Raw genomic sequence first — 113,098 nt, 5'->3', positions numbered from 1 at the left:
CCTGGTTCATGGCGTGCCTGGATGTTGTTTGTGGGAATGCGGTGCGCGCTCGGGAAGGCGCCCGGCGGGGCCGCCCTCCTGTCGCGCTTCGTTATTGTCGTATTGTGCTACCGGGCGCGGCGGCTGTGCAGGCATCGCAGCCGCACGCGTCCGGGTACTGCCGGCGCCGGCCGGCGCCGTACTGCTTTCTTCATCAGGTCAGGTCTTCATGGACCGTGCGGTAGCCCATCGGCGCGGCGGTGTTGGCATGCACGTACTTGCGGGCATGGGCCTCGCGCATCGGCTTGAGCACGAACAGCGCCATCACCGCGGTCAGTGCCGCCATGCCAGAGGCCACCATGAACACCGCGTGCCAGCTGCCGGTGGCGGTGGTGATCACGCTGGAGAACGGCACCAGCAACGCGGCCGTGCCCTTGGCGGTGTACAGCAGGCCGGCGTTGGTGGCGGCAAACTTGGGCCCGAAGGTGTCGCCGCAGGTGGCCGGGAACAGGCTGTAGATCTCGCCCCAGGCGAAGAACACCACGCCCGTCAGGATCACGAAGGCAACCGGATGGTGGCCGTACTTCGACAGCAGCAGGATGCCGACGGCCTCGACCGCGAAGGCGAAGAACATGGTGCGTTCACGGCCGATATGATCGGAGATCCAGCCGAAAAACGGACGCGTCAGGCCATTGAGCACGCGGTCGATGGTCAGTGCGAAGGTCAGCGCCGGCAGGGTGAGGCCGAGGATCGAGATGGGCGCTTCGTGCAGGCCGAAGTCCTTGGCGATCGGGCCCAGCTGCGCGGTGGCCATCAGGCCGCCGGCGGCCATCATCACGAACATCGCGTACATGACCCAGAAGATCGGCGACTTCAGCACCTCGCGCGGCGACGCGTTGTAGGTGGCGGCTGCCTTCAGCGTGGTCTTGACCTCGTTCAGGATCTTGGCCGACGGCGGGAACAGGGCCATGCCCAGGATGAACACCACCAGCCCCTGGCCGAGGCCGAACCACAGGAATGCCGCTTCATAGCCCGAGGTCTTGATCATGTTGGCGATCGGCACCACGGTCAGCGCCGAGCCGGCGCCGAAGCCCGCCGCGGTGATCCCCGCCGCCAGGCCGCGGCGATTCGGGAACCACTTCAGCGCATTGCCCACGCAGGTGCCATACACCGCGCCCGCGCCCAGGCCGCCGATGGCGGCCGCGACGTAGAGCATGGGCAGCGAGGATGCCACCGAGTTCAGCGCCCAGGCCACCGCGCACAGCAGGCCGCCGCCCACCACCACCGGGCGCGGGCCGTACTTGTCGACCAGGTAGCCCTCGATCGGCACCAGCCAGGTTTCGGTCACAACGAAGATGGTGAATGCGACCTGGATCGCGGTACGGCCCCAGCCGTATTTGTCGTCGATCGGGTTGACGAACAGGGTCCAGCCGTATTGCATGTTGGCGATCATCGCCATGCAGATCACGCCGAATACCAGTTGCACCCACGGCGACGCAAAGCGCGACGTGGACTCCCTCTGCTGCAATTCCATGATGTCTCCTTATAGCGGCGAACCGCCAAGGTGGAAGATGGGCGCCTTCAGACGCCTCTGCGTGACTCTCGGTCGAAGAACAGCTTAGCCGTTCTAGTGCTATACGGTATGTGATATATCAGGTAAGTCAAGCGTATTCGTCGCGGCTGTGCAGCATGCCGCCGCGTTACCTGGTGCCGTAGCCGCCACGGGGCGCCGGCGACTGGTGCGCAAGCTGCATCAATGGGGGTTCCGGCAGCATCAAGAGTCCTTGGAAATCAAGCAGTTGCCTTGCGATGGGTCATGAATCGGCCAGCGCACGGCAACCGCAAGGATGCCGGGGATCGCGCCATCGAAAAACCGGGAAAACGATCGGTTCGGGAAAGTCCCTAGATGCAGACATGGATGTCTGGCCGTGTCCGTATCGATATGGAATGTCGGGGCCTCCACCCCGGCCGGCGCAGGCAGGGCCAGTTCGCGGACAAGAAGCGCGCAAGGCGTGGCCAGCCGTTGGCCAGCGCGAACCGAGGCGAAAAAGAGGGGAAAAAGAGGAGAAGCTAAGGAGGGAGAAACGAGAATGGCGGCCGTGCTCGCCGTGAGGGTCGCAAGGGATGCCGGCCGCTACAGCCCTTGCCTGCAGCGCTTCAGCGCGAAAGCGCCGTGCGCCTGCCAGCTTCAGGCATAGGCGAGCTCACCCGCGGCGGGCACGATGCGCGACGCGCTGGCGCGGCCCACGCCGTCGCCGTGCTTGTTCGAGCCCAGGCCGGCAAAGCGGCCATGATCCTGGGCGGTGACCAGCACATCCATGGGCAGGCGCGTGGCCAGCAGCGTGGTCACGCCCACACCGACAGCAATCAGGGCCAGGCCGAGGGCGACGAGAAGAGCGACTTCCATTTGAAAACTCCAGTAGCGTTGTGATCAGGAGTTTTCATTATATGCTGCGCCGCACTATGTGTAAATATCCTGTATGTAATATATCAGTAGAGGTTTTGCACTAATCCAACACGCCTCCTGTCCGGCCTCCTGATCACACTGTTGTGGCTTCGCGTCCGCGCGTGGGCGGTTCCTGATACTCCTGGCCGCGCAAGGCGTCCCAGATCGCGGCGGCGTTGGGCTTCAGCGAGCGGCTTTTGCGCCGCACCAGCATCACCGTCGATGTCACCTGCGGCCGCAGCGGCCGCATCACGGCGGCCGGATGCATGCCGCCGGCCTGCGCCCGCGACGGCAGCACGCCGATACCCAGGCCCAGCGCCACCATGCCAAACACCGCCGCGAAATGACCCAGCAGTTGCAGCGAGCCCGCGCGCACGTGATAGCTGCTGAGCGCCTTTTCCACCGCGGGCTGCACCCCGCACTGCTGGTCCAGCGTCAGCACGCTGGCGTCGCACAGGTCGCCCCATCCTACGGTGTCGCGCTGGGCCAGCGGGTGCTTGGCGGGCAGCACGGCGTGATAGGCGTCGACGCACAACGGTTCGCAATACAGGTCGTCGCCCGCGCGCGGATCGGTGGCGATGCCGAAATCGACCTCGCCGCTGCGCACACTCTGCAGCACCGATTCCTGCGAACGGTCTTTCAGGTGGATGGCGATCGCCGGCCACGCCTGCCGGCACCCGGCCAGCCAGGCCGGCAGCGACATCGAACTCAGCACCGGGTCCGAGGCAATCTGCACCAGGCCCTGGCATGGCCGGCTGGCGCTCTGGCTGTCGCGCAGCGTCTGCTCCACCTCTTCGACCAGGTGGCAGATGCGCTGGGACAAGTGCTGGCCGGCGTCGGTCAGTTCCACCTGGCGCGTGGTGCGGTCGAACAGCCGCTGGTCGATTTCTTCTTCCAGCTCGCGCACGCTGCGGCTGACCGCGGATTGCGTCAGGCCCAGTTCGACCGCGGCGCGGGTAAAGCTCTTGTGCCGCGCCACGGCGGCAAAGGCCTTCAGTTGCGGGAGCGAGATATTCATGGCCTGCCCCCCTGCCCCGCTCCGGTGTGGCTGAGGCGAAGCCTGCCTTCGGGCATGGCACGGCGCCGCGGGGGGCGCACGGCTGCGTTCGGTCCGGTCACGGTAGTCTCCTTGGTGTTGGTCGTGGCTGTCGGCAGCCATCGTTGTTATCGGCCATGCTGGTGGCCGGCGGCGGGCTCCTGCACTGCCGGCGTGCCGGATGCGGGCGAGCTATGCCGTTCTGGCGATTGATGCTACTTGAATCTAAGATCAGCACTGCATAAAGTTTTTTATCGTTTATATAGCGGATCGTTTATAGGACGGAAGCAGGATGAAGAACGCCACGCTGCGGCAACTGAAGGTCTTCGAAACCGTTGCCCGCCATCTGAGCTTTTCCCGCGCCGCCGAGGAACTGCATCTGACCCAGCCCGCGGTGTCGACCCAGGTGCGGCAACTGGAGCACCACGTGGGGCTGCCGCTGTTCGAGCAGCTTGGCAAGAAGATCTACCTGACCCCGGCGGGCCACGAAATGCTGCATTACAGCCGCAGCATCATCCAGCAGTTCCGCGAGGCCGAAGACGCGATGTCGCAGCTCAAGGGCATCTCCGGCGGCCGCCTCAACGTCGCGGTGATCAGCGCCGGCGACTACTTCTTTCCGCGGCTGCTGGCCGAGTTCATGGACCGCCACGAGGGCGTGACGCTGAACCTCGCCGTGCATAACCGCGAGGAACTGCTGCACCAGCTCGCCGGCAACCTGACCGACCTCGCCGTGATGGTGCGCCCGCCCGAGGGCATGGACACCATCAACGAGGCCTTTGCCCCCCACCCTTATGTGATCGTGGCCGCGCCCAGCCATCCGCTGGTGGGCGCGCGCAATATCCCGCTGGCCGAACTGGCCGACGAGGCCTTTGTCTCGCGCGAGAAAGGCTCGGATACCTGGAACTCGATGCAGGAAGGCTTTGCCGGCCGGCTGTCGAACCTGCGCATCGCCATGGAGATCAAGAGTACCGAAACCATCAAGCAGGCTGTGATCGCCAATATGGGCATTGCCTTCCTGTCGGCCCATACGGTTGGCCTGGAACTGCAGGCCGGCAAGCTGGCGGTGCTCGATATCGAAGGCTTTCCGGTGATGCTCAACTGGTACGTGGTGCACCGCAAGAACAAGCGGCTGCCGCCGGTGGCGCTGGCGTTCAAGCAGTTCCTGATGGAGGAAGGCGCCGACCTGATCCAGAGCATCACGGGCGTGGCAGGCCTGATCCGCCAGGATGCCTGAACGAATCCATAAATGATAGTTTATGGTTTTGCTATGAAACTTTAATTATCATAAATCGATTGCCATTCCTATGCTTGTCTCAATCCAACTGCCAGCGTGCATCCGAGGAGACCAGCATGAACACAGCCCAACAGGAAAGCCGCCACGCCGCCGTCACGGTCGGCGCCGACAACCAGCCGATCCCGCGCGAGACCCAGCTCGCGGCGTATAACGCGGCCTTCATCGAACTCGGGCTGCGCTTTCGCTGGGACGCCGCCATGTACGAATGGCTGTGCGGCATCGAATGCGAAAAGGGTCGCGTGGCCCGCTATATCGAGGACCACCACCCCCACCTGCTGGCCGCCTACGACGCCGCGTTCCTGAGCGGGCTGATCTTCGAGAAAAAGAACGAGTACCTGCGCGCGGTCGGCCACCTCAACTGAGCGGCCCGATCGGTTTACGGCGAGGCGCGCGACAGCGGCCTCGCCGTTTTTTGTTCAACTGACCTTGGCCACCATCAGGTAGAAGATGGCCAGGAACGAGAACAGCGCCGGAAAGCCCAGCCCGAACCACCACCAGAACAGGCGCCAGTAGGCGCGCGGCAGCTGCGGCCCGGTACAGTCCAGCGCCACGTCGCGCATGCGCTTCTGCAGCCAGACCACCGGCAGCCAGCAGGCAATGGCTACCGCGTAAAGCACCACCGACCACTTCAGCCACGGCACCGACCACGAGAAACCGGCCATCTTCACCAGCGCATAGCCGGTCAGCGGCTGCAGGATCGCGGTGGAAGCGGTGAAGATCCAGTCGGCGATCACGACCATGCGCGCGGTCGCGGCGACGGTGCGGACGTTGCGCGTCAGGGTCGCGCCGACCAGGTAGAAGGCGCTGCCCACGCCGGTGCCGAACAGGAAGGTGGCCGACAGGATATGCAGCCATTTCAGCGTGACGTAGTCCATGCCCGCTCCTCGGTCAGGTGCAGCCACCACAGCGCGGCCAGCATCGGCACGTTCTTGCTGAGCGGGCCATACGGATGCAGCCAGTATTCCGGCAGGCGCACGCTGATGATGGCGGTGTAGCCCAGGATCAGCGCGATCTGCGCGAGCCAGAGCCAGCGCGGGCGTCGCGGCAGCACGCACAGCACGCCGAAGGCCAGGTCGAGCAGCGCGGCCCCATACAGCGCCGGCGGCTGCAGCGCCGGCGGCACGCCCGCGCGCGCCAGCAGCGCGTAGCTGTCGGCCACCGGGTACAGCCCCAGCGAAACCGCCGCGGTGACGATCCACACAAAGGCCAGGCTCCAGCGCAACAGCGGATGGATCCAGCGCTGCAGCGCCTGCGCGCGCAACGCGCCGCGCAGTCCCGGCGGGATGAATGCAGCCACCGCCCGCGGCGGGCGCCCGAGTACGCGCGCAAGCCCGGAAGGATCCGCCACGTTGCCCTGGTCCAGCATGGTCAGCGCATCGCGCCCGAGCACGCCGCCGCTGACGCGTTCGGCCAGCGGCATCACCGCGCGGGCCAGTGCGCGCGGCAGCGGCAACAGCCAGGCCTTGCCGCGCAAACCCAGGCCATGGCGCAACGCCTGCAGGTAGCTGGCCAGCGGCATCGGCGCCGGGCCCACCAGCGCCAACCGGCCGGAGCGCCAGGGCGCAGCGCCGCCCCACTCGCTCAGCAATGCCACGATGGCCTGCGCCACGTCGTCGACATGGACCGGCTGCACCGGCTGCCCGCCGCCGCCGGGCAGCGCCAGGCAGGGCAGCGTCGCCAGCGCGCAGAACAGCTGCGCACTGGTGCCGTCGGCACCGAAAACCAGCGACGGCTGCAGCACCACGGCGTCGATGCCGAGGCCGAGCAGGTGCTGGTCGGCCGCGCGCTTGCTGCGATGGAACGCGGTCAGCGCGTGCTCGTCGGCACCCAGCGCCGACATCTGCACCACCAGCCGCACCCGCTGCCGCACGCAGGCATCGAACAGCGCCTGTGGCGCGGCGCGGTGCAGCACGTCGAAACGCTGGGTAGCGCTCTCGCGGAAGATGCCGACCAGATTGACGACGGCATCGACGTCTGCCAGCAACGGTGCCCAGTCCGCCGCCGCCGTCATCCGCGCAAAATCGACGGCACGAAATTCGCTTGCCGTGCAGGCATGGCCGCCATGCGGCGCTTCGGCTGCATCGTGCGCAGGCACGTGCCGCACCCCCGCTATCACATGGAATCCTCCAGCCAGCATTGCCGCGCAGGCATGCCGGCCGATAAAGCCGCTGGCACCGAGCACGAGCACGCGGCGGATGCGGCCACGGTGCTGCGCCGGGCCGCGGTCTCGGGCACTTGCGCCAGCCTGTTGTCCACCGGCATGCTCGCCTGCGGCGGCAGCGTCGACTGCGGCAGCGCGTTCGCGCCCGTCAATGCCGTCAGCCACTGGATCTGGGGGGAGCGCGCCATGCACGTCGACCGGCCGTCGGTGCGGCACACCGTGCTGGGCTATGTCATCCACCATGCGATGTCGGTGTTCTGGGCGGCGTTCTACGAAGGCGCGCTGGCCGTCGGCGGTGCCGATCGTGATGCCCGCCCCAGCGCCGGCCCCACCGCGCCTGCGCGCGTGATAGGCGGCCTCGCGATTGCCGGCATTGCATGTTTCGTCGACCTGAAGTGCACGCCCCGGCGGCTTACTCCCGGTTTCGAGCGCCGGCTCTCGCCCGCCATGCTGGCGCTGGTCTACGTTGCCTTCGGGCTGGCGCTGCCGCTGGGCGAGATGCTGCTGCGGCACGCCGGAAAACGCGCTTGAGTCCGGGCCCGGTTCGGGGTCCTTGTCCGTCCTTCTGCACGTCCCGCTGCACGCAGCGCCAGTAATTTTCACACGGCTCTCCCGGTTTTACCGTTGCCGCGGCGCCCGGGCGGGCCCTGGTGTTGCGCCCGGCAACGCGCTGCACCAGCCGTGCAAGCTCCACGCCACCGTGCGCCCGGCGCCGGACAGCAGCGCGTGCGGGAAATCGCCGTAACCGGCGGCGCGCGCCGTGTCGGCCTGACTGCACGCCGCGCGGACTACGTCGGGACTGAGCCAGGCGGCGCTGGCCGACCTCGATGCATCGACAGCGGCCGGGCCGTGTCCGACGCGTACCAGCCAGCGCGCGTGCGCGGGCTGGAAAGCCTGCCCGAGGCGTGACTTACCCCCGGCGCCGGCCAGACGCACCGGCGCGACCGGCGCCGCGCCGTACGGCACCAGTCCAGGCTGGACCGGCCGGCCGTGTCCAGGCCGTCGCAATCGCAGCAGGCGCCTCAGGCCTGTTCCTTGACCTGGCTTTCCAGCTCCACCAGCCGCTTCTTCAGCGCCCGCTCCTCCTGGAAGCGCGCGGTCTCGTCGCGGATCACCGCGACGATGCCGGTGACGGCGCCGGCGTCGTCCTTGAGCAGCGCCACGGTGAAGGCAATCGACAACGCCTTGCCGTCCTTGCCGACCGCCGGCACCTTGAGCAGGTCATGGCCGTAGCGCGTGATGCCGGTCGCCATGGTCTTGTCGTAGCCCTCCCAGTGCCGCCCGCGCAGCCGCTCGGGGATGATCAGGTCCAGCGACTGGCCCATGACCTCGGCCTGGGTGAAGCCGAACATGCGCTCGGCCGCGGGATTCCACAGGGTGATGGCGCCCTTGGCGTCGGAGATGATGATGGCGTCGCCGATGGCGGACACCAGTTGCGCGTAGTCGATCTGTTCTGTCATGGGGATTCCCTCTCGTCATCTGCAAACGGCAGCGGCCGGGGCGCGCCGGTGCCATCAAGGTAGCGTGCCACATCGCGGCGCCACAAGCAAAAACGCCGGAGCCCGCTTTACGCGCGGCCCCGGCGTCGGCGCCGGCACGGGTGCCGGCGGTCGGCGTCAGATCACCTGGGCCTCGCGCAGGCGCTTGATGTCTTCCGCACCGTAGCCCAGGCCGGCCAGCACCTCTTCGCTATGCTCGCCCAGCAGCGGCGACCCGGTAATCTCCGGCTTCAGGTCGGAGAACTTGATCGGGCTGCCCACCGTCAGGTAGCTGCCGCGCTCCTTGTGCGGCACCTCGGTGATGCTGCCGCTGGCACGCAGCGACGGATCGGCGGCAATCTCCTTCATCGACAGCACCGGCGCGCACGGGATGTCGAACTTGCGCAGGATGTCGACCGCCTCGTACTTGGTCTTGTCGGCCAGCCATTGCTCGATGGTGTTGAAGATATCGAAGATATGCGGCTGGCGCGCCTTGGCAGTGGCGTAGTTGGGATCGTCGATCCATTCCGGCTTGCCCAGCGCCTTGCAGATCGGCTCCCAGGCATGGCCCTGGATGGTGAAGTAGATATAGGCGTTGGGGTCGGTCTCCCAGCCCTTGCACTTCAGCACCCAGCCCGGCTGGCCGCCGCCGCCCGCGTTGCCGCCGCGCGGCACCACGTCGCTGAAGGTGCCATGCGGATACTGCGGGTACTCTTCCAGGTAGCCCAGGCGGTCCAGGCGCTGCTGGTCGCGCAGCTTGACCCGGCACAGGTTCAGCACCGCATCCTGCATCGACACCGCGACCTTCTGGCCCTTGCCGGTCTTGTCGCGGCCGATCAGCGCGGTCAGGATGCCGATCGCCAGGTGCATGCCAGTGTTGGAATCGCCCAGCGCCGCCGCGGACACCGTGGGCGGGCCGTCCCAGAAGCCGGTGGTCGAGGCCGCGCCGCCGGCGCATTGCGCCACGTTCTCGTAGACCTTCAGGTCTTCATAGTGATGGCCGTCGCTGAAGCCCTTGACCGAAGCCACGATCATCTTCGGGTTCAGCTCGTTGATACGCTCCCACGAAAAGCCCATGCGGTCCAGCGCGCCCGGGCCGAAGTTCTCGACCAGCACGTCCGACTCGCGGATCAGCTGCTCCAGGATCTTCTTGCCTTCCGGCTTCTTCGTGTCCAGCGTGAGCGAACGCTTGTTGCTGTTGAGCATGGTGAAGTACAGCGCGTCGACATCCGGGATGTCGCGCAGCTGGGTGCGCGTCACGTCGCCGGAACCCGGGCGCTCGACCTTGATCACGTCGGCGCCGAACCATGCCAGCAACTGGGTGCAGGCCGGCCCCGCCTGGACGTGCGTGAAGTCGATGATCTTGATGCCGTTGAGTGGGAGGTTCACGTTCGTCTCCTATTGGATGAGGGGGTGAAATTCGGTTGGATTACTTCTTGGCCGAGCTTTGCGGATTGAGGTTGGTCAGGCGGCCGCTTTCGGTGCCGGCTGCGGGGTCGATGACGGCGTTGACCAGCGTCGGCCTGCCCGAGCGCAGCGCTTCGTTCACCGCGGCCTCGAGCTCCGCCGGCGTGGTGACGTTGGCGCCGACGCCTCCGAACGCTTCCATCATCTTGTCGTAGCGCGCACCCGGGACGAAGGTGGTGACCGCCGGGTCGGTGCCGCCGGTGGGGTTCTTGTCGATGCCCTTGTAGACGCCGTTGTTGTTGAAGATGACGATGCAGACCGGCAGGTTGTAGCGGCAGATGGTCTCGACTTCCATGCCCGAGAAACCGAAGGCGCTGTCGCCGCACAGCGCCAGCACCGGCTTGCCGGTCTCGACCGCCGCAGCCACCGCGTAGCCCATGCCCACGCCCATCACGCCCCAGGTGCCCACGTCCAGGCGCTTGCGCGGCTCGTACATGTCGATCACGGCGCGGGCGTAGTCCAGCGTGTTCGCGCCTTCGTTGACGAACGAGATGCCCGGGTTGGCCTTGACCACGTCCTTGAGCACGCCCAGCGCGCCGTGGAAGTTCATCGGAGCGGCATCCTTGGCCTTGGCCAGGGTCTCGGCCATCTTCGCCAGGTTGGTGTCGCGGCGGTCCGTCACCGCGTTGAGCCAGTCGGCGCCCGGCTTGGCGAAGTCATTGCCGATCTTGTCGAGCAGCGCCGTGACGCACGAGCCGATGTCACCGACTACCGGCGCGGCGATGGCGACGTTGCTGTCCATCTCGGTCGGTGCGATGTCGATCTGGATGAACTGCTTGGGCTTGCCCCAGGTCTTGCCCTTGCCGTGCGAGAGCAGCCAGTTCAGGCGGGCGCCGACCAGCAGCACCACGTCGGCTTCGGCCAGCACATAGGAGCGCGCCGCCGAAGCCGACTGCGGATGCGTATCGGGCAGCAGGCCCTTGGCCATCGACATCGGCAGGTACGGGATGCCGGTCTTCTCGACCAGCTTGCGCAGGTCCGCCTCGGCGCGTGCGTAGGCGGCACCCTTGCCGATCAGGATCAGCGGCCGCCTGGCGGTCTTCAGCAGCGCGACCGCGCGCTCGACCGAGTCCGGTGCGGGCAGCTGACGCGGCGCCGGGTCCACCACCTTGATCAGCGACTGCTTGCCCTTTTCGGCTTCCAGCGACTGGCCCAGCAGCTTGGCCGGCAGGTCCAGGTACACGCCGCCGGGGCGGCCCGACACGGCGGCGCGGATAGCACGCGCGACGCCGACGCCGATGTCTTCGGCGTGCAGCACGCGGAACGCCGCCTTGGCGTGCGGACGGGCGATCGCCAGCTGGTCCATCTCTTCGTAGTCACCCTGCTGCAGGTCGACGATCTCGCGCTCGCTCGAGCCGCTGATCAGGATCATCGGGAAGCAGTTGGTGGTGGCATGCGCCAGCGCCGTCAGCCCGTTCAGGAACCCCGGCGCGGAGACGGTCAGGCAGACGCCCGGCTTCTGCGTCAGGAAGCCCGCAATCGCCGCGGCGTTGCCGGCGTTCTGCTCGTGGCGGAAGCTGATGACGCGCATGCCGTTGGCCTGCGCCAGACGGGCCAGATCGGTGACCGGAATGCCGGGCAGGCCGTAGATGTTTTCGATGCCGTTCAGCTTCAGCGCGTCGATGACCAGATGAAAACCATCGGTTTGTGCCTGATGTTCTTCCGCGGCGTGACGCTGCAGCTCGTTTCCGACTTCTGCCATGGTTGCTTCCTTCTATGCAAATTGACTGGGGTGGGAATTTTTGTGACTCAGGCTGCCGCGGGAATGACTGGGGCCCGCTTCGCTACGACTTCCGACATGCTTGGTCTCCTTTTGGACTTGTGTTCGTGGTGCGCGGGGGCTGTGCCCTGCTGCGGCCGGTGCCGGTTCCGTTCGACCGGTCTTGATGACATACGGTATGTGATATATCAGAGAACGGCAAGCTCTTTTCCATCTCTGCGACCAACTTTCGTCAGTGCACTGCAGCAAAGCTGCCTGGATCTACTCGCCAATCAGCCCAACGCCTCGATCCATGGCCATTTATTCGCATTCCACACAGATACGTCTCTCCCCCGCCAGTCGCACGGGAGAGAGGCCAACTCGAAGATATATTACATACAACGTTTCACCGGCGTATGAGGGTGGTGACGCCCTGCCAAAGCGTCAGGCGGCGCGCGGCCTATTCACTGCGGCTCGCCAGGCCTCCCTCGGCCACTGGCAGCGCCGACGCCGAATGGCCAGTAATGAACCGCTTGCGCATCGGCGCCAGCACCAGTTTCGCCGACAGGCCCGCCGCGATCGTCACGACCGCTGCCACGGTGAATACCGCTTCCCAGCCCCCGCGCGCGGACAGGACCGAGGCCAGCGGCACCAGCATCGCCGCGGTCCCCTTGGCGGTGTACAGCGTGCCCGCGTTGGCCGCCGCGAACTTGCTGCCGAAGGTGTCCGCGCACAACGCCGGGAAGATCGAGAAGATCTCGCCCCAGAACAGGAAGGTCAGCGCCGCGAAGAACATGAACCAGTACGGGTTGTGCCCCAGCTGCATCAGGCCCAGCAGCGCCAGCCCTTCGCCGATGAAGATCACGAACATCGTGTTCTCGCGGCCGAACCGGTCCGACAGGAAGCCGCACAGCGGGCGCGTGAAGCCATTGCACAGGTTGTCTATCGACAGCGTCATCGTCAGCAGCGGCAAGGTCAGCCCCAGCAGCGTCACCGGCATCGACGCAAAGCCGTAGTCCTTGGCGATCGGCCCCAGTTGCGCGGTCGCCATGATGCCGCCCGCCGCCACCGCGACAAAGCTGGCATAGATCAGCCAGAACACCGGCGTCTTCACCATCTGCGCCGGCGTGTACTCGACCGGATTGGTCAGTACCGCCTTCGCCGCCACGGCGCCCTTGGGCGGCGTGGGCTTCACCAGCAGCAGCGCCAGCACAAAGATGCTTACCCCCTGCAGGATGCCGAAGAACAGGAAGGCCTTCTCATAGCCCGCGCTCTGGATCATGCTGGCGATCGGAATCACGGTGATGGCCGCGCCCGCACCGAAGCCCGCCGCGGTCAGGCCGGCAGCCAGGCCGCGCTTGTCCGGAAACCACTTCAGCGCGTTGCCGACGCAGGTTCCGTAGACGCCGCCGGCGCCGATGCCTGCGATCACCGCGGCCACATACAACTCCGGCAGCGTGGTCGCATACGCATTCATCACCCATGCCAGCCCCGCGCAGATCGCCCCGCCGGCCACCACCGGGCGCGGGCCGAACTTGTCGACCAGCCAGCCTTCCAGCGGCACCAGCCAGGTCTCGGTGACAATGAAGATCGAAAATGCCACCTGGATCGCCGATGCGCCCCAGTGATGCCTGGCGTCCATCGGTGACACGAACAGCGTCCAGCCGTACTGCAAATTCGCCACCAGACCCATGCACACCACGCCGATTGCCAGCTGGATCCAGCGGTTCTGCAACCCGCGCCCGTTCACGTCATCGCGACCGGCGGGGGCCGATGCTTCCCATTGCGCCATCTGTCTTGTCTCCTGGTACGTTCTTGTTTGCGCCCTGGCGGGCGCATCAGGGCTTTGTGGATTGCCCTTCTCGCAGTTGGACCGGCGCCTGGCATTGCGGCACGTGAAGTCGTGGATTGATGCTACCTGAAGCTTAATTTGACAAGTCTTAAAGTTTTTTATCGTTTCTATTCACGACCCTTTATATAAAGCGGAACTGGCATGAATCGCCGCCTCCGCCGGGCATGGCTGCGGTTTGCCAATGCAAAAGCCACCGGGGCCCGCCGGGAAGCGGGCCGCGGTGGCTTGCATCCATCGATACCGCGCCGCGACCGGCGGTCAGGCAGGCGCTTCCTCCAGCTGCCGCAGCAGCGCATCGACGCTGCCCTTGGCGTCGCCGAACCACATGCGGGTGTTGTCCTTGTAGAACAGCGGGTTGTCGACCCCTGCGTAACCCGCGGCCATGCTGCGCTTGGACACCACCACGGTCTTGGCCTTCCACACCTCCAGCACCGGCATGCCCGCAATCGGGCTGGCGGGGTCTTCCAGCGCGCCCGGGTTGACGATGTCGTTGGCGCCGACCACCAGCACCACGTCGGCCTTGTCGAAGTCGTCGTTGATCTCTTCCATTTCCAGCACGATGTCGTAGGGCACGCGCGCCTCGGCCAGCAGCACGTTCATGTGCCCCGGCAGGCGACCGGCCACCGGATGGATGCCGAAGCGCACGTTGACGCCCTGCGCACGCAAGCGCCGCGCAATTTCGCTGATGGTGCCCTGCGCCTGCGCCACCGCCATGCCGTAGCCCGGCACGATGATGACCTCGTTGGCGTCCTTGAGCAGGCTGCTGACCTCCTCGCTCGACACCGGCAACACCTCGCCCTGCTCGGTCGCCGCGCCCTGCGCCTGCACCGCGCCGAAGCCGCCCAGGATCACCGCCAGGAACTTGCGGTTCATCGCCTTGCACATGATGTAGCTGAGGATGGCGCCGCTCGACCCCACCAGCGCGCCGGTAATGATCAGCAGGTCGTTGCCCAGCATGAAGCCGGTCGCCGCCGCCGCCCAGCCGGAGTAACTGTTGAGCATCGACACCACCACCGGCATGTCGGCGCCGCCGATGGCCAGCACCAGGTGCGCGCCGACCAGCAGCGCGATCACCGTCATCGCCGCCAGCGGCACCAGCCCCTGCTGCGGATCCGGCGCCGCCAGGAAGGCATAGCCCAGCCACACGCACACCATCAGCGCGCCGGCGTTGAGCACGTGGCGCCCCGGCAGCAGCAGCGGCTTGCCGCCCATGGTGCCCTGCAGCTTGAGGAAGGCGATGATCGACCCGGTGAAGGTGACCGCGCCGATCAGGATGCCGAGGTAGGTCTCGACCTCATGGATCGCCTTCTCGGCGCCGCTGAGCGTGCTCGGCTCCAGGTAGCTGGCGTAGCCGACCAGCACCGCGGCCAGGCCGACGAAGCTGTGCAGCACCGCCACCAGTTGCGGCATCTGCGTCATCTCGACGCGTTTGGCCAGCATGGCGCCGGCCATGCCCCCCACCACCATCGCCACGATGATGATGGCAATGCCGTCGGCACTGCCGGCCAGCACCGTGGTCATGACCGCGATCACCATGCCGGCGATGCCAAGCATGTTGCCGCGCCGTGCGGTGGCGGGATGGCTCAGTCCGCTCAGGCTGAGGATGAACAGCGCGCTGGCGGCGAGGTAAGCGATATTGCTGATTCCGGATGGCATGGTTCTCTCCCTGGCCTTAGTCGCGCTGGAACATCTTCAGCATGCGCTGCGTCACCAGGAAGCCCCCGGCGATATTGATGGTGGCCACCAGCACCGCGCAGCCCGCGATCACCGCCGTCAGCAGCGAGGGCTTGCCCAGCTGCACCAGCGCCCCCACCACGATGATCCCGCTGATGGCATTGGTCACGCTCATCAGCGGCGTGTGCAGCGCCGCCGTGACGTTCCACACCACCTGGTAGCCGACGAAGATCGCCAGCACGAACACCGTGAAATGCGCCATGAAGGCCGGTGGCGCGACCGCGCCCAGTCCCAGCAGCGCAGCGGCCGCCAGGACCAGTGCCATCAGCGTCGTGCCGGTGCGGCGGCGCGCCGGCGCGGCTTCGGCCGGCGCCGGGACCTCCGCCGGCGCCTGCTGCTGCGGCACCGCCACCGTCAGCGGCGGTGGGGGCCAGGTCACCGCGCCCTGGTGCAGCACGGTCGCGCCGCGGATCATTTCGTCGTCCATGTTCACCACCAGCTGGCCGTCCTTGCCCGGCGTCAGCTCGCTCAGCAGGTGGCGGATATTGGTGGCATAGAGCTGGCTCGCCTGCGCCGCCATGCGGCTGGGCAGGTCGGTGTAGCCGATGATGGTGACGCCGTCGCGGCGCACGCTTTCGCCCGGCACGGTCAGCACACAGTTGCCGCCCTGCTCCGCGGCCAGGTCGACCACCACGCTGCCGGCGCGCATCAGCCCGATGGTGCCGGCCTCCAGCAGCCTGGGCGCGGGCTTGCCGGGGATCAGCGCGGTGGTGATGATGATGTCGACCTCGCGCGCCTGCTCGGCAAAGAGCCGCATCTCCGCTTCGATAAAGGCCGGGCTCATTTCCCTGGCGTAGCCGCCGCTGCCGCTGCCGTCCTCTTCGATCTCGACGGTGAGGAATTCCGCGCCCAGGCTCTCGATCTGCTGGCGCACCACCGGCCGCGTATCGAAGGCGCGCACCACCGCGCCCAGGCTGCGCGCCGCGCCGATCGCCGCCAGCCCCGCCACGCCGGCGCCGATCACCAGCACGCGCGCCGGCGGGATCTTGCCCGCGGCGGTGATCTGCCCGGCGAAGGGCCTGCCGAAGGCGTGCGCGGCTTCGATCACCGCGCGGTAGCCGGCCATGTTGGCCATCGAGCTGAGCGCATCCAGCTTCTGCGCGCGCGAGATGCGCGGCACGCAGTCCATCGCCAGCACCGTGGCGCCGCGCTGCGCCAGGCGCTCGAGCATCGGCATCTGCTGCGCCGGCCAGACAAAGCCGATCAGCGTGGCATGCTTCTTCAGCAGCGCCGCCTCTTCCACCCCCAGGCCGGGATGGACCTGCGGCGGGCGCACCTTGACCACCACGTCGACCGAGGCCCACAGGCTGGCCGCATCGACAATGGCCGCGCCGGCGGCGCGGTAGTCGTCGTCCGAGAACGACGCCTCGAGGCCGGCACCGGTCTCCACCACCACCTGATAGCCGAGCTTGAGCAGTTCCTTGACCGAGTCCGGGGTCGCGGCAACGCGCCGCTCGCCCGGGTGGACCTCGCGCGGCACACCGATCGTCATTGGCATGGCATTCACCGTTTCAGGAAAGGGATCTGGCGCCGGCTCAGCCGCGCACGTGGTTGACCAGCGAACCGATGCCGGCGATCGACACCTCGACCACGGCGCCGTCCTTCATCGAACCCACGCCCAGCGAGGTGCCCACGGCAATCACGTCGCCCGGCATCAGCGTCAGGTCCTGCGAGATCCGGCTGACCTGCTCCTCGGGCGAGAAGATCATGTCCGACAGCGGGTAGTTCTGCCGCTCCACCCCGTCCAGCCGCGTGACCACGCTGGCGGTTTTCCAGGGGAAGCCGGTGACGATGGCCGGGCCGATGCAGCCGAAGGTGTCGAAGCCCTTGGCGCGGGTCCATTGCGGGAAATTCGGATCGGCGGTGATCAGCTCGGCCGCGGTCACGTCGTTGACGATGGTGTAGCCGAAGATATGGGCGCCGGCCTCTGCCACCGTCACGTTGCGCGCCTTCTTGCCGATGACGATGCCGAGCTCGCCCTCGTAGACGATCTTGCCGTCGTAGCTCCTGGGACGCTGCACGGCGTCGTTGGGACCGGCCAGCGACGAGGCCGGCTTGATCAGGAACAGCGGGTGCGTCGGCACCGGTTTTTCCAGTTTGCGCGCGAGCGCGTGGAAGTTGTTCCACAGCGCCACCACCTTGCCCGGCGCGCACGGCGCGACCACGGTCAGCGCGGCGCGGTCATGCACGGCGCCGGTGGGGCTGGGATTGTCGAAGCCGTCGCGGTCATATTCGACCACGCGGTTGCGGTCGGCCTCATCGATGCGGCCATGGCCGACGCTGCCGTCGGCGCGGCGAAAACGAATCCAGGTTTGCACAGCATGCTCCTTGCGCAGGCAAAGGAAGGCCCGCCTGCGCCGATGTCGGTTGCAGGGATCTCGAAAAGGGAGGAAAAGCAGGACGGCGCCGCGCCCGTCGTTCCCGCGCGGGCGGGAATGACGGCGGCGATCGCGTCAGGCCGGCCTCATACCGCGCCGGCCAGCTTCATCGCGGCGATCTGCGCGGGGGTGCGGCCCAGCCACTCGAGGATCTCCTCGGTGTGCTCGCCCAGCAGCGGCGAGCGTTCCACCTGCACCGGCGAGGCCGACAGCGTGATCGGGCAGCCCAGCTGCACGTAGTTGCCGCGCTGCGGATGCTCGAGCTCGACCAGGTAGCCGCGCTGGTACAGCGACTCGTCCTCGATCAGGTCCTTCATCGACAGGATCGGACCGCACGGCACATCGACCTCGTTCAGCGCCGCCATCACCTCGAACTTGCTGATGCCGCGCGTCCATTTCTCGATCACGGCGAAGCAGTCGGTCAGGTGCTTGAGGCGCGCTTCGGGCGTCGCGTAGTCCGGGTTGGTGATCAGGTCCTCGCGCCCGCACAGGCGCATCAGCGGCTCCCAGCCCTGCGGCTGGATGATGACGTAGACGTAGTCGTTGGGGCCGCCCGGCGCGCACCGCAGCGCCGCGCCCGGCTGCCCGCCGCCCGAGGCATTGCCCGCGCGCGGCACGTGGTCGCCGAAGTCCTCGTTGGGATACTCACGCAGCGGTCCGTTTGCCAGGCGCTGCTGGTCGCGCAGCTTGACCCGGCACAGGTTCAGCACCGCGTCCTGCATCGCCACTTCCACGCGCTGGCCGCGGCCGGTGTGCTCGCGCTGCAGCAGCGCGGCCAGGATGCCGACCACGGCATGCACGCCGGTGCCGGAGTCGCCGATCTGCGCGCCGGTCACGGTGGGCACGCCGTCGGCCTCGCCGGTGGTCGAAGCCGAGCCGCCCATGCACTGCGCCACGTTCTCGTAGGCCTTGCAGTCGGCGTACGGGCCCGGGCCGAAGCCCTTGATCGAGGCGTAGACCAGGCGCGGGTTCAGGTCCTGCATGTGGTCCCAGTCGAAGCCCGCGCGCGCCAGCACGCCGGGGCCGAAGTTCTCGATCAGCACGTCGCTGCGCTGGATCAGGTCCTCGAGCAGCGCCTTGCCTTCGGGCGTCTTCATGTTCAGCGTCAGGCTGCGCTTGTTCGAGTTGAGCATGGTGAAGTACAGGCTGTCGGCGTTGGGCACGTCGCGCAGCTGGCTGCGCGTGATGTCGCCGCGTCCCGGCATTTCCACCTTGATCACGTCCGCGCCCAGCCACGCCATCAACTGCGTCGCCGACGGGCCTGCCTGGACGTGGGTCATGTCCAGGATGCGCACACCTTGCAGGGCTTTGGTTTCCATTGCGAAGGGTCTCCTCTTCCGCTATTAGTAGTCTCTGATGACATACGGTATGTGATATATCAGAAGAGAGCAAGAGGAGTTTGGCGCTTCCGACGCAAATATCGACGATGCGACGCAGCACACCGGCGCTATCAGTTACGGCGGGTATAAAAGCGGACGGTTTCATTGCTGGACCGGCATAAAGACGCAGGCGCTTTTCACATTGATATATCACACACCATTTAGCGAAATGGCCTTCGTATGCATTCACGGCCCCAAAAAGCAAAGCGGCGGACCTGAGTCCGCCGCTTTATCCGTCCGGCTGGTGCCCGTGTCAGTCCAGGAAATCGCAGTGTTTCTCGACGTAGTCGGCGAGGTCCAGGGAATGCTGCCGCACCAGCCGCTCTGCCAGTTCGGTGTCCCGCCTCTCCAGCGCCTCGATGATGCGCAGGTGGTCGACGATGGAGCGCGCCGCGCGGTCGCTCTGCGAGATCGTCATCTTCCGGATCGCGCGCACGTGGATAAATATGTTGCGGATCGTGTCCATGATGATCTGCGACTTGGACAGCTGCACGATCGCCTGGTGGAACGCGATATTGGCGTCCGAATACTCTTCGATGTGCTCGGCCGGGGTCGAGTCTCGGAAGCTGTCGAACATGCGGCGCAGCTGTGCGATCTCGGCGTCGGTGGCGTTCTCGGTGGCCAGCCTGGCCGCCATGCTTTCGAGCGCGGCCCACATCTGGATCATCTCGACGATCTCGCGCTTGGTCTTGCGCATGATGTAGATGCCGCGCCGCGGCACGGTGCGCAGGAAGCCTTCCTGCTCCAGCAGCGTCATGGCCTCGCGGATCGGCGTGCGGCTGACGCCCATGGCCTCGCTCAGCACGCGCTCGTCCAGCCGGATCTCGTCACGCGACTGGTAGATGTCGGCGTCGGCGATGGCCTGCCGCAGCATGGCGTAAGCCTGGTCGCGCAGGCTGGCGCCGGCGTTGATCGGTTGTACCGACAGGGACAGCCCGTTGGGCTGGACGATGGATTGGCTTTGCGCAGACATGGATGTGCTCGTGTGAGACCGGCGGCCGGGGCGCCGGAATGGCGCCCGCCGCATTGCTGCACAGCTTAGCAAAAACGCCTGACCCATTATGAAAACGCATCAAACGATGCGCAATCCACATGCATCGGCACAAAAGCGGTGCGCGGCCTGTCGTATATGGTATATCACAATCGCCCTGCCTTCCCGTTTCGCGAGCCGGGCCGGCGTCACGTCGCATGCCCGGCTCGCGCCTTGGGGACGCCCCACCCGCAGGGCATCCCCCGGCGCCTCAGGCGGCAAGCTTCGCCATCGCGTCGCGCTGCTTGACCAAACCGAGCACCGCATCGCACATCGGCGTCGGCTCGCCCACCAGCCGCCCCATTTCCTGCACCACCGTCAGCAGCGGGTCGATTTCCATGGCCCGGCCCGCCTCCAGGTCCTGCAGCATCGACGTCTTGTGGGCACCCACGGCGCCGGCGCCGTCGATACGCCGCTCCACGTCGACGCGGAACTTCACGCCGAAGCGCTCGGCAATGCCCTGCGCCTCCACCATCATCTGGCGCGACAGCGCGCGCGTGGCGGGGTCGGCGGTGATGACGTCGAGCGTGGCATGGGTCAGCGCGCTGATCGGGTTGAAGCACAGGTTGCCCCACAGCTTGAGCCAGATCTCGTCGCGGATGTTGTCGCGCACCGGGGCGTCGAGATCGGCGGCCATCATCATTTCGCTGAGCCGGGTCACGCGCGCGGAGCGGCTGCCGTCCGGCTCGCCCAGCGGGAACTTCTTGCCGTAGACATGCTTGATCACGCCTGGCGCGATGATTTCGGCGGCCGGATAGACCACGCAGCCGATGGCCCGCTCCGGACCCAGGCGTTGCCACTGGCGCCCGCCCGGATCGACGCTTTCGAGCGTGCGCCCGGCCAGCTCGCCGCCGTGCTTGTAGAAGTACCAGTAAGGAATGCCGTTGACGCCGGTCACGATCGCGGTGTCCGGCCCCAGCAGCGGCTGCATCTGGTCCACCACGCCGGGTACCGAATGCGCCTTGAGGGTGATGAACACATAGTCCTGGTGCCCGAGCTCACGGGGATCGCTGGTGCAGCGCACCTTCGCGGTCCGCTCCTCGCCGTCGATCAGCAGCTTGACGCCGTGCTCCTGCATCGCCGCGAGGTGGGGTCCGCGCGCGACGAAGCTGACTTCGGCCCCTGCGCGCGCCAGCTGTGCCCCGACATAGCCGCCGATGGCCCCGGCGCCGTAGATACAGACTTTCATATGCTGCCTCCTTGATGGCTCGATTGGATCTTTTGATATATCACATACTATATTTCATAAGTGCGCAAGGCAACCTGCACCGATGCCTTGCCGGCATGTCGTTATCTTTCCGTGACGGGCTGCGCGCCCAAGCGGCGCTGCGCTAACATGAAGCCTGCATGCGCCCTCCCATCACTCCGGAGCCTTCATGGAAGCGACGTTGGCATTGCTGCAGGATCCCGCCGCGTGGGCGGCACTGGCCACGCTGGTGGCGATGGAAATCGTGCTGGGGATCGACAACCTGATCTTCATTTCGATCCTGACCAACAAGCTGCCCGCGGAAATGCGGGAGAAGGCCCGCAAGATCGGCATCAGCCTGGCGCTGCTGCTGCGCCTGGGCCTGCTGGCGACCATTGCCTTCATCGTCACGCTGACCCAGCCGCTCTTCACTGTGCTGGGCCATGGCCTGTCGTGGCGCGACCTGATCCTGATCGCGGGCGGCGCCTTCCTGGTGTGGAAGGCCACGCGCGAAATCCATCACCACGTCACCGCCGCCGAGGAAGGCGAGGAAGGCGGCACGGCCCAGGCGGTGCACAGCTTTGCTTCCGCCATCGGCCAGATCCTGGTGCTGGACCTGGTGTTCTCGATCGACAGCATCATTACCGCGGTCGGCATGACCGAACACGTGCAGATCATGTTCGTGGCCGTCATCGCGGCGGTGATGGCAATGCTGTTCGCGGCGACGCCGCTGGCCAACTTCATCAACCGCAACCCCACCATCGTGATGCTGGCGCTGGCCTTCCTGATGATGATCGGCATGACGCTGATCGCCGAAGGCCTCGGCACGCACGTGCCCAAGGGCTACATCTATACGGCGATGGCGTTCTCGGCCTCGGTCGAGGGGCTGAACATGCTGGCGCGGCAACGACGCCGGCAGCGCCGCGCCGCGCGCGAGATGCGCGAGGCGCCCTGAGGCGCCCTGAGGCGCCCTGAGGCGCCCTGAGGCCCCTGAGGCCCCTGAGGCCCCTGAGGCCCCTGAGGCCCCTGAGGCCCCTGAGGCCCCTGAGGCCCCTGAGGCCCCTGAGGCGCCTTGAGGCGCCGGCGCCACCCGCTGTAACAGAGGGTGTCCGAACTTTTCCGCGGCGCCGGCGTCTTTTACAGTTCTGCACAATCCCGGACAATAAAAGGACGCTTTCACCACATGATGAATCGCCGAACCCTGCTGGTCTCCGCCACCGCCTCTGCCGCGCTTGCCGCGCTCGGCATTACCCCATCGGTGCTGGCAGCCAGCCGGATCAAGCTGGGCGAGGCGCAGCCGTTCGGCTTCGACGCCCTGATCGAGCGCGCCCGCGCGCTGGCCGGCAAGCCTTACGCGCCGCCGCCCGCGCCACCCGCGGAGGTGCTGTCCCGCATCGACTACGACGCCCACGGCAAGATCCGCTTCCGCACTGACGACGCGCTCTTTGCCAGCGGCCCGGGCCAGTTCCCGGTGACGTTCTTCCACCTCGGCACCTATTTCCGCAGCCCGGTGCGCATGCATGTGATCGAGCGCGCCAAGGGTGGCACCGGCAAGGCCCGCGAAATCGTCTATGACGATGCGTACTTCGACATGCCGGCCGACAGCCCCGCGCACAAGCTGCCGCCGGGCAGTGGCTTTGCCGGCTTCCGCTTCCAGGAAAGCCGCCTGGGCGACCAGAAAACGCGCGACTGGCGCAAGAACGACTGGGTGGCCTTCCTCGGCGCCTCGTATTTCCGCGCCATCGGCGAGCTGTACCAGTACGGCCTGTCCGCGCGCGGCATCGCCATCGACGTCGCCGAAGCGGGCAGGCAGGAAGAATTCCCGGCCTTCACCCATTTCTGGTTCGAGACTCCCGAGGGCAACAGCGACACCGTCACGGTTTACGCGCTACTGGATGGTCCGAGCATCTCTGGCGCCTACCGCTTCGTCATGCAGCGCGCCAAGGCCGTGATCATGGATGTCGAATGCGTGCTGTTCCTGCGCAAGGACGTGGCCCGGCTGGGGCTGGCGCCGCTGACCTCGATGTACTGGTTCTCCGAAAGCATCAAGGGCACCGCGGTCGACTGGCGCCCCGAAGTGCACGACTCCGACGGCCTGGCGCTGTGGAACGGCGCCGGCGAGCATATCTGGCGCCCGCTCAACAACCCGCCGCAGACCACCGCCTCGGCCTTCGCCGACGACAACCCGAAGGGCTTCGGGCTGCTGCAGCGAGACCGCCTGTTCGACCACTACCAGGACGGCGTCAACTACGAGCGCCGTCCGAGTTTGTGGGTGGAGCCGCGCGATGGCTGGGGCGCCGGCGCGGTACAGCTGGTGGAGCTGCGCACCGACGACGAGATCCACGACAACATCGTCGCCATGTGGGTGCCCAAGGCGCCGGCCAAGGCCGGCAACACCTACCGCCTGCGCTACCGGCTGCACTGGGCCGCCGACGAGCCTTACCCGTCGCCGCTGGCGCGCTGCGTCGCCACGCGCCTGGGCAACGGCGGCCAGCCGGGCCAGCCGCGGCCCAGGGGTGTGCGCAAGTTCATGGTCGAGTTCAAGGGCGCGCCGCTGGAAAAGCTGCCTTTCGGCGTCAAACCCGAAGCGGTGCTGACCGCCTCGCGCGGCACCTTTTCCTACGTCTTCACCGAAGCCGTGCCCAACGGCGTGGCCGGGCACTGGCGTGCCCAGTTCGACCTGACCACCGATGGCACCCAGCCGGTCGACCTGCGGCTGTTCCTGCGCCTGAACGGCAAGCCGCTGTCGGAAACCTGGCTGTACCAGTACCACCCGTTCCAGTCGCCGGCGGGCTGACGCCCCCGTCCGTGCGGCGCTGGCGCCGGGCCAGCCCCTTTACAGCTTATTGCGACACCGTGATGTCAGGCGCGCGCGAGCGGGTATGATGGCTGGCTACGACAGTTCCACTGCATCCGCCAGCCTCACATGATTTCTCAAGAGTTCGCCGGCGCCGCCGAAAGCGGCCAGGCTGCATCGCTCCCGCGCTCGGAGCGCGCCTACCAGCAGCTGCGCGCCGCCATCCAGGCCGGCCAGCTTTCCCCCGGCACCCGGCTGCGCGAGGTCGAACTGGCCGAAACCCTGGGGTTGTCGCGCACGCCGGTGCGCGAAGCGCTGTCCAGGCTGGAATCCGAGGGCCTGGTCGTCAACGAGCCCAATCGCGGCATGATGGTGACGCAGCTCGACGCCAGCATGGTCAGCGAGCTGTACGTGATGCGCGAAGTGCTGGAAGGCACCGCCGCCGCGCTGGCCGCGCGCCATGCCACCGACGTCGAGATCTCGCTGCTGCGCGATATCGTCGAGCGCGACCTCGCCATCGCCGACGACCCCGACCGGCTCGCCCTGAACAACCGGCTGTTCCATGAAACCCTGCACCGCTGCGCCCACAACCGCTACCTGCTGAAGACGCTGCGCTCGCTGCACGAATCCATGGCGCTGCTCGGGCGCACCACGCTGGCGGTGCCGGGGCGCGCGCGCAGCTCGTACGAAGAACACATCTCGCTGGTGGAAGCGCTGGAACAGCGCGATCCGACGCTGGCCGAGCAGATCGCGCGCCGGCATATCCAGCAGGCCTACAAGGTGCGGCTGTCGTTGTGGATCCAGGAGCAGTCGGGCAGCTGAGGCAGCGCCCGCGCGGTTCCGTCAGGCCGCCTGGGTCCGCGCCGTGCGCAGCGTGCCCAGGCTCAACACGAGCAGCGCCGCCAGGATCAGCACCACCGCCCCAAGTGTTTGCGGCGCGATCTGTTCGCCGCCCAGCCATGCGCCCATGGCCAGCGCCACCGGCGGGTTCACGTAGACATAGCTCGCCGCCAGAGTCTGACTGACCGTCGAGACCAGGTACATGTAAGCGGAGAATGCCACCAGCGACCCCGCCACCACCAGGTAGACCCAGGCCCAGCCAGCCTGCGCGCTGACCGATGCCGGCCACGGCTCCTGGCGCAGCAGCGACAGCGCCATCAGCACCGCGCCGCCGATCACCATCTCCGCGGCAAACGCCGCCGCCCCCGGCGGCAGGTCCAGCCGGCGCGCCAGTTGGGAGCCGAAAGACCAGCTCGCCACCGCCAGCAGCAGCGCCACCACGCCGCCGGTACTGACCCGGAATTCCGCGCCCGCGGTCAGCACCAGGATGCCGGTGCTGCCGATGGCGATCGCCACATATTCATACCACTTTGGCCGGTTGCCGAAGCACGCGCCCCAGATCAGCGCGAAGATCGGCATCGACCCGATCATCACCGTGGTCGCGCCAGAGGAAATGGTCTGCTCCGCAATGGCCGTCAGGCCCATGCCGCCCACCAGCAGGAACAGCGCCGGCACCGCGCAATGGCGCAATTGCCGCGCCGACGGCATCGGCGTGCCGCGCCAGGCCAGCCACGCGGCCAGCAGCAGGCCCGCGCACAGGAAGCGCGTGCCCATCATGAACAGCGGCGGAAAGCTCTCCAGCGTAAAGCGGATTGCCAGGTAGGTCGTGCCCCAGACCACATACGTGATCAACAGGCACAGCAGCACAAGCGGAGACATGGGCGCAAGGGATTCCGGAAAGGCATCCAAGATAGCCCTGAGCGCCGCGGCGGCAAAACGAAAAGCGCTGGCAAGTCTTGTGAGAGTTGCTCACAAAGCACTCCAACATCGCCGGCAAAGCAAAACCGGCCGCGTTCACCCGGGGCGGGCGCACGTATGGCCGGTTTTTCAACGCAGCCCGGAAGGGCCGCAACTACCGTACTGCTGGTGCCAGCGATCAGCCGTTGGCGTAGACCACCTTGGCCTTGCGGGCCTGGCTCTGCAGGCGCTCGATCACCGACTGCACGGCGGCGAAGGCGCGCTTCACGTCGTGGGCGAAGCCCAGGCTTTGCGTGCCGAGCTCGCGCTCGATGAGTTGGCGTTCCAGTTGATCGGTCAGCTTGATATCGGATTGGGTGTTCATGGCGTCCTTCCTTTCGGGATTACCCTTATGGGGTTTTCCCTGATTGTAGCAAAAGAATTGTCGCAATGCAGCATTAGGTGAAAGTACGTATGCTGGGACATCACAAGCTGTGCCGGACGAACTACTTCTCCCTGGGTTGTGTGTCGGCTGATGCGTATGTCCGAACGCTCGAGCGCCGGATCGCTGGCCTCAGCCCAGTCTTGTTCCTGTCACGCGGGCCAGCTCGCTCAGCAACCGATTTTGGAATTGCGTGTTGCGGACGACGGCGTGCGGCTCCTGCAGCCGTTGGTGGTACCAATACCCTCCGCTGGTCAGCGCCCGCGGATCGTTGCTGGTCGCCAGCCACTCCTGGGTCAGATGTCCCAGTCGAAGGTCGTCTGGCGCATTGGCACCACCCATCTTGGTGGGAACCCAGCCCGGATCGACTGCATTGCTGTACACGTCGGGCCACAGCCGCGCCACGGCTGCCGCCAGGGTCGTGATGAACAGCTTGCTTTCCGAATAGCCAGCTGTCCCGGTACGCCCGGACCAGTCGATGCCGTCAAGCGTCGCCCGGCCACCCTTGTGCATGCTGCTGCTCAGGTAGATCAGCCGCCTGGGGCGCCGGATCAGTGCCGTGAGCAGGTACGGCGCGACGACGTTGACAACCAGGACTTCGGGCCCGGACAGGATTCCCGCGTTGTGGATCACCGCGTCCATCGGGCCAATGGCGTTGACCTGCCGGGCCAGATCCCGTGTCTGCTCCAGGTGGGAAAGATCGCCGATGGTTGCGATGGCACCCTGCTCCACCAGCCCGCTGACGGCGGGCAGCCGCGCCTGGGAGCGAACGTGCACCACGACCTCATGCCCGCCGCCGAGCAGTGTCCGGGCCGCGGCATGGCCGAGACCATCGGACGAACCGGTGATGAAGATGCGGGACCTTCGGCCGGCGCTTCGTTGAGCGGGCGTCATGGCGGAATCCTTCTTGGGACTGGATGGGGATTGCGCCATCACGGTAGCGACGGTCAGCAGCGGCGCCATGACCAGCCCCGCACCCAGTTGCGCACCGTTCAGAATGAGTTTGCGGCGGTCCATGGCTCCTCCTGCGTCAGTCGTTATGGGTGGCGCTGTCGATGATAAACCGGCATTTCCCGGATGCGGACAACGGCAGTCCGGCCCGCGGCGCGCACGATTTCCATGTCGTCCATATGCCGATCCAGGCACAGCTGTAGAGATCTCTACATCGTTGAAGTGCGGGCTACAGGGCTCTACCATGCGCAGCATGACCGCGCTTACCAACCACTGGGCCCTGCTGATCGTCACGCTGCCGACGTCCGGCGCCACCGCCAGGATGCGGATCTGGCGCGCGGTCCGGACCATCGGTTGCGCCGCGCTGCGTGACGGCGCCTATCTGCTGCCCGCGGGCGAGGTGCAGATTTGCCAGTTGCGCGACCTCGCCCGCGAGGCCAGGGAAGAAGGCGGCCAGGCCTGGCTCCTGAACGTCCATGCGACCGATGCGGCGGAAGACAGCGCCTTGCGGCGGCTGTTTGACCGCAGCGCGGACTATGCCGAACTGCAGGCGGCCATCTCGGACGCGCGCCAGTCCTTGTCCGGCCAGGGGAGTAACGAACTCAACCGGCTGCATCGGCGCCATCGGCGCGCCTACGAGGCGATCCGCGCGATCGACTTCTTCCCGGACGAAGCCTCGAGCCGTGCCGAAGCCCAATGGAACGACTTCAGCCGCGCCATCGAGATCATCCAGTCTCCGGATGAACCCCGGGCGCGGGCGCGCACCATTGCGCGCCGGGATCCGGCGCAGTATCAGGGGCGGCTCTGGGCCACGCGCCGCCATCTGTGGGTGGATCGGGTCGCAAGCGCCTGGCTGATCCAGCGCTTCATCGATCCCCATGCACGCTTCCTGTGGCTCGACAGCCCGGCCAGTTGCCCGGAGGATGCGCTCGGCTTCGATTTCGACGGGGCGATCTTTACGCATGTCGGCGAGCGCGTCACCTTTGAAGTCCTGATGGCGAGCTTCGGCCTGGATGCGGACCGTGGCCTCGCCCGGCTCGGGGCCATGGTGCATGCGCTCGACGTCGGCGGAATCCCGGTAGCCGAAGCGAGCGGCTTCGAGGCGATGCTGGCCGGGGCACGTGCCAGGCTGCAGGACGATGATGCCGTGCTGGCCGAAGCCGGCGCGGTGCTGGATTCGCTATACACACACTTCTCGGCGACCAGGAAGTCCTGACTTGCCCCCTTCTTTTCGCTACCACCACGCGCCTCATGCAGGCAGCCGCCATGACATCCCCGGAACGCTCTGAACCTCCCACCTACTCACTTTGGCAGCTGGTGGTGTATTTCCTGCGCCTTGGCACACTAGGCTTCGGCGGGCCCGTCGCACTGGCCGGCTACATGCACCGCGACCTGGTCGAGCGGCGCGCCTGGATCGCCGAGGGGGATTACAAGGAAGGGCTGGCACTGGCCCAGCTGGCGCCGGGGCCGCTGGCCGCGCAGCTTGCCATCTACCTTGGCTACGTCCACTACCGGGTCGTCGGGGCCACGCTGATCGGCCTTGCCTTCGTGCTGCCATCGTTCCTGATGGTGCTGGCGCTGGGCTGGGCCTACGTCCGCTTTGGCGGTTTGACGTGGATGCAATCGGTGTTCTATGGCGTGGGCGCCGCCGTGATCGGCATTATCGCCATCAGCGCCTATAAGCTGACCACGAAAAGCGTGGGCAAGGACAAGCTGCTGTGGGCCATCTATCTGACGCTGGCCGCGGTGACCATCGTCACCGAGTCCGAAATCGCCTGGCTGTTCCTCGCGGCCGGCGTGCTGGCGTGGTTCTGGCGCGCGCCGCCAAGGTGGCTGCGGCAGAGCGGCGCCAATGCGCTTGCCGCGGCGCAGCTTCCGGCAGCGGGCGGCCTTGCGAGCATGCTGGACTGGCCGTTGCTGACCCAGATCGGCCTGTTCTTTGCCAAGGCCGGTGCCTTCGTGTTCGGCTCGGGCCTTGCCATCGTGCCTTTCCTCTACGGCGGCGTGGTGACGGAGCACCACTGGCTCAATGAAAAGCAGTTTGTCGATGCGGTCGCCGTGGCCATGATCACGCCCGGACCGGTGGTGATCACGGTGGGCTTTATCGGCTATCTGGTGGCCGGGCTGCCCGGCGCGTGCGTGGCGGCGCTGGCAACGTTCCTGCCGTGCTACCTGTTCACCGTGCTGCCCGCGCCCTACTTCAAGAAATACGGAAAACTGCCCGCCATCCTGGCCTTCGTCGATGGCGTCACCGCGGCAGCGATCGGCGCCATCACCGGCGCGGTATTCGTGCTGGCCAGGCGCTCGATCGTGGATGTGCCGACCGCGCTGCTGGCGCTGGCCACGATTGCGCTGCTGCTCAGGTTCAGGAAGCTGCCGGAGCCGGTCCTCATCGCCGGGGCCGCGTTGATCGGCCTGGCGATTTATCCGGTGCTGCGCGCCTGAGCAGGACTGCGCCGCGACTCCGGCAACAGCCCTGTCAGGTTCGCCATGCAGCGGCCCGCCAATTACTTCGCCACGAAGCGCGCCGTCACGGTCTTGCCGTCGGCAAACCGGATCGTCGCGACCAGCTTGGAGCCCGCCTGCAGTTGCAGCTTGTCGGCCGCGACCAGCGCATTGTCCGCGCCCGGGTTCAGCGCGGTTTCGGTCTTGCGGGTGCCGGTCAGCACCGTGAGCTTGCCGCTGGCGCCGGCCACGGGCAGCTTCTTGTCATGGTCGTCGACATAAATCGTCACCGCGCCATCCCGGTTGACCAGTTCGAACTGCAGGTCGCTCGCGGTCTGGACGATGCCGCCGTATTGCGCCGGCCTGGCGCCGTGCGCCATGGCCTGGCCGCAAAGCCCGCCCAGTGCGAGGCTGCCGGCCAGCACCATGGCCGAGATCTGTTTCTTCATCGCATACTCCGTTGCTGCAGCGGCTTGCGGGCGCCGCTGCCAAGGCCCTGAATCAATACGTGTCCTCCTGCTGCCGCGACAGGATGCGCTGCAGCGGGCGGCGCCCGAACAGCCAGAATGCCAGCGGCGTCAGCATGGAATCAAGCAGGGTCGAACTGATCAGCCCGCCGAAGATCACGACCGCGACCGGATGCAGGATCTCCTTGCCCGGCGCATCGGCCGATACCAGCAAGGGCACCAGCGCGAACGCCGCGACCAGCGCGGTCATCAGCACCGGCGTCAGCCGCTCCAGCGAGCCGCGCACGATCATCGGGATGCCGAAGGTCTCGCCTTCGAAGCGGCACAGGTTGAGGTAGTGGCTGACCTTCAGGATGCCGTTGCGCGTGGCAATGCCGGTCAGCGTGATGAAGCCGACCATCGACGCCACCGACAGGCTCAGCCCCGCCAGCCACATCGCGATCACGCTGCCGATCAGGGCGAACGGGATATTGGCCATGATCACCAGCGCCAGGATCGCGGAGCGGTAGCGCGAGTAGAGCACCAGGTAGATCAGCGCCAGCGAGACCAGCGACAGCAGCACGATGCGGCGCGTGGCCTGCTCCTGGGCCTGGAACTGGCCCTCGATGCTGACGAAGTAGCCGCCGGGCAGTCCGGCACGTGCCGCCGCGCCGCGCACCGCGCCAACGATTTCCGCCATGTCGGAGCCGTCGGTATTGGCGTAGACCACGATGCGGCGCCGGCCGTTCTCGCGCCCGATCTGGTTGGGGCCGTCGCCCTCTTCCACGCTGGCGATCGCCGACAACGGCACCGCCCCGCGCGGCGAGTCCAGCATGATGCGTGACAGGTCCTGCGGCGTGCGGCCGGCATCGGGCAGGCGCACCACCAGGTCGTGACGGCGCACGCCGTCGATCAGCTGCGTGACCCGCGTGCCGTCGGACAAGGTCTGCAGCGCCTTCAGCGCCTCGCCGGCCGCAATGCCATATTGCGCGGCCTTGCGGTAGTCGAGCCGCACATTGACCTGCGGAATCAGCACCTGGCGCTCGACCGTGATATCGACCAGGCCCGGGATCGCCGCCAGGCGCCCGCGCACGTTCTCCGCCAGGCCACGCAGCGTATCGAGGTCGTCGCCATAGATCTTCAGCGCGATCTGCGCGCGCACGCCGGACAACAGGTGATCCAGCCGGTGCGAAATCGGCTGGCCGATCGCCACCGACGCCGGCAGGCCGGCAAGCTGCGCGCGGATCGCGGCCATGACCTGTTCCCGGCTGCGCGCGGAGGGCTTCAGGTCGATGTCGATCTCGGAGGCATGCACGCCTTCCGCATGTTCGTCGAGTTCGGCGCGGCCGGTCCGGCGGCCCACCCGTGTGACTTCGGGCACCTGCCGGATCAGCGTTTCCGCCAGCGCGCCGATGCGGTTGGCTTCGGCCAGCGAGGTGCCGGGATTGAGCATCAGCGACATCACCATCGAGCCCTCGTTGAAGCCCGGCAGGAAGGCGCGCGGCAGCCACGGCACGGTGGCGGCGGCCAGCACCACTGCAACGGCGGCGACCGACAGCACCGCCCTGGCGCGTGGGAAGGACCAGTCCAGGATGCGGGCATCGACGCGCTTGAGCCACGCCACCAGCGGGCTGTCCGGATGCTCGAGCCGCTTCATCCGCGGCAGCAGGTAGTACGACAGCACGGGCGTCACCGTCATCGACACCAGCATCGATGCCAGGATCGACACGATGTAGGCGATCCCCAGCGGCGCGAACAGCCGCCCCTCGATGCCCGGCAGCGCAAACAGCGGCACGAACACCAGCACCACCACCAGCGTGGCATAGACGATGCCGGAGCGCACTTCGACCGAGGCCCGCCAGATGGTCTCCAGGACCGGCGGCGGGTGGTCCATCGCGGCGCGTTGCCGCAGCCGGCGCTGGATGTTCTCGACGTCGACGATGGCATCGTCGACCAGTTCGCCGATGGCGATGGCCAGGCCACCCAGCGTCATCACGTTGATCGACTGGCCCAGCAGGTGGAAGGCCAGCGCGGAGACGGCCAGCGACAGCGGTATCGCCACCAGCGAAATCGCCGTGGTGCGCGCACTCAGCAGGAACGCGAACAGGATCACCATCACCATGATGGCGCCGTCGCGCAGCGCCTCGACCACGTTGCCGATCGAGGCCTCGATGAAGTCGGCCTGTCGGAACAGCACCTGCGGCGCGGACAGGCCCTGCGGCAGCCCCTGTTTCAGTTCGCCCAGCGCGGCTTCCAGGTCGCGCGTCAGGCGCACCGTGTCGGCGGCGGGCTGCTTCTGCACGCTGACGATCACCGCGGGCTTGCCGTTGAAGCCGGCATCGCCGCGCTTGAGCGCCGCGGCGTAGCGCACACTGGCCACCTGCTCCAGCAGCACCGGCATGCCGTCCTTGTAGGCAACCGCAACGCCCTTGAGGTCGTCGATCCGGTTGGTGCGGCCGAGGTTGCGGATCAGGTATTCGCGGCCGTTGAGGTCGATGAAGCCGCCACTGGTATTGGCGGCGAAGTCGCGCAAGGCACCCTGCACCTGTGCCAGCGCCACGCCGAACTGCGCCATGCGCGCGGTATCGGGCTCGACCCGCAGTTGCCGCACCTCGCCGCCGATCGGGATCACCTGCGACACGCCGGGCACCGACAGCAGCCGCGGCCGCAGCACGAAGTCGGCATACTCGCGCGCCTGCATCGGGCTGGCGCGGGCCGGATCGATCGGCAAGGCGATCAGCATGATCTCGCCCATGATCGACGAGACCGGCCCGAGGATGGGCGTGAGCCCGCCCGGCAACTGCTCCTTCACCAGCGCCAGCCGCTCCGACACCAGCTGGCGGTTGCGGTAGATATCGCTGCCCCAGTCGAACTCGGCGTAGACGATGGACAGGCCGACGCCGGACACCGAGCGCACCCGCGTGACGCCGGGCATGCCGTTCAGCGCGGTCTCGATCGGGAACGACACCAGCAGCTCGACTTCCTGCGGCGCCATGCCGCCCGCTTCGGTGATCACCGTCACCAGCGGCTTGTTCAGGTCCGGGAACACATCGACCGGCGTGCGCCAGGCGGTGAGCCCGCCGTAGACCATCAGGATCAGCGCGAAGGCCAGTACCAGCAGCCGGTTGCCCAGGCTGGCGCGAACGATCCAGTTGAACATGCGCGCCCCTTAGCGGATCTGGTTGATCAGCGCCGCGCCGGACACCACCACCCGGTTCTCCGGCGACAGTCCGCGGACCACGACCACGGTGCGCGCATCGAGCACGCGCGCCTCGACCGGCTGCGCGATAAAGCGCTGCGTGCCGGACTTGATCCACACCACCGGCAGGTTGCTGGCGTTGCGCACCAGCGCCTCGCTCGGCAGCGCGATGCCGCGCACGGTATCGCTCAGCGTCGCGACCACGGTCACGGGCTGGCCGACGGCCAGCGGCACGTCGTTGCCGCCCAGCCGGAACGTCAGCGGCACCGCGCCGTTCTTCAGGCTGCGGCCGGCGCCGACAAATTCCAGCTTGCCGCCGGTGCCGCCGGCCAGGGCACCGCCCGTGATCCGGTTGGCCAGCGAACTGTCCGCGCTGCTGGCCTCGATCAGCAGGCGGGCCGGATCGACCACCTCGTACAGCACGTCCCCGGCGGCAACCACCTGCCCTGCCAGCACATTGGCGCTGGCGATCACGCCGCTGGCCGGCGCGGTCAGCGTGTCGGTCTGGTGCAGGCTCTTGCCCACCGCATCGCGCTGGCCGGACAGGCTCTGGACCTCGGCGCGGGCCGCTTCGATTTCCTTGCGCGGAATGCTGTCCGTCAGCGACTCCAGCCGCTGCAGCCGCTGCCGGGCCAGCTTCAGGCTGGCGCTGAGGTTGGCGAACTGCGCCTGCTGGTTGCCGATGTCGAAGGGCTCGCTCTTGTGGCGCAGCACGGCCAGTACCTGGCCCTTGCTGACGCGCTGCCCCAGCACCGGGAAGCCGCCCGGCGGCGGTTCGATCCAGCCGGGATGGCCCGCCTGCAGGCGCCCGCCCGCGTTCGGATCGATCGCCACCACGGCGTTCAGTTCAACGGTCAGGGGATGCACGGCCGGCTGCGGCATCGCGGTCCGTATGCCCATGCGGCGCTGGGCCAGCTTGGGCACCTGGACGCTGCCGTCGGGCAGCCGGGCCAGGCCACTGCCCGACACCGCGCCCGGTGCGTCGAGGTGTTCGCCATTCGGTCCATGCGCGCCGGGTCCGGCCAGCTCCGGCATGGTTGCCCAAACGGCCAGTGCGATGATCAGGGTTGCGACGTTGGTGGTCTTCATCACGCCGTGCCTCCGTTGCTTTTGCCAACGCGGCGCTTCACGCCCCAGACCGCAGCCGCCACGACCGCCGCAAGCAGGACCAGCCATGGCCAGCGCGCCTGCCACCACGCCAGGCCGCGGTCGTGTTCGTCCGCGGCAACGTTCAGGGTGCCCTCGATCAGGTCCGACTCGTTGCCGGTGACGAGCGTAAACACCAGCGCATGCTGGCCGGGCCGGCGCAACGCCTGCAGCAGTTTGTCGTCGGTGAAGGCATAGTCGCCGGCATCGGCGTGCAGCTTGCCCCGGGCCTTGATACCGTTGAACTCGAGCTCGAGCGTGCCGTCGAGCACCGGCTCGTTGGTGACGTAGCGGTCGACCATGACCGAGAACTCGTCCGTGGCGAGGGTGCCGACCAGTTCGAATGCCTCCGTCTGGGCTTCGATGGTCGGCTGGGCGTGTGCCGCCGCGCCGCTGGCGGAGGGCGCGTCCAGGTGCTCGCCATTGGGGCCGTGGGCACCGGGGCCGGCGTGCGCCGCCGGCCCCGCGAGCGCGAGCGACAGGAACAGGGTAAGAAACAACTGGCGGATCATGGCAGGATTCCGAGCGCCTGGTTCAGGGTAGCAATGGCGATGCCGTGGCGAGCACGCTGGCGCACGAGGTCGGCCTCGGCTTCCAGCGCCTGGTTCTGTGCGCGCAGCACTTCCGGCAAGCCGATCTCGCCGGCATCGAAGGTCTTGCGCAGCAGCGCCGCCCGTTCTGACAGCGTGGCGCTGCGTTCTTGCATGAGACCGAGCTGCTGCCCGGCCAGCCGCAGCGCGGCCTGCGCCGCGTCGATCTCGGCGCGCACAATGCGTTCGGTGCGCGCGAGTTCGGCACGCGCCGTCATCAACTCGGTCTGCGCAGCGGTTTCGCGCGGCAGGTTGCGCGCGTCCGTGGCGAACGGGATCCTGACGAACAGGCCGACGGTCTGGTCGCCGGGCATGCCGCCGCCGGCGCGGTCGTTGCGGTACATCACGCCGACTTCCGGCGGGTCGCGGCGCGATTTGCGCAGGTAGCCCAGCTGGCGTTCGCCGCGCAGCACGGCCTGTTGCACCGCTTGCAGGCGCGGATGGCTCGCGGCATGGGCGCCGGGGTCTGCCGCCGGCGCCGCCGTTTCGTCGTACCGCGACGGCAGCGCGGAGACGCCGGTGGCCTGCAGCAGCCGCGCCTTCGCCTCGACCACGCGGGCCTCGCTGTCGGCAAGCAGGCCCTGTGCCGCCAGGTCATCCTGCTGCGCCAGCAGCAGGTCGGTGCGTGCAAGGTCGCCGGCGTTGACGCGCCGGCGCACATCGTCGCGCAGCGACGCGGCGATGCCGGCGCGGCGCCGCATCACCTCGCGCTCGCCTTCCGCGGCGGCCAGTTGCCAGACGCGCTCGCGCACTTCCGCGGCCAGATTCAGCCGCGCCAGCGCGGCGCCGGCCTCGGCCTCGGCCGCGTGGGCGTCGGCCAGCTCGCCGCGCGCCGCGCGCTGGCCCGGCAGCCACACCGGCACGCCCAGCTGGACCTCGCTCTCGCGCAGGCCGCGCCGTTCGGTCCAGCGGTCGTCACGGTGCAGCAGGCCGAGCGTGGGCGGCCCCGCGATCAGCGCGTCGGCCTGGACCCGGCTCGCCGCCGCCTCCAGGCGCCGCCCCTCGGTGGCCTGGAAGGCGACGGAGCGCTCCCAGGCGGCATCGAACAGCGCGCGCAGATCGGCCGGCGCGGACTGGCCATGGGCCGCGGGCATCAGCAACGCCAACGCCACCACGGAGATGAAGAACTTGTGCATGGAATCCCCAACGCAGATTGCAACAAACAGGCAATGCGGCGGGGCGCGGCGCAAGGCATTGCGCCACGGCAGGCAATCAGCAGATCAGTGCCCCGCCGTCAGGCGGGCGCGTGAGGGGGGCGTAACGGGGGACTGCGGCCCGGGTCAGGGATGCGACTGCCGACGAACGACGGCTCGCGCTGCGTCTGCAGCGTCAGCGGTGGCACCATGCCGGCCGGCAATGGCGCCTGGAAGTGGGTGCCGTAGTCGAAGTCGAGCTGGTGCGAAGCCGAGGCCGCGGAATCGTCGAAGGCGATTTCGCCATCCTCATCATGGTGATGCGGAATGTGCCCGGCGTGCGCGGCCATGTGGTCCGGCGGCAAGCCGGCCGTGTGCGCGAGCTGCCGCTGCGCTGCGGCCAACGCCTGCAGCGGCAGGATCAGCATCAGGAGCAAGGCAATCATGCGCGACATAGGGCGGGATTCTACCCGAGCTGCCGGCAACGGAGCGAGAACGTGGCGCCGGATGCCGTAAGCGTCGCCCGAAAACGCATTGCCGGCACGCGGGCAGGCCGGGAACTCCGTTCGCACCGGGCAGGCGCGCAGGCAAGCCAGTCGGCCCTGATGCCACGCCGCTCAGAACGAGCGCGGCAGCCCCAGCACGTGTTCGGCGACGAAGGAGTAGATCAGGTTGGTCGAGATCGGCGCCACCTGGTACAGGCGCGTCTCGCGGAACTTGCGCTCGACATCGTATTCGCAGGCAAAGCCGAAACCGCCGTGGAACTGCAGGCAGGCGTTGCCGGCCTCCCAGCTGGCCTTGGCCGCCAGGTACTTGGCCATATTGGCCTGCGCGCCCATGGACTCGTGCTTGTCGAACAGCTCGCAGGCCTTCCAGCGCATCAGGTTGGCCGCCTCGAGTTCGATGAAGGACTCGGCGATGGGGAACTGCACGCCCTGGTTCTGGCCGATGGGGCGGCCGAAGACTTCGCGCTCCTTCACGTACTTCGTGACCCGGTCCATGAACCAGTAGCCGTCGCCGATGCACTCGGCGGCGATCAGCGTGCGCTCGGCATTGAGGCCATCCAGGATGTACTTGAAGCCCTTGCCCTCCTCGCCGATCAGGTTCTCCTCGGGGATTTCCAGGTCCTCGAAGAACAGTTCGTTGGTCTCGTGGTTGACCATATTGGGGATGGGGCGCACCGTCAGGCCCTGCTTCTGCGCCTCGTGCAGGTCGACCATGAAGATCGACATGCCCTCGCTCTTCTTCCTGACCTCGGCCAGCGGCGTGGTGCGCGCCAGCAGGATCATGAAGTCGCTGTGCTGCACGCGGCTGATCCAGACCTTCTGGCCGTTGACGACATAGCGCCCGTCCTTCTTCACCGCAGAGGTCTTGATCTTGGTAGTGTCGGTGCCCGTGGTGGGCTCGGTCACGCCCATCGACTGCAGGCGCCATTCGCCCGAGGCGATCTTCGGCAGGTACTTTTCCTTCTGCGCCCGGGAGCCGTGCCGCAGCAGCGTGCCCATGTTGTACATCTGGCCATGGCAGGCGCCGGAATTGCCGCCGCAACGGTTGATCTCTTCCATGATGACCGAGGCTTCGGTCAGGCCCAGGCCGGAGCCGCCGTATTCCTGCGGAATCAGCGCCGCCAGCCAGCCCGCCGCGGTCAGCGCATTGACGAAGGCCTCGGGATAGGCGCGCTGTTCATCGACCTTGCGGAAATACTCGTCGGGAAACTCCGCGCACAGCGCACGGATGGCATCGCGGATGTCGTGGAAATTGTTCGATAGGGTCTGTTCGATCATGGCGCTGCCTTGCAGTCAGTCTGTGTCTGTGGCGGTCGGGTATTTGGCAATCTATGCGGCGGCGTGGCGGATGGCCGACGCCGCGTGATAGCCGCAATGGTCGCGGCGTTCGGCCCGCGGGACAATCAGCGATTCCGAAAGCGCGCCTTCCACGCGGCTTAAGTCCCGCGCAGCCAGCGCCGAGCCGCCATTTTCGCCATCGCCGAAGCCGGCCATTGGCATTGTCAAATAGCGCTCACGCGGCTTTGGCGACATGCTTCGGGCTATCCGGCGCGGGCCGGCTGAGTTCCGGCCGCGGGCCCGCCCAACGTTTTTCCCCGTGGACATGCACGACCTGGCCTCCCGACTGCAAACCCTGATCCGCCCCGGCGACCACCTCTGGTGGGGGCAAGCCACCGCCGAGCCGCTGACACTGACGCGCGCGCTGGTCGCACACCGCCATGCCATCGCGCGCGGCGGGCGCTTCAGCGTCTTCGTCGGCATCGGCCAGTCGGACACGCTGCAGCCCGACCAGGCCGATGTGATCGACTTCTTCGGCTATGCCGCCAGCGGGCCGCACCGCCGGCTGGCCAGCGCGGGCGTACTAGACATCGTGCCGAGCCATTATTCGCACCTGCCGGGACTGATCCGGCACGGCACGCTGCGCGCGGACGTGGTGCTGGTGCAGGTCTCGCCCGCCGACGAACAAGGGCGTCACAGCCTGGGCCTCGTGCACGAGTACATCCCCGCCGCGCTCGACCGCGCCCGCGTGATCATTGCCGAAGTGAACCCGGAAGTGCCGTGGACCCACGGCAGCCGCTATCTCTCCGCCGGCCAGATCGACCTGCGGGTCGAGGCGCTGTACCCGCCCATCAGCCTGGAGCGCAGCGCTGCCGGTCCGGCCGAACAGGCCATTGCCGGCCATATCGCCCGCTGGGTGGAGGATGGCGCGACGCTGCAGATGGGCATCGGCAACCTGCCCGAAGCGGTGGTGGCGGCACTGCATGACCGCCGCGACCTGGGGCTGCACAGCGGCGCGGTCGGCGACGGCGTTGCCGCGCTGGCCGAGGCCGGCGTGCTGACCAACGCACGCAAGAGCATCGATACCGGCATCGGCATTGGCGGCATCCTGATGGGCAGCGAGCGGCTGCGGCGCTGGGCCCATCGCAATCCGCGGCTGCAGCTGCGCGAAACCGCCTACACCCACCATCCCGAAGTGCTCGCCAGCGTCGACAAGCTGACCGCGATCAATTCGGCGATCGAGGTCGACCTGACCGGCCAGGTCAATGCCGAAGTCGCCGCGGGCGCCTATGTCGGCGCCGTCGGCGGCGCGGTGGATTTCCTGCGCGGCGCCGCGCGCAGCCGCGGCGGCCTGCCGATCGTGGCCCTGCCCGCCACCGCCAAAGGGGCGAGCCGCGTCGTCGCGCAATTGTCCGGCCCGGTCAGCACGCCGCGCGCCGATGCCGGCCTGATCGTTACCGAGCATGGCGTGGCCGACCTGCGCGGCCAGACCCTGTCGCAGCGCGTGCGCCGCATGCTGGACATCGCTGCCCCCGAACACCGCGCCGGCCTGGAGCGCCAGGCCCATGCGCTGCTGCGCCAGTGCGGCGCGGCCTTCGTCGCCCTTCCCGGGACGGCGCCCACCGACTAACTTGATGGTTCACCCGATCCCGAATTCCAAGGAGACTTCCATGCGCAGAGCTGCAATCGTCACTCCCCTTCGCACCCCCGTCGGCACCTTCGGCGGCAGCCTGCGCCCGGTTCCGGTCGAGGAACTGGCCGCGACCGCGGTGCGCGCCGTGGTCGAGCGCAGCGGCATCGATCCCGCGCGCATCGACGACGTCGTCTTCGCCCAGTCCTACGCCAACAGCGAAGTGCCGTGCGTGGGCCGCTGGGCTGCGCTGCAGGCCGGACTGCCGGTTGAAGTGCCGGGCATGCAGCTGGATCGCCGCTGCGGCGGCGGGCTGCAGGCCATCGTCACCGCGGCAATGATGGTGCAGAGCGGCGCCGCCGACGTGGTGATCGCCGGCGGCGTCGAGAGCATGAGCAATATCGAGTACTACACCACCGACATGCGCTGGGGCGCGCGCTCCGGCAACGTGCGCTTCTTCGACCGTCTCGACCGCGGGCGTGAACGCTCGCAGCCGGTGGAGCGCTTCGGCAAGATCTCCGGCATGATCGAGACCGCCGAGAACCTGGCGCGCGACTACGGCATCAGCCGCGAGGACGCCGATGCCTTTGCCGTGCGCAGCCACCAGCGCGCCGCGGCGGCGTGGGAGGCCGGGCGCTTCGACGACGAGATCGTGCCGGTGCAGGTGCCGCAGCGCAAGGGCGAACCGGTGGCATTTACGCGCGATGAGGGCTTCCGCCCGCAGACCACGCTCGAGAGCCTGGCCAGCCTGCGCGTGCTGATGCCCAACGGCACCGTCACCGCGGGCAACGCGAGCCAGCAGAACGATGCCTCGGCCGCGTGCCTGATCGTCGCCGAGGACAAGCTCGCCGAACTCGGCCTGACCCCGATGGCCTCGCTGGTGGGCTGGGCCGCTGCCGGCTGCGAGCCCTCGCACATGGGCATCGGCCCGGTGCCGGCGGTGAAGAAGCTGCTGGCGCGCCTGAACCTGACGCTGGAGCAGATGGACCTGGTCGAACTGAACGAGGCTTTCGCCTGCCAGGTGCTGGCCGTGCTCAAGGGCTGGGACTGGCAGGACCAGGACGCGATCGAGCACAAGCTCAACGTCAATGGCTCGGGGATCTCGCTGGGCCATCCGATCGGCGCCACCGGCGTGCGCATCCTGGCCACGCTGCTGCATGAACTGCAGCGCCGCGGCGGCCGCTTCGGTCTGGAAACCATGTGCATCGGCGGCGGCCAGGGCATTGCCGCGGTGTTCGAACGCTATTGATGCCGCAGCGGCGGCGGCCCCGGCGCTTGCCGCCTGCCGCCGCATGCTTCGCCCCGCACCAGGACGCCTGAACATGCCACCGGACCGAGTTGCTCTCACCCACATCAGCGACATCCCGCGCCACTGGGCCGCGCTCGCGCCCGGCCACGTCGCCGTCTTCGAAGAAGACCGGAGCACCACCTATGCGCAGCTGTGGGCCGGCATCGGGGACGCGCAGCGCTACCTGCAGGCGCAGGGCGTGGGCAGCGGCGACCGGGTGCTGGTGGTGGCCGAGAACTGCCTGGCGGTGGTCACGCTGGTGTTCGCACTGGCGGAGCTGGGCGCATGGCCGGTGGTCGTCAACGCGCGCCTGTCCGAGCGCGAGATCGAGGTGATCCGTGCCCACTGCCACCCGCGGCTGATGCTGTTCACCCATGCGGCGTCGCCGGATGCACTGCGCCACGGCGTGCGCTACCGCGCCCGCGAAATTGCCCCGGCCGGGCTGGGCCCGCTGATGGCCGGCGCCGTCGACGACACGGCCACGCGCGAGCCCGAAGCGCTGGCGCGCGACGTGGCCGCGCTGATCTACACCTCGGGCACCACCGGACAGCCCAAGGGCGTGATGGTGACCCACCGCGGCCTGCTGCACTTTGCCGACGTGACCGTGGCCTCGCGCCGCATGCAGCCGGACGACTGCGCCTGCGCGGTGATGCCGCTCTCGCATGTGTTCGGCCTGGGCACGCTGCTGGTCTCGACGCTGCACGCCGGCGCCAGCCTTTACCTGTGCGCGCGCTTCAACGCTGCGGACCTGACCGCGGCGCTCCGCGCCGGCGCGATCACGCTGCTGCAGGGCGTGCCGACCATGTTCAGCCGCATCCTGGCCCACGTGCGGGCCACTGGCGCGGCCTTGCAGCCATCGCCGCGCCTGCGTTATCTCTACACCGGCGGCGGCCCGCTCGACGCCACGCTCAAGCGCGCTGTCGAGGCCGCATTCGGCCAGCCGCTTCACCATGGCTACGGCATGACCGAGTACGCGGGATCGATGTTCGTGACGCGCCTGGACCGGCCGCGCGCCGATTGCGCCGCGGGCGAGATCGTCCCGGGCGCCGACCTGCAGGTGGTCGGGCCCGACGGCAAGCCGGTGCCGCCGGGACAGCCCGGCGAACTCTGGATCCGCGGGCCGGGGGTGATGCGCGGTTACTACCGCGCGCCCGAACTGACCGCCGCAGCGCTGCGTCCCGGCGGCTGGCTCAACACCGGCGATATTGGCCGGCTGGACCCGGACGGTGCCTTGTTTATCGTCGGCCGCACCAAGGACCTGATCATCCGCTCGGGCTTCACGGTCTACCCGATCGAGGTCGAATCGGTGCTCAACACGCACCCGTCGGTGCGCGTGTCGGCCGTGCTCGGCCAGCCCGCCGGGGACGGCAACGAGGAAGTGGTCGCCTTCGTCGAGATCCGCGAAGGCGAGCGCTTCGACGCGCCGGCCTTGCATGACTACCTGGTCGGGCGCCTGTCGCCCTACAAGCGCCCGGAGCGGATCCTGCGCGTGGCGACAATGCCTGCGACCGCCAGCGGCAAGCTGCTCAAGCACCAGCTGCGCCAGCTGCTCGCGGGCCAGCCGTAGCCGGTCCTGCGCGCCGGCGCCGCGACCTCAGTCCTGGCGCCCCTGGCCGTCTTCGACCAGCAGGTCCACCAGCTTGCGTGCAAACAGCGGCAAGGCGTCGAGGTCGGCCACGCAGATCTGCAGCTGGCGCTCGGCCCATTCGTCGTCGAGCTGGACGATGCGCAGCGCCATGGCCCGGGCGTGGCGGCGCGCGGTGGTCTCGGGCAGCACGGCCAGCCCGACATTGGCCTCGACCATGCGGCACGCGGTCTCGAAGTTGCTGACCTGGACGCGCCAGCGCAGGTTGCGCTGCAGGTCCGCCGCGGCGCGCTTCAGGAAGTTGTGGATGGCGCTGTCCTCGGGCAGGCCGATGAAGTCATAGTCGAGCGTGTCGATGAAATCCACGCGTTCGCGCTCGGCCAGCGCATGGCTCAGCGCGGTGGCCAGCACCAGCCGGTCGCGCCGGTATGGCATGACCTCCAGCCCTTCGGTGCGCACGTTGCCGGCGATGATGCCGATATCGACGATGCCCTCCTGCACCGCGCGCACGATGTCCGGGCTGAGCCGTTCGTGCATGTCGATGGTCACGTCCGGATGGCTGACCAGGTAGCTGCGCAGCACCGCCGGCAGGAACTCGCTCATGGCGGTGGTGTTGGCGAACACGCGCACATGGCCTTTGACGCCCGCCGCGTATTCCTGCAGGTCGCCGCTGAGCTGCTCCAGCTGGCGCAGCACGCGGCGTGCATGGGCCAGCAGGGTCTCGCCCGCCCCGGTCACCTTCACGCCCTGGCTGCTGCGGCTCAGCAGCTTGACGCCAACGTGTTCCTCCAGGTTCTTGATGCGCGTGCTGGCCGCGGCCAGCGACAGGTGCGAGCGCTGCGCCCCGCCGGTCAGGCTCTGTGCCTCCGCGATATGCGTGAACAGTTTCAGGTCGACCAGATCAAAGCGCATGACATCATTCCCGGGCACAACGGCGGCTTATCTCGCCGGATTATCTCGCAAACCGCGCGGCACGCGTCATGCCACCGAGCGCCGCCGCGGCATCGCCGGCCCGCCGGCCAGCCGCCGCGCGGTTTCCAGCGAGACGCCGAAGCGGTCATAGAATGCGCAATCGACATCACTGTTGGCCGGCCACCCGACACGCCGCCTGGCCTCGCCCAGCGCCGCGTCGCCCGCCATCACGTCGAACAGCAGCCGCATCAGCCGTTGCGTGCGGCACAGGTCGGTCAGCGCGGTGCCCTGCGCGAACAAGGCGCGGCGCAACTGCGCCGTGGACATGCCGAGCCGTTCCGCGATAAGGGCGGCGTTCCAGGCGTACTGCGGCTGCAGGAACACCCGCTTGGCAATGCGGTGATGCAGGCATTCCGAAGGTTGTGCCGGGGTCAGTCCCAGCATCTCCAGCCTGCATGCCGCCGGCTGCGCGCTGCTGCCATCCAGGCGCAGCGCAAACGCTTCGAAGGGGTCGATGATGGCCTGCTGCGCGGCCAGCAGCACCCGCTCGTAGCCGCGCCGCCTGACCACCACCCTGCCGCGCTCGGCGCCGACCGACAGCGGAAACGCCAGCAACAGCTGCTGCAGGCTGGCGTGCATGGAAGACTGCAGATGGACATGCATGGCGGAGCGCGAGGGGCGGACAGGATCAGCCTGCATGATCGCCGCAATCCGGCCCGCGCGCCTCTGCCATTCCCGAACACTCCGTTCGCCGCCGCCGCATGCCGGGGCCCCGTTCAGGCCGCGGGAAACGCCTTGACCAGGTGCCGCAGCAGACCGTCCGCGACTGGCGCCAGATGCCGGCCGGCACGCGTCAGGATGTGGATGCGGCTGTTGTTCAGGATGGGATTGGCCAGCGGCAGCGACACCAGGTGCCGCAGCTGCGGTTCCTTCAGCGGCACCGAGCGCGCCGTCAGGATATAGCCCAGCCCCATCGCGGCGTACTCCCACAGCACCTTGAAGGAGTTGGTCACGAGCATCGGCCTGAGCGTGATGTGCTCGTCCAGCTCGGCCGCCTGCACATGCTTGCGCACGCCGAACGAACCGGCCAGGAACGCGCCCTGGTGCTGCGCCAGGTCCGCCAGCGTCAGCGCGCGGCGGCGCCGTGCCAGCGGATGGTCCTTGTGCACGTGCGCGCGGATCGGCGACAGCCGCGAATAGTGCGAGTGCAGCCGCGCATCGTCGGGCGGCTGGAACACGAAGCCGATATGGGCCAGGTCCTCCAGCAGCAGGCGCACGGTCTCGTCGGTGCCCGCCACCTGGATGCTGCAGGTGACGTCGGGGTGCTTGCGCTGGAAGCCCTGCAGCAACGGCTCCAGCACCAGGTCGACAAAGCCCTCGCCGAAGGACAGTTCGACATGGCCGCGCTGGGCGTTCTTCAAGTTGTTCACCTCGGCCAGGAAGGTGTCGTTCAGGTCCTGCTGGCGCCGGGCAAACAGCGCCAGCAGCCGTCCCGCGTCGGTCGCCACCACGCCGCGCCCGCGCCGCTCCAGCAGCGCCAGGCCGGTGTCCTGCTCCAGCCTGGCCACGGCACGGCTGACCACCGAGGGGTCCAGCTCCAGCACTTCGGCGGCGCCGCGCACCGAGCCGGTCTCGATGATCTGCAGCAGGCACAGCGCCCGCTTGCGGTCCAGCACGTCTTCCATGTCTTGGTCTCCACCTGGCGGCGCGCCACGGTGTGGTGCCGGCTGCGGCCGCGATCTCTTGTCGTTGCATTCTATACAACGATTTGTCGCTACCGTTGTCATGGTTTCGGCGCGCGGCTGCGGAGAGAATGCGATGACCCACCACGTTCCCCTGTCCCCAATGACCCACACCCTGCCCGCCGACCTGCAGCGCTCGATCCAGACCCTCGCGCCGGAGTTCGTCGCGATCCGGCGCAAGATCCACGCGCATCCGGAACTGGCCTTCGAAGAGCGCCAGACCAGCAACCTCGTCGCCGAACAGTTGGCGGCATGGGGCTACGCCGTGCATCGCGGGCTGGGCACCACCGGCGTGGTCGGCACGCTGCGCAAGGGCCACGGCAGCAAGGCGCTCGGCATTCGCGCCGACATGGATGCGCTGCCGATCCAGGAACAGACCGGCCTGCACTATGCCAGCACCATCGCGGGCAAGATGCATGCGTGCGGCCATGACGGCCATACCGCAATCCTGCTGTGCGCCGCGCGCTATCTGGCCGAGTCGGTCGATTTCAACGGCACGCTGAACCTGATTTTCCAGCCGGCCGAAGAGAACGAGGGCGGCGCGCTGCGCATGCTGGAAGATGGGCTGTTCGAGCGCTTCCCGTGCGACGAGGTGTACGCGCTGCACAACTCGCCGGGGATGCCGGTGGGACAGATCGGCGTCATCGCCGGCCCCGCCATGGCCTCGTTCGACCGCGCCACGGTGACGCTGCGCGGGCGCGGCGCCCACGGCGCCATGCCGCACCACGGCATCGACGTGATGCAGGGCGCGGCCAGCATGGTGCTGGGGCTGCAATCGATCGTCAGCCGCGAGATCGACGCGCTCAAGTCGGCGGTCATCACGGTGGGGGCGCTGCAGGCCGGCAGCACCTACAACGTGGTGCCCGACACCGCCACCATCAAGATCGGCGTGCGCACGCTCGACCCGCGCGTGCGCACGCTGGTCGAAGAGCGCATCCAGGCCTTCGTCACGGCCCAGGCGCAGAGCTTCCGCCTGCAGGCCGAGGTGGTCTACGAGCGCAAGTACCCGGTGCTGGTCAACCACGCCGCGCAGACCGAGTTCGCGCGCCAGGCCGCGCTCCGGCTGGTGGGCGCCGGCAACGTGGTCGAGCGCCCGCCGGTGATGGGCAGCGAAGACTTCGCCTACATGCTCGAGCATCGGCCCGGCGCCTACGTCCGGCTGGGCAATGGCCTGGGCGAAGACGGCGGCTGCATGGTGCACAACCCGCTGTACGACTTCAACGACAAGGCCCTGCCGGTCGGCGCCGCATTCTGGGCGCACCTGGCACAAAGCTATCTGGCCTGAACCAGAAACCGAGGAGACACCCCCCCCATGGCTACCCTGAACCGCCGCCGCTTCCTGCAACACGCCGGCCTTGCCGCCGGTGCTTCCGTACTGTCCGGTGTGCCGGCGCTTGCCGCCGACGCCTTTCCCGCCAAGGCCCTGTCGCTGGTGGTGCCCTACCCCGCCGGCGGCGCCAGCGATGCGTCGGCGCGCATCTTCGGCGAATCGATCGGCAACAGCTTGAGGCAGCAGGTGGTGGTGGAAAACTACGGCGGCGGCACCGGGCTGATCGGCGCCAACAAGGTGCTGGCCGCTCCCGCCGACGGCTACACCTTCTTCCATGGCTCGATCAACGAGGTGTTCCTGGCGCCGCTGCTGAATCCCGCGGCACGCTACAAGCCGCAGGACTTTTTGCTGGCCGCGCCGATCAGCGACGCCAACATCGTGCTGATGGTGCGCAACGGCATCGCCGTGGACAGCCTGGACAAGTTCATCGAGTTCGCGCGGCAGGGCAAGGGCAAGTCGCTGACCTACGCCACCGTCGGCATCGACTCGATCTATCACCTGATGGGCGACGCGCTCGCCGCGCGCCTGGGCGTGCCGTTCCTGCACGTGCCCTACAAGGGCGGCGCCCCGGCGCTGCAGGGCCTTGCCGGCGGCGAGGTCGACTTCGCCATCCTGCCCTACCAGTCCAGCTTCGACAGCATGCAGCAACAGGGCCGGCTGAAGATACTGACCAGCTTCTCGCGGGCCTTGCCGCCTGCGCTCAAGTCGGTCCCGCTGATTACGCAGAGCAAGCTGGTGCCGGATTTCGAATACACCATCGGCGGCGGCTATTTCGTCAGGCAGGGTACGCCGGAAGAGCGCGTGGCGGTGCTGCGCAAGGCCATCGGCGAAGCGCTGGCCAAGCCGGAGATCCGCGCCAAATTGGAGGCCGAGGGCCGCACCGTGCTGCAGCCGATCGACAGCCAGGAACAGGCCAACCGGATGTTCGGGCAGTACCTGGCGCGCGTCAACAAGCTGATCCAGGGCGTCGGCCGCAAGACCAACGCCGCCTGAGGCGCAGCGCGCAGCGGCGGCAAGGCATCAAGGCGTGCCGCCCGAGGCATCGATCCGGTACACCCGCCCGCTGTTCGCTGACGTGCCCGGATCGGCCATCACATAGAGCGCCTGCGCGCCATCCACGCCGAACGAGAACACGCTGCCCGGCACCGTGACGTTCCATTCGACCGGCTCGGCGGCGGCGCCATCGCGATACACGAAGCTGTGCAGCCTGCCCGTGCACAGATCGGAGTAGAAGTAGCGCCCCTGCAGCGCCGGACTGGCGCTGCCGCGATACACGTAGCCGCCGACGATGGCACAGCCGCCTGCCTCGTGGCCGTACTCGAACACCGGCATGGTCAGCCCGCTCTTGTCGCAGGTGGTGGCGCCCACGCACGCGCTGCCTTCGGTCAGGTTCCAGCCGTAGTTCAGGCCCGCGCTGGCGGACGGTGCCACGTCGACTTCCTCGCGCAGGCCCTGGCCGACATCGGCGATATACAACGAGCCGGCGTCGAACGCGAACCGCCACGGGTTGCGCAGGCCGAGCGCCCAGATCTCGCCGCGGCTGCCGGACTGGCCGAGCAATGGGTTGCCCGCCGGCACGCCGTAGCCCGCCGCGCCGCTGACATCGATGCGCAGCATCTTGCCGAGCAGCGTCGCCGGATTCTGGGCGTTGCCCGCCGGATCGCCGCCACCGCCGCCGTCGCCGGTGCCGATATAGAGCATGCGGTCGGGGCCGAACGCGAGCTGGCCGCCGTTATGGTTGGAAAAGGTGGGGTGTGGAATCGACAGCAGCACGGTGCCCGTGGCGTCGGCAAGGTCCGGGTTGGTGGCCGAGACCTGGTAGCGGGCAATGGTGATGGCGCCGCTGGTGTCGGTGTAATAGACGTAGAAGCGGCCGTTGGCCGCATAGTCGGGATCGAACGCCATCGACAGCAGTCCGCGCTCGCCGTCGGTGGTGGTCAGCGCGGCGATATCGAGAAACGGCGTGGCTAGCAGCACGCCGTCGCGCACGATCCGGATACGGCCCGCGCGCTCCACCACGAACAGGCGCGCATCGCCGGCGGGCGCGCTCAGGAAGATCGGCGCGGAGAACTCGCCGGCTACCTGCGTCAACGACAACTGCATCGATTGCGGCGCACCGTAGGCCACGCTGGCAGTCGCTCCGGCGCCGGCTGCCACCGCAACCACCTGCGACGGCGGCTGCGGCCGACGCAGGGCGCTGCCGGTGAGCACCTCGGCAGCACTGATGGTATAGCTGCCGGGCGGCAGGTTGGACAGCGTGGTCGACTGGACCACGGCCTGGCGGAACTGGCCCGGGCCCGATACCGTGATGGCGGCCTGCGTCCCGGCCGGCAGGCCAGAGACCGCCAGCGTCAGCGCGCCGTTGCCGCCGGCGCCGCCACTGCCACCACCTCCAGCACCTCCACCGCCTGCGCCACCTGCGTCGCCCGCACCGGCGCTGTCGCCTCCGCCACCGCCTCCGCAGGCTGCAAGGCCCAGGCAGCAGGCGATGGCGAATCGGCGAAACGCGTGGCGTAGTGCGTCGGGCATGGCGGGCTCCTGTAACGGCCGGGCACCGCCTGGCATGCAGCAGCCGCTGCGCGGCTGCGCATGGCTGGCGCCGGCGGGTCCGGCGGCAGGGGCGCCTTGCCCTTGTAAAGTACGCCATGCGCGTGGCATCGGCCAACCCCTGCAGAGCCGCTGGAAAGCCCGCATTCCGGACAAGCCGGGCGCTGAGGGATGCGATGCCAAGCCCGAACACCCGGCGTGGCAACAGCCAAGGCCCCAGCGCGGCTGGCCGGGCCGGCTGCCACGCCGGGCCGGCGCTCTGGCGGGCCCTTCTGGCGGCCCCCGCTGGCGACCGCTGGACCTGGCTGTCACCAGGCCGGCATGGGCGACACGATCCAAACCGGCAACGGTCACGCATGGCGGCACGGATACTGAAGGCAACGCAGCTCTGGCGCATCCTCCTGCAGGTAGTTTCCCGCACCAGCGCCGCTATCATCGGTGTGAATCTTTGCCTACAGTAAATGCGGCGGCGGTCGGCGAGTGCCGGCGGCGCCGCCTTCGCCGTCTGGTCGCACGCCCGGGAAGACTGCCCGCCCGGGCGCCGCAAGGCCCGATGCTGTCGCCCCGGCACGGGTGCGAGGGCTTCGTCGCAGACCTTCGCCGTGGGCAGTTGCCGCCGGGTGCAAGCCAGTGCTGACTACGTCCCTAGATCCCCACGCGGCCGAAGCGCGGCCGCGACTGCTCGATACCGTCGACCGCGTATGCGAGATGTGCTTCGGCCTGTTCATGGCCCTGACCTTCGTGGGCGCGGTGTCGGCGGTCGGCGCGCCGGCGGATGCCCCGCGCACGATGTTCTTCACGGCGCTGGGCTGCAACCTGGCCTGGGGGCTGGCCGACGCGGTGATGTACCTGGTGCGCACGCTGACCGAGCGCGGACGCAGGCTGTCCCTGGTCAAGGCGGTTCGCAATGCCGGCGACGCGGGCGACGCCATCGCGCGCCTGCGTGATGCGCTTTCGCCGGCCTTGCGCACGCTGGTCGACGATGCCGAGCTGGAAGCAATGCGAGGCCGCCTCGCCCGCACCGCCGACCTGCCCGCGCGCCCGGCGCTGAGCGCGCAGGATCTGCTGGCAGCTGCCGGGATCTTCCTGCTGGTGGTGCTTGCGACGTTCCCGGTGGCCCTGCCGTTCATCGTATTTGCTGACGTCTCCACGGCGCTGCTGGTATCGCGCGTGCTCACCATCCTGATGCTGTTCGGCGCCGGCATCGCACTTGGGCGCCATGCCGGCTTCGGCGGATGGATCGCGGGTGCGGCGATGACGCTGGTCGGGGTTGCACTGACGATGGCCATCATCGCGCTGGGAGGCTGACCATGCAGGCCGCAGGCAGGGCTGCGCGTCCGGCGGCACCACCGCACACGCGGGCCGCGCTACTGGCTCCGCGACTGGCCGCCGCACGCTGTCTGGTGCTGGCCGCCGCGGTCGCGCCGCTGCCCTTGCATGCCGCCGAAGACAGCGGCACGCCCGCGGGCGCGGAGGCGCCGGCGTGGAGCGGCGGGATCTCGGCTTACCTCAACCTGCCGCGCGGCAGCGAAGCCTATGTCACGGGCATCGCCATCGCCAAGCGCGGCGTCTTGCACCTGGAGGCGCGCAGTAACTACGAAGGCATGGATGCGTACTCGTTCTTCGTCGGCTACAACCTTGGCTGGGGTGAGGCGTTGCGGCTGGATTTCACGCCGATCCTCGGCGTGGTCACCGGCAGCGCGCACAGCGTCGTGGGCGGGTTCGAGGCCACGCTGACCGGCCGCTATGCCGATGCCTATATCGAGTTCGAATACGTGCCGGACGCCGAGCCGTCCGGGTACGCCTATGCATGGAGCGAGCTCGCCTGGCGCCCGCGGGACTGGCTGCGGCTCGGCCTGGCGGCCCAGCGCACGCGCGTGCCCGACAATGGCCGCAATCTGCAGCGCGGCGTGTTTGCGCAAGTGAAAGGCAAGCACGTCTCCGGCGCGGTCTACTGGTTCAACCCCGCCGCGCACGACCAGATCGCCGTGGTCTCGGTCGCGCTCAGCTTCTGAAGCGGCCGCGGGCGGTGCACGAGACCGAGGACGACTTGTCCGGGCGAGCGAGGGAATGAACGTAAAGCGCAACACCCGGCGTCAGCAACCCGCCGCGCTCGAGGCGCTGCTGGCCGAGGTCCGCGCCTGCCGCGCCTGCGCGCAGCAATTGCCGCTCGGGCCGCGGCCGGTGGTGCGCGCCGGCGCCGGCGCGCGCATCCTGATCGTCGGGCAGGCGCCGGGAACGCGCGTGCACCAGACCGGCATTCCATGGAACGATGCCAGCGGCGAGCGGCTGCGGCAGTGGCTCGGGGTCGACGACGCCACCTTCTGCGACGCCTCGCAATTCGCCATCATCCCGATGGGGTTCTGCTATCCCGGCCGCGGCAAAAGCGGCGACAACCCGCCGCGCCCCGAATGCGCGCCCTTGTGGATGGACCGGCTGCTGGCGCAATTGCCGTCGATCGCGCTGACCCTGCTGGTCGGGCAGTACGCGCAGCGGCATTTCCTGGGGGCGCGGCGCAAACCCACGCTGACCGAAACCGTGCGGGCATGGCAGGACTACGCGCCGGCGTATATCCCCCTGCCGCACCCGTCGCCGCGCAACCAGCCGTGGCTCAAGCAGCATCCGTGGTTCGAGGCCGAGGTGCTGCCGATGTTAAGGGCGCGGGTTGCGCGGATCCTGCCGCAGGGGCAGGCATCGGGCTGAACGCGCAGGGCCAGCCCGGCTCAGTGCGTGCACAGCACCGCCGCCATCTCCCTGGCCGCACCCTGCAGCGTCGGCACCGCCTGCAGCAACGCTTCGAGCGAGGCCCGCGCGGTCGGCGCATGACAGGCAATCGCCGCCACCACCCGTCCCGGCCCGGCGCCGTCGGGTTCGCGCACCGGTACCGCCACCGCGCACATGCCGCGCACGAATTCCTCGTGATCGACGCCGATGCCGCGCGCGGCCAGCCGGTCGAGTTCGGTGTTGAGTCCGGGCAGGTCGGACAGCGTGCGCGGCGTGTGCGCGGCGAGGTCCAGGCGCCCTAGCGTCTGCTGGCGTTCGAGCCGGTTCATCGCCGACAGGAACAGCTTGCCGCTGGCGGTGCAGTGCAGCGGCACATGGATGCCGGGCGACAGCTGCAGGCGCAGCGGCTCGTGGGTTTCCACGCGCTCCACATACAGCACGCGGTCGCCGTCGAGCGCGGTCAGGTTGCAGGTCTCGCCCAGCCGCGCCACCAGCCGGGCCAGGATGCCGCGGCATTCGCGCAGCAGCGGCGGGCTGCGCAGCGTCTGCAGCGACAACGTCGCCGCGGCCGGCCCGGGCACATAGCCGCGCTCGGCCGGCATCCGCACCACGAAGCCGCTGCGCTCCATCGCCGCCAGCAGGCGCATCAGCGTCGCCTTCGGCACATGGAGCCGCTGCGCCAGCTGCGACAGCGTCTGCGGCTGCTGCGCCCGCGCCAGGCTGGACAGCACCGCCAGCACGCGCAGGCTGCGGGCATCCTCCTCCGGCACCTCGTCCTCTGCTGCAGTGCGATTCTGAAACGGCATTGTCAGGTTCTGTTTCACAACCGGCGTCTCCTCGCGATTGGGCTGTCCATTCCGACTTTGGGAAATAAAATCCGGAACAGAACGTTTCAGATTATAAATCCAGGCCGCAGGGCTGCGTGCCGGCCGGCCAGAAACAGGAGACAGCGACGATGTCGCAAACCGTTGACTACATCGTGGTGGGCGCGGGCTCGGCCGGGTGCGTGCTGGCCAACCGGCTCAGCGAGGACGGCCGCCATTCGGTCTGCCTGCTCGAGGCGGGGCCGCCCGACCGCTACCCGTGGATCCATATCCCGATCGGCTACGGCAAGACCATGTTCCACAAGCAGGTGAACTGGGGCTTCTATACCGATCCCGATCCCAACATGCTGAACCGCCGCATCTACTGGCCGCGCGGGCGCACGCTGGGCGGCAGCAGCGCCATCAACGGCCTGATCTACGTGCGCGGCCAGCGCGAGGACTACGACCACTGGGCCGCGCTGGGCAATCCGGGCTGGGGCTGGGACGACTGCCTGCCCTACTTCCGCAAGCTCGAGCACAACGACCTCGGCGCCGGACCGACGCGTGGCACCGGGGGCCCGCTCAATGCCACCTCGATCGACCGGCGCCATGCGCTGGTCGATGCCTTCATCGCCGCCGGGCAGGCGCTCGGCCTGCCGCGCCAGACCGACTTCAACGGCGGCGACCAGGAGGGCGTGGGCTACTACCAGCTGACCACGCGCAACGGCTGGCGCTGCTCCACCGCGGTGGCCTACCTGCGCCCGGCGCGCGGGCGCGCCAACCTGCGCGTCGAGACCGATGCGCACACCACCGGCATCCTCTTTGAAGGCAAGCGCGCCGTGGGCGTGCGCTACACCCGGCATGGCCAGCCCTATATCCTGCGGGCGCGGCGCGAGGTGATCCTGTGCGCCGGCGCGCTGCAGTCGCCGCAGCTGCTGCAGCTGTCCGGCATCGGCCCGGCGCCGCTGCTGCAGGACCTGGGCGTGCGGGTGGTGCATGCGCTGCCGGGCGTCGGCGAAAATTTGCAGGACCACCTGCAGATCCGGCTGATCTACGAGGTGGCCAAGCCCATCACCACCAACGACCAGCTGCGCACCCTGGCCGGCAAGGCGCGCATGGGGCTGGAATGGCTGCTGCTGCGCAAGGGCCCGCTGGCGATCGGCATCAACCAGGGTGCGATGTTCTGCCGCGCCCTGCCGCACGAAAGCGCGACGCCGGACACGCAGTTCCATTTCTCGACGCTGTCGGCCGACATGGCCGGCGGCACGGTGCATCCGTTCTCGGGCTGCACCTATTCCGTGTGCCAGCTGCGCCCGGCGTCGCGCGGCACCGTGCGGATCCGCTCGACCGACCCGTTCGAGCCGCCGTCGATGCAGCCCAACTACCTGTCGGCCGAACTGGACCGGCGCTGCACCGTCGCGGCGGTGCGCTACGCGCGGCGCGTGGCGCAGACCGAGCCGATGCGCGGCCTGATGAAGCGCGAGTTCCGGCCCGGCGACGCGGTGCGCAGCGACGACGAGATCCTGCACTTCTGCCGCGAGTACGGCGCCACCATCTTCCATCCGTCGGGCACGGCAAAGATGGGGCCGGCCGCCGACCCGCTGGCGGTGGTCGATGCGCGCCTGCGCGTGCACGGCGTTGGCGCGCTGCGCGTAGTGGACTGTTCGGTGATGCCAACGCTGATATCCGGCAACACCAACGTGCCGGTGGTGATGATGGCCGAGCGTGCCGCCGACCTGATCCGTGAAGACGCACGGCGCGAGATCCACCACGCCGACGTGATCGCGCCGATGGCCGCCGCAGCCTGAACCAACCTGAAGCGGCAAACCGGCGGGGCAAGCCATCGCTCACCACCAGGCCAGGCCTCGCAGCGCATCGGCGTCCATAACCATCCTTCCAGAGGACGCCGCCTACCACCAGAGGAGACAAGCATGACTAGCCCCAACGAACAGGCGATCCGCAAGGTCGCGCTGGCGTCCGTGATCGGCGCCACCATCGAGTGGTATGACTTCTTCCTGTACGGCGTGGTCGCCGGCCTGGTCTTCAACAAGCTCTATTTCCCCGGCGACGACCCGCTGGTGGCCACCATGCTGGCCTACACCACCTTCGCCGTGGGCTTTGTCACGCGCCCGCTCGGCGGCGTGATATTCGGCCACTTCGGCGACAAGGTCGGGCGCAAGAGCATGCTGGTGATGACGCTGATGATCATGGGCGTCTCCACTTTCCTGATCGGGCTGGTGCCGACCTATGACAGCATCGGCATCCTCGCGCCGGTGCTGTTGCTGCTGCTGCGCGTGCTGCAGGGCATCGGCCTGGGCGGCGAATGGGGCGGTGCGGTGCTGATGGCGTACGAGTACGCGCCGCCGCACCGCAAGGGCTTCTATGCGTCGCTGCCGCAGATCGGGCTGGCGATCGGGCTGTGCCTGGCCTCGGGCGTGGTGGCGCTGCTGTCGCTGACCCTGTCGGATGCGCAGTTCCTGGACTGGGGCTGGCGCGTGGCGTTCCTGGTCTCGGCGGCGATGGTGTTCGTCGGCATGTATATCCGGCTCAACGTCAAGGAAACGCCGGAATTCGCCGTGATCAAGCAGCGCAATGCCGAAACGCAGATTCCCTTTGTCGACATGATGCGGCGCTATCCCGGCAATATCGTCAAGGGCATGGGCGCGCGCTATATCGACGGCGTGTTCTTCAACATCTTCGGCGTGTTCTCGATCACCTACCTGACCCAGACCGTCAATATCAGCCGCACCCAGGCGCTGCTCGGGGTGATGGCGGCGGCGATCGCGATGTGCTTCTTCATCCCGTTCTTCGGCCACCTGTCCGACCGCATCGGCCGCACGCGGGTGTACTTCTGGGGTGCGCTGATCACCGCGCTGTCGGCCTTTCCCGCGTTCTGGCTGATGCTGAACAGCGGCGGCAACACCATGCTGCTGTGGCTGGCGATCGTGGTGCCGTTCGGCATTCTCTACGCCGCGGTGTACGGGCCGGAGGCGGCGCTGTTCTGCGAACTGTTCGATGCCCGGGTGCGCTACACCGGGATCTCGTTCGTCTACCAGTTCTCCGGCATCTTCGCTTCCGGCATCACCCCCATCATCGCCACGGCGCTGCTCAAGTCGGGCGGCGGACAACCGTGGCAGATCTGCGCCTACGTGGCGTTCGCGGGACTGGTGTCGGCGCTGTCGGCGGCGCTGATCGGGCGGAGCGCGGGGGCCGCGGCGCCGCGCGAGAGCGGCGTGCCGCTGCGCGGCCCGGCGCGCTGAGCGCAACGGTTGCGGGCGGCGTTGCGGCAGGCCGGCAATGTCTTAGAATGGCACCACGCTAATGACAGGGACATTGCATGCAACCTTCGGACGGCACCGGCACCGGAACCGGCACCACCGCCGCCCCGCTTTTGCCCAAGGTGGTGCGCCAGCGGCTGCACGACACCGTGGTAGACCACCTGCGCAACTTCATCGTCGAAGGGGTGCTGGCGCCCGGCATGAAGCTGAACGAGCGCGAACTGTGCGAAACGCTCGGGATTTCGCGCACGCCGCTGCGCGAGGCGCTCAAGGTGCTTGCCGCCGAGGGGCTGATCGAGATCTCGCCCAACCGCGGCGCCAGCGTCTCGCGCATGAGCGAGGCCGAGGCGTGGGAGGCCTTCGAGCTGATGAGCGGGCTGGAAGCGTTTGCCGGCGAGCTGGCGTGCGAGCGCATCACGGCGCCGGAACTGGCCGAGATCAAGGCGCTGCATTACGCCATGCTGGCCTGCCATGCCCGCAACGACCTGCCCGGCTACTACAGCCGCAACCAGGAAATCCACGACCGCATTGCCGCGGCGGCGCGCAACCAGACTCTGCTGCAGACCTACCTGACGCTGAACCGGCGGCTCAAGGCGATGCGCTTCCGCTCCAACCACCAGACCGACAAGTGGGACCGCGCGGTGCACGACCACGAAGAAATGATCCGCGCGCTGGAAGCCCGCGACGGCAAGCGGCTGGCGTCGATCCTGCGCCAGCACCTGCTGGAGAAGCGCGCCGCGGTGATGCAGATCCACCCGGATCCGGCCAGCGCGCCTGCCGTGCCCAACGCCTGAGCGCGGCGCCCCCGTCAGCGCCGTCAGCGCCGCGTCGCCAGGATGCGGTAGCCGCGGCTGCAATGCTCCTGCGCCGCGGCGCGGGCTTCATCCGGATCGTCGAACAGGCCGGCCTGGGCAATTCCCGGCACCAGCACGGCCTCGCCGGATTCCGCGCCGAGGAAGCGCCCGTCGCGCGACTGGACGATATACAGCACGTCCGCCCCGACCTCTCCCACCGGCTGGCGCCAGCCGGCCGACTGGCCCAGGCGCCGCTGTCCGGGCGCGCTGCCGCCGGCGCCGGCCTCCTGCTGCCCCTCGTCCATGCCGCCTGCGCGGCGCGCCACCTGCAGGTTGTTGCGCACCTCATTGACGCCCAGTATGTCTTCGGCCAGCTCTTCAATGCGGTACTTGATGCCGCGGTCGGCCACGGTGCCGGTCAGCGTGACGATGCCCGAGCCGACGTCGACGGTCACGTCCGAGACGTCGTCGTCGGCATGCGCCAGCCGTTCGCACAGGTCGTCGCGGATGCGCGTGTCGGTGCGGTGGTAGTTCTTGGGCAGCCGGCGCGATGCCGTGCGCGCCGGGATGCCGGGACGGTACTGGTCCTCCGGACCCTCGCCGCCTTCCGTGCCATAGCGCGCCTGCCCGTAGCCAAAGCCCGCGCCGCCCGGATTGCCGCTGCGCCAGTGGTGTGCCTGGCGGGTATCGCCGGGTTCGCCATAGCCGCGGTTGCGCCACGTTTCCCTGATTTCCGACGGTGGATAGTCTTTCATGGATTGCCTCCGATCTGGACGCGTGTTCGTGCGCCGTGTCTGCTATGGGTAGCATCATCCATGCCTCGCGACCGCTCACCGCCGCGCGCCGCGGCTCGCGCGCGCCGGACGCCAGCGCCGGCGTGCACCGCGCAAGCACGGCAACGATCGAAGTTTTTACACGGTGGCGCCGGGTGCGGGCCGGTCTAGGTAGCCGCCGACGATACGCACCAGCAGCGGCAGCTTGCCGGTGAAGAAGTGATCCGCGCCCGGCACCACCACCACCGGCAATGCCTGGGGCCTGGCCCAGTCGAACAGCGCGGCCAGTTCCGCGCGCTCGTCGCGCTCGCCATGGACCACCAGGCAATCGGCCGGCACCGTGGGCGTGTCATAGCTGCGATGGCCTTTCACCACGCCGTAGGGGGTTCCCGCCAGCACCAGGTGGCGGATCGGCACGGACTGCGCCGCCAGCGCCGCGGCCACATGAGTCATCACGAAGGCGCCGAAGGAAAACCCGGCCAGCGCCAGCGGCAGGCCGGGATGCGCCTGGCGCAGGTGGGCGACCACCGCCAGCATGTCGTGCGCCTCGCCGCGGCCCTGGTCATGGGCGCCACCGGAACCTTCCACGCCGCGGAAATTCGGCCGCACGGTCAGGTAGCCACGCGCCACCAGCGCCTTGGCCAGCTGGTGCGGCACCTTGTGCGTGGCCGAGCCACCCAGCAACGGATGCGGATGGCCCACCACGGCAATGCCGCGCGGATCGCCTTGCGGTCGGTCGACCAGCATTTCAATCGGCCCGGCTTCGCCGTCGAGCCGGGTCTTGTCGGTGCCTGACGCAACCGCCATGCGCTCTCCAGAAGAGGTTAAGTGACTGAGGCAATGCGGGCCGCGCACGGCCCGAAGCCCGTGATGTTACTGCGATGACCGCGGGCATGCCGACGGCGGCCGCGCGGGCGCGACCAGGATGGATGCGTATCAATTTGTCACAGTGTGCCCGATCCGCCGCAGCCTGCGCCGGTGTGGCGGATGCGTTTTCCTATAATTTCGCGAATCGCGGCAGGGCCGGTTGCACCGGTCCCGCCACCCGCGGCCAGCCGCTGCCGATACCCCCGCGTGGGCGCATCGGCCTGGCCGCACCATGCGCCGAGAGGATCGCCAGCGAGCGGCCATCCCCTCGCCTGTTCATTGCCGGTGTCCCGGCCGTTCCCGCATCCGGTCGCCGCGCCGCATCCTGCCTGATGCCGGCGCGACAGGCGATCCCGCCTATCGATGCCGGAGCGCCGCAAGCCGTCACCGTCCGACGAGATTCCGCCATGAGCAACGTTTCACGGCTCGCACTGGGCCTTGCGCTTGCTGCGCTATGCCACCTGATGCCAGCCACCCTGCCCGCCGCGAGCGCGGCGCCGGCATCCGAGGCCGCCTCCGCCACCGAGGCGCAACAGCCGCCCGCCCTCACCCACACCGAAGCCAGCGCCGAACTCAAGCGCCTGCAGACCGAGCAGGACCGCATCAAGCAGCAGGCCTCCGACCCCGACGGCACCACCAAGCTGGATGAGCTTGACCACGAACTGCACAAGCTCGATGCCGATGTCGACAAGCTGTCCGCCGCGCTGACGCCGCAGCGCGCCCAGCTGCAGGCGCAGCTCGACGTGCTGGGTCCGCCGCCGTCGGACGGCATCACCAGGGAAGCCCCGGCGGTGGTGCGGCAGCGCGCCGAACTGAATGCGCGGCGCCTGCAGCTCGATGCGCAGCTCAAGCAGGCGGCCGAGAGCAAGGAGAACATCGCCAACCTGAGCGGCCAGATCGCGCGGCTGCAGCGCAGCCAGCTGAAAGACCAGCTGGCGCTGCGCTCCGACAGCATCCTGAACCCGCAGTTCTGGAAGCCGATGGTCAGTCCCGCCGCCGAGGACCGCGCGCGCATGGCCGCATTCCTGGACCAGGTGGTGCCGATGGTGCAGCTGGCGTGGCAGCCGTCGCAGCGCGCCGCCACCATCGCGCTGCTGCTGCTCGCGCTGGGCGTGTGGCTGGTGGGCAAGCGCCTGGCCGAACGCGCGCTGGCCTGGTTCTGCCTGAACAAGCTGCCCCCGACCCGGCTGCGGCGCAGTGCGCTGGCGCTGGCCACCACCATCGCGACAGTGGCCACCACCGGCCTGGCGGTGCAGATCGTCTACAACGCCTTCACCCGCAACTATGAACTGCCGCCGGACCTGATGACGCTGTACGGCGGGCTGGTCAAGCTGACCCTGACCAGCGCCCTGATCGCGGGCCTCGGGCGCGCGCTGCTGTGCACGCGCCACCCGTCGTGGCGGCTGCCCGCGCTGGCCGATCCCGTGGCACGGGCGATGAAACCGTTCCCCGCGGTGCTGGCCGGGCTGTTGCTGCTGGCCGGCACGCTCGAACAGCTCAACCGCATTGCCGATACCAGCGTGCAGGTCACGCTGCTGGGGCGCGGGCTGGTCTCGCTGGTGGTGGTGCTGACCATCGGCGCGGCGCTGCTGCGCGCCAACCGCGTGCGCAACGAGCTGGCCGCGGCGGGCGAGCAGCCCGAGGCGCGCGCCACGCTGGCCGGCATGATCCACGCCGGCGTCACCCTGATCGTGATCGTGTCGATGGTGGCGCTGCTGGCGGGCTATATCAGCTTTGCGCGCTTCCTGACCTACGAGCTGGTCTGGTTCGACATCGTGCTGTGCAGCCTGTACCTGCTGACCCAGGTCACGCGCGACCTGTGCGAAAGCCTGTTCTCGACCCAGCACGCCAGCGGCCAGGTGATCAAGCAGCTGTTCGGCGTCGACGATGCGCGCCTGGAACAGGCCGCCACCATCCTGTCCGGCATCGGCGCCAGCCTGTTGCTGCTGCTGGCCGTGGTGGCGCTGCTGACCGGCGGCTTCGGCACCACCCCCGCGGACCTGGTCGACAGCCTGGTCACCGTGCTGGGCGGTGAAAAGCTGCGCAGCCTGAACATCATGCCCGAGCGCATCCTCAATGCGCTGGTGGCGCTGGGCGTGGGCATCTGGCTGCTGCGCACGGTGCGGCGCTGGCTGGATGCGGAGCTGCTGCCCAAGCTGTGCATGGAGCCCGGGCTGCGCGCGTCGCTGATCACGCTGTTCAGCAATGTCGGCTACGTGCTGCTGGTGCTGCTGACGCTGTCGCTGCTGGGCGTGCGCTGGGACAACCTGGCGTGGATCGTCAGCGCGCTGTCGGTCGGCATCGGCTTTGGCCTGCAGGAGATCGTGAAGAACTTCGTCTCGGGCCTGATCCTGCTGACCGAGCGCCCGGTCAAGGTGGGCGACATGGTCAGCATCGCCGGCGTCGAGGGCGACATCCGCCGCATCAACGTGCGCGCCACCGAGATCCAGCTGGGCGACCGCTCCACCGTGATCGTGCCTAACTCGCAGCTGATCTCGCAGAACCTGCGCAACGTCACCATGAGCAACAGCACCCAGGGGGTGGCCTCGCTGCAGCTCACCTTCCCGCTGAACACCGACCCCGAGCAGCTGCGCGACCTGCTGCTCGACGTCTACCGCGAGAACGAAAGCATCCTCGACGTGCCGGCCCCGTCGGTGATGTTCAGCCAGCTCGCGCCCAACGGCATCACGCTGTCGGTGACCGGCTATGTCGGCAGCCCGCGCATCGCCGCGAACACGCGCAGCGACCTGCTGTTCGAGATCCTGAAGCGGCTGCGCGCCGCCGGCATCTCGCTGTCGGTGCCGCAGTCGCTGCGGCTGGAGAACATGCCGCCGCTGGGGCCGGAACCGGAGCGCGCGCTGGCGACCGGCTGATTGCCGGCGGCAGCGCCGCCTCGCCCCGCATCCCGCTACGCTGCCGCCCCCGCGGTGGCGTCTTCCACAACCAGCGCCGCCAGCCAGCGGCGAATCACCTGCTCTTCGTGCGCCGCAAGGCGCACGTTGCGGCGGGCCGCGCCTGATATTCTCATAGAAAGATTGTTCGTTTTGCTATATTCTCCTAAAGAGAATATCCAGGCGACCCTCTTCCGCCTGCCACGCCCGACCGCCGATGGAACTGGCTGAACTCGAAATCTTCCGCGCCGTAGCCACGGAGCAGAGCATCACCCGCGCCGCGCGCCTGCTGGACCGGGTGCAATCCAACGTCACCACGCGCGTCAAGCAACTGGAAGAGGCGCTGGGGGTGGCGCTGTTCCAGCGCGACAGCAAGCGCATGCTGCTGACGCCCGAGGGCCACCGGCTGCTCGCCTATGCCAACCAGATGCTGGCGCTGGCGGAAGAAGCGCGGCAGTCGATGCAGGGCGCCGCGCCGTCGGGCCGCCTGCGCATCGGCACCATGGAAAGCGCCGCCGCCAATCGCCTGCCGATGCCGCTGGCGCGCTTCCACGCGGCCTGGCCCGGCGTGGAGATCGAGATCCGCACCGGCACCACGCGCGCGCTGGTCGATGCGGTGCTCGACCACCGGCTCGATTGCGCCGTGGTCGCGCATCCGGGCGCAGCGCCGGCGCGCGCGGCCGATCTGGATGAACTGGCCCCCGGCCTGGAAGGCACCTACCTGTTCACCGAACACCTGCAGCTGGTGCTGCCGGGCAGCCATCCCAAGGTGCGTGGCCCCGGCGACGTGGCATTGCGCCGCCTGGCCGCCTTCCCGAAGGGCTGCACCTACCGCCAGTGCGCGGAAGCCTGGCTGGCGCAGGGCGGCGACGACATGCGCCAGCGCCTGGCCGTCACCGAGATGCCGTCGTACCACGCCATGCTGGCCTGCGTCAGCGCCGGCACCGCGATGGCGATCCTGCCCCGCTCGCTGCTGGCCTTGCATCGCGACGCCATCGACGTGCAGACCGTGCCGGTGCGCGCGGTGCACACTTATATCGTCAAGCGTGCCGGCTATGCCACGCACGCCTGCGACGCCTTCGTGCGCGAACTGCGCGACGGCTGACCCTGCCGTTCCCCGTCGCCGCGCCATCGCCATCGACCCTGCCCAGGAGCGCAAATTGACCCAGACAACCCCAATCGCTGACCGGCTGCCGCTGTTGCGCCGGCTCGGCATCCGCACCCCGATCATCCAGGCACCCATGGCCGGTGTCGGCACGCCCGCGCTCGCCGCGGCCGTCACCAATGCCGGCGGCCTCGGTTCGCTCGGCGTTGGCGCCATGGACGCCGAAGCCGCGCGCAAGGCCATCCGCGAGACCCGCGCGCTGACCAGCGGCCCGTTCAACGTCAACCTGTTCTGCCATGCGCCGGCCGTCGCCGATGCCGCGCGCGAGCAGGCCTGGCTGGCCTACCTCGCGCCGCGCTTTGCCGAATTCGGCGCCACCCCGCCGGCGACGCTGCGCGAGATCTACCGCAGCTACCTGGCCGACGATGCCATGCACGCAATGCTGCTGGAAGAACGCCCGGCCGTGGTCAGCTTCCATTTCGGGCTGCCCGGTGCGGACCGGATCCGCGCGCTGCGCGATGCCGGCATCGTGCTGCTGGCCAGCGCCACCTCGCTCGCCGAGGCACGCGCCATCGAGGCGGCCGGCCTTGACGCGATCGTCGCGCAGGGCATCGAGGCGGGCGGCCATCGCGGCGTGTTCGCCCCGTCCGCGCCCGACGAGGGCCTCGGCACCTTCGCGCTGGTACGTGTGCTGGCGACGCAGACCCGCGTGCCGGTGATCGCCGCGGGCGGCATCATGGACGGTGCCGGCATTGCCGCAGCGCTGGCCCTGGGCGCGCAGGCCGCGCAGCTCGGCACCGCGTTTATCGCCTGCCCCGAGACCGTCGCCGACGGCCCCTACCGCGAGGCGCTGCTGCAGGCGCGCAAGCCGACTGTGCTGACCCGGGCCATTTCCGGCCGCCATGCCCGCGGCCTGGCCAACCGCTTTACCGAACTGGGCGCGGCAGCCGGCGCACCCGCCGTGCCCGACTACCCGACCGCCTACGATGCCGGCAAGGCCCTGCATGCCGCCGCCAGGGCGCGCGGCAGCGCCGACTTTGCCGCGCAGTGGGCCGGCCAGGCCGTGCCGCTGGCGCGCGCGCTGCCGGCGGCGGAGCTGGTCGCGGCGCTGGCCGGCGAGCTTGCAGACAGCGCACGCGGGTTGGGCACGCTGGCCGAAACGCTCGGATAAGCGGTTTCGGACAGCGCCGTTTTACCGCGTCTTACAACACGTTAAAGAAGTCGAATCTTAAAAGCCGCGGTTACAAAGCTAACAAGTCGGGCCGGGGCCGGAAACACCTGGATTGCCGCTTTGCGTCCATCATTCAGGAGCACAGGCTGTGCATGACAAGGAGTCCGAAATGCGCCCCTCCACCCGCATCGTCGCCGCGGCGGTCCTGGCCGCGACCCTGGTAGCCGCCGGTTCCGCCTCGGCGCGCGGCCGGTACCACCACCATGGCGGCACCAACGCCGGCGCGGTGCTGGCGGTCGGCGCGCTGGCGGGCCTGGCGCTGGGCGCCATGCTGGCCTCGGGTCCGGTGGTGGCGGCACCGGTGGCGCCGCCACCCGTCGCCTACGCCCCCGCGCCGGTCTCGTACGAGGCGCCGGCAGTGCCGCCGGGCTACTGCTACCGCGACTACGACCGCGCCTACGTGCCGTGCGGCCCGCAGCCTTCCGGCTACTACGGCGAGGCGCCGTACTACGGCTACTGAGGCCTGCCGCCATGCCGGTCGACCGCGACTATTTCGACGGCCTGTATGGCCGTAACGAGGATCCCTGGGGCATCGGCACGCGCTGGTACGAAGCGCGCAAGCGTGCCCTGCTGCTGGCCACGCTGCCGCGCGAGCGCTTCGCCCGCGCCTTCGAGCCCGGCTGCGGCGGCGGCCACCTGAGCGTGGCGCTGGCGCCGCGCTGCGATGCGCTGGTAGCAATGGAACTGGCCGAGAGCGCCGCCGAGCAGGCGCGGCAACGGCTGGCGCCGTTCCCGCAGGCACGCGTGCTGACCGGCGAGCTGCCGCAGCAATGGCCGGACGGCAGCTTCGACCTGATGGTGTTTTCCGAACTGGGCTACTACTTCCCCAAGCCGGACTGGCACGACGTCGCCGCCATGGCCGCGCGCGCGCTGGCCGACGACGGCGTCATCGTCGCCTGCCATTTCCGCCATCCGTTCGCCGAGCAGCAGATCACCGCGCAGGCGGTGCATGAAGCCATCGGCGCGCAGCGCGGGCTGTATCGGCATATCCGCCACGAGGAACCGGATTTCCTGCTGGAACTGTGGACGCGGCAGCTGGAGATGCGGCTGGCGTAGGGGCTTGTGTCGATCGGCAAAGAAAATCGCCCCATGCAAGTTGCCACTTGCATGGGGCGTTGTCTTTGGAGCAATCGCCAGGCACGGCGGTCGATGATCGACCGCTTGCGTACTCCCTCTCCCGCGGGCGGGAGAGGGGAGCAAACCAGCGGGCCCATCAAGGCAACCGGCTCGCCTTACACCGGCACGTCCCTGCTCGGATCCGGCTTGCGGTCATCGAACCAGCGGTACAGCGTCGGCACCATCACCAGCGTCAGCAGCGTCGACGTAATCAGCCCGCCGATCACCACCACCGCCAGCGGCCGCTGGACTTCAGAGCCGGGGCCGGTCGAAAACAGGAACGGCACCAGGCCCAGCATGGCGATGGTCGCGGTCATCATCACCGGGCGGAAACGCTGCGTCGCGCCCTGCACCACCGCCTCGTCGAGCGACAGGCCCGAATCGCGCAGCGTGCGGATGTACGACACCAGCACCACCCCGTTCAGCACCGCCATGCCCCACAGCGCGATAAAGCCCACCGATGCCGGCACCGACAGGTATTCGCCGGTGACGAACAGCCCGATGATGCCGCCGATCGATGCGAAGGGCAGCACCGTGATGATCAGCGTGGCGAAGCGCAGCGAGTTGAACAGCAGGAACAGCAGGAAGAAGATCGCGGCGATGGTGACCGGCACGATGATCTTCAGGTGGCCCATGGCGCGTTCCATGTTCTGGAACTGGCCGCCCCACTCGAGGTAATAGCCTTCCGGCAGCTTGACCTTGGACGCGGTGGCCTGCTGCAGTTCGGCAACGAAGCCGCCCAGGTCGCGGTCCTTCACGTTGATCATCACCACGACGCGGCGCTTGGCCATTTCGCGGCTGATCTGCGCCGGGCCGTCGTTGACTTCGATCCTGGCCACGCTCTGCAGCGGCACCTGCGTGCCGTCCGGCGTGTTCACCAGCAGCTGGCGGATCGACTGCACGTTGTTGCGGAACTCGTCCGGCAGGCGCACCGCCGCCGCAAAGCGGCGCTCGCCTTCGAAGATATCCGTGGCGCGCTTGCCGCCGATCGCGATCTCGATCACGTCGTGGATGTCGGAGACGTTCAGCCCGTAGCGCGCAATCGCCTGGCGGTCGATCTCGATCGACAGGTATTGCTGGCCCGAGACGCGCTCGATGCGGATATCCTGCGAGCCCTGGATGCCGCCGGCCACGCGCGAGATCTCGCCCGCCAGCTCGCGCAGCTTGTCCAGGTCATCGCCGAACACCTTCACCGCCACGTCGGAGCGCACGCCGCTGACCATTTCGTCGACGCGGTCCGAGATCGGCTGCGCCATCACGATCTGCACGCCCGGAATGGCCTTGAGCTTTTCGCGGATGGCGTTGGCGATATCGTCCTGGGTCCAGCCGTCGGGCCACTCGTCGCGGTCCTTCAGGCTGGCGATCGGGGTCGATTCGTTCTGGCCCTGCGGGTCGGCCGGGCTTTCGCCGCGGCCCACGCCCGACACCACCGACTTCACGCCCGGCACGCCCAGCACCAGCTTGTTGGCTTCCTTCTCCAGCTTGATCGACTCTTCCAGCGAGATGTTGGGCACGCGGTCGATCGCGGGCACGATCGAGCCTTCCTTCATCTCCGGGATGAACGAGGTGCCCAGCAGCGGCACGATCAGCAGCGTGGCGATGAAGGCGCCGACCGCGCTGAGCACGGTCTTGCGGCTGTTGCCCAGCGCCCAGTGCAGCAGGCGCAGGTAGTGGCGCTTCATGAAGGCGATCAGGAAGGTGTCGTGCTCGGCGCCGCCCTTGAGCAGGTACGACGACAGCACCGGCGACAGCGTCAGCGACAGGAACAGCGAGATCGCCAGCGCGATCGAGATGGTGAACGCGAGCGGCGCGAACATCTTGCCTTCCATGCCCGACAGCGTCATCAGCGGCAGGAACACCAGGATGATGATGCCCACGCCGACGATCACCGGCGTGGCCACTTCCTGCACCGCCTTGACCAGGATCTCGGTCTTGGTCAGTCCGGGCTCCTTGTGGCCGAGCCGCTCGAACGCGTTCTCGACCACCACCACCGAGCCGTCCACCATCAGGCCGATGGCGATCGCCAGCCCCCCCAGTGACATCAGGTTGGCCGACAGCCCCGCCTCGTTCATCACCATGAAGGTCAGCAATGGCGTCAGCACCAGCGTGGCCAGCACGATGATCGACGAACGCACGTCGCCCAGGAACAGGAACAGCACGATCACCACCAGCACCACGCCTTCGAGCAGCACCTTGGTCACGGTCCACAGCGCGGCGTCGACCAGCTCGCTGCGGTCATAGTACGGCACGATCTGCAGCTTGCCCGGCAGCATGCCGCGCTCGTTGATCTCGGCCACGCGGGCCTTGACGCGGCTGACCACTTCCTTGGCATTGCCGCCGCGCATCATCATGACGATGCCGCCGACCGCCTCGGTCTGGCCGTTCTTGACCAGCGCGCCCTGGCGCACCTCGTGGCCGATGGTGACGTTGGCGACGTCGCGCAGGTACACCGGCGTACCGTCGACTTCCTTCAGCACGATGCTGCCGAGGTCTTCGACGCCCTTGGCCAGGCCCACGCCGCGGATCAGGTACTGCTCGGCGTAGTGCGGCAGCACGCCGCCGCCGGAGTTGGCGTTGTTGCGCGCCAGCGCCTCGTACACCTGCTGGATCGACACGCCGTAATGGCGCATGCGCTCCGGGTTGACCAGCGCCTGGTACTGGCGCACATAGCCGCCCTGCGAGTTGATCTCGGCCACGCCGGGGATCGAGCGCAGCAACGGACGCACCACCCAGTCCTGGGCAATGCGGCGCTCGGCCAGCTCTTCCTGGGTCAGTTCGCGGTTGCCGTCGTCGGCGCGGTCCAGCGTGTACTGGTAGACCTCGCCCAGGCCGGTCGAGACCGGACCCAGCACGGGCGTGACGCCTTCGGGCATGCGCCCGCCCACTTCGATCAGGCGCTCCATCACCAGCTGGCGCGCAAAGTACACGTCGGTGGCATCGGTAAAGACCAGCGTGATCAGCGACAACCCCGCCTTGTTCAGCGAGCGCATCTCTTCCAGGCCGGGCAGGCCCGTCATCGCCATTTCCACCGGCACGGTGACAAAGCGCTCGACTTCCTCGGGCGAACGGCCCGCGGCTTCGGTGGCGATCTGCACCTGCACGTTGGTCACGTCGGGGAATGCATCCACCGACAGCTTGGTGGCAGCGCGCAGGCCGAAGAAGAACAGCACCACGGCCAGCACGCAGACCACCAGCCGCTGTTTGATGGCGGCTTCGACTAGGGATTTCATCATGGCCGATTACCCTTGTTCGAGGCGCTTGCGCTCGTTGTCCAGGTGGAACGCGCCGTCTACCACGATGCGGTCGCCGGCCTTCACGCCGTTCTGGACCACGCGCATGCCGTCGCTCTCGGCGCCCAGCTTGACCCTCGTCAGGCGGAACTTGTTGCCCGGCATCTCGACATAGACCAGCTCGTCGTTACCCTCGCGCACCACCGCGGCCGCCGGGATCACCAGCTGGTCCTGCGGCTTGCCGGCGATCAGCATGCTGGCGAGCATGGCGGGCTTCAGCCGCCCTTCGCGGTTCTCGAGCTCGGTGCGTACCAGCACCGTGCGCGACTGCGGGTTGACCGTGCGGCCCACGTAGATCAGCTTGCCGGTGATGGTGTTGCCGCCTTTGCCGTTGGCCAGCGACGGCACCTCGATCTCCACGCTCTGCCCTTCGGCCACCTGGGCGGCCTGCTGCTCGGGCACCTCGGCCACGACCCATACGCGCGACAGGTCGGCCACGGTGTAGAGCGCATCGGCCGGCTGTACCACCTGGCCCTGCGCCACGTTGCGCTCGACCACGGTGCCGCTGATGCTCGAATACACCGGCGAATGCGAGTTGATGCTGCCGTTCCTGGCCAGCTCGGCGATGGAGCCTTGCGACATGCCCAGCACGCGCAGCTGGTCGCGGTAGGCGCGCATCTCGGCGGAGGCGATCGCCAGTTCGCTCTCGCGGCGCTGCAGCTCGCCGCGGCCGATCACGTCGGCGGCGAACAGCTGGCGCGCGCGCTCGGCGTTGCGCACCTGCAGCTCGTGCTGCGCCTCGCTCTTCAGGAACGACATCTGCGCCGCGCCCAGCTCGCTGCTGTGCAGGCGCGCCAGCACCTGGCCGGCCTTCACTTCCTGGCCCAGCGTGGCATACAGGTCGGTGACGCGGCCGGTCACGCTGGCGCCGATGCGCGAGACGCGCTGCTCGTCGAAGTCGATGCGGCCGGCCACGCGCAGCATCTCGCTGAACGGGGACGTGGTAACCGGCGCCACCTTCAGCGACTGCTGCAGGTTGCCTTCTGGCTGGATCACGCCGGGCGGCAGCTTGGGCGCCTCGGCAACGGGTTCAGGTTGGTCGGAACAGGCCGCCAGGCTGAACGTCAGGACGGCGGCGGCCGTCAGCGAAAGCAGGAAATTGGGACGCATGGTTATTTCTGTTCGATGGTGGAGGTCGGCGGCAGGCCCGGCGCGGCGGTGGCGCCGGGGGCGGTCGACAGGAGCTTTTCGATCTGGATGGCGGCCAGCTGCTGCTCGTACTGGGCGGCGATCAGCTCGTTGCGCGCGCTGCGCAGCACGCGCTGGGCATCGATGAAGTCCAGGATGCCGCGCTCGCCGAAGCGATACGCGGACTCGGCCACGCCCAGCGCCGACTCGGCCTCGCGCACGATGCCGGACTCCAGCGCGGTCACCTGCGCCTGCGTGATCTCGTACTGGCGGTAGGCGGCTTCCAGTTCCTGCATCAGCTCGAACTCGCGCATTTCCAGCGCGCTCTGCGCCTGCGTCGCCTGCGCGGTGGCCTCGCCCACCGGACCGCGGCGGCGGTCCCACAACGGGATGGTCATGACCAGGCCGATCTGCGAGACGTTGTTGTCGGGCTGGCGGTCGGTGCTGGCGCGCACCGCCACTTCCGGCCAGCGCAGCGAACGCTGGTAATCGACCCCAAGGCGAGCGCGCTCCAGCTCCGTGCGGCGCTGGACCAGCTCGGCATTGTTCGCGACCATGGTGTCGCGCAGTACCGGCAGCGGCGGCACGTCCGGCGACTGTCCCAGCGTGCCGGACAGCGAGAACTGGCCCGGCATGGCGCCGCCCACCTGCTGGCGCAGCGCGGCCTTGGCCTGGTTCACGCGCAGCTCGGCGGTCTGCTGGCTCTTCTGCGAGGCCAGCAGTTCCGTTTCGGCCTTGATCAGTTCATAGCGCGGCGCTTCGCCCACCTCTACGCGCAGGCGTGCGCGTGAATGGATCTGCCGCATCATCGCCAGGTCTTCCTCGGCGGCATGCAGCTCGCTTTCACGGCGCAGCACGTCGTAGTAGGAGGTCTTGACGCGAGCGGCGAGGTCGGCGCGGAAGCCCTGGCGGGCCGCCTGCGACGACTCCATACCGCGCGTGGCCATGGCCTCGCGCAGGCTGCGCTGGTGCGGGTAGTCCAGCTTCTGCACCACGGCGTAGCTGGGTGCATTGCCGCTGGTCACGCCAGGCTGCTTGCCGGACAGGCGGCCGTACATCACCTCGACCTGCGGATTGGGATAGGCGCGCGCGCTGCTGATGGCCGCGCTGGCGGCGTCGACATTGGCCTCGGCCGCGGCGACGCCCTTGTTGGTCGACTGCGCCATGTCGAGCAGTTGCGGCAGCGAGAAGGCGGGGCCGGCCGCGGCACCCACGGGGCGTGCGGATGCCGTCCTGGGCGCGGCCGTGGCGGCCAGCAGCTCGGCGCCGGGAGTAGGCGCCGTGGCAGCGGAAATCTTTGCGGAAGGCTTGGAGTACGGTGCGGCCGGGGCGGCGGGCGCGGTGCCCGCTGCCCCCGCGGCCTTCGACGGGGCGGCACCCTGCTCACCGGCATGGGCCGGGGCAGCGGCGAACGCGAGCAGCGAAAGCGACGCGATCAGGGTCAGCTTGGTTGTTGTCATGAGTCCGGAATGCAAGCAATACGACGCCTGCGCCATGCAGCCGCGCGCCCCGGCGCGAATCACGGCTGGCAATCACAGCTGGGAATCGCGGCGGGACGGACTACGGCAGCGGCTTACCCGCGCTCGGAAGCGCGGGCAGGCTGGCGGTATCAGGCAGGGGGGCGCGGCCCGCGGCACGGCAGCTGCGGAGGCAGCGCGTGCGCGCGGGGGAGCGGCAAGGCGAGGAGACGCCCGGCGCTCAGGAACGGGTTATTGGCGGCCGGAAAAAGGCCGAAGGCGGCGGTTCGGCGCGGCCCGGGGGATATTGGGCAACATCCCCGGCGGGCAGCAGCAGCTTCACCGGGGGCAAGGCAATGAGGGCACTGGATTCTTCGATTTCGTCCAGCAGGTCCAGCGGATCCAGCAGATCGGCGGACCAGATATTGCAGTACCCGGGGGGCGGGTCTTCGCAGATGTCGTCGTCATGCAGGCCATCATCGCCGGGCGCGATGACGCGACCCATGTCGTCCACCGAGTGCAGCGCCGCCAGTTCGGTACCGGCCTGGACTTGCGGCTGCACCGACGCGCGCGCGTCCGCCACCGCTCCAAAGGAGAGCAGTGACAGGCACATGGCAGTCAGCAGCAGCAGCAACAATCGCATGGGTCGGGGGCTTGGAGCACGGGCCGGGAGCGCCATTTCGGACGGGCGCCGGCCGTGCTGCGGGACAGCATTGTAACGTAACGATTACGATTGACAGATAATCGTTACGTTCGTTCCGCAATGCAGCGAAAAGATGCATGTCAGTAGCGCGATGTTACCAGCAGATCATTGGAGACGCCCGGGATAACCCTAGGCCACCGGTTTCGGACAGCTGCAGGTCCACTCTGCCCTACACCACCCTGAACCCATGGGTCCCGTCGCGCTCCAGTTGCGCGATCAGCCCGAACTCCCAGTCGAGGTAGCCCTGCATCGCTTCGCGCGGATTGTCGGTGCCTTCATACGGGCGGCGATAACGGTCAGTGCGCCCGGACGCCAGGCGCGTCTCGCCGGATTCCAGCGGCAGTCCGGCCGCGATCCACGCCTGCGTGCCGCCTTCCAGCACCACCACCTCCGCATCGGTCAGCCGCCTCAGGTCGGCGGCGGCAAAGCGTGCGAGCAGGCTGGAGCCGCAGGTCAGCACATAGCGCCGCGCCCCGGGGACGCGCGCCAGCGCATCGGCCAGCTGGGCCCGGATGACGAAGTGCGCACCGGGGATATGGCGCTTCACGTAGTTGGCGCTGGCGGTGAAGTCAAGCACCACGGTGCTGCCGTCCGCGTCCTTGCCCAGCCAAGCGGCCAGTTCGGCGGGCGCCACCGTCGGCACCGCAGGCGGCACCGGCACGTCGGCCGCCACCGCGCCGGTCTCGCCGCGCGCGGACGCATCGACCGGCTCCACCACCCAGACCTCCCAGCCCATCTGCGCCAGCCATGAGCCGGTCATGCTGGCGCGCACGTCGTCGTCATCGGCGAGCACGATGCGCGCGCCGCGCACCGGGGCGTTATGGTCGGTTTCCTGAACCAGCTGCCCGCCCGGCGCGTTGACGAAGCCCGGCAGGTGCCCGTCGGCGAATTCCTCCGGCGTGCGCACGTCGAAGCGGTACACGGTGCGCCCTGGCTCGAGCAGCGATGGCAACCCGGCCAGCGCGATGCGGCGCACGCCGGCGCGGTCTGCGATCTGGCGCGCGCCACGGCGGGCGCTGTCGAGGTTGTCGCTGCCCACCTCGGCAGGAGCGCGACGGCTCGCGCCGTGATCGAGCTGCTGGCCCGCCAGCGTCCAGCCGATGGTGCCGTTGCGCAGCGCCGCCACCGGGTTGGGAATGCCGGCGTTGACCAGTGACTGCGTGCCGATGATGCTGCGCGTGCGGCCGGCGCAGTTGACGATCACCCGCGTGCGCGGGTCCGGCGCCAGCTCGCGCACGCGCAACACCAGTTCGGCGCCGGGCACGCTGGTGGCGGTAGGAATGCTCATGGTCTGGTACTCGTCGAAGCGGCGCGCGTCGACGATCACCGCATCGGCCCTGCTGTCGATCAGGGCCTGCACTTCCTCGGCGGACAGGGAGGGCGTATGGCGCCTGGCCTCGACCACTTCACCGAACGCCTTGCTCGGCACGTTGACGTCGCGGAACACCTCGCCGCCGCCGTCGATCCATCCGGCCAGCCCGCCCTCGAGCGCATGCACGTTGGTATAGCCAAGCGCCTGCAGCACCGACGCCGCGCGCGGCGCAAGGTCTTCGCCGGCGTGTTCGCCGTAGACCACGATCAGCGTGTCGCGCCGCGGGATGCGCGACCACGCTTCCAGCTCGAGCTTCGACAGCGGGAAATTGGCGGCCCACAGCGGATGCTCCTGCGCGAACGGGTCTTCCTCGCGCACATCGATCAGCGCGATCTCGGTCCCGTCCAGCAGGGCCTGTCGCACCTGCGCGCGTGTGAAGGTCGGGATTGCCGTGGTGGCGGCTTGCGTGGCGTGCTGGATGGTCATGACTTCTGGTCTTCGCGGGAACGGTCCCACAGGTTAGGCAGGGTCCGGTTGGAATACCCGGAGATAAAGGGCTTGCGCGTGCCGTCCTCGGCGTAGACCGAGCGGCGCACCGCGCCGATATTGGCGCCGTACACGTGGATGCTGACCGAAACGCGGTCGTCATGCACGTTGTTGACGCGATGGATGTCGCCCACCGCCGGCGACACGGCTTCGACCTGTCCGGGCAGCAGCCGCACCGGCTTGCCGTGCGGCACGGGGCGGCCTTCGGCATCGAGCACGAAGGGCTGGGAATCCTCGGCGCCCCGCAGCATGCCGATCAGCCCCCACACGGTGTGGTCGTGGATGGGCGTGCGCTGCCCCGGGCCCCAGACAAAGCTGACGATCGAGAAGCGCTCGGCGGAATCGCAATGCAGCAGGTGCTGCTGGTAGTACTCGGGGTGCGGCTCGGCCCATGCCTCGGGCAGCCAGTCGTCGCGCGCCACCAGCCGCGCCAGCAGCGCCCCGCCCTCGCGCAGGATGCGCGGCTCGTCGGGATGCTGGTCCAGCAGCGCGGCCAGGCCGGTGATGAAATCGCGCAGCGGTGCGAGCCCGCTGGGTTCGGGAGAAGTGCTCATCAAATGCCTCCGGGGGTGGTTCTGTGTTCGGGCCCTCTGCGGGGCGCTGCCGCTGCAAACATAACACGGCGCGGCGGCCGCGTTGGCAGCAGCGCTGCATGCCCCTACAGCCCCAGATGGTGCTTGCCGGCAGCGACCAGGATCGAGTCGTTCTGCGGCGTATGGATGCGGCTGCACAGCACGTCGCGATAGTGCCGCTCGAGCGGATTGTCGCGGCTCAGGCCATGGTTGCCCGCCAGCTGCAGCGCCAGCTCCACCGCGCGGATCGCGTTGCCGGTCACGGTGAACTTGAGCAGGCCGCTGTCGGCGGCGGCGGGCGGCGCATTGGCGTCGGTGCGCGCGGCGGCATCGTCGAGCAGCACCTCGTTGGTCCGCAGCAGCGCGGCGATCTCGCCGACGGTTTCCTGCACGCGCGGCAGCGTCGCCAGCGGCGCGCCCAGGCTGCCGGGTGCGCGTTCGCGCACGAAGCCGCGCGCCCACGACGCGGCCGCGCGTGCGACGGCGTCATAGAGGCTGCCGAGCAGCACGATCATCCACGCCTGCTGGTCGGCATTGGCGTCGATGTCGGCCTGGCTCGCGCCCGCCGGCGCCCATGCCGCGGGCGGGCGGATATCGACGGCGTGGTCGGGCGGGATCCAGATATTGTCGAGCACGGTCTCGTGGCTGCCCGAGGCGCGCAAGCCCAGGTGGTTCCAGTTCTCGACGATGCGCACGCCGGCCACGCCGGCGGCCGGCCCTGGCACCAGGAACACGCCGACGCGCGGCTGCGGCTCGTCGGTGCGTGCCCATACCGCGAGCCAGCGCAGCGCGGGAATGCCGGTGCTGTACAGCTTGCGTCCGCTCAGGCGCCAGCCATCGGCAACCTGCGTAGCGATGGTGCCGGGCAGGCCGCCGCGCGCGGGCGAGCCGAGTCCGGGCTCGACGCGCAGCGCATTGATCAGCGCGCCGTCCTGCACCGCATCGGCAAAGACCTGTGCGCGCACCACTTCTGGCCAGTGCGAATCGGGGCGCGCGATGGCGCGATGCTGCAGATAGGTCATGGTCAGCACCAGCGCCGTGGCCGGGTCGCCGCCGGCGACGGCCGCGATGATGCGGCGCGCCTGCGCCAGCCCTGCCCCGCCGCCGCCATAGTCGCGCGGCACCACCTGCGCGATCAGGCCTTGCGCGTGCAGCTGCGCGAAATTGTCATGCGGAAAGCTGGCCGCGGCGTCGTGCGCGGCGGCGCCGGCGGCGAAGCGCGCCGACAGTTCGGCCAGCACCTCGCCAAGGCGCGCGCCGCTGGCGGGCAGCCGGCGCAGGGAAGACGTCGAAGACATGGAACGGAAACTCCGGAGGAATGGCTGGAATGCCGACCCGCACGGGCCGGTCGCCACGGATGCCGCATAGCGTAGCGCCGCGCCCGCGTTCCGGAAACGACGCTTATTGAATATGGTCCGTCGTTTTTATTCGTTAGTCGCGGCGCATCGCTGTCGTACTTTGTTCCCCAGTCCATACAAAAGGCCCGCGCGGCACGCCGCCGCCATCACCGAATCAGGAGCGTACGAATGAGCGTCGATTTCATCGGCATGATCCAGAGCCAGAAACAGTCCGAGATCCATCCCCCTGCGGGCCCCGTGATCGACCGAGACTATGTGCGCGCCTTTGCGCAGGCGCACGAGCAGGCCGGCTTCGACCGCATCCTGGTGCCGCACCATTCGACCGGGCCGTCGGCCACGCTGACGATCGCGTATGCCGCGAGCGTGACCGAGCGCATCCATTTCATGCTGGCGCACCGGCCTGGCTTTACCGCGCCGACGCTGGCCGCGCGCCAGATCGCCACGCTCGACCAGTTCAGCGGCGGGCGGCTTGGCGTGCATTTCATCTCCGGCGGCTCCGACAGCGAGCAGCAGCGCGACGGCGATTTCCTCGACCATGACCAGCGCTATGCGCGCACCGACGAGTACCTGCACATCCTGCGGCGCATCTGGACCGAGCCGCAGCCGTTCGACCATGCCGGCGAGTTTTACCGTTTCACGCAGGGCTTTTCCGAAGTCAAGCCGGCGCAGCAGCCGCATGTGCCGATCTATTTCGGCGGCGCATCGGCAGCGGCCTTGCAGGTTGCCGGCAAGCATGCCGACGTCTACGCGCTGTGGGGCGAATCGCTCGACCAGGTGCGCGAACTGACCACGCGCGTGCGGGCGGAAGCAGCCAAAAATGGCCGCACCGTGCGCTTCTCGGTCTCGTTCCGGCCGGTGCTGGCCGAGACCGAAGAAAAGGCGTGGGCCCGCGCCGACAGCATCCTGGAGCGCACGCGCGCGCTGCGCGTGCAGGCCGGCTACAGCCGTGGCGGCCCGCAGCAAAGCGAAGGCGCGCGCCGGCTGCTGGCCGCCGCCGACAAGGGCGAGCGCGTCGACCAGCGCCTGTGGACCGCGGTCGCGCGCGAGACCGGCGGGCGTTCCAATTCCACCGGCCTGGTCGGCACGCCCGAGCAGGTCGCGCAGGCGCTGCTGGCGTATTACGAGCTGGGCGTGACCACCTTCCTGATCCGCGGCTTCGATCCGCTCGAAGACGCCATCGACTATGGCCGCGAGCTGATCCCGCGCGTGCGCGCACTGGTTGCGCAGCACGATGCCGCCCGCCGGGCGGAACGCCGCGCCGCCTGATCGCCGCAGCCATACGCCACCACAACACACCTGCAAACATACCCACAACAAGAATCGGGGAGTCTCTCCATGAGCCAGAAGCACAACGACACCGACCCGCGCCGCCGCAGCGTGCTGCGTCTTGCCAGCGCCGCTGCCATCGCGGCGCCGGCGCTGATCCTCGGCCGCCAGGCCCGGTCAGCGCCGCGCAAGCTGACCTTCGCCTGGAACCAGAACTCGTTCTGCCTGACGCCGATCGTGGTGGCGCAGGAGAAAGGCTTCTTCGAGAAGAACGGGCTGCAGGTCGACCTGATCAACTACAGCGGCTCGACCGACCAGCTGCTGGAATCGATCGCCACCGGCAAGGCCGATGCCGCGGTTGGCATGATCCACCGCTGGCTCAAGCCGCTGGAGGCCGGCTTCGACGTCAAGATCATCGGCAGCTCGCACGGTGGTTGCGTGCGGCTGGTGGGATCGAAGGCCGCGGGCGTGACCAGCCTGCAGCACCTGAAGGGCAAGACCGTCGGCGTCAGCGACCTGGCCGCGCCCGGCAAGCACTTCTTCACCATCCTGCTGGCCAAGAACGGCATCGACCCGGACAGGGACATTACATGGCGCCAGTACCCGGCCGACCTGCTCGGCGTGGCGGTCGACAAGGGCGAGATCCAGGCCATCGCCGACGGCGATCCCAACCTCTACCTGCTCGAGAAGCGCACCAACGGCGCCTACGTGGAGCTGGCTACCAACCTGACCGGCGAGTACGCGCGCAAGGTGTGCTGCGTGGTCGGCGCGCGCGGCGAACTGGTGCGCAACGACCGCCCCACCGCCGCGTCGCTGGCGCGCGCCATCGTGCAGGCCACCGACTACGTCAAGGAGAACCCGAACGAGGCCGCCAAGGTCTTCGCCAGATACTCGCCGAAGATCAATCCGGACGACCTGCGCAAGCTGTACGCGACGCTGACCTACACCCACCATCCGACCGGTGCCGACCTGCGCGACGAGATTGCATTCTATGCCGACGATTTCCGCCGCATCGGCGTGCTGAAGAAGACCACCGATGCCAAACGCCTGGCGCAGCACGTCTACGCCAACGTCCTGGGGTAAGCGATGACGACAAGCCAACCTGCATTCGATGCGCGGCTGGCGCGCCAGCCGGCCGCGGCGGCTTCCCACGCCGCCGCGGACGACGCCGCTCCGGCACGCATCTGGCCCGTCGGGCTGGTCGCGGCGCTGGCATGGGCCGCGTTCGGTGCGCTGACGTGGCGCTGGCCCAACCACGTCGTGGGTTTCAGCGACTGGGCCTATACGGAGGAACTGGGCCTGGCCGCGCTGGCGGCGGCCGCGCTGCTGGCGCTGCTCGCCCTGGGCGGCCAGCACGTGCGCGCGCTGCGGCGGCCGCTGGCCGCACTTTGCACCGCTGGGCCATGGCTGGTGGCAGTGCCGGCGGTGCTGTCCGCGTGGGAGATCCTGACCGCCAAGACCGCGATCCTGCCGACGCCGTTCTTCGCGCCGCCGCAGGCGCTGATCGAGGTCTATGCCGATGACTGGCGCAGGCTCGGCGACAGCGTGATCAATACGCTGAAGCTGCTGGGGCTGGGCGTGGCGTATGGCGGGCTGGTGGGCTTCCTGGTCGGCGTGTCGATCGGCTGGTCGCGCCGCATCGGCTACTGGGTACACCCGGTGCTGCGCGTGCTGGGGCCGCTGCCGTCGACTGCGCTGCTGCCGCTGACCTTCTACTTTTTCCCGTCGAGCTATTCGGCGGCCGTGTTCCTGATCGCGCTGGCGACTGCCTTCCCGGTGGCCGTGCTGACGTGGTCGGGCGTCGCCGGCGTCAACAAGAGCTACTACGACGTGGCGCGCACGCTGGGCGCGTCAGGCTGGTTCCTGGTGTTGCGCGTGGCGATTCCCGCGGCGCTGCCGCAGGTGTTTGTGGGGCTGTTCATGGGGCTGGGGGCATCGTTCTCGGTGCTGGTGACGGCGGAGATGATGGGCGTGAAATCGGGACTGGGCTGGTACCTGACCTGGGCGCAGGGCTGGGCTTCATACGTGAACATGTATGCGGCGCTGATCGTGATGGCGCTGCTGTTTTCCGGGGTGATCACGCTGCTGTTCGTGGCGCGGGACCGGGTGTTGTCGTGGCAGAAGGGGACGGTGAAATGGTGAGCGTGGTGGAGCGGTGGAAAGCATCGAGATCTCACGTGCGCCCGCAGAAGGCCCCCCTCTCCCGCGCAGTGGGAGAGGGGTCGGGGGGGAGGGGAGTTGACGCGGCCGCAGGGGATGAAACCGGCGTACTGAACGGGGCTCGTATCGACATCCACGGCGTCAGCCACTGGTTCGGCCACGGCAACGAGCGCCTGCAGGTCCTCGACGACGTCGACCTCGATGTCGCGCCGGGCGAATTCGTTGCCCTGCTCGGCCCCAGCGGCTGCGGCAAGTCCACGCTGCTGCGGCTGGTCGCCGGCCTGGACCAGCCCGCGTCGGGCGAGATCCTGCAGGACGGCACGCCCATCACCGAGCCCGATCCCTCGCGCATCGTGGTGTTCCAGGATCCGACGCTGTACCCGTGGCGCCGCGTCTGGGACAACGTCGCGCTTGGGCTGCAGGCGCAGGGCATCCTTGCACAGCAGCGCCATCGCGTCGACGACGCGCTGCGCCGGGTCGGGCTGGAATCGTTTGCGCGCGCGTTCCCGCACCAGCTTTCCGGCGGCATGGCGCAGCGGGTGGCGCTGGCGCGCGCGCTGGTCAACGATCCGCGCCTGCTGGTGCTGGACGAGCCGCTGGGCAAGCTCGATTCGCTGACACGGCTGGCAATGCAGAGCGACCTGGTCGAGCTGTGGCAGCGCTCGCGCTTTTCGGCGCTGCTGGTCACGCATGACGTGGAAGAGGCGCTGTTCCTGGCGCAGCGCGTGATCGTGTTCAGCCAGCGGCCCGCGCGCATCGCCGCGGAACTCAAGGTCGACCTGCCCTACCCGCGCCATCGCGGCGACCCGCGCCTGACCGCACTGCGGCACGAAGCGCTGCGCCACCTGGGACTGGACGCGAGCTGGTAATGACCGATTGCAGCATCCGGCGGGCCACCTCATGAGCGGCCCCCCGCCCCAGGCGTGGCTGAATGCACTGCTGGTCCTGATCGAGAAATGCCAGCTGGGCCTGCTCTGGCTGTGGCATGCGCTGGGCCTGACCGGCGCCAGCCATGGCCAGCCGGCCTGGCCGTGGGCACGGCGCATTGCCGGCGAAACCCTGCTGATCGACCTTGCCCTGGCACGGCAGGTCGGCTTCAGCCTGTGCGCGCTCGCCTTTGCCGTGCTGGCGGTCGCCGTCGCCGTTGCCTGGCGTCGGGGCCGCGCCGCGCTGCTGGCGGCGGCGGTACTGGCCCTGCTGCTCGCGCCCTGGCCGCAGGTGTCGCTGCTGCTCGGCCCCGCCAGCCCCACCAGCTTGCACGCCAGCCCTACCCGCTTTGACGTCGACGCCATCGCGCTGGGGCAACGCGTCTACGCGCAGCATTGCGCCGCATGCCACGGCGACGACGGCCGCGGCGAAGGACCGCTGGCCGCCGGCCTGCCGCAATGGCCGCCGACGCTGGCCAGCCCCCTGCTCGCGCGCCGCGCCGATGGCGAACTGTTCTGGCATGTGCTGTACGGCATGCGCGACCGCCGCGGCCAGCAAACCATGCCGGCATTCCGCGGCCAGCTTGCCGAGCGCGAGGCCTGGGCCGTGATCGACTACATGAAGGCCTTGTCTGCGGCCAACAGTCCCGAGGGTAACTGGCCGGTGCCGTTGCGGTTGCCCGAGATGGCCGTCCGCTGCGGCGAGGCGTCCCCCGTGGCGCTGTCGCATTGGCGCGGCGAACAGCGCGTGCGGCTGGTGGCGGTGGACGAGAGCGCCGCTACCCTGCCGTATGAAGACCCGCGCTTCCTGACCGTGCTCGTCACACCGGACGGCCGCGTGCCGGCGCAGGTGCCGCGCTTCCGCGCCGGCTGCGCGGCGGCTTCGGCGCAGGCCTGGCAGGCCATGGCGGCGATTGCCGGCCTGCCGCCGGCGAAGCTGGCCGGCACCCAGTTGCTGGCCGACCGCGCCGGATGGTTGCGCGCGCGCGGCACGCCGGGCCGCGCATGGTCCGACGCCGACCTGGTCTGCGTGTCCGGACCGGCTGCCGCGACGCGGACCACGCGTGCCGGCACCGACGGCCTGACGGCGCTGCTGCTGCGCATGGATGCCGAGCCGGTTCGCTTCGTCAAGGGCGGTTTCATCCATTGAGCAGGGATTGTTCGCTCGCAGCGAATTCTGACTTTCCGGCCGCCGCCGCCACCAGCCTCGTCCGGGACAGTACCCTCGGCTTCATGAAGGACCAGCCTGGAACGCCGACATGTTGCGGTTAAGGGTGGCGCCATGAGCGCCGTGGGAAGTTCGCGGCCCCTGCAGGGCATCGCCCTGATGGTTGCCGCGGTGGCATGCTTTGCCGCGCTCGACACGATGACCAAGATCACCGGCGCCGCAGTGCCGGTGGTGATGGCGCTGTGGGTGCGCTACCTTGCGCAGGCTGCGCTGACCGGCGCGGTGCTGCTGCCGGCGCGCGGCCGCATCCTGCTGCGCACGCGCCGGCCGTGGCTGCAGGCCACGCGCGCGGTGACGATGCTGATGTCCAGCGCCTGCGCCTTCTTCAGCCTGCAGGTATTGCCGGTGGGCGAGTTCACCGCGGTGGTCAGCCTGACGCCGCTGGCGATCGCGCTGGCGGCAGCAACGCTGTTCGGCGAGCGCATGTCGGCGCTGCGCTGGCTCTGCCTGCTGGCCGGATTTGCCGGCGCGCTGGTGGTGATCCGCCCCGGCGCCGACGTGGAGCTCGCCATGCTGCTGCCGCTGGCGGCGGTCTGCCTCAATGCCGCCTACCAGTTGCTGACCAGCGTCCTGACCCGGACCGACGGCGCCGGCACCACGCATTTCTATACCGGTTGCATTGCCGCGGTGCTGTTGTCAGTGGCGTTGCCGCTGGCCTGGACCTGGCATGTCGACACGCTGCACTGGTGGCTGCTGGCAGGCATGGCGCTCGCCGGCTGCGCCGGGCACATGTTCCTGGTGCTGGCCTATGCGCGCGCGCCGGTCGGCGTGCTGACCCCCTATCTCTACCTGCAGATCGCCTTTGCCATGCTGGGCGGCTGGCTGGTGTTCGGCTGGCTGCCCGATGCCTGGTCGCTGCTGGGCGTGGCGATGATCGCCGCCAGCGGCGTGGCCGGCACCGCGGTGGCGGCCCGCGAGCGCGCCTTGCCGGCACCGCCGGCGGCGCAGCAAGCGAGCGCGGTATAGCGTTTCAGCGTGCCGCGAGAGCCGTGCCGCCGGCGCGCGCTGCCGGGGCCAAGGGCCCGCCGTTCGTCACCGCCTCCAGCCATTCCAGCGAGCGCCGTCCATCCTGCGCAACCGGCAACGGGGGCGCCGCGCGGAAGGCATCGTTGAACACCTCGAGCGACAGCGGTCCGCGATAGCCCGCCCCCAGCACGGCACGCGTGAAGCCGACTACGGGCAGGTCACCCTGGCCCGGGAAATTGCGATGGTGGCGGCTCCAGGTGCGCACGTCCAGCGACAGTCGCGGCGCGTCGGCCAACTGCACAAAGAAGATCCGTTCGGCCGGCACCGTATCGAGGCCATGGAGCGTGTCGCCGAGCGCCAGCGTATGGAAGCTGTCCAGCATCAGCCCCAGCGCCGGATGCGCGGCGCGCTCCACGATGTCCCACGCCTGCCGCCAGCGGCGCACATGGCGGCCCCAGGCCAGCGCCTCGTAGCCCAGCCGCAGGCCGCGGCGGGCCGCGGCGTCGGCCAGCACGCGCAGGTCGTCGGCCGCGCGCGCGGGATCGTCGAGCGCCGCGCCTTGCACGTTGCTGCAGACCAGGGCCAGCCCGACCCCGAGTTGCTCCATCGCATCGAACTTCCGCTGGGCGCGCGCCAGCTCCGCGGCGGACAGGCCGCCCGGCATGGCCTCGACATCGCGCAGCGGCTGGTAAAGCAGGATCTGCAGGCCGAGGTCGCCGGCCATGCGCCGGATCTCGGCGGGCGTGCCGGGGAACTGCAGCAGATCATCCTCGAAGATCTCGACACCGTCGAAACCGGCGTCGGCGGCGGCTTGCAGCTTCTGCGGCAGCGACCCCGACAAGGTAACGGTGGCGATCGATTTGCGCAGCGGAGCAGATAAGAGAGTCATGGCGGTCAAACGGGGCAGCTTGGATTTCCCAAGGTTATGAGCCATCATTGCCCGCAACAACCGTCATTCGCGCGCCCGCGTGCGACAATCGCTCCAACGCAATCACGCATCGCGCGAAGCAAGGGTTAACCATTGGAAAACGAACCGCTGAACCGGCGCGACTGGATCGCCGGGCTGGAGAAGGGACTCGCCATCCTCGAGGCTTTCGACCACGACCATCCGCGGCTGACGCCGACGCAGGCGGCCGAGCGCACCGGCCTGACGCGCACCGCCGCGCGCCGCTACCTGCTGACGCTGGAGCACCTGGGCTACACCACCAGCGACGGCACGCTGTTCAGCCTGACGCCGCGCGTACTCAAGGTGGGCTGGTCCTATTTCGATTCGGCGCGGCTGCCGCGCACGGTGCAGCCGTTCCTGCAGCAGATCACCGCGCAGCTTGGCGAGGCCGCCTACCTGAGCGTGCTCGACGGCTGGGAGCTGGTGTTCATCGCCCGCACCAGCACCAACCGCGTGATGAGCACGGGCTTCGTGCTGGGCGCGCGGGTGCCGGCGCCGCTCGGATCGGCCGGCGTGATGATGCTGGCGTCGCGGCCGCAGGAACAGGTCAGGGCCTGGCTGGAAACCGTGGTGCTGGCGCCCTACACGCCCTACACCATCCTGCAGCACGACCGGCTGCTGGAAGAAATCCGCAAGGCCGGCGCGCAGGGCTACGCGATGCTCGAGCAGCAACTGCAGACCGGCGTGCGCGGCGTGGCGGTGCCGCTGCGCGATCGCCACGGCAAGGTGATCGCCGCGCTGTCGGTCAACATGCCGATCGGCGACGAGACCCCGCAGCAGGCGCTGGACCGCGTGCTGCAGGTGTTGCAGGACACGGCGCTGCTGATCATGCGCGTGCTGTAGCGGCCTGGTCTTACAGCGACGTCGCCAGCGCGTGCGGCCCTTGTGTCAGTTGCGCCTTCAGGAACGCCAGGCACACGCGCATGCGCGCCGAGCCAGAAGCCCGCGCGCTGGTCACGGCCCAGATGTCGGACGGATGCTGCCAGCCCGGCAGCACGCGCACCAGGTCGCCCGCCCGCACCGCGGCGGCCACGTCCCAGACCGACGCCATGATGATGCCGTAGCCTTCCAGCGCCCACTCGTGCGTCACGTCGGCAACGTTCGATGCCATCGGGCCGGTGACTTTCGTGGTCTCCCAGCCGCCGTCCTGCCCCTGCAGACGCCACACGCCGAAGGCCTGGTCGCGCTCGCGCAGCAGCAGGCAGTCGTGGCGCGGCAGGTCTGACGGATGCTCCGGCATGCCGCGCCGCGCCAGGTAGGCCGGCGCCGCGCACAGCACGCGGCTGCCGGTGGCGATGCGGCTGGCGATCAGGTGCGGCTCCTGCACGTCGCCCACCCGGATATCGAGGTCGAACTGCTCGCCGATCAGGTCGACGCGGCGGTCCAGCAATTCCAGCCATACCTCCAGCCCCGGATGCTGCTGCCGCAGCAGCGACAGCACCGGCGCCACGTGCCGCCGCCCCAGCCGCAGGCTGGTGGCGATGCGCAGCTGCCCGCGCGCCTCGCCGCCGGCACCGCCGACCGCTTCCAGCATGCCGTCGACGTCTTCCAGGATCTTCTGCGCCCACGCGAACGCGCTCTCGCCTTCGGCCGTGACGCTGACCCGGCGCGTGGTGCGGTGGAACAGCTTCGCGCCGAGCATGGCCTCCAGCATGGCAATGCGCTTGCTCACATGGGCCGGCGAAATGCCTGTCTCCTGGGCCGCGGCGATAAAGCTGGCGCGCCGCGCCACCGTGCAGAACAGACGCAGGTCACGCAAGAACGGGTCATTGTGCGCGCTGGGCGCATGCTGAATTTCCATGGCAGTCGATGATGGGGCGAGGGCTAAACGATAGGCTATCGGCCCTGGCCGCGCCAGCGTCGCGGCCGACAGCAGACGTTACCGCAGACATGAAGGAGACATGATGAAGACAGTACTGGTGCTCAACGGGCCCAACCTGAACCTGCTCGGCACGCGCGAGCCGGCCGTCTATGGCAGCGACACGCTGGCCGATGTGGAGCGCGTCTGCGAGCAGGCAGCGCAGCGGCTCGGGCTGCGGGCCGAGTGCCGGCAAACCAACCACGAAGGGCAGCTGATCGACTGGATCCACGAGGCGGGCAGGCTGTGCGCGAGCGGCGAGATGGCCGGCGTGGTGCTGAATGCGGGCGCGCTCACGCATACCTCGATCGCGCTGCATGATGCGATCAAGGGCGCGGCCGTGCCGGTGATCGAGTACCACGTCTCCAACGTGCATGCGCGCGAGGCGTTCCGGCACAAGTCGTGGATTTCGCCGGTGGCGGTGGCGGTGATGGCAGGGCTTGGGGTGAAGGGGTATGGGCTCGCGGTGGCCGCGGTGGCGCAGGTGACGGGGGCAACTGCCTGACTTGCCGGCAGCCGTCGCACGCCGGCGGTTTGGTCCCCTCTCCCGCTCGCGGGAGAGGGGCCGGGGATGAGGGCAGGCGTGCGGCAAGCACGACAGCGCATCACGCGGTGGATGCACCGGCCCTCACCCCGACCCTCTCCCGCAGGCGGGAGAGGGAGCACACCCGTGGCGATGGATTAGCCTGCGCTCTTAAAACTTATGCCTTACCCCCGCCATCACCCCCAGCCGCGTCTTGTTCCCATACGTATTGCCGCTGCTCACAAACGCCGCCGCGCTGTTCAGCGCGATCCACTGCCCCTGCAGGTGGGTGTAGTCCACCTCCACATACACATCGGTACGCTTGCTGAAGTTGTAGTCCAGCATGCCCGCGGTGGTCAGCCGCTTGCCGCCCTGCCCCGCGTGGCGCAGCCAGTCGTACTGGAACGTGCCGATGAACGCCAGCGCCTCCGTCAGGCTGAAGCGCGTGCCGACATAACCCACGTGGTTGCGATAGTCCGCCACGTCGAGCCGGTTGTTGGTATAGCCCAGGTAGTATTGCGACCGCGACGCCTTCCACGTCCCGCCCAGGCCCCACACCGTCTGCTTGCTCGCCTGGGCCGCCGGCACCGCGCCGAAATAGGCCGAGGTGACGTTCTGCGTCTGCTGGTAGACCGCGCCGATTTCCAGCGGTCCCGAGCTGTACACCAGCGATCCCGCCGCGGCGGAATTCGTCTTCATGCTGCCCGGCACCTCGCCGAAGGTGTAGGCCGCCGCCACCTGCAGGCCGCCGAAGCTCTTGATGTACTTGAGCGTGTTGTCGTAGCGCAGCCCGGTGTAGTTGCCGCCCTGGTAGCCGACGATGGAGTTGTTGGCAAAGGCCATGGCCTCATACGACGACAACACTTCATGCGCGAGCGTGTATTGGCGGCCGAGCGCGAGCTTGCCGTAAGGCCCGTCGAAGCCGACGACAGCGGTACGCCCGAACAGGCGCCCGCCCTGCTGGCTGGTTCCCGTGTCGGGCGAGAAGCCCGACTCAAGAATGAACCACGCCTTGTTGCCGTCGCCAATATCCTCGGTGCCGCGTATGCCCCAGCGGCTGCCGGTCAGCACGCCGTCGGTCATCTGCGTGCGGTCGTGGCCTGCCGTGTCTTCGTTGGTGCTGTAGCGGATGGTGGTATCCAGCAGCCCGTAGAGCGTGACGCCACCTGAAGTCTGGGCGACAGCGGGCACGCTGCCCGCGCTGAGCGCAAGCAGCGCAATGAATCGTTTATGCATCGGAGTGTTGTCTCGGTCTTTGTTGTCGTCTCGCCGGCTAATGCAAGCCAGCGGGGATCGTGATCAGGCGGCCTCGGGCACCTTGCGCGGGGCGACGAAGAACAGCCACGTCAGCGCGATGAAGTAGGCGCACGGGATCATCGTGAACAGCACCGCGTAGTTGTTGTTGGTCACGGTCAGCACATAGCCCACCAGCTGGGTCATGAACATGCCGCCGATCGCGCCGATCATGCCGCCGAAGCCGAACACCGAGCTGACCACGTGCTTGGGCGTGTAGTCCATCACCATGCTCCAGATATTGGCGGTCCATGCCTGGTGCGCCCCGATCGCCACCGAGATCGCCGCCACGGCCATCCACAGGCTGCTGGCGCCGGCGGCCATCACCACCGAAACGATGCAGACGGCAAAGACCAGCATCGACAGCAGCCGCGCCCGCACCGCCGGCATGCCGCGCGCGATCAGCCACGATGACAGCGCGCCGCCGCCCACGCTGCCCACGTCGGCGCACAGGTAGATCACGATCAGCGGAATGCCCATCTGCGTCACGCTGATGCCGAGCTGGTATTGCTGGTTGAGGAACGGCGGCAGCCAGTACAGGTAGAACCAGAACACCGGCGCGGTGATGGCGTAGGCCAGTGCAAAAGCCCAGGTGCCGCGCATGCGCAGGATCTGGGTGTAGCGGATGCGCTGCGCCGGCGGATCGATGTCACGGGTGACGTGCGCGAGTTCCGCGGCGGTGACGGTCGGGTGCTGCTCCGGGTTGTGGTAGCGCGTGAACCAGAACGCCAGCCAGACCGCGCCCAGCGAGGCGATCACCAGGAACGCGGCCTGCCAGCCCCAGGCTTGCAGGATCAGCGGCAGCATGATCGGGGTCAGCATCGCGCCGACATTGGTGCCGGCGTTGAAGATGCCGGTGGCGATGGCGCGCTCGCTGGCCGGGAACCAGATGCGCGTGGTCTTGACGCACGCCGGGTAGTTGGCCGCTTCCGACAGGCCGAGGAAGAAGCGGCAGATCATGAAGCCGACCGCCGACGCCGCGAACGCATGCGCGCCGCAGGCGATGCTCCACAGCAGCACCGCCAGCGCAAAGGCGCGCTTGACGCCAACCAGGTCGATAAAGCGGCCCTGCAGCGCAAAGCCGATGGCATAGCCCACCTGGAACCAGAAGTTGATATTGGCGTAGTCCTGCGCGGTCCAGGCCATGGCCTTGGCCAGCACCGGCTGCAGCACGCCCAGCGCGGCGCGGTCCACATAGTTCAGCGTGGTCGCGAAGAATACCAGCGCGAGCATGCCCCAGCGCACCTTGCCGAAGGCAAAGGCGGCACGCACCTTGTCGCCGAGCGAGTTGCCGAACGCGGCCGCCGCTGGCAGCTCCTTGTGAGTCGTTGCCATGTTGTCTGTCTCCACCAATGGATAGGAAGTCTGCTTTGCCGGCGTGCCTTTGTGTGGTGGCCTCGCGCGGCGATGGGGCAAGGGCTTGCGCCCGTGCCCGTCGATGCATCAGTAGCGGAGCTGCGCCACCTCGCGCAGCGCGTCGGGCGTGGCCGTGCCGTAGCCGAAGAACTCCAGGTAGGGCGGGATCATCTCGAACAGCATGTCGGCGCCCACCTGTACCTTGCAGCCGCGGGCCAGCGCGGCCTGCAGCAGCGGCGTGTATTCCTGCTTCATCACCACCTCGCCGACCATCGCGCCGGGAGCGATGCGGGCCACGTCGAAAGGCAGCGGATCGGCGGGCTGCATGCCCAGCGGCGTGGCATTGACCACCACGTCGAAGCCAGCCGGGTCGGCCGAGCCGATGCTGACGCGCAACGCCGGGTAGTGCGCGGCGAGACGCTGCGCCAGGGCCCGCGCCGCCGTCTCGCGGGCGTCGAACAGCGCCAGCTCGGCCACGCCGGCCGCCGCCAGCGATGCGGCGATGGCGCTGCCCACCCCGCCGCTGCCCGAGACGATGGCGCGCGCGCCTTCCAGCCGGCAGCCCTTGCGCCGGATGCCGCGCACAAAGCCTTCGCCGTCGAACTGGTCGCCGACCAGCGTGCCGTCGTCGCGCCGCAGCACCGCGTTGCAGGCGCCGGCGATGCGCGCAGCGGGCGTAAGTTCGTCGACCAGTTCGACGGTGGCGACCTTGTGCGGCATGGTGATCAGCGCGCCACGGATATTGGTCATGCGGAACAGCGCGGGGAACACCGTCGCGTAGTCGTCGGGCTTGATCCCCATCGGGATCACGGCGGCATCGATGCCCTGCCGTTCGAACCAGGGGTTGTAGATCATCGGCGCCTTGAACGATTCGGTCGGATAGCCGATGTGGGGGATGAGCGTGGTCTTGCCGTGGATCATGATGAGCCTGGGTTCCGGTAATTTCGCGCTTCCGAACTCCGGCTCAAGCCTCTTTGCAAGGCTCGGCAAGGGGACGGGGGCGCGTCGGTGACCGGAGATTAGTGGCCGTTCGTGGCCGCGCCAATTGCCTTTTACAGCACTCTGCGCGATTAGTGATCGCACATGCGCGATCAAGGCATCGAATACGGGTTTCTACGAGGCGGTCGCGAGGGGCCCCAACGCGCGGGCAGCCGCGGCGCCGTTGCTACTATCGGTCGTCGCCGCAAGGCCCCGCAATGCCTCAGACAGGAGCCAGGACTATGAGCGCCGCCCCCGCCTCTTCCTCCCACACCCCCCGCCCGGATGCAAGCCCATGGGACAACCCGCTCGGCATCCGGGGCTATGAATTCATCGAGTTCGCTTCGCCCGATCCCGCCGCACTCGGCCGCACGCTGGAACGCCTCGGCTTCGCCGCCATCGCCAGGCATCGGCACAAGGCGGTGAAGCTGTACCGGCAGGGCGAGATGCATTTCATCGTCGATGCCGAGCCGGATTCGTTTGCCACGCGCTATGCGGCGCGTTATGGATTGTCGATCTGTGCGATCGGGATTCGGGTCGACGATGCCGCGGTGGCGTTCGCGCGGGCGCTGGAGGCCGGCGCATGGCCGTTCGAGGGCGGCACGGTGGGGCCGATGGAGCTCAATATCCCCGCCGTCCAGGGAATCGGTCAGTCGGTGCTGTATTTCATCGACCGCTGGCGCGGCAAGGAGGGCCGGCCGGGCGATGTCGGCGACATCTCGATCTACGACGTGGATTTCCGGCCGCTGCCGCCCGACGGCGACAGCTCGGACGCCGGCCTGCTGCGCGTCGACCACCTGACCCAGGCCGTCGATCCCGGCCACCTGGGAGAATGGCTGGAGTTCTACCGCAAGGTGCTCGGGTTCAGGGCGCTGCGCAGCGGCGGCGAATCCCATGCACTGGTATCGCCATGCGGCAGCATCCGCATCCCGCTGTACGAGAAAGGAACGCCGCGGCACGACCAGATGCGGCATTACCTGTCGGATCAGCACGGCGAAGGCGTCCAGCACATTGCCCTGGCCAGCGAGGACATTGTCGCCAGCGCCGCGGCACTGGCCAGCCGTGGCGTGCAGTTCGTGCAGCCGCCGCCGGCTTACTACGATTCGGTGCCAGCCCGCGTGCCAGGCCATGGACTCGACCTTGCCGCCCTGCAACGCTACGGCATCCTGGTCGATGGCACCGTCCCGCGCGAGCGCTTCCTGCAAGCCTTCCTGAAGCGCGAGGCGGGCGAGTTCTTCTTCGAGGTCGTCCAGCGTGACGGCCATCAGGGTTTCGGCGAGGGCAACCTGCCGGTACTCGAAGCGCTGTCGACACGCTGACGCGCTGCGCCGCCACGTAGCCGCGGCGCGCTCCCTCCTGCCTTCCTCCTGCGCCGGCTCCCATGCCGGCGCTGTCTCGCTTTCCGCTCCTCCCTCGCCAGCTTTCTAGTGCCTCATCAAGCACTCATAAACGCGTTTTGTCTCATTTTTTAGTGAAATCCATTCCGTAAACCAAAACTTCTTGTTGACGCCGGCTGATCTTCGGCCTACATTTCGACCAACGCATCAATTTTCCGGAACGCACTGTTCCACTTTATAACACCCCAACCAGGAGACACCCGCCATGCGCGACCTCGAAACCACCAAGCAACCCGCCGTTTCCGGTGGCTCGGCCGCCGCGAAGGACAGCCAGGTACCGGCCGGCCCGCAGACCATGACCCCGTCCGAAGCCTTCGTCGAAACGCTGGCCGCCAACGGCGTGACCGACATGTTCGGCATCATGGGCTCGGCCTTCATGGACGCGATGGACATCTTCGCGCCGGCAGGCATCCGCCTGATCCCGGTGGTGCACGAGCAAGGCGCCGGCCACATGGCCGACGGCTATGCCCGCGTGTCGGGCCGCCACGGCGTGGTGATCGGCCAGAATGGCCCCGGCATCTCCAACTGCGTGACCTCGATCGCCGCCGCCTACTGGGCCCACAGCCCGGTGGTGATCGTCACGCCCGAGGCCGGCACCATGGGTATCGGCCTGGGCGGTTTCCAGGAGGCCAACCAGCTGCCGATGTTCCAGGAGTTCACCAAGTACCAGGGCCACGTCACCAACCCGGCGCGCATGGCCGAGTTCACCGCGCGCTGCTTCGACCGCGCCAAGGCCGAAATGGGCCCGACCCAGCTGAACATCCCGCGCGACCACTTCTACGGCAAGATCACCGCCGAGATTCCGAAGCCGCAGCACCTCGACCGCGGCCCCGGCGGCGAGCAGAGCCTGAACGACGCTGCCGAGCTGCTGGCCAACGCCAAGTTCCCGGTGATCATCTCGGGCGGCGGCGTGGTGATGGCCGATGCCATCGAGGAATGCAAGGCGCTGGCCGAGCGCCTCGGCGCACCGGTGGTCAACAGCTACCTGCACAACGACTCGTTCCCGGCCAGCCATCCGCTGTGGTGCGGCCCGCTGGGCTACCAGGGCTCGAAGGCGGCGATGAAGCTGATCTCGCGCGCCGACGTGGTGGTGGCGCTGGGCTCGCGCCTGGGGCCGTTCGGCACGCTGCCGCAGCACGGCATGGACTACTGGCCCAAGACCGCCAAAATCATCCAGATCGACGCCGACCACAAGATGCTGGGCCTGGTGAAGAAGATCTCGGTCGGCATCTGCGGCGACGCCAAGGCCGCGGCGATCGCGCTGACCCAGCGCCTGGCCGGCCGCACGCTGGCCTGCGACGCCACCCGCGATGGCCGCGCCACCGAAATCGCCAACGAGAAGGCCGCGTGGGAGAAGGAGCTGGACGACTGGACGCACGAGCGCGACCCGTACAGCCTCGACATGATCGAAGAACAGAAGAACGAGCGCACGCCCACCGGCGGCCACTACCTGCATCCGCGCCAGGTGCTGCGCGAGCTGGAAAAGGCCATGCCGGAAGACGTGATGGTGTCGACCGACATCGGCAACATCAACTCGGTGGCCAACAGCTACCTGCGCTTCGAGAAGCCGCGCAGCTTCTTCGCGGCGATGAGCTGGGGCAACTGCGGCTACGCCTTCCCCACCATCATCGGCGCCAAGGTCGCGGCGCCGCATCGCCCGGCCGTGTCGTACGCCGGTGACGGCGCCTGGGGCATGAGCCTGATGGAAACCATGACCTGCGTGCGCCACAACATCCCGGTGACCGCGGTGGTGTTCCACAACCGCCAGTGGGGCGCGGAGAAGAAGAACCAGGTGGACTTCTACAACCGCCGCTTCGTCGCGGGCGAGCTCGACAACCAGAGCTTCGCCGGCATCGCCAAGGCGATGGGTGCCGAAGGCATCGTGGTGGACCGCCTGGAAGACGTGGGCCCGGCTCTGAAGCGCGCCATCGACCTGCAGATGAACCACGGCAAGACCACCATCATCGAGATCATGTGCACCCGCGAACTGGGCGACCCGTTCCGCCGCGATGCGCTGGCCAAGCCGGTGCGTTACCTGGACAAGTACAAGGACTACGTCTGAGTCCGGCCTGAGCTTGCCCAGGCGCCGCGCTTGCGGTCGGTGTGCTCCCTCTCCCGCTTGCGGGAGAGGGTTGGGGTGAGGGCGAGAGCGTCCACGGCGTGAAGCGCCGTCGAGCTTGCCACGCGCCTGCCCTCACCCCAGGCCCCTCTCCCGCAAGCGGGAGAGGGGAGCAAACCGCAGGTATGACAAGGGCTTCGGCCCTTTTTTCAGTTTCACCGAGCCAACCATGAAACCCATCCTCCGCATCATTGACCGCGCCCGCGCCGCCCCCCGCCGCATCGTGCTGTGCGAGGCCGACGACCCGCGCATCCTGCAGGCCGCTCAACGCGCCACGCAGGAAGGCATCGCGCGCATCGTGCTGGTGGGCGACTCGCGCCAGATCAACGCCGCCGCGGCCATCCACGGCATCGCGCTGGACGGCATGACGCTGGTCGATCCCGCCACCTCGGCGCTGACGCCCTCCTTCGCCCAGCAGCTCTTCGCGCTGCGCCAGAAAAAGGGCATGACGCTCGACCAAGCAAAGCGCGCCGTGCTCGATCCGCTGTGCTTTGCCAACCTGATGGTGCGGCTGGGCCATGCGGATGGTTCGGTCGCGGGCGCTGCCCACACCACCGCCGACGTCGTGCGCAACGCGATCCAGCTGATCGGCCTGGCCCCCGGCTTCCGGCTGGTGTCGAGCTTCTTCCTGATGATGCTGTGCGAGCCGTTCCACACCCTCAAGGGTGGACTGATCTTCTCCGATTGCGGACTGGTGGTAGACCCCGATGCCGAGGCGCTGGCCGATATCGCCATGGCCGCTGCCGACAGCGCGCGCGCCCTGCTGAACGACGAGCCGCGCGTGGCGATGCTGTCGTTCTCGACCAGCGGCAGCGCCCACCATGCCGCCGTCGACAAGGTCGTGGCCGCGACCGAGCGCGTGCGCGCGCAGCGCCCCGGCCTGGCCATCGACGGCGACGTGCAGCTCGATGCCGCCATCGTCGCCGAGATCGCCGCGCGCAAGGTCGCGCATTCGCAGGTCAACGGCCACGCCAACGTGCTGGTGTTCCCCAGCCTGGAAGCCGGCAATATCGGCTACAAGCTGGCCGAGCGCGTCGGCGGCGCCAAGGCCATCGGTCCGATGCTGCAGGGCCTGAACCGGCCCGCCAACGACCTCTCGCGCGGCTGCAGCGCCGACGACGTGTTCCATGTCATCGCCGTTACCGTGGTCCAGGCGCAAGCCAGCGCGGCAACGGCCACAAAAGGCGAGCAGGCGGCATGAAAGCGGAATTGTTGCTGCCGCTGCTGGGACTGCAGGCCCTGCTCGGTGCCGGCACCTATTTCCAGACGGTGACCGGATTCGGGCTCGGCATGATCGTGATGGGCGCCACCAGCGGGCTGGGTCTGGCGCCGGTGGCCACCGTGGCAGCCGTGGTCAGCCTGGTGACGCTGGCCAACAGCGCCTGCGCGCTGCCGGGCAAGTTCCGGCACATCGACTGGCGCGCCGTGGGCGCGGCGGCGATCGGCATCCTGCCTTCGGTGCTGGTCGGCGTGCTGGTGCTGGAATACCTGAGCAGCACCGCCGCCACGCTGCTGCAGCTGCTGCTGGGCGCGGTGATCCTGTACGGCGGCCTCAGCGCCGCCTTCAAACCCGAGCCGCTGCCGCAACGCTCCGGCGACGGCAGCTTCTTCATGAGCGGCGTCTTCGGCGGCTTGCTGAGCGGCATGTTCGGCGTTTCCGGGCCGCCGCTGATCTTCCAGTTCTACCGGCAGCCGATGAAGCCGGTGGAAATCCGCTGCGCGCTGATCCTGGTGTTCACCGTGACCTCGTCCGTGCGCACGCTGTTCTCGGCCTGGCAGGGCCAACTCGACGCCGCGATCTGGCTGCAGGCCGCGGTCGGGGTGCCGGTGGTGGTGATTGCCACGCTGCTGGGACGGCGCTTTCCGCCGCCCTTCTCGCCGACCACGACGCGGCGTATCGCGTTCGGGGTGCTGATCGGGATCGGGGTCAGCCTGATGCTGCCGGCGATATCGGCGTGGCTGCGCTGAGTCGCCGGCACAGTCCCCCCTCTCAGGCCACCGTTCCCGCCGGCCGCGCCAGCGGTGCGGCGTCTTCCTGGCCGCCACCGCCGCCGGCCTGCTCCAGGTCCATGCCGGTGGTTTCGGGCAACAGCGCGGCAGCCACCACCACCATCGCATAGCCGACCCCGGCGACAATCGCGATCGCGGTCGGCAGCGAGGTGTGCCCTGAACTGAGCCATCCCACCGACAACGGAAACAGCGAGCCGATCACGCGGCCGGCGTTGTAGGAGACGCCATATCCGGTCGCGCGGACATCGTTGGGATAGGACTCGGCGATGGTGGCGCCGATGCCGGCGAACACGCCCTGCATCAGCACGCCCAGCGGAAAGCCGAGGAACAGCATGGAGGTGTTGGACACCGGGATCACCATGTAGACCAGCGCGGCGATGAACGCCCCCGCGGCGAAGACGATGTACGTCAGCCGCCGGCCCCAGCGGTCAGTGGCATAGGCGCCCGCCACGTAGCCGGCCAGTGAGCCGATGATGGTGACCGTCAGGTAGGAACTGGTGCCGAATACCGACAGGCCGCGCTCGGTCTTGAGGAAGGTGGGCAGCCACGTGGCAATGGCGTAGTACGCTCCCAGCATGCCGCCGGACAGCAGGCTGCACAGCAGCGTCTTGGCCAGCAGCGGCCCGCGGAACAGCCGGCCCAGCGCGGCCAGCGCCGAGCCGTGGTGGCCGGCGGCACGGCTCTTCAGGAAGATCTCGGGCTCTTCCAGGTTGCGGCGCAGGTAGATCACCACCAGCGCCGGCAGGATGCCGAGGAAGAAGCAGACGCGCCATGCCGTCTCCGCCGGCAGCACGCTGAACGTGATCGCATAAACGATCGCCGCCGCGCCCCAGCCGAAGGAATAGCTGCTCGCGGTAAAGCCCGAGTACTTGCCGCGGTGCGCCGGGTTGCGGATCATCTCGGTCACCAGCACCATGCACAGCGACGACTCGCCGCCGAACCCCAGCCCCTGGATCATGCGGAATACCATCAGTTGCTCCGGCGACTGCGCCAGCCCGCACAGGAAGCACGCGCCCGCGAATACGATGATGGTCCAGCGCAGCACGCGCACGCGGCCATAGCGATCGGCCAGGATGCCGGCCCCGATGGCCCCGACCAGCGATGACACCAGGGTCCAGGTGACGATCGCCCCGGCCGTCGACTTGCTCATGCCCCACTGCCCCAGCAGCGTGGAAATGAGGAAGGAATAAATCATGAAGTCGAACACGTCGACGGCATGCCCCAGGAACGCGCCATAGAATCCCTTGCGCTCCATGCGCGACAAATCACGGAACCAATCGAACATGATCCCCTCCCCAGTGGTGTGTGATGTGTTGTGGTCGGTTGTAGTCAGCTGCGGTGCGCCGCGGGCAAGGCGGGCGGCCGGCAGGCATAGCCTGCTTCCTCCAGCAGGCAGGCAAAACGCAAGGCGGTGAGATCCTGGTAGCGGCCGGCGACGATCTGCACGCCGACCGGCAGACCGCCGGCACCGGTGCCGATCGGCGCCACGGCGGAGGGCAGGCCGCACAGGCCGGAGTGGCCGGCCCAGAACAGCTGCGTGGTCATCGGCTGCGGGCGCCCGTTGACGGTCAGCGTGCGCTGCCACGGCTCGCCGGCCTCGTCGAGCGCAAACGCCGTGGTAGCGGCGGCCGGGCACAGCAGCACGTCGTAGCGGGCGAAGAAGCTGCGCCATGCGGCGGCAAAGCGTTCACGCGCCACCTGCAGGCGCAGCCAGTCGCGGTGGCGCAGCGTCGCGCCGGTGTACTGCAGGGTCGCGTAGTCGTGATCGCCGGCGGTGGCGGTGGCGCTGCGCGCCAGCGCATCGGCGAAGGCGGCGTCATCCATGTGTACCGAGGTGGTGGCGCGCAGCAGCGTCACGTAGACGTGCCATAGCTCGCCGGCGTCGAAGTCCGGCCGTTCGTGCCAGCCGACACGGGCACCCTGCCCGGCCAGCCAGTGGCCCAGCTGCTCGATCTGCGCGGCGACCTCGCCGTCCGCTGGCGCCTGGGCATGGGTGGGCAGCACGGCGATGCGGAAGTCGGCGAGCCGGCGGTGCGGGCATTCCGGCCATTGCAGCCGATAAGGCAGCGCGTCGTCGCCATCCGGGCCCGCGATGACGCGCAATACCGGTTCCAGGTCGCGCGCGCTGCGCGCCAGCGGGCCGGCGACATTGATGTCCTGCTCGCCGAAGCGCGCGGCACCGGTGCCGTGGCCAGCCAGCGGCACCAGCCCGTGGCTGGGCTTGAGCGAGAAAATGCCGCAGTAGTGCGCCGGATTGCGTAGCGAGGAACCAATGTCGGAACCCACGTCGAAGAAAGACAGGCCGGCGCAGACCGCCGCGGCGCTGCCGCCGGACGAGCCGCCCGGCGTGCGCGTCGGATCGTGCGGGTTGCGGGTGGTGCCGTAGATCGCGTTGTAGCTCTGCCAGTCGCGCAGGCCGAGCGGGACATTGGTCTTGCCGAGCAAGATCGCGCCGGCATCGCGCAGGCGCTGCACCACCACCGCGTCGCGCCCCGCCACGTGCCCGCGCAGGGAAGGATTGCCGCAGGTAGTGGGCCAGCCGGCGACATCGAACGACTCCTTGACCGAGAACGGCACGCCGTCGAGCACGCCGCGCGCCTGGCCGGCACGGCGGCGCCGGTCGCTGTCGCGCGCCGCCGCGCGGGCCGCGCCGAAATCCGACCGCACCAGTGCGTTGATGGTGCCGTGCCATTGCTCCTGCGCCGCCTCGCAGGCGTCCACCAGTTGCTGCGACGACACCGTGCCGTCGGCAAGCCGCTGCGCCACTTGCCATAGCGGCGGACATCCGCCAGTGGTCCGGTCGGGCAGGTTCACATCGGCTCCTTGTCGTTATCCGCGCCATTCGGCGCGGTGGGGGCGTATGAGGGGCTCAGGCGTACCGCGATTGCGTTGGTATACTATATTCCGTGTCGCGCGATGTGCAAGGACAATGCGAGCGGCGCACACCGCCTGCGCGGCGCACGGGACTTTGGGATGACAGGGAGGCATGGCCCGCAGGACGCGTGCCAGGGGAGAGGCGGGAGTTGCCAGGGGCTGCGCGGCGAGGCCCGCCGCGCGTCATTCAGTGTGGCTTAGCAGTGGCCGCGGCGCGGCGCGCGGCCGCCCAGTGCAAGGAAGAAGCGGCCGATATCGCGCAGCCGCAGCGGTACCAGCGGCGTGGCATGGCGCACCGCATCGCGCGCGGCGAAGTGGCCCAGCAGCTGCTGGCCGACGGGTTGCGAAAGGTAGTGTTGTTCGGGCGACCGCATGGCAAATCTCGTAACCTTGAATGACTACAGTATACACTCAATTGGTGCAGTGCGTCATATCAGGGCATGCCATGCCCCGCCCGTGGGCACCCCGGCATCGGGATCAGGGATAGTGTCGCGCGCCAGGACCACGACGGGACCGCCCGGGCCGCCGAAGGGTTCAGGCCGCCTGCGCCGCGCTGCCCTGCCCGTCCACCGGCAGGTCAGCGGCCCTGGCGGCGCTGTAGACATGGCGCGCGGCCAGCAATGCCGCAAGATCGGCGTCGCCGGCGATCACGGCCTGCAGGATCTGCGCGTGCTCGTCCCAGTTCTGGCGCGCGCGCACGACGTTGGCCGGGCCGAACAGCACCGCGGTGCGCTCGCGCAGCGACCGCATCATTTCCTGCAGCACGCTATTGGCGGCGATGGTGCCGAGGACCTCATGGAAGCGCGTATTGAGCGCCAGCAGTTCATCCGCGCGGCCTTGCGCCGCGGCCTCCATGCCCTGCCGCAACACGGTTTCGAGCTCCGCCACAAGGGCCGGGTCGCGACGCTGCGCGGCGAGCTTGGCGTTGAGGCCCTCCAGCGTGGCGCGCACTTCGACCATCTCGCGCGCGATCACCGGCGACAGGCTGGCCACGGTCGCGCCGCGGCGCGGCTCGATCACCACCAGCCCTTCGCTGGCGAGCGCGCGCAGCGCCTCGCGCACCGGGATGCGCGATACGCCGAGTTCCGCGGAGAGCTTGTTCTCCACCAGCCGTTCGCCCGGCGCGTATTTGCCGTTCAGGATGCCTTCGCGCAGCTTGTCGGTGACAAGGGCGAACAGCGGCGAGTGGCTGGCACCGAGGCTCAGCGGCTCGGCGGGCGCGGCAGGAGACGAAGTGAGGGACATGGGTCGGCAAAGGCGTAAGCGGAGAGGCTGGCGTCATTGTATACCAGCCATTTCTGCATGCCGTCATGTCCTAACAAAGGTGCTGGAACGTGAAGCTGTCGGCGTAGAGGTGGTCCGGACTGGCCCCATGCGCGATAAAGGCCGCACGCGCGTCACGAATCATGTCGGGCGAGCCGCACAGGTAGATGGCGTATTCGCTCAGGTCGCCCAGGTCAGCCAGCGCCGCGTCGTGCACATAGCCTCGCCTGCCCTGCCAGTCCGCACCGGCACGCGACAGTACCGGCGCGTAGCGGAAGTCGTAGAGCCGTTCGCCCCAGGCCGGGATCTCGTCGTGCAGGTACAGGTCCTGCGCCTGCCGCATGCCCCAGTACAACGACACCGGCGGGCAGTCGGGATCGTCCATCAGCGATTCCAGGATCGCCTTGATCGGCGCCAGGCCGGTGCCGGTGGCCACCATCAGCAGCGGCCGGTAGTCGCTAGCGCGGTAGAAGAAGCTGCCCAGCGGCAGTTCGACCTCGATCGCATCGCCGGCGCGCATGCGCGGCAGGATGCCATCGGTAAAGGCGCCGCCCGGAATGCGCCGCACATGCAGGTCGATGCGCCCGTCGCGCGGCACCGAAGCCATCGAGAAGCTGCGCGCGAGCCCGTCCCCGCTCAACAGCTTCAAGTACTGGCCGGGCCGGTAATCCAGCGCCCCCGCCTCGGGCAGCTCCAGCTCGACGTGCATGACGTCGGCCGACAGCGGGCGCAGCGCCCGCACCAGCGCGCGATGCCGCGCCGGTTCGGCGCAGGCCTCGTCATCGCGCGCCGTGCTGATGATCAGGTCGGCCTGCGGCCGCGCCTGGCACGCCAGCGCGAAACCCGCCGCGGCCTCGTCAGGGGACAGGCCGAACGGTTCCTCGTCGTAGCGCACCTGTCCGTCGAGCAGCCGGATGCGGCAGGTGCCGCAGCCGCCCAGCTGGCAGTCGTGGCGCAAGGCAACGCCCGCGCGCTGCGCCGCCTGCAGCAGCGTCTCGCCGCGCTCGACAAAGAAGACCTGCTCGGTTTCGGCGACCTGGATGCGGTACGACATGGAACCTCCCGGCAAGCGTGCTTACTTCTTGATGTCGGCCTGCACCAGCACCCGCAGGTCCTGCGGCGCCAGCAGTTCGGCCAGCGCCTGCAGCGCGGCCAGGCTGGCCTGCGTGTCCTGCTCGCCGTTGCCGCCGGACAGGCCGATGCCGCCGATCACTTCGTCGTCGACCACGATCGGGAAGCCGCCGACAAAGGCGGCGAACTTGCCCTCGAAGCTCCACTGGATGCCGAAGGCCTCGTTGCCGGGCAGCGCCGGCCCGTTCGGCGGCGTGGTGAACAGGTGCGTCGAGCGCTTGTGGCCCGCGGCGGTGAACGCCTTGTTCCACGCGATCTGCGGACCGGTGATGCGGGCGCCGTCCATGCGCTCGAGCGCGAGCGGGTAGCCCCCCTCGTCGACCACGCAGATCGACTCCAGCACGCCGATTTCCTCCGAACGCCGGATCGCGGCGGCAACCATGTGGCGCGCTTCGCGCAGTTCCAGCTTGATGGCTTTCTTCATGACGATGACTCCTTGCTGCGGGACGGGCTCAGGCGCCCCGGTAGACGGTCTTGACCTGCGTATAGAACTCCAGCCCGGTGCGGCCCGATTCGCGGAAGGTCGACGTGCTCGACCGCTTCAGCCCGCCGAACGGCGCGTTGACGAGGTTGCCGGTGGTGGTGCGGTTGATCTTGACCGTGCCGGCCTCGATGTCGCTGGCGAAGTGGTGGATGTAGCGCGGGTTGCTGGTGACGATGGCCGCGGCCAGGCCGTACTCGGTATCGTTGGCCTTGTCGATGGCGTCGGCGTAGTCGGTGAAGCCGAGGATGGCGATCACCGGCCCGAAGATCTCCTCGCGCGCAATCCGCATCTGCGGGGTCACGTCGGTGAATACCGTCGGCGCAACGTAGTAGCCCTTGTCGAAATCACCGCCGGTCAGGCGCGCGCCACCGCACAGCAGCGTCGCCTCGGACTTGCCGATGTCGATGTAGCGCAGCACGGTTTCCAGCTGCTTTTGCGAGGCCAGCGGCCCCAGGTCCATGCCCGGCGTCATGCCGCTGCCGATTTTGAGGGTTGCCACCTTCGCCAGCAGGCGTTCGGTATAGGCGGCCTGCACCGATGCGGCCACCAGCACGCGGCTGGTGCCGGTGCACGCCTGCCCCGACAGCGAGAAGCCGCCCTTGACGGTGAGGTCGACCGCGCGGTCCAGGTCGGCATCCTCCATCACGATCAGCGGATTCTTGCCGCCCAGTTCCATCTGCGTGCGCGTGGTCAGCGGCACCGCACGATGGATCTGCTCGCCTGCGCGAGAAGAGCCGGTGAACGAGATCGCGCGCACCGCCGGCGCCTCGGTGATGGCGGCGCCGATCTCCCCGGCGCTGCCGGTGATGAAGTTGAGCACGCCCTTGGGCAGCCCCGCCCGCACCAGCGCCTCGGCCAGCCGGTAGCCCGACAGCGGCGCCTCGGACGACGGCTTGAACACCACCGTGTTGCCGGTGACCAGCGCCGGCGCGATCTTGCGCGCGGGAATCGACAGCGGGAAATTCCACGGCGCGATCACCGTCACCACGCCGAGCGGCTCGCGCTGGCTGTAGACGAGCTGGTCGGGATCGTCGTTGGGATACACCTCGCCGGTGAAGGTCTGTCCTTCCACGGCATAGAAGCGCAGCGTCTGGGCCGAGCGCAGCACCTCGTCGCGCGCCAGCGCCAGCGCCTTGCCTTCCTCGCGGGTCAGCTCGGCCGCGATGCTGTCGGCGTTGGCTTCGAGGTGGTCCGCGGCGCGGGTGAGCATGGCGGCGCGCTTGCCGACCGGCGTCTTCTTCCAGCCGGCAAAGGCCGCCGCCGCGGCCGCCACGGCCGCCTGCGCGTCCGCCGCTGACGAGGCCTGGAAGCGGCCCACCAGGTCGGCGCTGTCGGCCGGGTTGACGTTGTCGAAGGTCCGGCCCGACTGGCAGGCCGTCCATTCGCCGTCGATATGGTTGAGGAACACGGTCATCGTCGATCCCGTTGCGTGGCGCCGCTCAGGCGGCCATGTCCAGTTCGGGCAGCGGCAGCTCCTGTTCGACGTAGTCGTGGTAGAGCGCGGTCGTGTACAGCAGGCGCATCTGCGCGCCGATCTCGCAGATCTTCAGGCAGCGCTGCTGCAGCTCCGGCGTATTGGCGTGCTCGAGCACGATCTGGTAGCCGCGCTCGCCGTGGATCTCGTCCGAGACGATATGCAGGTCGAAGAACTCGACCTCTTCGTCGGTGAACTGGTACTTGTCGCGCAGCGTCGGCGTCTGCTTGCGGTAGATCGACGGCACCTGCGATTCCAGCCCCACCACCAGGCCGGCCACGGCCACGATCGGGTCCTCGCGCATCGCCACCGCGTAGCACCAGCTCTGCAGGCCGCGCGTGGTGGGCGACATATTGTCCGGGTCGATCACGCGCTCGCGCGTGGTGCCGCAGGCTTCGGCAAAGCGGATCAGCAGGTCGGTGTGGCGATCGCCGCCGATCTCTTCCTCGTACATATTGGCCAGCAGGAAGTCCTTGGCCTCGGTATAGCGGTCAGGCGTGCGCGCATAGATGTAGCCGAGGTAATCCGCGAACGGTCCGACGTAGTGGTAGTGGTTCTCGGCCCAGCGCGCGAGGTGGGCGCGGGTCAGCTTGCCGCTGGCCCAGGCCACGCTGAACGGCGCCTGGTTGGCGCTCTTGCCTTGGATCGCTTGTTCGAGGGCGGCACGGAATGCTTCGCGGTTCATCAGTTCGGCCATGACGGGACTCCTGGTTGTCGGTGTGGGCGATGCGCTGTGGGGAATACCGGAAAACTCGCCTCGGGGTGGCCTCCGGCACGGTTGTATACTATATACAGTCAGCCAGCGACGACAAGGTCTCTGTTGACTCATCCACGTCAGTGTTTACCCGAGAGAATTGAAGCGACGAGAATCAGCCCGCGCTGCGCTTGCCCCGCCCGCGATACGCGACCACGCGTAGCCCGCGAGCGCAACGTCTTCCAGCCCGACGCCGACCGACTTGTAGATCACGATGTCGTCATCGCGCTGCCGCGGCGACACCTTGCCGAGCACCACGTCGGCCAGTTCGACGATCTTTTCCGGCGGCAGCGCGCCGGGACCGGCCAGCACGATATCGCCAGCCTCGCGGGTCGATTGCGCCCGCCACTCCACCACCACGGCGGCGGCGCGGCGCAGCGCGTGGTCGTCCAGCTCGCGCGTGTGGGGCAGGCTGGAGCCGATCGCGGCGACGAACGCGCCTGGTCGGATGGCCGCACCGGAGAACAGCGGCGTGGTCGCGCGCGAGGCGGTGACGATGATGTCGGCCTCGGCCACCGCGGCATCGGGCTCGGCCAGCGCCACCGGAATGCCGCACTGCGCCGACAGCCGTTGCGGCATGCCGGCGTCGGCGTGTGGATCGGACACCAGGATGCGCCCAAGCCCGAGCGCGGCGCTGAGCTGGCGCGCGTGCTGCGTGCCCTGCGTGCCGGCACCGAACAGGGCCAGCGTGCGCGCGCCGGCGCGGGCCAGCCGCTGCGCCGCCAGCGTGGTGCAGGCGGCGGTGCGCAGCCGCGTGATGGCGCCGGCGTCGAACGAAGCCAGCGGGCGGCCGTCGTCGGTGGAGAAGATCAGGATGACGAAGGAAAACTGGCCGTTGATGGTGGTGTAGACCTTGGCCCCGGCCACGCCCTGCTGCGGGATCACCGCGCCCAGTGTCGACAGCTTGACGCCGCCGGCCTCGGTGCGAATGCGCGCCTGCATCGCGGCATCGCCCCGCCCGAAGCTGGAAAACGCGGACGCCATGACCGCGAGGGCCGCGTCCGGGGTGACATGGGCATCGATCATGGCGTCAGTGATGTGCTGCATGGAAACTCCGGTGGTTGGGGGATAGGAGAGGTCAGCCATTCCGCTCGAAGGGGCGCCGCCTCAGGCGAGCGCGGCGCGGCCCAGCACGCCCAGCGCCCCGGCCGCGCACAGGCCCAGCAGCAAGCGGCGCACGGCGTGGGCGGAAACGCGCCCGCGCAGCCGGTTCGACAGCGCGAAGCCGGCCAGCAGGAACGGCGCGAGCGCCAGCGCCAGCAACAATTGCGGCATGCCGAAGCGCCCGGCCAGGCTCAGCATGGCCAGCGACAGCACGGCGCCGCCCGACAGGATGCAGCCCATGGTCGCGCGCATAGGCGCCGGCGCCATGTGTTGCATGACCAGCGCGAACGGCGGCGCGCCGGCCGAGGTGATGGTCCCCATGAAGCCGGACAGCGTGCCGGCGATCACCACGTTGCGCGGGCCGGGCAACAGGCGCCAGCCGAGCAGGCTCAGCGCCACCGCGGCCAGGATCGACAGCGAGAACAGCATCGACAGCGGCCCAGGCGCCAGCCAGGCGATGGTCAGCACCGCCACCGCGCCGCCGACTGCCCGCCCCACCAGGGCAAAGCCGGCCACGGGCCAGACGATGGCTTCGCGCTCGCGCAGCGCGCCCATCAACGACAGGCAGCAACCCATCGCCAGCAGCGGCCCCGGCACCAGTTCCGGGAAAAAGATCGCGCCGAGCGGCGCGCACAGCATGGCAAAGCCGATCCCGCCCACGCCCTGCAGGCAGGCACCGGTCAGCACGAGCACCCCCATCGACAGGTAGTCCGGAGCGGAAAGGCCGGGAGGCAGCAGCGTCAGCAAGGCGGCGGAAATGGCGTTGGTCATGGAGGCGCGAAAAGCATGGCGGCGGAACGGCGGGAAACATCCCCGGACAATGTCCGTGCGCCTGTCCATCTTGCACGCATCGCGGCCGTCCATCGAGATCTAACGGTATACAGTCTACATATCGATATCGGCATCGGCAACTTGCCAGGAAAGGCGATGCACCATCATATGCCACGCGGCAGCCGGCAATCCCAATAAATGTGCGGCTTCCCGCCTGACTGCACCGATCCGGCATCCGCATTAATCCTTATGAAAAATCGCTTGGCGCCAGATAACACTGGAATATAGTATACCGACACGGACCTAAGCAGTCCGACGGAACCGCCTCCAAACCTCTCCGCCCCCAGGGAGTCCTTCATGTCACAACAAGTCGTGATCGGTGCCGCGCACTGGATCTATCTGTCAGGGGTAGCAGTCATCGTGCTGACGATGATCCTGCGCGCCAATGTCGTGGTCCCGTCGATCGTCGGCACCGCTCTGGTCGTGTTTGCGCTGACCGGCAGCCCGGTGTCGGCGCTGGCCGGGGTGTTCTCGGCCAGCCTGGTTGCCGCGCGCGAGCTGTTCAACATCTTCCTGGTGATCGCCTTCATGACGGCGCTGCTCAACGCGCTCAAGACGCTGCGCTCGGATATCCGCATGGTCGAGCCCTTCCGCGTGGTGATGAAGAACGGGCATTCGGCTTTCTTTATCCTGGCCGGCATCACCTACGTGATCTCGCTGTTCTTCTGGCCGACGCCGGCGGTGCCGCTGGTATCTGCGATCCTGCTGCCGGCCGCGATCGCGGCCGGGCTGCCGCCGCTGGCGGGCGCGATGGCGATTGCCATCGCCGGACAAGGCATGGCGCTGTCGTCGGACTATGTGATCGGCGTCGCGCCCGGCATCAGCGCCAAGGCCGCCGGCGCGGCGGTCAGCGCCGCGGTGGTGGCCGACCGCGCGCTGGCGCTGTCGCTGATCACCGGCGGCATTGCGCTGTGCCTGGCCTACCTGTCGATGCGCAAGCACATCGTGCCGGCCTGCGGCACGCTGCTCGACCGCTGGCAGGCACGCGCGGGCGGCAGCGCCGAAGCCATCGATGGCGGCATCACCTTCGACAAGGCCGAGATCGCCAGGGGCACCGCCCACGCCGAACCGCTCGCCACCGACAGCAATATCGAAGCCAGCCTGTCGATGGTCGCACTGCGGCGGGTGAAGTGGTCCAAGTGCTTCGCCATCGTGACGCCGCTGGCCTTCCTCGCCGTGGTCGCCGTGATGGTGCTGCCCAAACTGGGTACCGGCGTGCAGGATCTGAAGGGCGGTGATGCCGCCGCGCTGGTGGGCGGGGTCGCCGCGGTGCTGATGATGCTGGCGACGCTGGCCGCGGAAGGCCCGCGCCGGATGCTGGACGTTTGCCCGGAGCACATCACCGACGGCTTCGTCTTCGCCTTCAAGGCGATGGGATCGGTGCTGCCGATCGCGGGCTTCTTCTTCGTCGGCGCCGGCGAGACCGCGGCGCACATCCTGGGCCTGCCGCCGGGCAAGGCGCCCAGCCTGCTGTTCGAACTGATCCAGGCCTACCAGCACCTGATCCCGGACAACCACATGCTGGTCGCCTTCGGCGTGCTGCTGGTCGGCATGATCACCGGCATCGACGGCTCCGGCTTCGCCGGCCTGCCGCTGACCGGCACGCTGGCCGGCGCACTGGGTCCGGTGGTCGGCTTCGACCCCGCCACGCTGGCGGCGGTCGGCCAGATGGGCGCGGTCTGGACCGGCGGCGGCACGCTGGTGGCATGGTCGTCGCTGATCGCGGTGGCCGGCTTTGCCCGCGTGCCGGTGCTCGAAGCGGTGCGCGCGCTGCTGATCCCGGTGCTGATCGGGCTGGGCTGCTCCACCGTGGCCGCGATGGTGTTGTGGTCGTAGGCGGACGCAGCACCGCGACGATTTTCCCTGACCTGTTTTCGTGATCCCTGCCCACACCAACGATGCCAAAAGTCATCCTGCACAAGTTCGGCCAGACCTTTACCGACGAGGTCGGCCCCGGCACCAACCTGGTGGTCCGCGCCGGCATCCGGCAGTTCCCCTACCCCAACCTGCGCTATGAATGCGGCATGGGCAAATGCGCGAAGTGCGCGTGCCGCGTGATCGCCGGCGCCGAGCACCTGCCGCCGCCCAACTGGAAGGAAAAGAAGCAGCTTGGAGAACGGCTCGAACAGGGCTACCGGCTGGCCTGCCAGCTGTGGCTCCAACATGACATCGAACTGGCCCAGGACGATGTGCCGGCCGCTGCCGCGCTGGCCGGGGCAAGCGCGGGGGCCTGACATGTTCGTGCTGCTGACCAGCCGCCCCGGCCAGTTCCGTACCGAGCCCACCGACGGCATGACCGCCGTCGAGGCGTACGACTATGTCTTCTACGGCAAGCCCACCGCGCGCTTCGTCATCGCCGAGCTGGCCGCCGATACCAGGGTCCGCATACGGGAGGAAGCGCCGCCCGGCATCGTCAACCTGGTCTCGACCCGTTTCCTCGACAAGTACGCCACGCTCGAAGCCGCGCGCGACGCGCTGCGCCAGCTGGCCAGCTTCGGCAGCATGGACATCGCCCTCGTAGCCGTGCCGGTTGCCGCGGATGGCCGCTCCTGAAGCCTTACGCCTGCCCGCCAGGCATCCATCGCCATGATCCAGATCACCTTCCTCACCAACCACGGCAAGACCGTCAGCGCACCCGCCAACAGCAACCTGCTGCGCGTGTCGCTGCGCGAACAGGGCGGCATCCCGTTCAAATGCGGCGGCGGCCTGTGCGGCACCTGCAAGTGCCGCATCGAGCAAGGCCGCGAGCATACCGATGCGGTCAAGCCCAAGGAAAGGAAACTGCTGACCGAAGCCGAGCTGGCCGATGGCTTCCGGCTGGCATGCCAGACCTTCATGGCCGGCGATATCGCGGTCTCGTGGCAGCCGAAGACACTGGCCGGGGGGACACAAGCGGCCGCCGCCAGCGGCGCATAGGCGGGCGGTGCGGCTAGCGCCGCCTCGCCCCCACCAGCCCCGCGACCTCTTCCAGCATCGCCATGTCCACCGGCTGCGACAGGTCCAGTGCGAGCGTGTGCCGGTAATACGGGCTCAGGTCCAGCCCGACCCCCAGCCCCAGTATTTCCACATCCCGCAGCGCCTCGTGCCGCGCCACCACGGCCTTCAGGTGGTTGTCCAGGAAGCAGGCGTCGTTGGCCTGCCCGGTCGCGGTATCCATCGGGCTGCCGTCGGACACCACCAGCAGGATGCGGCGCGCCTTGCCGCTGGCATGCAGGCGCGCGCAGGCCCATTCGACCGCTTCGCCGTCGACGCCTTCGCGGAACAGGTCGGCCTTCAGCAACGCCATGATGTCGGTGCGCGCGCGCCGCCAGCTGCGCTGCGCGTCCTTGAACACCATGTGGCAGGTTTCATTGAGCCGGCCCGGGTGCCGCGGGCGGCCCCGCGCAAGCCAGTCGCTGCGCGCGCGGCCACCGTTCCACGCGTTGGTGGTAAAGCCGAGCACCTCGGTGGCGACGCCGGCCTGATCGAGCGCGCGGGTGAGCATGTCGATCAGCAGGGTCAGCGGCTCGGCCTGCGCCTTCATCGAACCGGAACAGTCAACCAGGAAGCCGACCACGCAATCGGCATGGGCCTGGTGCGCTTCCTGGCGGAACAGCCGGCGCTCGGCGGGCGAACTGACCAGCTGCGCCAGGCGGCGGCCGTCGATGCGGCCGCTTTCTTCGCCGAAGGACCAGCCGTCCACGCGCGGCTGCGACAGCGCGGCGCGCAGCCGGCGCGACAGCCGGGCGATGTTCACGCCCGCGCGCGCGATGCGTGCGTCCAGCCGCGTGCGGTATTCGTCCAGCAAGGCCCGGCGCACCAGCGTGGCGGCGCGCACTTCGCGGTCGTAGCGGGTGGTGTAGACGCAGTAGCCGTCGGTGGCGTCGGCAAGCACGCGGCTGTGGCCGCTGTCGGCCACGGCGAAGTTCTCGGCGGGCGGTTCGTCGAAGTCGAGCCACAGCGCAAACCCGGCGCGCGCGGCGGAGACGGCATGATCGTCGTCTTCGCCGGCCCCGGGCGCTTCGGTGCGGATCATCTGCGCCACCGCGTGCGCCAGCGCCAGCGCGTGCGTTGCAAACGCGGCCTGGTCATGGCGTTGCGCGCGCAGCCCTGCCAGCTGGCTGCCCAGCATCGGCACGATGGCGGCGCGCGTGGCCTCGATCAGGTCTTCAGTTTCTTCGAGCACGGGCTCGCCCGTCAGCCGCGACCACGCCACCTGCGCCACGGTATAGAGCAGGATGCCCAGATGCCCGTCCGTCAGCCCGGAACGATGGAAGGCGCACGACCACGCCAGGAAGCGATGGCGCAGGTTGGCCTCGACGCCGGCCATGCCGCGCGGCAGGCGGGTCTCGCAGCGCAGCTGCTCGAGCAGCTCGAACACCAGGCGCTCGACCGCATCGGCCGGGCACAGCCGCCGATGCAGCGCGGCGTCGGAATGCGCGTGGCGCAGCGCGGCGCCATCGGCGGCACCGCGCAGGCACGCGGCGGTGTCGGTATCAGGGTCGGTGCGCAGGTGCGGCGCATGCTGCGGCACCGGGCGCAGCGCGCGCCACAGCTGGCCGTCGCGGAAATGCAGCGCCGCATCGCCGGTGAGCGCGCGCACCGCCGCGCCGGACAGCTCATCCTGCCGCTGGCGCCGGCGCAGCTGCCGGGCGAGCGCCGCCGCATTCATCGCGCGGGCTCCGCCGCCGCGCTGACGCCGGCGGCCTCCCCCGGCAGGTGGCCGAAGCAACGCTGGTAGTACTCGGCCACCACCGGGCGTTCGGCCTCGTCGCACTTGTTCAGGAAGGTCAGCCGGAACGCGAGCGCGGGGTCGCGGAAGATCTGGCAGTTCTCGGCCCAGCTGATTACGGTGCGCGGCGACATCAGCGCCGACACGTCGCCCGCGGCAAAGCCGCGCCGGGTCAGCCCGGCCAGCGCCACCATGGCGTCGACCAGCGCGCGCCCGTCGGCGTCATCCAGCTCGGGCACGCGCGCCAGCACGATGCCGGCCTCTTCGTCGTGCGGCAGGTAGTCCAGCGTCGCCACCACGTTCCAGCGGTCGATCTGCGCGTGGTTGAGCAGCTGCGTGCCGTGATAGAGCCCGTTGACGTTGCCGAGCCCCACGGTGTTGGAGGTGGCAAAGAGACGGAACGACGGATGGGGGCGGATCACGCGGTTCTGGTCCAGCAGCGTGAACTTCCCGTCGCGCTCCAGGATGCGCTGGATCACGAACATCACGTCGGGCCGGCCCGCGTCATATTCGTCAAAGATCAGCGCCACCGGACGCTGCAGCGCCCACGGCACGATGCCTTCCTGGAACTCGGTGACCTGGCGGCCGTCGCGCACCACGATGGCGTCCTTGCCGACCAGGTCGAGCCGGCTGATGTGGCCATCCAGGTTGACGCGCACGCAGGGCCAGTTCAGCCGCGCGGCCACCTGCTCGATATGGGTCGACTTGCCGCTGCCGTGCAGGCCCTGCACCATCACGCGCCGGTCGCGCATGAAGCCCGACAGGATCGCCAGCGTCACCTCGGGCTGGAAGCGGTAGGCCGGATCGATCTCCGGCACGTGGTCGTCGCGCTGGCTGAAAGCCGGCACCATCAGGCCGGAATCGATGCCGAACACGCTGCGCACCGGAATCATCCGGTCCGGCTTGCCAAACTGCTCTTGCGTCACTTCATGCTCCTCGTTGCTTGCCCCGATGCCATCGGCACGGCGGCGAGCGGAGCGGTTCCGCGTAACGCCGTGCCTGCTATTCGTCCTCTTCCGCGGCGTCCGTGGCCTCGGCGCCGCCCTGCCAGCTGCCCGCGCTGTCGGCCTCGATCGCCGCCAGCGCCGCGGCCGCCCGCTGCAGCGCGGGCAGCAGCTGCACCGCCTTGTCGCGTGGCACGCGCATGACCGGGGCCTGCAGCGCCAGCCCCAGGTTGGACTTGCCGCCGTCGGCCGCCGGCACCAGCACGCCGATGCAGACAAGCCCCGGCAGGAATTCCTCGTCGTCCATCGCGTAGCCGTCGCGCTTGACGCGCTCCAGTTCCGCCTCCAGCTGCGCATGGTCGGTCAGCGTGTTCTGCGTGTAGCGCTCCAGCTCCACGTTGGCCAGCAGCCGCTGCCGCTGCGCCGGCGCCAGCTGCGCCAGGAACAGCTTGCCGGTGGCCGAGCAGTGCGCCGGCACGCGCGACCCCGGATGCAGGTAGAAGCGCAGCGGCGCCGCGGTCTCGACGCGATCCAGGTACAGCACCTCGCCGCCGGAGAACGCGGTCAGGTTGCAGCTCTCGCCCACCTCTTCCACCAGGCGGCGCAGCACCATGTGGCGCGCCCCGTGCGAGGTGCTGTTGAGCAACAGGTTCTCCGCCAGCCGGCGCAGCCGCAGGCCGGTTCCGTATTGCCGCCCGTCGCCATTGCGCTGGATCAGTCCGGCTGCCTCGAGCTGCTGCAGCATGCGATGCAGCGTGGGCTTGGGCAGGCCGGTTTCTTCCACCAGCGCCTGCAGGTTGAAGGACTGGTCCTTCTCCGCGATGACCTCGAGCAGGCCGAACAAGCGCAGCGCCGGCGTGTCTCCGTCCGGCCTGGCTTCACTTTTGGCGAGGCGCATATCGTTCATGCCTGGCTCCATCATAGGTAAGTTTCATTTTCAGAGTCAAATCATATCAATTATCGAAACTTCTGGTTGACCTTCCCGCTTAGAGGGCCTACATTCCGGTTAAACGATAATTTTTTGGAACTTCTGGTTCCATTTTTTTAAGCAAACACCGGAGACAAGTCGACATGTACGGATAGGCCACCCTCTCCCCGGGGATTGCAAATACTGAACGACCACGGCCCAGGCTGGCATTTACTGCCCTGCCGCCTATACCGAAGAGAAGCCGTGGCGCCTGCCTTAAACGCTGGACTGGCTGCAATGCAGTAGCGACAGCAAGCGCAGCACAGGAGACACAACATGATCCAACAATCACCGTCCGGCAACGGACTATCCCACGGCCTCAAGCAACGCCACATGACCATGATCGCGCTCGGTGGCGTGATCGGCGCGGGGCTCTTCGTCGGCAGCGGCGTCGTCATCAAGTCGGCCGGCCCGGCCGCGGTCCTTTCCTTCCTAATCACCGGCCTGCTGGTGGTACTGGTGATGCGCATGCTGGGCGAGATGGCCTGCGCCATGCCCGGCGGCGGCGGTTTCTACGAGTATGCACGCGAAGCCTGGCGCGATCGCCCGGCGGTCGGCAACCTGGCCGGCTTCCTGACCGGCTGGATGTACTGGTACTTCTGGGTCATCGTGGTGGCGCTGGAAGCGGTGGCGGGCGCGGACCTGGTGCGCTACTGGCTGCCGGACGTGCCCAACTGGATCATCAGCCTGGTGCTGCTGGTGATGCTGACGCTGACCAACCTGGTATCGGTCAAGTCCTTCGGCGAGTTCGAGTTCTGGTTCGCCTCGATCAAGGTCGCGGCGATCATGGTGTTCCTGTTCGTTGCCGGCGTCTACGTGCTGGGCCTGGCCCCCGGATCGCACGGCATGGAGGTGGCCAACCTGACCGCCAACGGCGGCTTCATGCCCAACGGCATCGTGCCGGTGCTGACCGGCGCGGTGGCGGCGACCGGCTTCTACTTCGGCGCCGAGATCGTCACCATCGCCGCGGCCGAGACCGCCGAGCCGCAGAAGGCCGTGGCCAAGGCCACCAGCTCGGTGATCACGCGCGTGCTGGTGTTCTATGTCGGTTCGATCCTGCTGGTGGTGTGCCTGGTGCCGTGGAACTCCACCAGCATCGCCACCCCGTATGTCAGCGCGCTGAACGTAATGGGCGTGCCGGCGGCCGCGCAGATCATGAACGCGATCGTGCTGACCGCGGTGCTGTCGGCGCTCAACTCGGGCCTGTACGCGTCGTCGCGCATGCTGTTTGCGCTGACCCGCCGTGGCGACGCGCCGCAGTCGCTGGCCCGCGTCAGCCGCAACGGCGTGCCGGTGCGCGCGATCCTGGTGGCGACGCTGTTCGGCTACGGCGCGGTGGTGATGTCCTATGTCTCGCCCGAAACGGTGTTCGCCTTCCTGGTGAATTCGTACGGCACGGTGGCGATCTTCGTCTACATCCTGATCGCGATCTCGCAGCTGCGCCTGCGTTCGCGGCTGGAACGCGAGGCGCCGGGCCAGCTGCGCGTGCGCATGTGGTGCTACCCGTACCTCACCTATGTGGCGATCCTCGGCATGCTCGGCATCGTGGTGGCGATGGCCTTCATTCCCGACCAGCGCACGCCCCTGGCGCTGGGCGTGGTAAGCCTGGCGCTGCTGCTGGTGGCCTACGCCGCGCGGCAACTGTTTCGGCGTGGCGTGGATCCGGTAGTGCCTCTGGCGGAACTGCCGCGCCGCGACCTGCGCAAGTACTGAGGCGCGCGCAAGCCAAGATGACTGGCGCCGAGACGCCACAAGCAATCCAACCATGACTGACGGGGCGCGCCGGTGCGGTATGCTGGCGCGCTTCGCCATTCGGCAAACGCCCCCTGCCCCATGAGCCTGAAGTCTCCCACCACCCTCTGGTCGCAGCTGTTCCAGCAGCATGTGCACTCGGGCCTGAGCCTGCAGGGCAAGATCCGGCAGATGCTGGTCTCGGCCATCCTCGACGAGCAGCTGCCCCAAGGCGAGCCACTGCCCAGCAGCCGGGAGCTGTCGGCGCAGCTGCGGGTAGCGCGCAACACGGTGGTGCTGGCCTACCAGCAACTGGTCGACGAGGGCTACCTGGTCGCGCGCGAGCGCAGCGGCTACTTCGTCAACCCCGGGATCCTCGGCAGCCGCGTCAGCGGCGTCGCCTCGCTGCGCGGCGAGCCGGTGCCGGCGCGCGCGGGCGAGCCCGACTGGGAACGGCGCTTCGTGTTCCGTCCGACGCAGCAGCGCAATATCGTCAAGCGCGCCAACTGGCGCGACTATCCCTACCCCTTTATCTACGGCCAGTACGACCTGGCGCTGTTCCCCACCGCGGACTGGCGCGAATGCTGCCTGAAGGCGCTGAGCGTGCTCGACATCCACGACTGGGCCCAGGACATGATCCTGCGCGACGACGAGTCGCTGGTGCAGCAGATCCGCACCCGCGTGCTGCCGCGCCGCGGGGTCTGGGCCGGCACCGACGAGATCGTGATCACCGTGGGCGCGCAGCAGGCGCTGTACCTGCTGGCCGACCTGCTGGTCAGCCCCGACACGCCGGTCGGCATCGAAGACCCCGGCTATCCGGACGCGCGCAATATCTTCGGCTCGCACACTTCGAACCTGGTGCCGTTGCCGGTCGATGACGGGGGCCTGACGCTGTCCGATGCGCAGCGCGCCTGCGATTATGTCTACGTCACCCCCGGCCACCAGTGCCCGACCACCGTCACCATGCCGCTGGCGCGGCGCCAGGCGCTGCTGCGCCAGGCCGAGGAAGCGGACTTCGTGCTGATCGAGGACG

Annotated in this window: 100 protein-coding genes and 1 pseudogene (2 of these 101 cut by a window edge); 42 read left to right on the top strand and 59 right to left on the bottom strand. The window is 68.6% G+C overall.

From position 1 onward, the window contains the following. The 4 genes from A3AG_RS0127955 to A3AG_RS0127940 form a co-directional block, all read right to left on the bottom strand. Positions 1–10, bottom strand: the start of a protein-coding gene (locus A3AG_RS0127955) for an NADH-ubiquinone oxidoreductase-F iron-sulfur binding region domain-containing protein (RefSeq protein ID WP_018008591.1). It extends 1,700 nt beyond the left edge of the window; 10 of the gene's 1,710 nt are visible here — the first part of the coding sequence; the start codon lies at positions 8–10; its stop codon lies beyond the left edge, outside the window. A 183-nt stretch (positions 11–193) separates the two neighbouring features. After that, positions 194–1,513, bottom strand: a complete 1,320-nt coding sequence (gene oxlT, locus A3AG_RS0127950; protein WP_018008590.1) for an oxalate/formate MFS antiporter — start codon at positions 1,511–1,513, stop codon at positions 194–196. Positions 1,514–2,167: 654 nt separating this feature from the next. Next, entirely contained in the window at positions 2,168–2,386 is a 219-nt protein-coding gene (locus A3AG_RS0127945; protein ID WP_018008589.1) for a hypothetical protein, read from the bottom strand. 133 nt (positions 2,387–2,519) lie between these two features. After that, entirely contained in the window at positions 2,520–3,443 is a 924-nt protein-coding gene (locus A3AG_RS0127940) for a LysR family transcriptional regulator (protein WP_018008588.1), read from the bottom strand. Between the two features lie 310 nt (positions 3,444–3,753). Here A3AG_RS0127940 and A3AG_RS0127935 point away from each other — a divergent pair, with 310 nt between their 5' ends. After that, positions 3,754–4,695 carry a LysR family transcriptional regulator gene (locus A3AG_RS0127935; protein ID WP_018008587.1) on the top strand — a complete coding sequence of 314 codons (942 nt, stop codon included), beginning with the start codon at positions 3,754–3,756 and terminating at the stop codon, positions 4,693–4,695. A 116-nt stretch (positions 4,696–4,811) separates the two neighbouring features. Next, on the top strand, positions 4,812–5,117 hold the full coding sequence (locus A3AG_RS0127930; RefSeq protein ID WP_018008586.1) for an HAD family hydrolase: 306 nt from the start codon (positions 4,812–4,814) through the stop codon (positions 5,115–5,117). A 54-nt stretch (positions 5,118–5,171) separates the two neighbouring features. Here A3AG_RS0127930 and A3AG_RS0127925 read toward each other — a convergent pair whose 3' ends face one another. Both A3AG_RS0127925 and A3AG_RS32095 read right to left on the bottom strand, forming a co-directional pair. Then, on the bottom strand, positions 5,172–5,630 hold the full coding sequence (locus tag A3AG_RS0127925; RefSeq protein WP_018008585.1) for a DUF2269 family protein: 459 nt from the start codon (positions 5,628–5,630) through the stop codon (positions 5,172–5,174). Next, positions 5,612–6,892 carry an SDR family oxidoreductase gene (locus A3AG_RS32095; RefSeq protein WP_240619982.1) on the bottom strand — a complete coding sequence of 427 codons (1,281 nt, stop codon included), beginning with the start codon at positions 6,890–6,892 and terminating at the stop codon, positions 5,612–5,614. The genes A3AG_RS0127925 and A3AG_RS32095 overlap by 19 nt, the downstream gene beginning before the upstream one ends. On the opposite strand from A3AG_RS32095, the gene A3AG_RS0127915 reads away from it, so the two are divergent. Continuing rightward, positions 6,872–7,447 carry a hypothetical protein gene (locus A3AG_RS0127915; protein WP_240619981.1) on the top strand — a complete coding sequence of 192 codons (576 nt, stop codon included), beginning with the start codon at positions 6,872–6,874 and terminating at the stop codon, positions 7,445–7,447. The genes A3AG_RS32095 and A3AG_RS0127915 overlap by 21 nt on opposite strands. 491 nt (positions 7,448–7,938) lie before the next feature. On the opposite strand, the gene A3AG_RS0127910 is transcribed toward A3AG_RS0127915, so the two are convergent. The 10 genes from A3AG_RS0127910 to A3AG_RS0127865 all read right to left on the bottom strand — a co-directional run bounded on the left by A3AG_RS0127910 (position 7,939) and on the right by A3AG_RS0127865 (position 21,122). Next, complete coding sequence (locus A3AG_RS0127910; protein WP_018008582.1) at positions 7,939–8,376, bottom strand: PAS domain-containing protein; 438 nt, start codon at positions 8,374–8,376, stop codon at positions 7,939–7,941. Between the two features lie 156 nt (positions 8,377–8,532). Beyond that, on the bottom strand, positions 8,533–9,783 hold the full coding sequence (frc, locus tag A3AG_RS0127905) for a formyl-CoA transferase (RefSeq protein ID WP_018008581.1): 1,251 nt from the start codon (positions 9,781–9,783) through the stop codon (positions 8,533–8,535). 40 nt (positions 9,784–9,823) lie between these two features. Beyond that, the gene (gene oxc / locus A3AG_RS0127900) at positions 9,824–11,563 is read right to left on the bottom strand and encodes an oxalyl-CoA decarboxylase (RefSeq protein WP_018008580.1); all 1,740 of its coding nucleotides are present in this window, start codon (positions 11,561–11,563) and stop codon (positions 9,824–9,826) included. A 457-nt stretch (positions 11,564–12,020) separates the two neighbouring features. Continuing rightward, positions 12,021–13,352: an oxalate/formate MFS antiporter gene (oxlT, locus tag A3AG_RS0127895; protein ID WP_018008579.1), complete on the bottom strand. Its 1,332-nt coding sequence runs from the start codon at positions 13,350–13,352 to the stop codon at positions 12,021–12,023. A 318-nt stretch (positions 13,353–13,670) separates the two neighbouring features. Then, complete coding sequence (gene pntB / locus A3AG_RS0127890; protein WP_018008578.1) at positions 13,671–15,068, bottom strand: Re/Si-specific NAD(P)(+) transhydrogenase subunit beta; 1,398 nt, start codon at positions 15,066–15,068, stop codon at positions 13,671–13,673. Positions 15,069–15,084: 16 nt separating this feature from the next. Continuing rightward, positions 15,085–16,644: a Re/Si-specific NAD(P)(+) transhydrogenase subunit alpha gene (locus A3AG_RS0127885; protein ID WP_018008577.1), complete on the bottom strand. Its 1,560-nt coding sequence runs from the start codon at positions 16,642–16,644 to the stop codon at positions 15,085–15,087. A gap of 37 nt (positions 16,645–16,681) precedes the next feature. Then, positions 16,682–17,464 (bottom strand): fumarylacetoacetate hydrolase family protein, encoded by a 783-nt coding sequence (locus tag A3AG_RS0127880; protein WP_018008576.1) that lies wholly within the window; start codon positions 17,462–17,464, stop codon positions 16,682–16,684. 146 nt (positions 17,465–17,610) lie between these two features. After that, positions 17,611–18,843 (bottom strand): formyl-CoA transferase, encoded by a 1,233-nt coding sequence (gene frc / locus A3AG_RS0127875; RefSeq protein ID WP_018008575.1) that lies wholly within the window; start codon positions 18,841–18,843, stop codon positions 17,611–17,613. A 313-nt stretch (positions 18,844–19,156) separates the two neighbouring features. Then, entirely contained in the window at positions 19,157–19,876 is a 720-nt protein-coding gene (locus tag A3AG_RS0127870) for a GntR family transcriptional regulator (protein ID WP_018008574.1), read from the bottom strand. Between the two features lie 268 nt (positions 19,877–20,144). Further along, complete coding sequence (locus A3AG_RS0127865; RefSeq protein WP_018008573.1) at positions 20,145–21,122, bottom strand: 2-dehydropantoate 2-reductase; 978 nt, start codon at positions 21,120–21,122, stop codon at positions 20,145–20,147. Positions 21,123–21,309: 187 nt separating this feature from the next. On the opposite strand from A3AG_RS0127865, the gene A3AG_RS0127860 reads away from it, so the two are divergent. From A3AG_RS0127860 to A3AG_RS0127850, 3 genes are all read left to right on the top strand, one after another. Next, positions 21,310–22,074, top strand: coding sequence for a TerC family protein (locus A3AG_RS0127860; protein WP_018008572.1), 765 nt, complete (start codon positions 21,310–21,312; stop codon positions 22,072–22,074). A gap of 228 nt (positions 22,075–22,302) precedes the next feature. Then, the gene (locus A3AG_RS0127855; protein ID WP_018008571.1) at positions 22,303–23,916 is read left to right on the top strand and encodes an OpgD/OpgG family glucan biosynthesis protein; all 1,614 of its coding nucleotides are present in this window, start codon (positions 22,303–22,305) and stop codon (positions 23,914–23,916) included. Between the two features lie 129 nt (positions 23,917–24,045). Beyond that, the gene (locus A3AG_RS0127850; RefSeq protein WP_018008570.1) at positions 24,046–24,738 is read left to right on the top strand and encodes a GntR family transcriptional regulator; all 693 of its coding nucleotides are present in this window, start codon (positions 24,046–24,048) and stop codon (positions 24,736–24,738) included. 21 nt (positions 24,739–24,759) lie between these two features. Here A3AG_RS0127850 and yedA read toward each other — a convergent pair whose 3' ends face one another. From yedA to A3AG_RS0127835, 3 genes are all read right to left on the bottom strand, one after another. After that, positions 24,760–25,635: a drug/metabolite exporter YedA gene (yedA, locus tag A3AG_RS0127845; RefSeq protein WP_018008569.1), complete on the bottom strand. Its 876-nt coding sequence runs from the start codon at positions 25,633–25,635 to the stop codon at positions 24,760–24,762. A gap of 217 nt (positions 25,636–25,852) precedes the next feature. Next, positions 25,853–26,038, bottom strand: a complete 186-nt coding sequence (locus A3AG_RS0127840) for a hypothetical protein (protein ID WP_018008568.1) — start codon at positions 26,036–26,038, stop codon at positions 25,853–25,855. Between the two features lie 189 nt (positions 26,039–26,227). Then, the gene (locus tag A3AG_RS0127835) at positions 26,228–27,112 is read right to left on the bottom strand and encodes an SDR family NAD(P)-dependent oxidoreductase (RefSeq protein WP_018008567.1); all 885 of its coding nucleotides are present in this window, start codon (positions 27,110–27,112) and stop codon (positions 26,228–26,230) included. Positions 27,113–27,299: 187 nt separating this feature from the next. On the opposite strand from A3AG_RS0127835, the gene A3AG_RS0127825 reads away from it, so the two are divergent. Beyond that, positions 27,300–28,262, top strand: coding sequence for a chromate resistance protein ChrB domain-containing protein (locus A3AG_RS0127825; RefSeq protein WP_026164523.1), 963 nt, complete (start codon positions 27,300–27,302; stop codon positions 28,260–28,262). Between the two features lie 50 nt (positions 28,263–28,312). After that, positions 28,313–29,491, top strand: a complete 1,179-nt coding sequence (locus tag A3AG_RS0127820) for a chromate transporter (RefSeq protein WP_018008564.1) — start codon at positions 28,313–28,315, stop codon at positions 29,489–29,491. A 62-nt stretch (positions 29,492–29,553) separates the two neighbouring features. Here the strand turns inward: A3AG_RS0127820 and A3AG_RS0127815 are convergent, their stop codons facing one another. From A3AG_RS0127815 to A3AG_RS34130, 8 genes are all read right to left on the bottom strand, one after another. Then, positions 29,554–29,940, bottom strand: a complete 387-nt coding sequence (locus A3AG_RS0127815) for a hypothetical protein (RefSeq protein ID WP_018008563.1) — start codon at positions 29,938–29,940, stop codon at positions 29,554–29,556. A gap of 52 nt (positions 29,941–29,992) precedes the next feature. Further along, the gene (locus A3AG_RS0127810; RefSeq protein ID WP_018008562.1) at positions 29,993–33,097 is read right to left on the bottom strand and encodes an efflux RND transporter permease subunit; all 3,105 of its coding nucleotides are present in this window, start codon (positions 33,095–33,097) and stop codon (positions 29,993–29,995) included. 9 nt (positions 33,098–33,106) lie between these two features. After that, entirely contained in the window at positions 33,107–34,225 is a 1,119-nt protein-coding gene (locus tag A3AG_RS0127805) for an efflux RND transporter periplasmic adaptor subunit (protein WP_018008561.1), read from the bottom strand. Then, positions 34,225–34,794 (bottom strand): hypothetical protein, encoded by a 570-nt coding sequence (locus tag A3AG_RS0127800; protein WP_018008560.1) that lies wholly within the window; start codon positions 34,792–34,794, stop codon positions 34,225–34,227. The genes A3AG_RS0127805 and A3AG_RS0127800 overlap by 1 nt, the downstream gene beginning before the upstream one ends. After that, a complete protein-coding gene (locus A3AG_RS0127795; protein ID WP_018008559.1) occupies positions 34,791–36,008 on the bottom strand; it encodes a TolC family protein in 1,218 nt (405 codons plus the stop codon). The genes A3AG_RS0127800 and A3AG_RS0127795 overlap by 4 nt, the downstream gene beginning before the upstream one ends. Positions 36,009–36,106: 98 nt before the next feature. Then, positions 36,107–36,460 carry a hypothetical protein gene (locus A3AG_RS0127790; RefSeq protein WP_018008558.1) on the bottom strand — a complete coding sequence of 118 codons (354 nt, stop codon included), beginning with the start codon at positions 36,458–36,460 and terminating at the stop codon, positions 36,107–36,109. A gap of 162 nt (positions 36,461–36,622) precedes the next feature. Continuing rightward, a complete protein-coding gene (locus A3AG_RS0127785) occupies positions 36,623–37,789 on the bottom strand; it encodes an acyl-CoA dehydrogenase family protein (RefSeq protein WP_018008557.1) in 1,167 nt (388 codons plus the stop codon). 51 nt (positions 37,790–37,840) lie between these two features. After that, complete coding sequence (locus tag A3AG_RS34130) at positions 37,841–38,044, bottom strand: hypothetical protein (protein ID WP_145987520.1); 204 nt, start codon at positions 38,042–38,044, stop codon at positions 37,841–37,843. 70 nt (positions 38,045–38,114) lie between these two features. Here A3AG_RS34130 and A3AG_RS0127775 point away from each other — a divergent pair, with 70 nt between their 5' ends. The 3 genes from A3AG_RS0127775 (at position 38,115) to A3AG_RS0127765 (ending at position 42,274) form a co-directional block, all read left to right on the top strand. Further along, the gene (locus tag A3AG_RS0127775) at positions 38,115–39,419 is read left to right on the top strand and encodes an acetyl-CoA hydrolase/transferase family protein (RefSeq protein WP_026164521.1); all 1,305 of its coding nucleotides are present in this window, start codon (positions 38,115–38,117) and stop codon (positions 39,417–39,419) included. A 40-nt stretch (positions 39,420–39,459) separates the two neighbouring features. After that, entirely contained in the window at positions 39,460–40,668 is a 1,209-nt protein-coding gene (locus tag A3AG_RS0127770; protein ID WP_018008554.1) for an acetyl-CoA C-acetyltransferase, read from the top strand. Positions 40,669–40,741: 73 nt separating this feature from the next. After that, positions 40,742–42,274, top strand: coding sequence for a class I adenylate-forming enzyme family protein (locus A3AG_RS0127765; protein WP_018008553.1), 1,533 nt, complete (start codon positions 40,742–40,744; stop codon positions 42,272–42,274). 27 nt (positions 42,275–42,301) lie between these two features. Here the strand turns inward: A3AG_RS0127765 and A3AG_RS0127760 are convergent, their stop codons facing one another. The 3 genes from A3AG_RS0127760 to A3AG_RS0127750 form a co-directional block, all read right to left on the bottom strand. Continuing rightward, positions 42,302–43,204, bottom strand: coding sequence for a LysR family transcriptional regulator (locus A3AG_RS0127760; protein ID WP_018008552.1), 903 nt, complete (start codon positions 43,202–43,204; stop codon positions 42,302–42,304). A 66-nt stretch (positions 43,205–43,270) separates the two neighbouring features. Further along, the gene (locus A3AG_RS0127755; protein WP_240619980.1) at positions 43,271–43,843 is read right to left on the bottom strand and encodes an AraC family transcriptional regulator; all 573 of its coding nucleotides are present in this window, start codon (positions 43,841–43,843) and stop codon (positions 43,271–43,273) included. 137 nt (positions 43,844–43,980) lie between these two features. Further along, positions 43,981–44,889, bottom strand: coding sequence for a LysR family transcriptional regulator (locus A3AG_RS0127750; RefSeq protein WP_018008550.1), 909 nt, complete (start codon positions 44,887–44,889; stop codon positions 43,981–43,983). Between the two features lie 160 nt (positions 44,890–45,049). On the opposite strand from A3AG_RS0127750, the gene A3AG_RS0127745 reads away from it, so the two are divergent. After that, on the top strand, positions 45,050–46,231 hold the full coding sequence (locus A3AG_RS0127745; protein WP_018008549.1) for a M20 aminoacylase family protein: 1,182 nt from the start codon (positions 45,050–45,052) through the stop codon (positions 46,229–46,231). A gap of 27 nt (positions 46,232–46,258) precedes the next feature. Continuing rightward, on the top strand, positions 46,259–47,269 hold the full coding sequence (locus A3AG_RS0127740; protein WP_018008548.1) for a Bug family tripartite tricarboxylate transporter substrate binding protein: 1,011 nt from the start codon (positions 46,259–46,261) through the stop codon (positions 47,267–47,269). A 27-nt stretch (positions 47,270–47,296) separates the two neighbouring features. Here A3AG_RS0127740 and A3AG_RS0127735 read toward each other — a convergent pair whose 3' ends face one another. Beyond that, positions 47,297–48,805 carry a PQQ-dependent sugar dehydrogenase gene (locus tag A3AG_RS0127735; RefSeq protein ID WP_018008547.1) on the bottom strand — a complete coding sequence of 503 codons (1,509 nt, stop codon included), beginning with the start codon at positions 48,803–48,805 and terminating at the stop codon, positions 47,297–47,299. A 648-nt stretch (positions 48,806–49,453) separates the two neighbouring features. Here A3AG_RS0127735 and A3AG_RS0127725 point away from each other — a divergent pair. The 3 genes from A3AG_RS0127725 to A3AG_RS0127715 are packed head-to-tail and all read left to right on the top strand — an operon-like array spanning position 49,454 to position 51,526. Further along, on the top strand, positions 49,454–50,131 hold the full coding sequence (locus A3AG_RS0127725) for a membrane protein (RefSeq protein ID WP_018008545.1): 678 nt from the start codon (positions 49,454–49,456) through the stop codon (positions 50,129–50,131). A 2-nt stretch (positions 50,132–50,133) separates the two neighbouring features. Further along, a complete protein-coding gene (locus tag A3AG_RS0127720) occupies positions 50,134–50,838 on the top strand; it encodes a hypothetical protein (RefSeq protein WP_240619979.1) in 705 nt (234 codons plus the stop codon). A 55-nt stretch (positions 50,839–50,893) separates the two neighbouring features. Beyond that, a complete protein-coding gene (locus tag A3AG_RS0127715) occupies positions 50,894–51,526 on the top strand; it encodes a uracil-DNA glycosylase family protein (RefSeq protein ID WP_018008543.1) in 633 nt (210 codons plus the stop codon). 20 nt (positions 51,527–51,546) lie between these two features. Here A3AG_RS0127715 and A3AG_RS0127710 read toward each other — a convergent pair whose 3' ends face one another. After that, on the bottom strand, positions 51,547–52,371 hold the full coding sequence (locus tag A3AG_RS0127710; protein WP_018008542.1) for an IclR family transcriptional regulator: 825 nt from the start codon (positions 52,369–52,371) through the stop codon (positions 51,547–51,549). A 131-nt stretch (positions 52,372–52,502) separates the two neighbouring features. Between A3AG_RS0127710 and A3AG_RS0127705 the strand changes: the two genes are divergently transcribed. The 3 genes from A3AG_RS0127705 to A3AG_RS0127695 all read left to right on the top strand — a co-directional run bounded on the left by A3AG_RS0127705 (position 52,503) and on the right by A3AG_RS0127695 (position 56,422). After that, positions 52,503–54,158: a GMC family oxidoreductase gene (locus tag A3AG_RS0127705; protein WP_018008541.1), complete on the top strand. Its 1,656-nt coding sequence runs from the start codon at positions 52,503–52,505 to the stop codon at positions 54,156–54,158. Between the two features lie 123 nt (positions 54,159–54,281). Continuing rightward, the gene (locus tag A3AG_RS0127700; protein WP_018008540.1) at positions 54,282–55,610 is read left to right on the top strand and encodes an MFS transporter; all 1,329 of its coding nucleotides are present in this window, start codon (positions 54,282–54,284) and stop codon (positions 55,608–55,610) included. Between the two features lie 77 nt (positions 55,611–55,687). Further along, on the top strand, positions 55,688–56,422 hold the full coding sequence (locus A3AG_RS0127695) for a GntR family transcriptional regulator (RefSeq protein WP_018008539.1): 735 nt from the start codon (positions 55,688–55,690) through the stop codon (positions 56,420–56,422). Between the two features lie 23 nt (positions 56,423–56,445). On the opposite strand, the gene A3AG_RS0127690 is transcribed toward A3AG_RS0127695, so the two are convergent. Both A3AG_RS0127690 and A3AG_RS0127685 read right to left on the bottom strand, forming a co-directional pair. After that, a complete protein-coding gene (locus tag A3AG_RS0127690; RefSeq protein ID WP_018008538.1) occupies positions 56,446–57,177 on the bottom strand; it encodes a BON domain-containing protein in 732 nt (243 codons plus the stop codon). Positions 57,178–57,333: 156 nt separating this feature from the next. Beyond that, positions 57,334–58,002, bottom strand: a complete 669-nt coding sequence (locus tag A3AG_RS0127685; protein WP_018008537.1) for an alpha/beta hydrolase — start codon at positions 58,000–58,002, stop codon at positions 57,334–57,336. Between the two features lie 467 nt (positions 58,003–58,469). On the opposite strand from A3AG_RS0127685, the gene A3AG_RS0127680 reads away from it, so the two are divergent. The 5 genes from A3AG_RS0127680 (at position 58,470) to A3AG_RS0127655 (ending at position 64,345) form a co-directional block, all read left to right on the top strand. Next, the gene (locus tag A3AG_RS0127680; RefSeq protein ID WP_035849742.1) at positions 58,470–60,935 is read left to right on the top strand and encodes a DUF3772 domain-containing protein; all 2,466 of its coding nucleotides are present in this window, start codon (positions 58,470–58,472) and stop codon (positions 60,933–60,935) included. 235 nt (positions 60,936–61,170) lie between these two features. Further along, positions 61,171–62,058: a LysR family transcriptional regulator gene (locus A3AG_RS0127670; protein WP_018008534.1), complete on the top strand. Its 888-nt coding sequence runs from the start codon at positions 61,171–61,173 to the stop codon at positions 62,056–62,058. Between the two features lie 55 nt (positions 62,059–62,113). Continuing rightward, positions 62,114–63,229 (top strand): NAD(P)H-dependent flavin oxidoreductase, encoded by a 1,116-nt coding sequence (locus tag A3AG_RS0127665; RefSeq protein WP_018008533.1) that lies wholly within the window; start codon positions 62,114–62,116, stop codon positions 63,227–63,229. A 169-nt stretch (positions 63,230–63,398) separates the two neighbouring features. Next, entirely contained in the window at positions 63,399–63,749 is a 351-nt protein-coding gene (locus A3AG_RS0127660; RefSeq protein WP_018008532.1) for a hypothetical protein, read from the top strand. 11 nt (positions 63,750–63,760) lie between these two features. Then, entirely contained in the window at positions 63,761–64,345 is a 585-nt protein-coding gene (locus A3AG_RS0127655; RefSeq protein WP_018008531.1) for a class I SAM-dependent methyltransferase, read from the top strand. A 176-nt stretch (positions 64,346–64,521) separates the two neighbouring features. Here A3AG_RS0127655 and A3AG_RS0127650 read toward each other — a convergent pair whose 3' ends face one another. The 7 genes from A3AG_RS0127650 to A3AG_RS0127620 form a co-directional block, all read right to left on the bottom strand. Beyond that, a complete protein-coding gene (locus tag A3AG_RS0127650; protein WP_018008530.1) occupies positions 64,522–67,638 on the bottom strand; it encodes an efflux RND transporter permease subunit in 3,117 nt (1,038 codons plus the stop codon). A gap of 6 nt (positions 67,639–67,644) precedes the next feature. Continuing rightward, complete coding sequence (locus A3AG_RS0127645) at positions 67,645–68,805, bottom strand: efflux RND transporter periplasmic adaptor subunit (RefSeq protein WP_018008529.1); 1,161 nt, start codon at positions 68,803–68,805, stop codon at positions 67,645–67,647. A gap of 2 nt (positions 68,806–68,807) precedes the next feature. Continuing rightward, entirely contained in the window at positions 68,808–70,283 is a 1,476-nt protein-coding gene (locus tag A3AG_RS0127640; protein ID WP_018008528.1) for a TolC family protein, read from the bottom strand. Positions 70,284–70,521: 238 nt separating this feature from the next. Beyond that, on the bottom strand, positions 70,522–70,923 hold the full coding sequence (locus A3AG_RS0127635; RefSeq protein ID WP_026164519.1) for a hypothetical protein: 402 nt from the start codon (positions 70,921–70,923) through the stop codon (positions 70,522–70,524). 229 nt (positions 70,924–71,152) lie between these two features. Beyond that, positions 71,153–72,781, bottom strand: a complete 1,629-nt coding sequence (locus A3AG_RS0127630; RefSeq protein ID WP_018008526.1) for a rhodanese-related sulfurtransferase — start codon at positions 72,779–72,781, stop codon at positions 71,153–71,155. Beyond that, a complete protein-coding gene (locus A3AG_RS0127625; protein ID WP_018008525.1) occupies positions 72,778–73,395 on the bottom strand; it encodes a cysteine dioxygenase family protein in 618 nt (205 codons plus the stop codon). The genes A3AG_RS0127630 and A3AG_RS0127625 overlap by 4 nt, the downstream gene beginning before the upstream one ends. 104 nt (positions 73,396–73,499) lie before the next feature. Beyond that, on the bottom strand, positions 73,500–74,711 hold the full coding sequence (locus A3AG_RS0127620) for an acyl-CoA dehydrogenase family protein (RefSeq protein ID WP_018008524.1): 1,212 nt from the start codon (positions 74,709–74,711) through the stop codon (positions 73,500–73,502). A gap of 228 nt (positions 74,712–74,939) precedes the next feature. Between A3AG_RS0127620 and A3AG_RS0127615 the strand changes: the two genes are divergently transcribed. The 6 genes from A3AG_RS0127615 to A3AG_RS0127590 all read left to right on the top strand — a co-directional run bounded on the left by A3AG_RS0127615 (position 74,940) and on the right by A3AG_RS0127590 (position 81,317). Then, complete coding sequence (locus A3AG_RS0127615; protein ID WP_018008523.1) at positions 74,940–76,037, top strand: LLM class flavin-dependent oxidoreductase; 1,098 nt, start codon at positions 74,940–74,942, stop codon at positions 76,035–76,037. 69 nt (positions 76,038–76,106) lie between these two features. Beyond that, positions 76,107–77,120: an ABC transporter substrate-binding protein gene (locus tag A3AG_RS0127610; protein ID WP_018008522.1), complete on the top strand. Its 1,014-nt coding sequence runs from the start codon at positions 76,107–76,109 to the stop codon at positions 77,118–77,120. A 3-nt stretch (positions 77,121–77,123) separates the two neighbouring features. Then, complete coding sequence (locus A3AG_RS0127605; protein ID WP_018008521.1) at positions 77,124–78,179, top strand: ABC transporter permease; 1,056 nt, start codon at positions 77,124–77,126, stop codon at positions 78,177–78,179. Further along, positions 78,173–79,066, top strand: a complete 894-nt coding sequence (locus tag A3AG_RS0127600) for an ABC transporter ATP-binding protein (protein WP_018008520.1) — start codon at positions 78,173–78,175, stop codon at positions 79,064–79,066. The genes A3AG_RS0127605 and A3AG_RS0127600 overlap by 7 nt, the downstream gene beginning before the upstream one ends. A gap of 31 nt (positions 79,067–79,097) precedes the next feature. After that, complete coding sequence (locus A3AG_RS0127595) at positions 79,098–80,273, top strand: c-type cytochrome (RefSeq protein ID WP_018008519.1); 1,176 nt, start codon at positions 79,098–79,100, stop codon at positions 80,271–80,273. A 132-nt stretch (positions 80,274–80,405) separates the two neighbouring features. Further along, positions 80,406–81,317: a DMT family transporter gene (locus A3AG_RS0127590; RefSeq protein ID WP_018008518.1), complete on the top strand. Its 912-nt coding sequence runs from the start codon at positions 80,406–80,408 to the stop codon at positions 81,315–81,317. Between the two features lie 25 nt (positions 81,318–81,342). Here the strand turns inward: A3AG_RS0127590 and A3AG_RS32090 are convergent. Continuing rightward, a pseudogene (locus A3AG_RS32090) lies at positions 81,343–82,206 on the bottom strand (sugar phosphate isomerase/epimerase family protein); the annotation flags it as partial. A 132-nt stretch (positions 82,207–82,338) separates the two neighbouring features. On the opposite strand from A3AG_RS32090, the gene A3AG_RS0127580 reads away from it, so the two are divergent. Beyond that, entirely contained in the window at positions 82,339–83,106 is a 768-nt protein-coding gene (locus A3AG_RS0127580) for an IclR family transcriptional regulator domain-containing protein (RefSeq protein ID WP_018008516.1), read from the top strand. A 10-nt stretch (positions 83,107–83,116) separates the two neighbouring features. On the opposite strand, the gene A3AG_RS0127575 is transcribed toward A3AG_RS0127580, so the two are convergent. Further along, complete coding sequence (locus A3AG_RS0127575; RefSeq protein ID WP_018008515.1) at positions 83,117–84,064, bottom strand: LysR family transcriptional regulator; 948 nt, start codon at positions 84,062–84,064, stop codon at positions 83,117–83,119. Between the two features lie 103 nt (positions 84,065–84,167). On the opposite strand from A3AG_RS0127575, the gene aroQ reads away from it, so the two are divergent. Then, a complete protein-coding gene (aroQ, locus tag A3AG_RS0127570; protein WP_018008514.1) occupies positions 84,168–84,626 on the top strand; it encodes a type II 3-dehydroquinate dehydratase in 459 nt (152 codons plus the stop codon). A gap of 189 nt (positions 84,627–84,815) precedes the next feature. On the opposite strand, the gene A3AG_RS0127565 is transcribed toward aroQ, so the two are convergent. From A3AG_RS0127565 to A3AG_RS0127555, 3 genes are all read right to left on the bottom strand, one after another. After that, the gene (locus tag A3AG_RS0127565; RefSeq protein ID WP_018008513.1) at positions 84,816–85,880 is read right to left on the bottom strand and encodes a porin; all 1,065 of its coding nucleotides are present in this window, start codon (positions 85,878–85,880) and stop codon (positions 84,816–84,818) included. A 63-nt stretch (positions 85,881–85,943) separates the two neighbouring features. Further along, positions 85,944–87,272, bottom strand: coding sequence for an MFS transporter (locus A3AG_RS0127560; RefSeq protein ID WP_018008512.1), 1,329 nt, complete (start codon positions 87,270–87,272; stop codon positions 85,944–85,946). A 108-nt stretch (positions 87,273–87,380) separates the two neighbouring features. After that, positions 87,381–88,388 carry a shikimate dehydrogenase family protein gene (locus A3AG_RS0127555; protein WP_018008511.1) on the bottom strand — a complete coding sequence of 336 codons (1,008 nt, stop codon included), beginning with the start codon at positions 88,386–88,388 and terminating at the stop codon, positions 87,381–87,383. Between the two features lie 125 nt (positions 88,389–88,513). Here A3AG_RS0127555 and A3AG_RS0127550 point away from each other — a divergent pair, with 125 nt between their 5' ends. The 4 genes from A3AG_RS0127550 to A3AG_RS0127535 all read left to right on the top strand — a co-directional run bounded on the left by A3AG_RS0127550 (position 88,514) and on the right by A3AG_RS0127535 (position 93,755). Next, positions 88,514–89,590 (top strand): 4-hydroxyphenylpyruvate dioxygenase family protein, encoded by a 1,077-nt coding sequence (locus A3AG_RS0127550; protein ID WP_018008510.1) that lies wholly within the window; start codon positions 88,514–88,516, stop codon positions 89,588–89,590. Positions 89,591–89,963: 373 nt separating this feature from the next. Then, positions 89,964–91,730, top strand: a complete 1,767-nt coding sequence (gene xsc / locus A3AG_RS0127545) for a sulfoacetaldehyde acetyltransferase (protein ID WP_035849826.1) — start codon at positions 89,964–89,966, stop codon at positions 91,728–91,730. A gap of 226 nt (positions 91,731–91,956) precedes the next feature. Beyond that, positions 91,957–92,988 (top strand): phosphate acetyltransferase, encoded by a 1,032-nt coding sequence (gene pta / locus A3AG_RS0127540; protein ID WP_018008508.1) that lies wholly within the window; start codon positions 91,957–91,959, stop codon positions 92,986–92,988. Then, positions 92,985–93,755, top strand: a complete 771-nt coding sequence (locus A3AG_RS0127535; protein ID WP_018008507.1) for a sulfite exporter TauE/SafE family protein — start codon at positions 92,985–92,987, stop codon at positions 93,753–93,755. The genes pta and A3AG_RS0127535 overlap by 4 nt, the downstream gene beginning before the upstream one ends. Before the next feature lie 22 nt (positions 93,756–93,777). On the opposite strand, the gene A3AG_RS0127530 is transcribed toward A3AG_RS0127535, so the two are convergent. The 10 genes from A3AG_RS0127530 to A3AG_RS0127485 all read right to left on the bottom strand — a co-directional run bounded on the left by A3AG_RS0127530 (position 93,778) and on the right by A3AG_RS0127485 (position 103,580). Beyond that, positions 93,778–95,082 carry an MFS transporter gene (locus A3AG_RS0127530; protein WP_018008506.1) on the bottom strand — a complete coding sequence of 435 codons (1,305 nt, stop codon included), beginning with the start codon at positions 95,080–95,082 and terminating at the stop codon, positions 93,778–93,780. Between the two features lie 44 nt (positions 95,083–95,126). Next, a complete protein-coding gene (locus tag A3AG_RS0127525; RefSeq protein WP_018008505.1) occupies positions 95,127–96,611 on the bottom strand; it encodes an amidase in 1,485 nt (494 codons plus the stop codon). Between the two features lie 257 nt (positions 96,612–96,868). Beyond that, positions 96,869–97,045, bottom strand: coding sequence for a hypothetical protein (locus A3AG_RS34270; protein WP_018008504.1), 177 nt, complete (start codon positions 97,043–97,045; stop codon positions 96,869–96,871). Between the two features lie 160 nt (positions 97,046–97,205). Next, on the bottom strand, positions 97,206–97,916 hold the full coding sequence (locus tag A3AG_RS0127515; RefSeq protein ID WP_018008503.1) for a GntR family transcriptional regulator: 711 nt from the start codon (positions 97,914–97,916) through the stop codon (positions 97,206–97,208). Positions 97,917–97,986: 70 nt separating this feature from the next. After that, positions 97,987–98,988, bottom strand: coding sequence for a 2Fe-2S iron-sulfur cluster-binding protein (locus A3AG_RS0127510; protein ID WP_018008502.1), 1,002 nt, complete (start codon positions 98,986–98,988; stop codon positions 97,987–97,989). A gap of 21 nt (positions 98,989–99,009) precedes the next feature. Then, positions 99,010–99,489 carry a GlcG/HbpS family heme-binding protein gene (locus tag A3AG_RS0127505; protein ID WP_018008501.1) on the bottom strand — a complete coding sequence of 160 codons (480 nt, stop codon included), beginning with the start codon at positions 99,487–99,489 and terminating at the stop codon, positions 99,010–99,012. A 28-nt stretch (positions 99,490–99,517) separates the two neighbouring features. Then, positions 99,518–100,963, bottom strand: a complete 1,446-nt coding sequence (locus A3AG_RS0127500) for an aldehyde dehydrogenase family protein (RefSeq protein WP_018008500.1) — start codon at positions 100,961–100,963, stop codon at positions 99,518–99,520. A 25-nt stretch (positions 100,964–100,988) separates the two neighbouring features. Continuing rightward, positions 100,989–101,720 carry an iron-containing redox enzyme family protein gene (locus A3AG_RS0127495; protein ID WP_018008499.1) on the bottom strand — a complete coding sequence of 244 codons (732 nt, stop codon included), beginning with the start codon at positions 101,718–101,720 and terminating at the stop codon, positions 100,989–100,991. Positions 101,721–101,864: 144 nt separating this feature from the next. Beyond that, positions 101,865–102,824, bottom strand: a complete 960-nt coding sequence (locus A3AG_RS0127490; RefSeq protein WP_018008498.1) for an ornithine cyclodeaminase family protein — start codon at positions 102,822–102,824, stop codon at positions 101,865–101,867. Between the two features lie 60 nt (positions 102,825–102,884). Next, a complete protein-coding gene (locus A3AG_RS0127485) occupies positions 102,885–103,580 on the bottom strand; it encodes a sulfite exporter TauE/SafE family protein (protein WP_035849821.1) in 696 nt (231 codons plus the stop codon). Positions 103,581–104,009: 429 nt separating this feature from the next. On the opposite strand from A3AG_RS0127485, the gene A3AG_RS0127480 reads away from it, so the two are divergent. From A3AG_RS0127480 to A3AG_RS0127465, 4 genes are all read left to right on the top strand, one after another. Continuing rightward, positions 104,010–105,548 carry a hypothetical protein gene (locus A3AG_RS0127480; protein ID WP_018008496.1) on the top strand — a complete coding sequence of 513 codons (1,539 nt, stop codon included), beginning with the start codon at positions 104,010–104,012 and terminating at the stop codon, positions 105,546–105,548. A 62-nt stretch (positions 105,549–105,610) separates the two neighbouring features. Beyond that, a complete protein-coding gene (locus tag A3AG_RS0127475; RefSeq protein WP_018008495.1) occupies positions 105,611–105,946 on the top strand; it encodes a 2Fe-2S iron-sulfur cluster-binding protein in 336 nt (111 codons plus the stop codon). 1 nt (position 105,947) lies between these two features. Then, complete coding sequence (locus A3AG_RS0127470; RefSeq protein ID WP_018008494.1) at positions 105,948–106,265, top strand: hypothetical protein; 318 nt, start codon at positions 105,948–105,950, stop codon at positions 106,263–106,265. 33 nt (positions 106,266–106,298) lie between these two features. Continuing rightward, positions 106,299–106,628 (top strand): 2Fe-2S iron-sulfur cluster-binding protein, encoded by a 330-nt coding sequence (locus tag A3AG_RS0127465; protein WP_018008493.1) that lies wholly within the window; start codon positions 106,299–106,301, stop codon positions 106,626–106,628. A gap of 13 nt (positions 106,629–106,641) precedes the next feature. On the opposite strand, the gene A3AG_RS0127460 is transcribed toward A3AG_RS0127465, so the two are convergent. Genes A3AG_RS0127460 through A3AG_RS0127450 form a run of 3 tightly spaced genes read right to left on the bottom strand, consistent with a single transcriptional unit; the run spans position 106,642 to position 110,274 of the window. Next, positions 106,642–108,363, bottom strand: a complete 1,722-nt coding sequence (locus A3AG_RS0127460; RefSeq protein ID WP_018008492.1) for a cobaltochelatase CobT-related protein — start codon at positions 108,361–108,363, stop codon at positions 106,642–106,644. Then, complete coding sequence (locus tag A3AG_RS0127455) at positions 108,360–109,376, bottom strand: AAA family ATPase (protein ID WP_026164516.1); 1,017 nt, start codon at positions 109,374–109,376, stop codon at positions 108,360–108,362. Before A3AG_RS0127455 ends, A3AG_RS0127460 begins: the two co-directional genes overlap by 4 nt. Before the next feature lie 49 nt (positions 109,377–109,425). After that, positions 109,426–110,274, bottom strand: a complete 849-nt coding sequence (locus tag A3AG_RS0127450) for an IclR family transcriptional regulator (protein WP_026164515.1) — start codon at positions 110,272–110,274, stop codon at positions 109,426–109,428. 336 nt (positions 110,275–110,610) lie between these two features. Here A3AG_RS0127450 and A3AG_RS0127445 point away from each other — a divergent pair, with 336 nt between their 5' ends. Next, a complete protein-coding gene (locus A3AG_RS0127445; protein ID WP_018008489.1) occupies positions 110,611–112,047 on the top strand; it encodes an amino acid permease in 1,437 nt (478 codons plus the stop codon). Between the two features lie 120 nt (positions 112,048–112,167). After that, positions 112,168–113,098: the 5' portion of a MocR-like pyridoxine biosynthesis transcription factor PdxR gene (pdxR, locus tag A3AG_RS0127440; RefSeq protein WP_018008488.1), read on the top strand. The gene runs 632 nt beyond the window's last position; 931 of the gene's 1,563 nt are visible here — the first part of the coding sequence; its start codon is at positions 112,168–112,170; the stop codon falls past the right edge of the window.

Origin of the sequence: Cupriavidus neocaledonicus (assembly GCF_000372525.1) — a bacterium.
GTDB lineage: Bacteria > Pseudomonadota > Gammaproteobacteria > Burkholderiales > Burkholderiaceae > Cupriavidus > Cupriavidus neocaledonicus.
The sequence above is the reverse complement of the archived record's forward strand: the minus strand, read 5'-3'. Positions and strand labels throughout refer to the sequence as shown.

Excerpts from the sequence above, each read along its gene's own strand:
- A3AG_RS0127650 (WP_018008530.1), bottom strand. The coding sequence starts at position 67,638 with ATGATGAAATCCCTAGTCGAAGCCGCCATCAAACAGCGGCTGGTGGTC.
- A3AG_RS34270 (WP_018008504.1), bottom strand. The coding sequence starts at position 97,045 with ATGCGGTCGCCCGAACAACACTACCTTTCGCAACCCGTCGGCCAGCAG.
- A3AG_RS0127785 (WP_018008557.1), bottom strand. The coding sequence starts at position 37,789 with ATGATCGAACAGACCCTATCGAACAATTTCCACGACATCCGCGATGCC.
- A3AG_RS0127740 (WP_018008548.1), top strand. The coding sequence starts at position 46,259 with ATGGCTACCCTGAACCGCCGCCGCTTCCTGCAACACGCCGGCCTTGCC.
- A3AG_RS0127595 (WP_018008519.1), top strand. The coding sequence starts at position 79,098 with ATGAGCGGCCCCCCGCCCCAGGCGTGGCTGAATGCACTGCTGGTCCTG.
- frc (WP_018008575.1), bottom strand. The coding sequence starts at position 18,843 with ATGGAAACCAAAGCCCTGCAAGGTGTGCGCATCCTGGACATGACCCAC.
- A3AG_RS0127825 (WP_026164523.1), top strand. The coding sequence starts at position 27,300 with ATGACCGCGCTTACCAACCACTGGGCCCTGCTGATCGTCACGCTGCCG.
- A3AG_RS32095 (WP_240619982.1), bottom strand. The coding sequence starts at position 6,892 with ATGCTGGCTGGAGGATTCCATGTGATAGCGGGGGTGCGGCACGTGCCT.
- A3AG_RS0127885 (WP_018008577.1), bottom strand. The coding sequence starts at position 16,644 with ATGCCAATGACGATCGGTGTGCCGCGCGAGGTCCACCCGGGCGAGCGG.
- A3AG_RS0127735 (WP_018008547.1), bottom strand. The coding sequence starts at position 48,805 with ATGCCCGACGCACTACGCCACGCGTTTCGCCGATTCGCCATCGCCTGC.
- A3AG_RS0127820 (WP_018008564.1), top strand. The coding sequence starts at position 28,313 with ATGACATCCCCGGAACGCTCTGAACCTCCCACCTACTCACTTTGGCAG.
- A3AG_RS0127445 (WP_018008489.1), top strand. The coding sequence starts at position 110,611 with ATGATCCAACAATCACCGTCCGGCAACGGACTATCCCACGGCCTCAAG.
- A3AG_RS0127535 (WP_018008507.1), top strand. The coding sequence starts at position 92,985 with ATGAAAGCGGAATTGTTGCTGCCGCTGCTGGGACTGCAGGCCCTGCTC.
- A3AG_RS0127655 (WP_018008531.1), top strand. The coding sequence starts at position 63,761 with ATGCCGGTCGACCGCGACTATTTCGACGGCCTGTATGGCCGTAACGAG.
- A3AG_RS0127515 (WP_018008503.1), bottom strand. The coding sequence starts at position 97,916 with ATGTCCCTCACTTCGTCTCCTGCCGCGCCCGCCGAGCCGCTGAGCCTC.
- A3AG_RS0127935 (WP_018008587.1), top strand. The coding sequence starts at position 3,754 with ATGAAGAACGCCACGCTGCGGCAACTGAAGGTCTTCGAAACCGTTGCC.
- A3AG_RS0127610 (WP_018008522.1), top strand. The coding sequence starts at position 76,107 with ATGAGCCAGAAGCACAACGACACCGACCCGCGCCGCCGCAGCGTGCTG.
- A3AG_RS0127685 (WP_018008537.1), bottom strand. The coding sequence starts at position 58,002 with ATGGCGGTTGCGTCAGGCACCGACAAGACCCGGCTCGACGGCGAAGCC.
- A3AG_RS0127750 (WP_018008550.1), bottom strand. The coding sequence starts at position 44,889 with ATGGAAGACGTGCTGGACCGCAAGCGGGCGCTGTGCCTGCTGCAGATC.
- A3AG_RS0127770 (WP_018008554.1), top strand. The coding sequence starts at position 39,460 with ATGCGCAGAGCTGCAATCGTCACTCCCCTTCGCACCCCCGTCGGCACC.
- A3AG_RS0127695 (WP_018008539.1), top strand. The coding sequence starts at position 55,688 with ATGCAACCTTCGGACGGCACCGGCACCGGAACCGGCACCACCGCCGCC.
- oxlT (WP_018008579.1), bottom strand. The coding sequence starts at position 13,352 with ATGGCGCAATGGGAAGCATCGGCCCCCGCCGGTCGCGATGACGTGAAC.
- A3AG_RS0127470 (WP_018008494.1), top strand. The coding sequence starts at position 105,948 with ATGTTCGTGCTGCTGACCAGCCGCCCCGGCCAGTTCCGTACCGAGCCC.
- A3AG_RS0127790 (WP_018008558.1), bottom strand. The coding sequence starts at position 36,460 with ATGTCGCGCATGATTGCCTTGCTCCTGATGCTGATCCTGCCGCTGCAG.
- A3AG_RS0127855 (WP_018008571.1), top strand. The coding sequence starts at position 22,303 with ATGATGAATCGCCGAACCCTGCTGGTCTCCGCCACCGCCTCTGCCGCG.
- A3AG_RS0127690 (WP_018008538.1), bottom strand. The coding sequence starts at position 57,177 with ATGAAAGACTATCCACCGTCGGAAATCAGGGAAACGTGGCGCAACCGC.
- oxlT (WP_018008590.1), bottom strand. The coding sequence starts at position 1,513 with ATGGAATTGCAGCAGAGGGAGTCCACGTCGCGCTTTGCGTCGCCGTGG.
- A3AG_RS0127945 (WP_018008589.1), bottom strand. The coding sequence starts at position 2,386 with ATGGAAGTCGCTCTTCTCGTCGCCCTCGGCCTGGCCCTGATTGCTGTC.
- A3AG_RS0127755 (WP_240619980.1), bottom strand. The coding sequence starts at position 43,843 with ATGCACGCCAGCCTGCAGCAGCTGTTGCTGGCGTTTCCGCTGTCGGTC.
- A3AG_RS0127705 (WP_018008541.1), top strand. The coding sequence starts at position 52,503 with ATGTCGCAAACCGTTGACTACATCGTGGTGGGCGCGGGCTCGGCCGGG.
- A3AG_RS0127850 (WP_018008570.1), top strand. The coding sequence starts at position 24,046 with ATGATTTCTCAAGAGTTCGCCGGCGCCGCCGAAAGCGGCCAGGCTGCA.
- A3AG_RS0127465 (WP_018008493.1), top strand. The coding sequence starts at position 106,299 with ATGATCCAGATCACCTTCCTCACCAACCACGGCAAGACCGTCAGCGCA.
- A3AG_RS0127795 (WP_018008559.1), bottom strand. The coding sequence starts at position 36,008 with ATGCACAAGTTCTTCATCTCCGTGGTGGCGTTGGCGTTGCTGATGCCC.
- A3AG_RS0127625 (WP_018008525.1), bottom strand. The coding sequence starts at position 73,395 with ATGAGCACTTCTCCCGAACCCAGCGGGCTCGCACCGCTGCGCGATTTC.
- A3AG_RS0127775 (WP_026164521.1), top strand. The coding sequence starts at position 38,115 with ATGCACGACCTGGCCTCCCGACTGCAAACCCTGATCCGCCCCGGCGAC.
- A3AG_RS0127815 (WP_018008563.1), bottom strand. The coding sequence starts at position 29,940 with ATGAAGAAACAGATCTCGGCCATGGTGCTGGCCGGCAGCCTCGCACTG.
- A3AG_RS0127485 (WP_035849821.1), bottom strand. The coding sequence starts at position 103,580 with ATGGGGGTGCTCGTGCTGACCGGTGCCTGCCTGCAGGGCGTGGGCGGG.
- A3AG_RS0127940 (WP_018008588.1), bottom strand. The coding sequence starts at position 3,443 with ATGAATATCTCGCTCCCGCAACTGAAGGCCTTTGCCGCCGTGGCGCGG.
- A3AG_RS0127620 (WP_018008524.1), bottom strand. The coding sequence starts at position 74,711 with ATGTCTTCGACGTCTTCCCTGCGCCGGCTGCCCGCCAGCGGCGCGCGC.
- aroQ (WP_018008514.1), top strand. The coding sequence starts at position 84,168 with ATGAAGACAGTACTGGTGCTCAACGGGCCCAACCTGAACCTGCTCGGC.
- A3AG_RS0127660 (WP_018008532.1), top strand. The coding sequence starts at position 63,399 with ATGCGCCCCTCCACCCGCATCGTCGCCGCGGCGGTCCTGGCCGCGACC.
- A3AG_RS0127925 (WP_018008585.1), bottom strand. The coding sequence starts at position 5,630 with ATGGACTACGTCACGCTGAAATGGCTGCATATCCTGTCGGCCACCTTC.
- A3AG_RS0127645 (WP_018008529.1), bottom strand. The coding sequence starts at position 68,805 with ATGCGTCCCAATTTCCTGCTTTCGCTGACGGCCGCCGCCGTCCTGACG.
- A3AG_RS0127640 (WP_018008528.1), bottom strand. The coding sequence starts at position 70,283 with ATGACAACAACCAAGCTGACCCTGATCGCGTCGCTTTCGCTGCTCGCG.
- A3AG_RS0127550 (WP_018008510.1), top strand. The coding sequence starts at position 88,514 with ATGAGCGCCGCCCCCGCCTCTTCCTCCCACACCCCCCGCCCGGATGCA.
- A3AG_RS0127615 (WP_018008523.1), top strand. The coding sequence starts at position 74,940 with ATGAGCGTCGATTTCATCGGCATGATCCAGAGCCAGAAACAGTCCGAG.
- A3AG_RS0127490 (WP_018008498.1), bottom strand. The coding sequence starts at position 102,824 with ATGCAGCACATCACTGACGCCATGATCGATGCCCATGTCACCCCGGAC.
- pta (WP_018008508.1), top strand. The coding sequence starts at position 91,957 with ATGAAACCCATCCTCCGCATCATTGACCGCGCCCGCGCCGCCCCCCGC.
- A3AG_RS0127530 (WP_018008506.1), bottom strand. The coding sequence starts at position 95,082 with ATGTTCGATTGGTTCCGTGATTTGTCGCGCATGGAGCGCAAGGGATTC.
- A3AG_RS0127475 (WP_018008495.1), top strand. The coding sequence starts at position 105,611 with ATGCCAAAAGTCATCCTGCACAAGTTCGGCCAGACCTTTACCGACGAG.
- A3AG_RS0127460 (WP_018008492.1), bottom strand. The coding sequence starts at position 108,363 with ATGAATGCGGCGGCGCTCGCCCGGCAGCTGCGCCGGCGCCAGCGGCAG.
- A3AG_RS0127590 (WP_018008518.1), top strand. The coding sequence starts at position 80,406 with ATGAGCGCCGTGGGAAGTTCGCGGCCCCTGCAGGGCATCGCCCTGATG.
- A3AG_RS0127600 (WP_018008520.1), top strand. The coding sequence starts at position 78,173 with ATGGTGAGCGTGGTGGAGCGGTGGAAAGCATCGAGATCTCACGTGCGC.
- A3AG_RS0127630 (WP_018008526.1), bottom strand. The coding sequence starts at position 72,781 with ATGACCATCCAGCACGCCACGCAAGCCGCCACCACGGCAATCCCGACC.
- yedA (WP_018008569.1), bottom strand. The coding sequence starts at position 25,635 with ATGTCTCCGCTTGTGCTGCTGTGCCTGTTGATCACGTATGTGGTCTGG.
- A3AG_RS34130 (WP_145987520.1), bottom strand. The coding sequence starts at position 38,044 with ATGTCGCCAAAGCCGCGTGAGCGCTATTTGACAATGCCAATGGCCGGC.
- A3AG_RS0127635 (WP_026164519.1), bottom strand. The coding sequence starts at position 70,923 with ATGCGATTGTTGCTGCTGCTGCTGACTGCCATGTGCCTGTCACTGCTC.
- A3AG_RS0127450 (WP_026164515.1), bottom strand. The coding sequence starts at position 110,274 with ATGAACGATATGCGCCTCGCCAAAAGTGAAGCCAGGCCGGACGGAGAC.
- A3AG_RS0127670 (WP_018008534.1), top strand. The coding sequence starts at position 61,171 with ATGGAACTGGCTGAACTCGAAATCTTCCGCGCCGTAGCCACGGAGCAG.
- A3AG_RS0127495 (WP_018008499.1), bottom strand. The coding sequence starts at position 101,720 with ATGGCCGAACTGATGAACCGCGAAGCATTCCGTGCCGCCCTCGAACAA.
- A3AG_RS0127870 (WP_018008574.1), bottom strand. The coding sequence starts at position 19,876 with ATGTCTGCGCAAAGCCAATCCATCGTCCAGCCCAACGGGCTGTCCCTG.
- A3AG_RS0127840 (WP_018008568.1), bottom strand. The coding sequence starts at position 26,038 with ATGAACACCCAATCCGATATCAAGCTGACCGATCAACTGGAACGCCAA.
- A3AG_RS0127765 (WP_018008553.1), top strand. The coding sequence starts at position 40,742 with ATGCCACCGGACCGAGTTGCTCTCACCCACATCAGCGACATCCCGCGC.
- A3AG_RS0127680 (WP_035849742.1), top strand. The coding sequence starts at position 58,470 with ATGAGCAACGTTTCACGGCTCGCACTGGGCCTTGCGCTTGCTGCGCTA.
- oxc (WP_018008580.1), bottom strand. The coding sequence starts at position 11,563 with ATGGCAGAAGTCGGAAACGAGCTGCAGCGTCACGCCGCGGAAGAACAT.
- A3AG_RS0127835 (WP_018008567.1), bottom strand. The coding sequence starts at position 27,112 with ATGGACCGCCGCAAACTCATTCTGAACGGTGCGCAACTGGGTGCGGGG.
- A3AG_RS0127715 (WP_018008543.1), top strand. The coding sequence starts at position 50,894 with ATGAACGTAAAGCGCAACACCCGGCGTCAGCAACCCGCCGCGCTCGAG.
- A3AG_RS0127745 (WP_018008549.1), top strand. The coding sequence starts at position 45,050 with ATGACCCACACCCTGCCCGCCGACCTGCAGCGCTCGATCCAGACCCTC.
- A3AG_RS0127480 (WP_018008496.1), top strand. The coding sequence starts at position 104,010 with ATGTCACAACAAGTCGTGATCGGTGCCGCGCACTGGATCTATCTGTCA.
- A3AG_RS0127760 (WP_018008552.1), bottom strand. The coding sequence starts at position 43,204 with ATGCGCTTTGATCTGGTCGACCTGAAACTGTTCACGCATATCGCGGAG.
- xsc (WP_035849826.1), top strand. The coding sequence starts at position 89,964 with ATGACCCCGTCCGAAGCCTTCGTCGAAACGCTGGCCGCCAACGGCGTG.
- A3AG_RS0127510 (WP_018008502.1), bottom strand. The coding sequence starts at position 98,988 with ATGTCGTACCGCATCCAGGTCGCCGAAACCGAGCAGGTCTTCTTTGTC.
- A3AG_RS0127500 (WP_018008500.1), bottom strand. The coding sequence starts at position 100,963 with ATGACCGTGTTCCTCAACCATATCGACGGCGAATGGACGGCCTGCCAG.
- A3AG_RS0127800 (WP_018008560.1), bottom strand. The coding sequence starts at position 34,794 with ATGATCCGCCAGTTGTTTCTTACCCTGTTCCTGTCGCTCGCGCTCGCG.
- A3AG_RS0127865 (WP_018008573.1), bottom strand. The coding sequence starts at position 21,122 with ATGAAAGTCTGTATCTACGGCGCCGGGGCCATCGGCGGCTATGTCGGG.
- A3AG_RS0127910 (WP_018008582.1), bottom strand. The coding sequence starts at position 8,376 with ATGACAGAACAGATCGACTACGCGCAACTGGTGTCCGCCATCGGCGAC.
- A3AG_RS0127605 (WP_018008521.1), top strand. The coding sequence starts at position 77,124 with ATGACGACAAGCCAACCTGCATTCGATGCGCGGCTGGCGCGCCAGCCG.
- A3AG_RS0127505 (WP_018008501.1), bottom strand. The coding sequence starts at position 99,489 with ATGAAGAAAGCCATCAAGCTGGAACTGCGCGAAGCGCGCCACATGGTT.
- A3AG_RS0127860 (WP_018008572.1), top strand. The coding sequence starts at position 21,310 with ATGGAAGCGACGTTGGCATTGCTGCAGGATCCCGCCGCGTGGGCGGCA.
- A3AG_RS0127565 (WP_018008513.1), bottom strand. The coding sequence starts at position 85,880 with ATGCATAAACGATTCATTGCGCTGCTTGCGCTCAGCGCGGGCAGCGTG.
- pntB (WP_018008578.1), bottom strand. The coding sequence starts at position 15,068 with ATGCCATCCGGAATCAGCAATATCGCTTACCTCGCCGCCAGCGCGCTG.
- A3AG_RS0127720 (WP_240619979.1), top strand. The coding sequence starts at position 50,134 with ATGCAGGCCGCAGGCAGGGCTGCGCGTCCGGCGGCACCACCGCACACG.
- A3AG_RS0127805 (WP_018008561.1), bottom strand. The coding sequence starts at position 34,225 with ATGAAGACCACCAACGTCGCAACCCTGATCATCGCACTGGCCGTTTGG.
- A3AG_RS0127560 (WP_018008512.1), bottom strand. The coding sequence starts at position 87,272 with ATGGCAACGACTCACAAGGAGCTGCCAGCGGCGGCCGCGTTCGGCAAC.
- A3AG_RS0127810 (WP_018008562.1), bottom strand. The coding sequence starts at position 33,097 with ATGTTCAACTGGATCGTTCGCGCCAGCCTGGGCAACCGGCTGCTGGTA.
- A3AG_RS0127700 (WP_018008540.1), top strand. The coding sequence starts at position 54,282 with ATGACTAGCCCCAACGAACAGGCGATCCGCAAGGTCGCGCTGGCGTCC.
- A3AG_RS0127915 (WP_240619981.1), top strand. The coding sequence starts at position 6,872 with ATGGAATCCTCCAGCCAGCATTGCCGCGCAGGCATGCCGGCCGATAAA.
- A3AG_RS0127930 (WP_018008586.1), top strand. The coding sequence starts at position 4,812 with ATGAACACAGCCCAACAGGAAAGCCGCCACGCCGCCGTCACGGTCGGC.
- A3AG_RS0127575 (WP_018008515.1), bottom strand. The coding sequence starts at position 84,064 with ATGGAAATTCAGCATGCGCCCAGCGCGCACAATGACCCGTTCTTGCGT.